This window comes from Streptomyces sp. NPDC043952 (assembly GCF_056435325.1).
In genome coordinates this window covers 1-115,343 of record NZ_JBWKES010000004.1, presented here as the reverse complement: position 1 = coordinate 115,343, position 115,343 = coordinate 1, and the positions used below count along the sequence as shown (strand labels likewise).

96 protein-coding genes, 4 tRNA genes and 4 pseudogenes (1 of these 104 running past the window's edge) are annotated in these 115,343 nt (G+C 72.0%); 56 read left to right on the top strand and 48 right to left on the bottom strand.

The window, feature by feature from the left end; all coding sequences use genetic code 11:
• Both AC069R_RS06010 and AC069R_RS06005 read right to left on the bottom strand, forming a co-directional pair.
• On the bottom strand, positions 1–773 hold the 5' portion of the coding sequence (locus AC069R_RS06010) for a hypothetical protein (protein WP_478764899.1). Its footprint begins 40 nt before the window's first position; only the first 773 of its 813 coding nucleotides appear in the window; the start codon lies at positions 771–773; its stop codon lies off the left edge, out of view.
• Positions 774–813: 40 nt separating this feature from the next.
• Positions 814–1,404, bottom strand: coding sequence for a hypothetical protein (locus tag AC069R_RS06005; protein ID WP_478764898.1), 591 nt, complete (start codon positions 1,402–1,404; stop codon positions 814–816).
• Positions 1,405–1,561: 157 nt separating this feature from the next.
• On the opposite strand from AC069R_RS06005, the gene AC069R_RS06000 reads away from it, so the two are divergent.
• Positions 1,562–2,059 carry a GNAT family N-acetyltransferase gene (locus AC069R_RS06000; protein WP_478764896.1) on the top strand — a complete coding sequence of 166 codons (498 nt, stop codon included), beginning with the start codon at positions 1,562–1,564 and terminating at the stop codon, positions 2,057–2,059.
• Here the strand turns inward: AC069R_RS06000 and AC069R_RS05995 are convergent.
• Positions 2,052–4,112 carry a DHA2 family efflux MFS transporter permease subunit gene (locus tag AC069R_RS05995; protein WP_478764895.1) on the bottom strand — a complete coding sequence of 687 codons (2,061 nt, stop codon included), beginning with the start codon at positions 4,110–4,112 and terminating at the stop codon, positions 2,052–2,054. The two genes, AC069R_RS06000 and AC069R_RS05995, sit on opposite strands and share 8 nt — an antisense overlap.
• A 910-nt stretch (positions 4,113–5,022) precedes the next feature.
• On the opposite strand from AC069R_RS05995, the gene AC069R_RS05990 reads away from it, so the two are divergent.
• Entirely contained in the window at positions 5,023–5,571 is a 549-nt protein-coding gene (locus AC069R_RS05990; protein WP_478764893.1) for a peptidoglycan-binding domain-containing protein, read from the top strand.
• 27 nt (positions 5,572–5,598) lie between these two features.
• On the opposite strand, the gene AC069R_RS05985 is transcribed toward AC069R_RS05990, so the two are convergent.
• Positions 5,599–6,273: an HAD-IA family hydrolase gene (locus AC069R_RS05985; RefSeq protein ID WP_478764891.1), complete on the bottom strand. Its 675-nt coding sequence runs from the start codon at positions 6,271–6,273 to the stop codon at positions 5,599–5,601.
• A 192-nt stretch (positions 6,274–6,465) separates the two neighbouring features.
• Positions 6,466–7,047: a TMEM165/GDT1 family protein gene (locus tag AC069R_RS05980; RefSeq protein WP_478764889.1), complete on the bottom strand. Its 582-nt coding sequence runs from the start codon at positions 7,045–7,047 to the stop codon at positions 6,466–6,468.
• 377 nt (positions 7,048–7,424) lie between these two features.
• On the opposite strand from AC069R_RS05980, the gene AC069R_RS05975 reads away from it, so the two are divergent.
• Positions 7,425–8,069 (top strand): HNH endonuclease family protein, encoded by a 645-nt coding sequence (locus tag AC069R_RS05975; protein WP_478764888.1) that lies wholly within the window; start codon positions 7,425–7,427, stop codon positions 8,067–8,069.
• A 182-nt stretch (positions 8,070–8,251) separates the two neighbouring features.
• On the opposite strand, the gene AC069R_RS05970 is transcribed toward AC069R_RS05975, so the two are convergent.
• From AC069R_RS05970 to AC069R_RS05960, 3 genes are all read right to left on the bottom strand, one after another.
• Positions 8,252–8,875 (bottom strand): DedA family protein, encoded by a 624-nt coding sequence (locus AC069R_RS05970; RefSeq protein ID WP_397986150.1) that lies wholly within the window; start codon positions 8,873–8,875, stop codon positions 8,252–8,254.
• A gap of 167 nt (positions 8,876–9,042) precedes the next feature.
• Entirely contained in the window at positions 9,043–9,501 is a 459-nt protein-coding gene (locus tag AC069R_RS05965) for a DoxX family protein (protein WP_478764886.1), read from the bottom strand.
• Between the two features lie 239 nt (positions 9,502–9,740).
• Positions 9,741–9,989 (bottom strand): DUF2277 domain-containing protein, encoded by a 249-nt coding sequence (locus tag AC069R_RS05960; protein ID WP_478764884.1) that lies wholly within the window; start codon positions 9,987–9,989, stop codon positions 9,741–9,743.
• A 294-nt stretch (positions 9,990–10,283) separates the two neighbouring features.
• Here AC069R_RS05960 and helR point away from each other — a divergent pair, with 294 nt between their 5' ends.
• Both helR and AC069R_RS05950 read left to right on the top strand, forming a co-directional pair.
• The gene (gene helR, locus AC069R_RS05955) at positions 10,284–12,476 is read left to right on the top strand and encodes an RNA polymerase recycling motor ATPase HelR (protein WP_478764882.1); all 2,193 of its coding nucleotides are present in this window, start codon (positions 10,284–10,286) and stop codon (positions 12,474–12,476) included.
• Positions 12,477–12,527: 51 nt separating this feature from the next.
• Positions 12,528–12,881, top strand: a complete 354-nt coding sequence (locus tag AC069R_RS05950; protein WP_478764881.1) for a hypothetical protein — start codon at positions 12,528–12,530, stop codon at positions 12,879–12,881.
• A 3-nt stretch (positions 12,882–12,884) separates the two neighbouring features.
• Here the strand turns inward: AC069R_RS05950 and AC069R_RS05945 are convergent, their stop codons facing one another.
• On the bottom strand, positions 12,885–13,313 hold the full coding sequence (locus tag AC069R_RS05945; RefSeq protein ID WP_478764879.1) for a MerR family transcriptional regulator: 429 nt from the start codon (positions 13,311–13,313) through the stop codon (positions 12,885–12,887).
• An 8-nt stretch (positions 13,314–13,321) separates the two neighbouring features.
• Here AC069R_RS05945 and AC069R_RS05940 point away from each other — a divergent pair.
• Positions 13,322–13,729, top strand: a pseudogene (locus tag AC069R_RS05940) (SDR family NAD(P)-dependent oxidoreductase); the annotation flags it as partial.
• Between the two features lie 101 nt (positions 13,730–13,830).
• Here AC069R_RS05940 and AC069R_RS05935 read toward each other — a convergent pair.
• Positions 13,831–13,902: transfer RNA gene (locus AC069R_RS05935), tRNA-Val, on the bottom strand.
• 177 nt (positions 13,903–14,079) lie between these two features.
• On the opposite strand from AC069R_RS05935, the gene AC069R_RS05930 reads away from it, so the two are divergent.
• A complete protein-coding gene (locus AC069R_RS05930) occupies positions 14,080–15,483 on the top strand; it encodes a hypothetical protein (protein WP_478764878.1) in 1,404 nt (467 codons plus the stop codon).
• Positions 15,484–15,593: 110 nt separating this feature from the next.
• A complete protein-coding gene (locus AC069R_RS05925; protein ID WP_478764877.1) occupies positions 15,594–16,190 on the top strand; it encodes a DUF4383 domain-containing protein in 597 nt (198 codons plus the stop codon).
• Here the strand turns inward: AC069R_RS05925 and AC069R_RS05920 are convergent.
• The 3 genes from AC069R_RS05920 to AC069R_RS05910 form a co-directional block, all read right to left on the bottom strand.
• Complete coding sequence (locus AC069R_RS05920) at positions 16,178–17,293, bottom strand: amidase domain-containing protein (RefSeq protein ID WP_478765286.1); 1,116 nt, start codon at positions 17,291–17,293, stop codon at positions 16,178–16,180. The genes AC069R_RS05925 and AC069R_RS05920 overlap by 13 nt on opposite strands.
• 186 nt (positions 17,294–17,479) lie before the next feature.
• Positions 17,480–18,781 carry a polysaccharide deacetylase family protein gene (locus AC069R_RS05915; protein WP_478764876.1) on the bottom strand — a complete coding sequence of 434 codons (1,302 nt, stop codon included), beginning with the start codon at positions 18,779–18,781 and terminating at the stop codon, positions 17,480–17,482.
• A 48-nt stretch (positions 18,782–18,829) separates the two neighbouring features.
• Positions 18,830–21,076, bottom strand: a complete 2,247-nt coding sequence (locus tag AC069R_RS05910; RefSeq protein WP_478764874.1) for a transglycosylase domain-containing protein — start codon at positions 21,074–21,076, stop codon at positions 18,830–18,832.
• 173 nt (positions 21,077–21,249) lie between these two features.
• Between AC069R_RS05910 and AC069R_RS05905 the strand changes: the two genes are divergently transcribed.
• A complete protein-coding gene (locus tag AC069R_RS05905; protein ID WP_397986140.1) occupies positions 21,250–21,459 on the top strand; it encodes a zinc ribbon domain-containing protein in 210 nt (69 codons plus the stop codon).
• Between the two features lie 11 nt (positions 21,460–21,470).
• Here the strand turns inward: AC069R_RS05905 and AC069R_RS05900 are convergent, their stop codons facing one another.
• Genes AC069R_RS05900 through AC069R_RS05890 form a run of 3 tightly spaced genes read right to left on the bottom strand, consistent with a single transcriptional unit; the run spans position 21,471 to position 25,967 of the window.
• Entirely contained in the window at positions 21,471–22,277 is an 807-nt protein-coding gene (locus tag AC069R_RS05900) for an HAD family hydrolase (RefSeq protein ID WP_478764872.1), read from the bottom strand.
• Positions 22,277–24,766, bottom strand: a complete 2,490-nt coding sequence (locus AC069R_RS05895) for a phosphoribosyltransferase (protein WP_478764870.1) — start codon at positions 24,764–24,766, stop codon at positions 22,277–22,279. The genes AC069R_RS05900 and AC069R_RS05895 overlap by 1 nt, the downstream gene beginning before the upstream one ends.
• Positions 24,767–24,800: 34 nt before the next feature.
• Positions 24,801–25,967, bottom strand: coding sequence for an HpcH/HpaI aldolase/citrate lyase family protein (locus AC069R_RS05890; protein ID WP_478764869.1), 1,167 nt, complete (start codon positions 25,965–25,967; stop codon positions 24,801–24,803).
• 181 nt (positions 25,968–26,148) lie between these two features.
• Here AC069R_RS05890 and AC069R_RS05885 point away from each other — a divergent pair, with 181 nt between their 5' ends.
• Positions 26,149–26,910, top strand: a complete 762-nt coding sequence (locus tag AC069R_RS05885; protein WP_478764867.1) for a TerD family protein — start codon at positions 26,149–26,151, stop codon at positions 26,908–26,910.
• A gap of 100 nt (positions 26,911–27,010) precedes the next feature.
• On the opposite strand, the gene AC069R_RS05880 is transcribed toward AC069R_RS05885, so the two are convergent.
• From AC069R_RS05880 to AC069R_RS05855, 6 genes are all read right to left on the bottom strand, one after another.
• Positions 27,011–27,736, bottom strand: a complete 726-nt coding sequence (locus AC069R_RS05880) for a Tellurium resistance (RefSeq protein ID WP_397986135.1) — start codon at positions 27,734–27,736, stop codon at positions 27,011–27,013.
• 90 nt (positions 27,737–27,826) lie between these two features.
• A complete protein-coding gene (locus AC069R_RS05875) occupies positions 27,827–28,966 on the bottom strand; it encodes a DUF475 domain-containing protein (protein WP_478764865.1) in 1,140 nt (379 codons plus the stop codon).
• Positions 28,967–29,029: 63 nt separating this feature from the next.
• Positions 29,030–29,608 (bottom strand): TerD family protein, encoded by a 579-nt coding sequence (locus AC069R_RS05870; protein ID WP_397986133.1) that lies wholly within the window; start codon positions 29,606–29,608, stop codon positions 29,030–29,032.
• Positions 29,609–29,704: 96 nt separating this feature from the next.
• Positions 29,705–30,280, bottom strand: coding sequence for a calcium homeostasis/redox stress adaptation protein (locus AC069R_RS05865; RefSeq protein WP_397986132.1), 576 nt, complete (start codon positions 30,278–30,280; stop codon positions 29,705–29,707).
• A 138-nt stretch (positions 30,281–30,418) separates the two neighbouring features.
• Positions 30,419–30,877 (bottom strand): peroxiredoxin, encoded by a 459-nt coding sequence (locus AC069R_RS05860; protein ID WP_478764862.1) that lies wholly within the window; start codon positions 30,875–30,877, stop codon positions 30,419–30,421.
• A 121-nt stretch (positions 30,878–30,998) separates the two neighbouring features.
• Complete coding sequence (locus tag AC069R_RS05855) at positions 30,999–31,436, bottom strand: DUF3052 domain-containing protein (RefSeq protein WP_397986130.1); 438 nt, start codon at positions 31,434–31,436, stop codon at positions 30,999–31,001.
• A 461-nt stretch (positions 31,437–31,897) separates the two neighbouring features.
• Between AC069R_RS05855 and aceE the strand changes: the two genes are divergently transcribed.
• Positions 31,898–34,645, top strand: a complete 2,748-nt coding sequence (gene aceE / locus AC069R_RS05850; RefSeq protein ID WP_478764860.1) for a pyruvate dehydrogenase (acetyl-transferring), homodimeric type — start codon at positions 31,898–31,900, stop codon at positions 34,643–34,645.
• Positions 34,646–34,947: 302 nt separating this feature from the next.
• On the opposite strand, the gene AC069R_RS05845 is transcribed toward aceE, so the two are convergent.
• The gene (locus AC069R_RS05845; protein WP_478765285.1) at positions 34,948–36,483 is read right to left on the bottom strand and encodes an MFS transporter; all 1,536 of its coding nucleotides are present in this window, start codon (positions 36,481–36,483) and stop codon (positions 34,948–34,950) included.
• A gap of 219 nt (positions 36,484–36,702) precedes the next feature.
• Between AC069R_RS05845 and AC069R_RS05840 the strand changes: the two genes are divergently transcribed.
• From AC069R_RS05840 to AC069R_RS05830, 3 genes are all read left to right on the top strand, one after another.
• On the top strand, positions 36,703–37,329 hold the full coding sequence (locus AC069R_RS05840; RefSeq protein WP_478764859.1) for a TetR family transcriptional regulator: 627 nt from the start codon (positions 36,703–36,705) through the stop codon (positions 37,327–37,329).
• A gap of 184 nt (positions 37,330–37,513) precedes the next feature.
• Positions 37,514–38,734: an alpha/beta hydrolase gene (locus AC069R_RS05835; RefSeq protein ID WP_478764857.1), complete on the top strand. Its 1,221-nt coding sequence runs from the start codon at positions 37,514–37,516 to the stop codon at positions 38,732–38,734.
• A gap of 66 nt (positions 38,735–38,800) precedes the next feature.
• Positions 38,801–39,640 (top strand): DUF4429 domain-containing protein, encoded by an 840-nt coding sequence (locus AC069R_RS05830; protein WP_478764855.1) that lies wholly within the window; start codon positions 38,801–38,803, stop codon positions 39,638–39,640.
• Positions 39,641–39,732: 92 nt separating this feature from the next.
• Here AC069R_RS05830 and AC069R_RS05825 read toward each other — a convergent pair whose 3' ends face one another.
• Positions 39,733–40,752, bottom strand: coding sequence for an aldo/keto reductase (locus AC069R_RS05825; RefSeq protein ID WP_478764853.1), 1,020 nt, complete (start codon positions 40,750–40,752; stop codon positions 39,733–39,735).
• Positions 40,749–41,213 carry a MerR family transcriptional regulator gene (locus tag AC069R_RS05820; protein ID WP_478764851.1) on the bottom strand — a complete coding sequence of 155 codons (465 nt, stop codon included), beginning with the start codon at positions 41,211–41,213 and terminating at the stop codon, positions 40,749–40,751. The genes AC069R_RS05825 and AC069R_RS05820 overlap by 4 nt, the downstream gene beginning before the upstream one ends.
• Before the next feature lie 96 nt (positions 41,214–41,309).
• On the opposite strand from AC069R_RS05820, the gene AC069R_RS05815 reads away from it, so the two are divergent.
• The 3 genes from AC069R_RS05815 (at position 41,310) to AC069R_RS05805 (ending at position 44,480) form a co-directional block, all read left to right on the top strand.
• Entirely contained in the window at positions 41,310–41,795 is a 486-nt protein-coding gene (locus tag AC069R_RS05815; protein ID WP_478764850.1) for a GNAT family N-acetyltransferase, read from the top strand.
• Between the two features lie 19 nt (positions 41,796–41,814).
• Positions 41,815–42,642 (top strand): serine hydrolase domain-containing protein, encoded by an 828-nt coding sequence (locus AC069R_RS05810; protein WP_478764848.1) that lies wholly within the window; start codon positions 41,815–41,817, stop codon positions 42,640–42,642.
• 77 nt (positions 42,643–42,719) lie between these two features.
• Entirely contained in the window at positions 42,720–44,480 is a 1,761-nt protein-coding gene (locus AC069R_RS05805) for a serine/threonine-protein kinase (protein WP_478764846.1), read from the top strand.
• Between the two features lie 4 nt (positions 44,481–44,484).
• On the opposite strand, the gene AC069R_RS05800 is transcribed toward AC069R_RS05805, so the two are convergent.
• Positions 44,485–45,141 carry a pirin family protein gene (locus tag AC069R_RS05800; RefSeq protein ID WP_478764844.1) on the bottom strand — a complete coding sequence of 219 codons (657 nt, stop codon included), beginning with the start codon at positions 45,139–45,141 and terminating at the stop codon, positions 44,485–44,487.
• A gap of 93 nt (positions 45,142–45,234) precedes the next feature.
• Here AC069R_RS05800 and fasR point away from each other — a divergent pair, with 93 nt between their 5' ends.
• From fasR to fabF, 5 genes are all read left to right on the top strand, one after another.
• Positions 45,235–46,440, top strand: coding sequence for a fatty acid biosynthesis transcriptional regulator FasR (gene fasR, locus AC069R_RS05795; protein WP_397986119.1), 1,206 nt, complete (start codon positions 45,235–45,237; stop codon positions 46,438–46,440).
• Between the two features lie 89 nt (positions 46,441–46,529).
• A complete protein-coding gene (locus AC069R_RS05790; RefSeq protein ID WP_478764842.1) occupies positions 46,530–47,456 on the top strand; it encodes an ACP S-malonyltransferase in 927 nt (308 codons plus the stop codon).
• A 24-nt stretch (positions 47,457–47,480) separates the two neighbouring features.
• Positions 47,481–48,512 (top strand): beta-ketoacyl-ACP synthase 3, encoded by a 1,032-nt coding sequence (locus AC069R_RS05785; protein WP_478764841.1) that lies wholly within the window; start codon positions 47,481–47,483, stop codon positions 48,510–48,512.
• 82 nt (positions 48,513–48,594) lie between these two features.
• The gene (locus AC069R_RS05780; protein ID WP_397986116.1) at positions 48,595–48,843 is read left to right on the top strand and encodes an acyl carrier protein; all 249 of its coding nucleotides are present in this window, start codon (positions 48,595–48,597) and stop codon (positions 48,841–48,843) included.
• Between the two features lie 113 nt (positions 48,844–48,956).
• Positions 48,957–50,219 (top strand): beta-ketoacyl-ACP synthase II, encoded by a 1,263-nt coding sequence (gene fabF / locus AC069R_RS05775; RefSeq protein ID WP_478764840.1) that lies wholly within the window; start codon positions 48,957–48,959, stop codon positions 50,217–50,219.
• 114 nt (positions 50,220–50,333) lie between these two features.
• Here the strand turns inward: fabF and AC069R_RS05770 are convergent, their stop codons facing one another.
• Positions 50,334–50,828, bottom strand: coding sequence for a DUF3145 domain-containing protein (locus AC069R_RS05770; protein WP_397986114.1), 495 nt, complete (start codon positions 50,826–50,828; stop codon positions 50,334–50,336).
• A gap of 255 nt (positions 50,829–51,083) precedes the next feature.
• Here AC069R_RS05770 and AC069R_RS05765 point away from each other — a divergent pair, with 255 nt between their 5' ends.
• Positions 51,084–51,968: an SGNH/GDSL hydrolase family protein gene (locus tag AC069R_RS05765; RefSeq protein ID WP_478764839.1), complete on the top strand. Its 885-nt coding sequence runs from the start codon at positions 51,084–51,086 to the stop codon at positions 51,966–51,968.
• Here the strand turns inward: AC069R_RS05765 and AC069R_RS05760 are convergent.
• Positions 51,943–52,425: an SRPBCC family protein gene (locus AC069R_RS05760; RefSeq protein WP_478764838.1), complete on the bottom strand. Its 483-nt coding sequence runs from the start codon at positions 52,423–52,425 to the stop codon at positions 51,943–51,945. The two genes, AC069R_RS05765 and AC069R_RS05760, sit on opposite strands and share 26 nt — an antisense overlap.
• Before the next feature lie 45 nt (positions 52,426–52,470).
• Between AC069R_RS05760 and AC069R_RS05755 the strand changes: the two genes are divergently transcribed.
• Entirely contained in the window at positions 52,471–53,448 is a 978-nt protein-coding gene (locus AC069R_RS05755) for an aldose epimerase family protein (RefSeq protein ID WP_478764837.1), read from the top strand.
• 14 nt (positions 53,449–53,462) lie between these two features.
• On the opposite strand, the gene AC069R_RS05750 is transcribed toward AC069R_RS05755, so the two are convergent.
• Positions 53,463–54,053, bottom strand: a complete 591-nt coding sequence (locus tag AC069R_RS05750; RefSeq protein ID WP_478764836.1) for a cysteine hydrolase family protein — start codon at positions 54,051–54,053, stop codon at positions 53,463–53,465.
• A gap of 162 nt (positions 54,054–54,215) precedes the next feature.
• Here AC069R_RS05750 and AC069R_RS05745 point away from each other — a divergent pair, with 162 nt between their 5' ends.
• Positions 54,216–55,208 carry a GlxA family transcriptional regulator gene (locus AC069R_RS05745; RefSeq protein WP_478764835.1) on the top strand — a complete coding sequence of 331 codons (993 nt, stop codon included), beginning with the start codon at positions 54,216–54,218 and terminating at the stop codon, positions 55,206–55,208.
• A gap of 13 nt (positions 55,209–55,221) precedes the next feature.
• Here AC069R_RS05745 and AC069R_RS05740 read toward each other — a convergent pair whose 3' ends face one another.
• Entirely contained in the window at positions 55,222–56,019 is a 798-nt protein-coding gene (locus AC069R_RS05740) for an EI24 domain-containing protein (protein WP_478764834.1), read from the bottom strand.
• Positions 56,020–56,029: 10 nt separating this feature from the next.
• Entirely contained in the window at positions 56,030–56,464 is a 435-nt protein-coding gene (locus AC069R_RS05735; RefSeq protein WP_478764833.1) for a MarR family winged helix-turn-helix transcriptional regulator, read from the bottom strand.
• A gap of 72 nt (positions 56,465–56,536) precedes the next feature.
• Between AC069R_RS05735 and AC069R_RS05730 the strand changes: the two genes are divergently transcribed.
• Positions 56,537–57,562: an NADP-dependent oxidoreductase gene (locus AC069R_RS05730; RefSeq protein ID WP_478764832.1), complete on the top strand. Its 1,026-nt coding sequence runs from the start codon at positions 56,537–56,539 to the stop codon at positions 57,560–57,562.
• Between the two features lie 55 nt (positions 57,563–57,617).
• On the opposite strand, the gene AC069R_RS05725 is transcribed toward AC069R_RS05730, so the two are convergent.
• The 3 genes from AC069R_RS05725 to AC069R_RS05715 form a co-directional block, all read right to left on the bottom strand.
• Positions 57,618–58,778 (bottom strand): serine hydrolase domain-containing protein, encoded by a 1,161-nt coding sequence (locus tag AC069R_RS05725; RefSeq protein ID WP_478764831.1) that lies wholly within the window; start codon positions 58,776–58,778, stop codon positions 57,618–57,620.
• A 133-nt stretch (positions 58,779–58,911) separates the two neighbouring features.
• On the bottom strand, positions 58,912–59,583 hold the full coding sequence (locus AC069R_RS05720) for an SCO2400 family protein (RefSeq protein WP_478764829.1): 672 nt from the start codon (positions 59,581–59,583) through the stop codon (positions 58,912–58,914).
• A 37-nt stretch (positions 59,584–59,620) separates the two neighbouring features.
• Positions 59,621–60,103 (bottom strand): ATP-binding protein, encoded by a 483-nt coding sequence (locus AC069R_RS05715; RefSeq protein WP_478764828.1) that lies wholly within the window; start codon positions 60,101–60,103, stop codon positions 59,621–59,623.
• A gap of 116 nt (positions 60,104–60,219) precedes the next feature.
• On the opposite strand from AC069R_RS05715, the gene AC069R_RS05710 reads away from it, so the two are divergent.
• From AC069R_RS05710 to AC069R_RS05700, 3 genes are read left to right on the top strand one after another with little or no spacing between them, the layout of a single operon-like run.
• Positions 60,220–61,047, top strand: coding sequence for a helix-turn-helix domain-containing protein (locus AC069R_RS05710; RefSeq protein ID WP_478764826.1), 828 nt, complete (start codon positions 60,220–60,222; stop codon positions 61,045–61,047).
• A complete protein-coding gene (locus tag AC069R_RS05705; RefSeq protein WP_478764825.1) occupies positions 61,044–61,286 on the top strand; it encodes a DUF397 domain-containing protein in 243 nt (80 codons plus the stop codon). The genes AC069R_RS05710 and AC069R_RS05705 overlap by 4 nt, the downstream gene beginning before the upstream one ends.
• Before the next feature lie 27 nt (positions 61,287–61,313).
• A complete protein-coding gene (locus tag AC069R_RS05700) occupies positions 61,314–61,607 on the top strand; it encodes a DUF397 domain-containing protein (protein ID WP_478764823.1) in 294 nt (97 codons plus the stop codon).
• 106 nt (positions 61,608–61,713) lie between these two features.
• Here AC069R_RS05700 and AC069R_RS05695 read toward each other — a convergent pair whose 3' ends face one another.
• On the bottom strand, positions 61,714–62,067 hold the full coding sequence (locus AC069R_RS05695; protein WP_478764821.1) for a hypothetical protein: 354 nt from the start codon (positions 62,065–62,067) through the stop codon (positions 61,714–61,716).
• A gap of 160 nt (positions 62,068–62,227) precedes the next feature.
• Between AC069R_RS05695 and AC069R_RS05690 the strand changes: the two genes are divergently transcribed.
• Entirely contained in the window at positions 62,228–62,521 is a 294-nt protein-coding gene (locus tag AC069R_RS05690) for a DUF6087 family protein (protein WP_478764820.1), read from the top strand.
• Positions 62,522–62,573: 52 nt separating this feature from the next.
• Here AC069R_RS05690 and AC069R_RS05685 read toward each other — a convergent pair whose 3' ends face one another.
• Positions 62,574–64,094 carry a DHA2 family efflux MFS transporter permease subunit gene (locus tag AC069R_RS05685; protein WP_478764819.1) on the bottom strand — a complete coding sequence of 507 codons (1,521 nt, stop codon included), beginning with the start codon at positions 64,092–64,094 and terminating at the stop codon, positions 62,574–62,576.
• 125 nt (positions 64,095–64,219) lie between these two features.
• On the opposite strand from AC069R_RS05685, the gene AC069R_RS05680 reads away from it, so the two are divergent.
• Complete coding sequence (locus AC069R_RS05680; protein ID WP_478764817.1) at positions 64,220–65,254, top strand: Lrp/AsnC family transcriptional regulator; 1,035 nt, start codon at positions 64,220–64,222, stop codon at positions 65,252–65,254.
• Between the two features lie 43 nt (positions 65,255–65,297).
• On the opposite strand, the gene AC069R_RS05675 is transcribed toward AC069R_RS05680, so the two are convergent.
• Positions 65,298–65,756, bottom strand: a complete 459-nt coding sequence (locus AC069R_RS05675) for an RrF2 family transcriptional regulator (protein WP_478764816.1) — start codon at positions 65,754–65,756, stop codon at positions 65,298–65,300.
• Positions 65,757–65,830: 74 nt separating this feature from the next.
• Here AC069R_RS05675 and AC069R_RS05670 point away from each other — a divergent pair, with 74 nt between their 5' ends.
• The 4 genes from AC069R_RS05670 to AC069R_RS05655 all read left to right on the top strand — a co-directional run bounded on the left by AC069R_RS05670 (position 65,831) and on the right by AC069R_RS05655 (position 71,356).
• A complete protein-coding gene (locus AC069R_RS05670; RefSeq protein ID WP_478764815.1) occupies positions 65,831–68,776 on the top strand; it encodes a glycoside hydrolase family 35 protein in 2,946 nt (981 codons plus the stop codon).
• Between the two features lie 126 nt (positions 68,777–68,902).
• Positions 68,903–69,508, top strand: a complete 606-nt coding sequence (locus AC069R_RS05665; RefSeq protein WP_478764814.1) for a toxin-antitoxin system, toxin component family protein — start codon at positions 68,903–68,905, stop codon at positions 69,506–69,508.
• On the top strand, positions 69,505–70,725 hold the full coding sequence (locus AC069R_RS05660; RefSeq protein ID WP_478764813.1) for an MAB_1171c family putative transporter: 1,221 nt from the start codon (positions 69,505–69,507) through the stop codon (positions 70,723–70,725). The genes AC069R_RS05665 and AC069R_RS05660 overlap by 4 nt, the downstream gene beginning before the upstream one ends.
• A 49-nt stretch (positions 70,726–70,774) precedes the next feature.
• Entirely contained in the window at positions 70,775–71,356 is a 582-nt protein-coding gene (locus tag AC069R_RS05655) for a hypothetical protein (protein WP_478764811.1), read from the top strand.
• Here AC069R_RS05655 and AC069R_RS05650 read toward each other — a convergent pair.
• Positions 71,301–72,218, bottom strand: coding sequence for an ATP-grasp domain-containing protein (locus AC069R_RS05650; protein WP_478764810.1), 918 nt, complete (start codon positions 72,216–72,218; stop codon positions 71,301–71,303). The two genes, AC069R_RS05655 and AC069R_RS05650, sit on opposite strands and share 56 nt — an antisense overlap.
• 134 nt (positions 72,219–72,352) lie before the next feature.
• Between AC069R_RS05650 and AC069R_RS05645 the strand changes: the two genes are divergently transcribed.
• The 3 genes from AC069R_RS05645 to AC069R_RS05635 all read left to right on the top strand — a co-directional run bounded on the left by AC069R_RS05645 (position 72,353) and on the right by AC069R_RS05635 (position 76,413).
• Complete coding sequence (locus AC069R_RS05645; RefSeq protein WP_478764808.1) at positions 72,353–73,384, top strand: MerR family transcriptional regulator; 1,032 nt, start codon at positions 72,353–72,355, stop codon at positions 73,382–73,384.
• Positions 73,385–73,532: 148 nt separating this feature from the next.
• Positions 73,533–74,996 carry an acyl-CoA synthetase gene (locus tag AC069R_RS05640; protein WP_478764807.1) on the top strand — a complete coding sequence of 488 codons (1,464 nt, stop codon included), beginning with the start codon at positions 73,533–73,535 and terminating at the stop codon, positions 74,994–74,996.
• Entirely contained in the window at positions 74,989–76,413 is a 1,425-nt protein-coding gene (locus AC069R_RS05635) for a carboxyl transferase domain-containing protein (RefSeq protein ID WP_478764805.1), read from the top strand. The genes AC069R_RS05640 and AC069R_RS05635 overlap by 8 nt, the downstream gene beginning before the upstream one ends.
• Here the strand turns inward: AC069R_RS05635 and AC069R_RS05630 are convergent.
• Positions 76,382–80,059, bottom strand: coding sequence for a S8 family serine peptidase (locus AC069R_RS05630; protein ID WP_478765283.1), 3,678 nt, complete (start codon positions 80,057–80,059; stop codon positions 76,382–76,384). The genes AC069R_RS05635 and AC069R_RS05630 overlap by 32 nt on opposite strands.
• Before the next feature lie 382 nt (positions 80,060–80,441).
• On the opposite strand from AC069R_RS05630, the gene AC069R_RS05625 reads away from it, so the two are divergent.
• From AC069R_RS05625 to mreB, 5 genes and pseudogenes are all read left to right on the top strand, one after another.
• Positions 80,442–80,834, top strand: a complete 393-nt coding sequence (locus AC069R_RS05625; protein WP_478764803.1) for a CU044_2847 family protein — start codon at positions 80,442–80,444, stop codon at positions 80,832–80,834.
• Positions 80,831–82,706: pseudogene (locus AC069R_RS05620) on the top strand (VMAP-C domain-containing protein). The gene AC069R_RS05625 and the pseudogene AC069R_RS05620 overlap by 4 nt, the downstream one beginning before the upstream one ends.
• A gap of 35 nt (positions 82,707–82,741) precedes the next feature.
• Positions 82,742–83,789 (top strand): annotated as a pseudogene (locus AC069R_RS05615) (AAA family ATPase).
• Positions 83,779–87,624 (top strand): SAV_2336 N-terminal domain-related protein, encoded by a 3,846-nt coding sequence (locus tag AC069R_RS05610; RefSeq protein WP_478764801.1) that lies wholly within the window; start codon positions 83,779–83,781, stop codon positions 87,622–87,624. The pseudogene AC069R_RS05615 and the gene AC069R_RS05610 overlap by 11 nt, the downstream one beginning before the upstream one ends.
• Positions 87,625–87,763: 139 nt before the next feature.
• Complete coding sequence (gene mreB, locus AC069R_RS05605; RefSeq protein WP_478764800.1) at positions 87,764–88,801, top strand: rod shape-determining protein MreB; 1,038 nt, start codon at positions 87,764–87,766, stop codon at positions 88,799–88,801.
• Between the two features lie 23 nt (positions 88,802–88,824).
• Here the strand turns inward: mreB and AC069R_RS05600 are convergent, their stop codons facing one another.
• On the bottom strand, positions 88,825–89,664 hold the full coding sequence (locus tag AC069R_RS05600) for a MurR/RpiR family transcriptional regulator (protein ID WP_478764798.1): 840 nt from the start codon (positions 89,662–89,664) through the stop codon (positions 88,825–88,827).
• 113 nt (positions 89,665–89,777) lie between these two features.
• Here AC069R_RS05600 and AC069R_RS05595 point away from each other — a divergent pair, with 113 nt between their 5' ends.
• Positions 89,778–90,614, top strand: coding sequence for an EamA family transporter (locus AC069R_RS05595; RefSeq protein ID WP_478765282.1), 837 nt, complete (start codon positions 89,778–89,780; stop codon positions 90,612–90,614).
• 126 nt (positions 90,615–90,740) lie between these two features.
• On the opposite strand, the gene AC069R_RS05590 is transcribed toward AC069R_RS05595, so the two are convergent.
• The gene (locus AC069R_RS05590; protein WP_478764797.1) at positions 90,741–91,673 is read right to left on the bottom strand and encodes an anti-sigma factor RsbA family regulatory protein; all 933 of its coding nucleotides are present in this window, start codon (positions 91,671–91,673) and stop codon (positions 90,741–90,743) included.
• A gap of 177 nt (positions 91,674–91,850) precedes the next feature.
• On the opposite strand from AC069R_RS05590, the gene AC069R_RS05585 reads away from it, so the two are divergent.
• A complete protein-coding gene (locus tag AC069R_RS05585; protein ID WP_478764796.1) occupies positions 91,851–92,534 on the top strand; it encodes an ANTAR domain-containing response regulator in 684 nt (227 codons plus the stop codon).
• A 225-nt stretch (positions 92,535–92,759) separates the two neighbouring features.
• Here AC069R_RS05585 and AC069R_RS05580 read toward each other — a convergent pair whose 3' ends face one another.
• Genes AC069R_RS05580 through AC069R_RS05565 form a run of 4 tightly spaced genes read right to left on the bottom strand, consistent with a single transcriptional unit; the run spans position 92,760 to position 99,032 of the window.
• Positions 92,760–93,044 (bottom strand): hypothetical protein, encoded by a 285-nt coding sequence (locus AC069R_RS05580; RefSeq protein ID WP_478764795.1) that lies wholly within the window; start codon positions 93,042–93,044, stop codon positions 92,760–92,762.
• Entirely contained in the window at positions 93,044–97,744 is a 4,701-nt protein-coding gene (locus tag AC069R_RS05575; RefSeq protein ID WP_478764794.1) for a putative T7SS-secreted protein, read from the bottom strand. The genes AC069R_RS05580 and AC069R_RS05575 overlap by 1 nt, the downstream gene beginning before the upstream one ends.
• Positions 97,744–98,400: a hypothetical protein gene (locus AC069R_RS05570; RefSeq protein ID WP_478764792.1), complete on the bottom strand. Its 657-nt coding sequence runs from the start codon at positions 98,398–98,400 to the stop codon at positions 97,744–97,746. The genes AC069R_RS05575 and AC069R_RS05570 overlap by 1 nt, the downstream gene beginning before the upstream one ends.
• Positions 98,400–99,032, bottom strand: a complete 633-nt coding sequence (locus tag AC069R_RS05565) for a hypothetical protein (protein ID WP_478764790.1) — start codon at positions 99,030–99,032, stop codon at positions 98,400–98,402. Before AC069R_RS05565 ends, AC069R_RS05570 begins: the two co-directional genes overlap by 1 nt.
• An 874-nt stretch (positions 99,033–99,906) precedes the next feature.
• Here AC069R_RS05565 and AC069R_RS05560 point away from each other — a divergent pair.
• The 7 genes and pseudogenes from AC069R_RS05560 to AC069R_RS05530 all read left to right on the top strand — a co-directional run bounded on the left by AC069R_RS05560 (position 99,907) and on the right by AC069R_RS05530 (position 108,942).
• Positions 99,907–100,398 carry a hypothetical protein gene (locus AC069R_RS05560; RefSeq protein WP_478764789.1) on the top strand — a complete coding sequence of 164 codons (492 nt, stop codon included), beginning with the start codon at positions 99,907–99,909 and terminating at the stop codon, positions 100,396–100,398.
• 1 nt (position 100,399) lies between these two features.
• The gene (locus AC069R_RS05555) at positions 100,400–101,347 is read left to right on the top strand and encodes a hypothetical protein (protein ID WP_478764788.1); all 948 of its coding nucleotides are present in this window, start codon (positions 100,400–100,402) and stop codon (positions 101,345–101,347) included.
• 83 nt (positions 101,348–101,430) lie between these two features.
• Complete coding sequence (locus AC069R_RS05550; RefSeq protein ID WP_478764786.1) at positions 101,431–101,814, top strand: hypothetical protein; 384 nt, start codon at positions 101,431–101,433, stop codon at positions 101,812–101,814.
• A 335-nt stretch (positions 101,815–102,149) separates the two neighbouring features.
• Positions 102,150–105,899, top strand: a complete 3,750-nt coding sequence (locus AC069R_RS05545) for an SGNH/GDSL hydrolase family protein (RefSeq protein WP_478764785.1) — start codon at positions 102,150–102,152, stop codon at positions 105,897–105,899.
• Between the two features lie 115 nt (positions 105,900–106,014).
• On the top strand, positions 106,015–106,428 hold the full coding sequence (locus AC069R_RS05540; protein WP_478764784.1) for a hypothetical protein: 414 nt from the start codon (positions 106,015–106,017) through the stop codon (positions 106,426–106,428).
• A gap of 137 nt (positions 106,429–106,565) precedes the next feature.
• Positions 106,566–107,153: a hypothetical protein gene (locus AC069R_RS05535; protein ID WP_478764783.1), complete on the top strand. Its 588-nt coding sequence runs from the start codon at positions 106,566–106,568 to the stop codon at positions 107,151–107,153.
• Positions 107,154–107,723: 570 nt separating this feature from the next.
• Positions 107,724–108,942, top strand: a pseudogene (locus AC069R_RS05530) (IS110 family RNA-guided transposase).
• A gap of 117 nt (positions 108,943–109,059) precedes the next feature.
• Here AC069R_RS05530 and AC069R_RS05525 read toward each other — a convergent pair.
• From AC069R_RS05525 to AC069R_RS05515, 3 genes are all read right to left on the bottom strand, one after another.
• A tRNA-Ile gene (locus AC069R_RS05525) sits at positions 109,060–109,136 on the bottom strand.
• A 176-nt stretch (positions 109,137–109,312) separates the two neighbouring features.
• Positions 109,313–109,385, bottom strand: a tRNA-Asn gene (locus AC069R_RS05520).
• Positions 109,386–109,391: 6 nt separating this feature from the next.
• Positions 109,392–109,464 (bottom strand) — tRNA-Asn (locus AC069R_RS05515).
• A 158-nt stretch (positions 109,465–109,622) separates the two neighbouring features.
• Here AC069R_RS05515 and AC069R_RS05510 point away from each other — a divergent pair.
• From AC069R_RS05510 to AC069R_RS05495, 4 genes are all read left to right on the top strand, one after another.
• Entirely contained in the window at positions 109,623–109,928 is a 306-nt protein-coding gene (locus AC069R_RS05510) for a YtxH domain-containing protein (protein WP_478764781.1), read from the top strand.
• Positions 109,929–109,957: 29 nt separating this feature from the next.
• The gene (locus tag AC069R_RS05505) at positions 109,958–111,421 is read left to right on the top strand and encodes a xylulokinase (protein WP_478764780.1); all 1,464 of its coding nucleotides are present in this window, start codon (positions 109,958–109,960) and stop codon (positions 111,419–111,421) included.
• Positions 111,422–111,585: 164 nt separating this feature from the next.
• Positions 111,586–113,319, top strand: a complete 1,734-nt coding sequence (locus AC069R_RS05500; RefSeq protein WP_478764779.1) for an ABC transporter ATP-binding protein — start codon at positions 111,586–111,588, stop codon at positions 113,317–113,319.
• The gene (locus AC069R_RS05495; protein ID WP_478764777.1) at positions 113,319–115,247 is read left to right on the top strand and encodes an ABC transporter ATP-binding protein; all 1,929 of its coding nucleotides are present in this window, start codon (positions 113,319–113,321) and stop codon (positions 115,245–115,247) included. The genes AC069R_RS05500 and AC069R_RS05495 overlap by 1 nt, the downstream gene beginning before the upstream one ends.
• The last annotated feature ends 96 nt before the right edge of the window (positions 115,248–115,343 follow it).

Sequence of the window (115,343 nt, the reverse complement as noted above, 5' to 3'; positions counted from 1 at the left end):
CGCAGGGCCAGCCGCAGTTGTTCGGTGTCGGTCTCGTTCGCCGCGCCCCGGTCCTCGCTGTCCTCCCAGGACATGCGCAGGCTGCGGCGGCGCCGGGTCACGGCCTCGCCGAACCGCGCGGCGATCTCCTCCAGCGCCCGGTCGGCCTCCTCCACGGCCGCCCTGGGCCGGTCCACGAACCCGGCCGCGACCTGCCGCATCCGCTCCTCCCAGCGCCCGGTCTCCTCGCGCGGCAGCAGCGGGGCGGCGGCTCCCGGCCCCGCGTCCCCGCCCGCGGACCGCGCATCCATACCGGCTCCCGTCCCGGTGCCCGTCGACGTCGCCGTCGGCCAGGCGTCCGGCGCACTGCCCTCGGTGGTGGCCGCCTCGCGCGCGCTGACGTCTCCGGGCGAGGGCGCGCCGAGCCCGTCGTCCGGCATCCGCGCCATGTCCGGGGCGGGCGCGGACGTCCCCAGGTCGCCCTCCCCGCGCGCCGTCATGGACCGGTCACGCCCGGCCGCCCCCGGTTCCTGCCCGGCCGGCGTCCCCATCTCAGGCCCGGTCGGCATCCCCGGCCCGCGCCCGGCCGGCATCCCCGGCCCACGCCCCGGCTCGCGGCCGAGTGTGCCCGGATCGCGGCCCGGCGTGCCCATTCCCTCGGTACCGGGCCGCAGCCCCTCCGTGCCGTGTTCCTCCCGCTGCTCGGCCTCCGGCACCCACTCCTCGTCCGGCGGGCGGGCGTAGCGGCTGGTGGGGTACCGCTCGTCGCCAGGGCCGTTTCTCCTGTCCGGCATGGTGTTCGTCCCTTCTTCGCTCGCGGATGGGCGGCCCCGGTCAGGCCGCGCGGTGCCGGCCGGACGCCGATGCGCCGCTGCCGGCGCCGGTCAGGTCGTCGAACAGCTCGTGCGCCCCGACCAGGGCCGAGCGCATCTCCTCGGTTCCGGCGCCCGGCGCGGCACCGGTCCCGGCCCGTGCCATCCGGTGGACCCGGCGGTAGCCGTCGATGTGCTCGGCGTGGTGCACGGACAGCGCGGCCAGCTGCTCCTCGTACCGTCCGCCGTCGGGGTAGCCGCGTACGTGGGCGACCTCCCCGAGCAGCCGGTCGGCCTCGGCCACCGCCTGCCGCGGGGACTCCACGAAGTGTTCCTGGACGCTCGTCCAGCGGGCCGCGTACCGCTCCCGCTCCTCCGGGGCGAGGGGCCGCTCGCGCAGATCGCCGTGGCGTTCGACGCGCTCGTTCAGCTCGCGTTCCGCGGCCCGCGTGTCCCCGTCGTGGGCGGCCACGGCCCGGTCGTACTCGGGGCCGAACCGCCGCTTCAGACCGGGTCCGGCGCCGCTGCGATGACCGATCAGTATCGTGACCAGCGCGGCGACGACCACGAGCGCCACGATCACGACCAACAAGATGATCAAGCCTGTGGACATGGTTGCCTTCCGCTCGGATCGCGGACCGGCCCGGCCGACCGGTCCCCCTGCCGGGTCTCCCGGAAGCCCACCCACAAACGGCACCCGACGCACACCGGGGGTCCGGGCCCGGAAAACCGTTCGGACCGGTCCGCTCCCGCGCCGCACAATGACCCGCATGACGACATGGACGATCACCGCCGAGGCGCCCGGCTCCCCCGTCGCCACCGCGCTGTGGCGGGCGTACTACACGGAGGTCAGCGACCGCTGGTACCTGCTGTACGAGGGCCACCGCACCGACCCGGCGGAGCTGGAGCGGGAGATCGCGGCCGCCACGGGCGCCGAACTCGCGCCGCCGGACGGGCGGTTGCTGGTGGGGTGGTACGACGGGACACCGGCCGGCAGCGCGGGCGCCCGGCTCCTCGATCCCCAAACCGCCGAGCTGACCCGCGTGTTCGTGGCGGAGGGCCTGCGCGGCAAGGGCGGGGCGGCACTCCTGGTGGCCGCCGCCGAGGACGCGGCCCGCGCGCTCGGCGCCCGCCGGATCGTCCTCGACACCCGCGGCGACCTCGTCGAGGCCCGCGCCCTGTACGCCCGCCTCGGCTACACCGAGACCGAACCGCACAACTCCAGCCCGTACGCCGAGCACTGGTTCCGCAAGGAACTCGTCAACTGATCCTCGGCGCAGGCGCGTTGTGCGGGTGGGCGGAGGCGGTGTGCGGGCGTTCGCGTTCGGCGCCGCACAGTTCCGAGGACAGTTCCCGCACCAGTTTCACCAGGTCGGACGAGCGGCCCGGCTGCCACCAGTCGCCGAGCAGTTCGGCGAGCGATTCCTCGCGGGCCACGGCGAGCCGTTCCGCGGCCTCCCGTCCGGTGGCGGTCAAGTACAGGTCCAGGCCCCGGCGTTCGGCCAGCCGCCGCTCCTCCACCTGGCGGGCCGCGTCGAGGACGGCCTCCAGCGGGACGGGGCTGCGCTCGGCCAGCACGCCCGGTTCCACGGAGCCGTTGCGGCGGATGCGCAGCAGCAGCCAACTGGCCGCGGGCAGCAGGTCGTACCCGGCCCGCTCGGTGATGTCCCGGTAGATCTCGCGGCGCCCCTCGCGGGTGCCGAGCACCGACAGGGCGCGGCACACCTCCTCGTAGGAGGAGCGCTGGACCGGGTTGGGCGGAAGGGTCTCGGAGACGTCCGGCGCGGTGACCGAGCCGCGCAGCGGGTCCTCCTTCAGCAGCCAGGCCAGCAGGAAGCCGAGGAGGGCGACGGGGGCGGCGTAGAGGAAGACGTCGGTGATGGACGAGGCGTAGGCGCCCAGCGCGGCGGGGCGCAGGGCGGGCGGCAGGCCCGCGATGCCGCGCGGGTCGGCCTTGAGGGTGTCCGCGCTGACGCCGGGCGGCAGCTGGACGCCCGCGAAGGCGGCGGCGAGCTTGTCGGCGAGGCGGCTGGCGAAGACCGTGCCGAAGATCGCGACGCCGAAGGAGGCCCCGATGGAGCGGAAGAAGGTGGCCCCGGAGGTGGCGACGCCCAGGTCCTCGTACGAGACGGCGTTCTGCACGATCAGCACCAGGACCTGCATGACCAGGCCGAGGCCGAGGCCGAAGACGAAGAAGTAGGTGCTCATCTCGGCGGTGGAGCTGGTCTGGTCCAGGCGGTGCAGCAGGAGCAGGCCGATGGCGGTGACGGCGGTGCCGGCGACCGGGAAGACCTTCCAGCGGCCGGTGCGGCTGACGATCTGCCCGGAGACGGTGGAGGACAGCAGCAGCCCGAAGACCATCGGCAGCATGTACACCCCGGACATGGTCGGGGAGACGCCGTGCACGACCTGGAGGAAGGTCGGCAGGTAGGTCATCGCGCCGAACATGGCGAAGCCGACGATGAAGCTGATGACGGCGGCGAGGGTGAAGGTGCGGATGCCGAACAGCCCGAGCGGGAGCACCGGTTCGGCGGCCCGGCGCTCCACGGCCACGAACGCGACCGCGAGCAGCACCCCGGCCACCGCGAGCGCGACGATCTGCGGGGAGCCCCAGGCCCAGGTGGTGCCGCCGAGGGAGGCCACCAGGACCAGGCAGGTGGCGACGGAGGCGATCAGGAGGGTGCCGAGGTAGTCGATGACGTGGCGGGCGCTGCGGACCGGGATGTGCAGGGCGGCGGCGATCACGGCGAGCGCCACGACGCCGATGGGCAGGTTGACGTAGAACACCCAGCGCCAGCTCAGATGCTCGGTGAACAGGCCGCCCAGCAGCGGTCCGAGCACACTGGTCGCGCCGAACACGGCGCCGAACAGGCCCTGGTAGCGGCCCCGGTCGCGGGGCGGCACGATGTCGCCGACGATCGCCATCGACAGCACCATCAGCCCGCCGCCGCCCAGGCCCTGGAGCGCCCGGAAGCCGATCAGCTGGGGCATGTTCCGCGCCATGCCGCACAGCGCCGAGCCGACCAGGAAGATCACGATGGCGGTCTGGAACAGCTTCTTGCGCCCGTACTGGTCGCCGAGCTTGCCCCACAGCGGGGTCGCGGCGGTCGAGGCCAGCAGATAGGCGGTGACCACCCAGGAGAGGTGTTCGAGGCCGCCGAGGTCGCTGACGATGGTCGGCAGCGCGGTCGACACGATGGTCTGGTCGAGCGCGGCGAGCAGCAGCCCGAGGAGCAGCGCCCCGATCGAGACGAACACGCCGCGCGCCACGTGTTCCTCCCCGTTCACGTCCTTCGCCGCACCGTGCGTGTCCAGGGCCATGGAGACCTCCCGGTGGCTCGGGGCTGGGATGCGCCTCTTCCATCCTGGGCGGAGTCACCGTTTATGGCCTGTCGAGTCCTGCGGATGTGGAGGTGATGGGCATACCCTGTGTGGCTTCGGGGGGGGTCCAGGGGAGGGGACGAACGTGACCGGGGAGAGGGGCACGGTCTGCCCGGAGTGCGGCACACCGAGGGACGCGGCGGGTGGCCCGTCCTGCGACTGCGCCGCGCGCACGGCCGAGGCACTGCGCCGGACCCGTACGGCACAGGCGGCAGCGGCGGAGGACTTCGACCCGCTGCGGATACGGCCGTATGTGGACGTGCGGCCGATGGAGGGGGCGGGACCGACGGGGCCGGTGGAGCCGACGGGCCCGATGGGACCGACAGGGCTGATGGGACCGACAGATCCGGCGGGACCGGCAGATGCGGTGAGACCGACAGGGCCGGTGGGGCCGACAGGGCCGGTGAAGGGGGTGGGACCGGCGGCGCCGGCGGGACCGACAGGCCCGGCGGGACCGACAGATCCGGCGGGACCGACAGGCCCGGCGAGACCGACAGGCCCGACGGGGCCAACAGGCCCGGTGGGACCGACAGGCCCGACGGGGCCAACAGGCCCGGCGAGACCGACAGGCCCGGCGGGACCGACAGATCCGGTGGGCCCGACGGGACCGGTGGAGCCGGTGGATACCGGGGGTGGCGCGGAGCCCCCGCCCCTTGAGCCCCCGCCCGTCGGGACCACGGTGCCGCCGCGTCCGGTGGCCGGGACCGGCGTACGGCCCCTCGGAGAAGCGCCCGGCACACCCGAGGCGCCCGGCACACCCGAGGCACCCCGCGCACCGGAGGGCCCTGGCGCACTCGCCGTCGGCACTGACGAGGAGCCGGGCCCGCGGCGACGGTTCCGCCGTACCGCGGTGGCCGCCGCCGCGGGCGCGGGCGTCGCCGTCCTCGCGGCGGCCGGGCTCGCGCTGTTCTCGTACCACACGCCGTCCCGCGACGACGCGGCCCCGGAGGTCAGGCAGAGCGTCCCGGACGTGCCGCCGCCGGCCACCACCACCCCCTCGGCGCACGACACCTCCGCGCCGTCCCGCTCGGCGGCGCGCTCACTCCCCCCGCCCCCGCCGAGCCCCCCGGCCGGCCCGCCCCGGTCGTCCGCGCCGCCGCCGGCACCGACCCCGAGCCGGACGCCGTCCCGGACGCCCTCCCCCACCGCCTCCGCACCGGGCACCCCGGCGGGCGCGGCCGTCCTGGAACGCGGGGACTCCGGCCCACAGGTCGCCGAACTGGAGGACCGGCTTGGGCAGTTGAACCTGTACGACGGTGACCTGGACGGCCGCTACACACGCCCCGTGGAGAACGCCGTCAGCACCTATCAGCTGGCCCGCGGCATCCAGGGCGACCCCCTGGGGGTGTACGGGCCGCGCACGCGGGCGAGCCTGGAGGCGGAGACCTCCGAGCCGTAGGACCGGCAGGCGCGACCCACCCGGCCGTCAGCCGATGTGCAGCCGGATCCCGCCGCCCGGCAGGGCCGCCACCCGCACCCGCGTCAGATCGGGCACGACGACATCGGGGCCGTGGGCGGCCGCGCGGGGCCCGACCCCCACCACGGTCATTCCCGCGGCCCGGCCCGCCGCGATGCCCGCGCCGGAGTCCTCGAAGACCACGCACTCGGCCGGGGCGACGCCCAGCCCGGCCGCGCCCTTGAGGAAGCCCTCGGGGTCCGGCTTGCTCGCGCCGACCGACTCGGCGGTGACGCGGACCGCGGGCAGCGGCAGCCCGGCGGCGTTCATCCGCGCGGTGGACAGGCCGACGTCCGCCGAGGTCACCAGGGCGTGCGGCAGGTCACGCAGCGCGGCGAGGAAGGCGGAGGCACCGGCGATCTCGACCACGCCGTCCATGTCGGCGGTCTCCTCGGCGAGCATCCGCGCGTTCTCGGCGAGATTCTGCTCCATGGGTCGCTGGGGCAGCAGCGCGGCCATCGTGGCGTGGCCCTGGCGGCCGTGGACGACCTTCATCACCGCGTCGCCGTCCAGCCCGTGCCGCCCCGCCCAGCGCCGCCAGACGCGCTCGACCACGGCATCCGAGTCGACGAGGGTGCCGTCCATGTCGAGCAGCAGGGCGCCGGCATCGAGGACGGTGGGGGCGGGGGCGGGGGTGGCCGTCATCGGCAGTGGCTCCAGGAACGAGAGGCTCCGCACGAAGCGGCGGGGAGGGACAAGGCGGCCCCGCCCGCCGGTCAGGGAAAACGGGCGGGAGCCACTTTGTTTTTCTACGGTACAAAACCCGGTGGCGTTCCCGCCACCACCCCCCCCCGCGATGATTCACCCGGCGTTCAGCCCGGAGCGTGGGCACCGGGCTCAGCCCGCGACCGCCTCGTACAGGCTCCAGACGCCGAGGCCCAGCATCAGCAGCGCCGCGATCCGCGTGATCAGCCGCAGCGGAACCTTCTTCATCAGGGCCTTCCCGCCCACGATGCCGAGACCGGCGACGGCCCACAGACCGAGCACCGCGCCGAGGCCGACGGAGACCGGGTCGTCGTAGCGGGCGGCGAGGTTGGCGGTCATGATCTGGGTGAGATCGCCGAACTCGGCGACCAGGATGAGCATGAAGCCCGTCCCCGCGACCCGCCAGAAGGACTGGTCGGCGGGCTTCTTGATCTCCTCTTCCTCCTCGCCCTTGCCGAACAGCAGCATGGCGGCGCCGCCGAGGAAGAGGAGACCGGTGATGGCGTGCACGGGCCGCTGGGGCAGCAGGGTGAGCACGCTGCCCGCGGCCACCGCGAGCACGACATGCACCAGGAAGGCCGCTGCGACCCCCGCGAAGACATAGCCGGCGCGGTACCGGGTGCCGAGGACGAGGCCGGCGAGCGCGGTCTTGTCCGGCAGTTCGGCGAGGAAGACGACGCCGAAGACGAGCGCCGTCACGGTGATGCTGATCAAGGGTCCTCAATCGGTCGGGGCCACCCCGCCGAGAGTGCGCTCCGCCCTTGCGACGACACCTCGGCACGGCAGCACACTCGGCGCCCGCGCCTGGTCGCGCGGGCGTGCACTGCTTGCCGAAGGTCTCGCTGGGCGGACCGAGGGTCCGCCTCCGGGCGCCGGCTCAGGCTCGCTGAGCAGTATGTCGACGGTCCGGCGAGGAGCTACTCCCCTTCTGCGCCCCCCATGATACGGGACGGCAAAGTCCACCCTTGAACCTTGTTTTGGCATGCGCACGTCACTAACTTCTTACCGGGCGCTCACCCACCGGCCACACCCCACCGCGAGCATTCCCTGACCCGTGGCCCAACACCCCACCCCCACAAGGGAGTTCAGCAATGCCCAAGTTCTACGCGCGTCGACGCCTGAGCATACTCGCCGGCCTCACCGGCATGGTCGCCACCGCCGCGCTGTTCAACTCCCCCACCGCCTCCGCGGCCCTGCCGACGCCCGTCGCCGCGTCCACCGCCCGCAGCTACCTCTCCCAGCTCACCGTCGCCGCCGAGGACCGCACCGGCTACAGCCGCGACAAGTTCCCGACGTGGATCACCATCGAGGGCACCTGCAACACCCGTGAGTGGATCCTCAAGCGGGACGGCACGAACGTCGTCACCAACTCCGCCTGCACCGCCACCAGCGGCAGCTGGTACTCGCCGTACGACGGCGCGACCTGGACCTCCGCCTCCGACGTGGACATCGACCACCTCGTGCCGCTGGCCGAGGCATGGGACTCCGGCGCGAGCAAGTGGACCACGGCCCAGCGGCAGGCGTTCGCCAACGACGTCACCCGCCCCCAGCTCCTCGCCGTCACCGATAACGTCAACCAGTCCAAGGGCGACCAGGACCCGGCCACCTGGATTCCGTCGCGCACCGCGTACGACTGCACGTACGTCCGCGCCTGGGTGCAGGTGAAGTACTACTACAACCTGTCCGTCGACCCGGCGGAGAAGACCGCGCTCCAGAACGACCTCGCGGGCTGCTGACCCGGCGCACCGCACAGGGGGCCCGGCCGGTCGACTCCGGCCGGGCCTTCGCCGCACGGCCGCACGGCCGCTACGGCATCGTGGTACGGCCGTACGGCCACTACGGCATCGCGCCCCGGCCGTACGGCCACTACGGTCATCCCCGCGGCCCGGCCTCGGGACACCGGCCGCCGCGCCCCGCCTCAGGACACCGGCTGCCTGCGCATCAGGAACCCCGCCGCCGCGCCCGCCCCGAACAGCGCGGCCAGGGAGACGCCGGTCGCCAGCCAGGTGGCGCCGAGCCAGCGGGCGCCGAAGTAGCCGAGGGCCACGCTGTAGGCGGCCCAGGACAGACCGGCGAGGGCGGACCAGGGGAGGAAGTCGCGGGCCCTGCGGTGGGCGGCGCCGGCGCAGAAGGAGACGACCGAGCGCCCGGCGGGCGCGAAGCGTGCGAGGACGACGAGCGCGCCGCCACCGCGCGCGAGGGCGCCGCCGAGACGTTCCTGCGCGGTGGTCAGCCGCCGGGAACGGGCTATCGCGCGGTCGAGGCGCGCCCCGCCGCGCCAGGCCAGCCGGTAGGCCACCAGATCACCGAGGAGCGAGGCCGCCGCCGCCAGGAGGACCAGGGCCAGCAGATCCGGCACCCCGTGCGGGACCCGGCCGGTCGCCGCCGTCGCCGCGCCCGAGCCGGCGGCCGCCGCCGTGCCCGCCGTGATGACGAGCACACCGCTCGGCAGCACCGGCAGGAACACGTCGAGCAGCACGGACAGGGACACCACGGCATAGATCCAGGGTCCGGCCGCCAGCGACCCCACACTCTCGAACACGTTTTCTCCTGTTACTTCCCCCGATGTCAGCCGTACAGCGTACGCCGGGGGTGTGACAGGAGGTGCGCGGGGGGCTACAGGACCGGTCGAACGGGACGGCACCCCTCCCCGGACCGGCCGGGGAGGGGCGCCGCGGGGGCGCCGCCGCAGGGGCGCGGGGTTGCCCGTCAGGCGGCTATCGGGGCCTGCTCCGGGACGCGCTCGCCCTGCGCCGCCGCGCGCCGGGCGAAGATCCGGTCGAGGCCGAAGGCGCCGGAGCCGGTGAAGACCAGCAGGAGGAAGGCCCAGCAGAACATGACCGCGGGCTCACCGCCGTTCTGGATGGGCAGCAGGGCGTGCTGCTGGTGGATGTCGAAGTACGCGAAGGCCATCGAGCCGGAGGCGATCAGCGCGGCGCCGCGGGTGCCGAGGCCGATGAGCACCAGGGCGCCGGCGACCAGCTGGATCACGGCCGCGTACCAGCCGGGCCAGGTGCCGGTGGCGAGGGTGCCGCCGTGGGTGCCCATGGCGCCGCCGAAGACGCCGAACAGCGAGGCGGCGCCGTGCGCGGTGAACAGCAGGCCGACGACGATGCGGAACAGCCCGAGGACATAGGGCTGCGCGGAGTTGAAGCGAGCGGAAGGCATGGGGAGTTGACCCTCTCGGTGTCGGGCGGCACGCCGGGGACGGGCGGGCCGGTGGGGGCGGCGGTACCGAATGAGGGGTACAGGTTAGGTGTCCCTAACCATTGCTTGCAAGTTCAAGTTCTGGCCAACGTTCCGCTTCTGATGGGAGCCCTGCCCCTGACCCGACAGCATGTAGGGTCGTATGCGTCTCCGCGCGGGCGCCCGAAAATATGACCGAAACTAGCCCTGGAGACGCGTGGTCACGGGCGTTCCTCCGCTTCCGTGGCAGCGCGCGGCCCGTGCCCGCGCACCTCCAGGCCACCGAGCAGTTCGGCCGTGGCACGGGCCACGGCGGCCACGGCGGCGTCGAAGACCTCGCGGTTGTGGGCGGCGGGGGCGCGAAAGCCCGAGACCTTGCGCACGTACTGAAGCGCGGCGGCGTGGATGTCGTCCTCCGTGGCCGCACCGGGCAGCACGGGCGGACGCAGCGTCTTGATACTCCGGCACATGCCTTCAGTCTCGCGCCGGAACGGGGGCGGCGAGAGGGGGGCGAGAGGAGCGCGGGAGGCCGGGAATGCCGCAGGAGGCAAAAGGAAAGGCAAGGACGTCACCGGACTCCTCGCCACTCTCAACGTATAGCGCATGGGGGGCCTTGCGGCAAGGCCCCCCTGATGCCGCAGAATCACGCGTCCGACCCCAAAGCCACCGAAACGGGGAGCCGACCGCCACCGCCACCTGCAAGACAACGCCCTCCCTCGCCTCCCCTCCGCCCCTCCCTCTCCCCCTCGAACCGGAGCCTCCCCGTGCCCACCGCCACCAGCGCCTTCGATCTCCCCGACCGCCTCTCCGCCAAGGCCGCTCCCGAGCTGATCGCCACCGACGACGACCACTTCGCGGCGATCGCGCGGTGCCTGGAGCGGACGATCGCCGACGTCTCCGGCCGACTGGACGAGGAGCGCCGGGCCCCCGGCGGCCTGGGCCGGCAGGCGCTGGACCGGGACGCCGAGGTGCACCGGCTGACCGCCCGCCTGCGCGCCCTGCGCCGCTTCGGCCTCGACCTGTGCCTCGGCCGGATGGTGAGCGCCGACAACCCCGGCGAGCCGGTCTACGTCGGGCGGCTCGGCCTGACCGACCACACCGGCCGCCGGCTGCTGCTGGACTGGCGTTCCCCGGCCGCCGAGCCCTTCTTCGGCGCCACCCACGGCAATCCGATGGGCCTGGCGAGCCGCCGCAGGTACCGCTGGGCGGACGGCCGTATCCGCGACTACTGGGACGAGGTGTTCGCCCCGGACGCGCTGGAGGGACATGCCGCGCTGGACGACCAGTCGGCGTTCATCGCGAGCTTGGGCGGCACCCGTTCACCGCGGATGCGCGATGTGCTCGGCACCATCCAGGCCGACCAGGACGCCATCATCCGGGCCGGCTCGCGCGGCGCCCTCGTCGTGGACGGCGGCCCCGGCACCGGCAAGACGGTCGTCGCCCTGCACCGCTCCGCCTTCCTCCTCTACTCCGACCCGCGCCTCGGCCACCGGCGCGGCGGGGTGCTGTTCGTCGGCCCGCACCGGCCGTACCTGGCGTACGTCTCCGACGTGCTGCCGAGCCTCGGCGAGGAGGGCGTGCAGACCTGCGTGCTGCGGGACCTCGTCGCCGAGGGCGCGACCGCGCGCGCCGAGCTAGACCCGGAGGTGGCCCGGCTGAAGTCGTCCGCGCGGCTGGTGGGGGCGATCGAGCGGGCCGTACGGTTCTACGAGGAGCCGCCCACCGAGCCGCTGACGGTCACCACCCCCTGGGGCGACCTCGAACTGACCGCCGCGGACTGGGAGTCGGCGTTCGACTCGGCCGAGCCCGGCACCCCGCACAACGAGGCCCGCGCACAGGTCTGGGACGAACTCCTCACCATCCTGGCCGACCAGCACGAGGGCGGCGCCCCCGCCGAACTCCTGCGCAGGTCGCTGGCGGGCGACCGGGAGCTGCGCACCGCCTTCGACCGCTCCTGGCCCCTGCTGGAGGCGGCCGACCTGGTCGGCGACCTGTGGTCGGTACCGGCGTATCTGCGGCTGTGCGCCCCGTGGCTCACCCCCGAGGAGGTACGACTGCTGCGGCGCGCGGACGCGCAGGCGTGGACGGTGTCCGACCTGCCGTTCCTGGACGCGGCCCGGCAGCGGCTCGGTGACCCGGAGGCGGCGGTGCGCGAGCGCCGGCGCAAGGCGGCGGTGGCCGCCGAACACGCGCGCATGGCCGGCGTCATCGACAACATGCTCGCGGCCGACCACGACGGCGAGGGCGCGGTGACGATGCTGCACGGGCAGGACCTGCGGGACGCCCTGATCGACGAGACGGTGCTGCCCACCGCCGAACCGGACGCGCTCGCCGGTCCGTTCGCGCACATCGTGGTGGACGAGGCGCAGGAACTCACCGACGCGGAATGGCAGATGCTGCTCTCGCGGTGCCCGTCGCGCAGCTTCACCATCGTCGGCGACCGCGCCCAGGCACGGCACGGGTTCACCGAGTCCTGGCAGGAGCGGCTCGCCCGAGTCGGCTTCGGGCGGGTCGAGTTGGCCGCGCTGACCGTCAACTACCGTACGCCGAAGGAGATCATGGCGGAGGCGGAGCCGGTCGTACGGGCCGCGCTGCCGGACGCCAATGTGCCGGTCTCGATCCGCGGCAACGGACTGCCGGTGCGCCGGGGCGCGGCGGCAGGTCTGACCGCGGTCCTCGACGACTGGCTCGCCGCTCATCCGGAGGGCACCGCCTGCGTCATCGGCGCCCCGGCCTTCCGCCCGGCCGGCCCGCGCGTCCGCTCCCTGTCCCCCGCCCTGTCGAAGGGCCTGGAGTTCGACCTGGTCGTGCTGGTCGACCCGGAGCGCTTCGGGGAGGGCGTGGCGGGTGCGGTGGACCGCTATGTGGCGATGACCAGGGCGACCCAGCAGCTGATCATCCTCACGACCCCGGACTCCGGGGCCGCCTCTCCCGCCCATGAACACCCGTTCGGATGAACCCGACGATCGATCTCGCACCCGTAAATCGAACAGGCGTAGCATTGCCGTGTGGCTACGACCTATGAATTCCCCAGTGACCTCCTCGCCGGCCAGGAGGAGCTGCACCAGGTCAGGGCCGAGCTGTCGGCCCTGCTCAGGCGGCTGCCCTGGTCGGTCGAGCCGGCCGACGGCTTCAGCGACGACAACGGCTGGCGCAAGGTGGAACGCCCCGCGTCGCCGGGCTGGACGGCCGACGAACAGGCCGAGGTGGAGAAGCTCCGCCGCCGCGAACACGAACTCGCGGTGTTCGTCAGCACCCACCGCTTCTGGGCTGAGGTCGCGGCCGAACAGCGCGTGCAGGCACGCAGCCGGCTGAAGCACGTCCACGAGGAACAGGCATCCGGGGACCCCACAGATTCCTAGCCGTCACGGGCCGTCACGGGCCGGACGCCGGCGGCGGCACCGGCGGGCGGACGGGACACGACCATGGCCGTCCTTGTCCCAGACCGCCGGGTCCCAGAGCCCGCCGGCCTCGCCGCGGGCAAGGTGTTCCGCGTAGACGCCGGCCTTCCAGGCGATGGCCGAGCGGCACTCCTCCAGCACCTGGATCTGCGCCTCGACGCGCCGCCGATCCGCGCCGAGGAGCCACAGCCGCTCCACCTCGTTGCCCGGACCGTGCCGTACCAGCTCGGCGAACCGTCTGAGGTCGGCCAGCGGCATGCCGGACGCGCGCAGCCGGACGCAGATCAGCAGCCAGTCGACCTCGGCGGTGGTGTATCGCCGCCGGCCGCCCGCGGTGCGCTGGACCGGTCCGACCAGCAGCCCCTCCCGCTCGTAGCAGCGCAGCGCGTGCACGCCGGCCGAAGACCGCCAACGCCCTGTTGGCCGTGGGGTTCGACGCCCTCGGGCGCGACGACGGCGTCCGGGCGTTCGCCCTCCATCCGGGCAGGATCATCACCAGCCTCCAGCGGGAAATGACGCTCCGGGAACAGATCGAACGCGGCTGGGTGGACGAGCACGGCAACGTGATCGGCGCCGGCTTCAAGACGCCCTCCCAAGGCGCCGCCACCGGCCTGTGGGCCGCCACCTCCCCGCTCCTGACGGACCGCGGCGGGCTCTGCCTGGAGGGCTGCGGCATCGCGCCCGTCTCCGCCCCCGACACGGCCATGGACGACGGCGGCGTCCGCGCCTACGCCATCGACCCCGGCGCGGCGGCACGGCTGTGGGACCTGTCCCTCGCGGCGACCGGCACCACCCCGGTCACCCGCTGAACCCGTCCCACGCCCCGCCGACCGTGCCCTCCCCCGCACCGCACACCGGCGCACCAACCCAAGGAGCCCCCGGCCATATGCGGCCGGGGGCTCCTCCTCGGTGGGCGCGGACGGTTTCGAACCGCCGACATCCTGCTTGTAAGGCAGGCGCTCTACCACTGAGCTACGCACCCGAGTCCCGGACGGGTGCCCAGGTCGAGTCGACAGCCTACCTTGCCCGAGCCGGTGCACGGCAAACCCGAGCGAGGGGGAAGGCCACCGTGCACACGGTGAACTGACGGGCCCGTGTGTTCGTCTGTACGGGGTGGGAGAATGGCACCCCAGGGCGGATCACAGCACGGGAGAGGGATGTGACGGCGAGACCGGGCACGCCAGTGACACAGTCGTACCCGCCGTCGTCCGGCCCGCGGACCCGGCACAAGGCGGGCGCGGGTCTGTGTGACGCCCTCGCCCTGATGAGCCTGCCGGTGCTCGTCGCGCTGGCGCTGCCCGCCGCGTTCGCGGGCGGTGGCACCCGGCGCTGGTTCGGCGGGCGGGCGGAGAGTCAGCGGGCACAGGCGCAGGAGGCGAAGGACGCCGCGGCGGCCGCGTTCTACGAACTGGACACCGCCCAGCGGGACCTGCGCATCTCGATCGAGACCATCACGGCCGTGGACGACTCCCCCGCCGCCCGCCGCGCCGCCGCCGACTTCGAGGGGCTGGGCCGGCGGATCGACGAGGTCAGCCGGCGGTACATCCAGGCGGTCGACGCCCATGACCTGGACCGCGCCGACCTGGACGCCGGCGCGGCGGCGCGGGCGCGCACCGAGCTGACGGCGGCGCACGACGAACTGGTGCGGGTCAAGCAGGAGCTGGACCGGTTCGGCAGCTCGCTCGGTCCGCTGCTGGGCTCGGCCGAGACCCTGCTCGCCCGCGTCGCGCCCGCCGTGGAGCGGGCCCGCCAGGCGCTGCTGGCCGCGAGCAACGCGCTGGACGGAGTCCGCGAGCAGGGGCTGCGCGCCGATGACCTCGCCGGGCGGCTGGCCGCGCTGGCGCCCGAGCTGACCAGGCTGAACGAGGGCGCGGGCCGGCACGGCGTGCAGCAGACGCTGGACCGCGCCGAGCGGGTGCAGCGGGAGGCCGGGGCGATCCGGGCGCAGGCCGAGGCGCTGCCCGGCAAGGCGGCCGAGATCGATCACCGGCTGGTCTCGCTGCGCACCCGCGCGCAGGCGCTGACCACGCGCGCCGGGCAGGTGGACCCGGTCCTCAGCGAGCTGCGGCGGCGGTTCGCCGCGGCGTGCTGGCAGGACCTCCAGCAGGTGCCGGCGCAGGCGGTGGAGAACGTACGGCAGGCCGAGCGGAAGCTGGACGAGGCGCGGGCCGCGCGGGACGCGCAGCGCTGGGCGGACGCCACCTCGCTGCTGTCGACGGTGCGGGCGCTGCTGAACGCGACCGATGACGCGGTCTCGGCGGCCGGCGACCGGCTGGCCAGGCTGAACGCCGTGCAGAAGGATCCGCAGGCGGAGACCGAGCGGACCCGGTTCGCGATCCGGGACGCGCAGCGGCTGGCGATGGCGGGGCGGGCGGCGCCGGATCCGCGCCATGCCCGGCCGCTGGACGAGGCGGTGGCCCGGCTGGAGCGGGCGGTCGCGGGTCTCCAGGGCGGCCCGCATCCGGACTACTGGCACTTCCTGACGGAGACGGAGGCGGTGCGGCAGTCGGTGGCGCAGGTGGTGGCGCGGATCCGGGAGGATCGCGGGGGCGCCGCGCACTGAGGGCGGTCGCCGGTGGGCCCTTATGTTGCCGGGTGACCCGGTTCGGGCGGATATTTATTTAAACCACGTTCTGGATGGACGGCCGCCGCCAGCGCCCGAGGGAGGCCGAGATGGCCGCACACGCAGCGCACACGCAGGAAAAGCAGCGGATCCGGTTCGATCAGCATCTGCCGACCGATCACCGGCTGAACCTGGTGTACCGGATCGGCGCGGGGCTGATCGGCGCGTTCCTCGTCGTCTTCGGGATCCTGGGCCTGATCAACCACATCGGGTTCTTCGACATCGGCGGCGCGACCGTCGCCGGGCTGAACACGAACGGCACCCTGAGCGTGCTGTCGATCTGCATCGGCGCGCTGCTGCTGGTCGGCATGGTGATCGGGGGGAACGTCGCGTCCACCCTGAACATGGTGCTGGGCATCCTGTTCCTGCTGAACGGGTTCCTGTTCCTGGCCCTGCTGGACACCCCGAACAACTTCCTGGCGTTCCGGATCCAGAACGTGCTGTTCAGCTTCGTGGTGGGGCTGCTGCTGATGACCTTCGGGATGTACGGGCGGGTCGGTCACGCCCTGCCGCACGACAATCCGTACTGGCGGGCCCGCCACCCCGATGCCTCCCCGCAGGGGACGCGCGGGGCGCGGGACGCGCACGGTACGCGTGAGATGCGGGAAGGACCGGGGCGGCAGGACCGGCGGGGTCAGGTCCTGTAGGCGTAGTAGTACGCCGTCGGGTAGGACGCGACGAGGCTGGCCACCGACCTGTTGTAGGTGTTGGTGGAGTGGTACGTCACGTAGGGGACGCCGGAGCTGTCCCGGTAGGTGACGACCATGGAGTGGTCCTTGGACCCGTCCCGGTTGAAGTCCATCTGGATCACGTCACCGATGTCCGCCTGGTACACGTTGGCGAGCGGGGTGACGCGCTTGGAGGACAGCGCGAACCAGGAGAACTCGTTGACGCCGACGAAGGAGTCGGACTGGATGTCGGCGGTGCCGAACCACTTGGTGTAGTCGTCGGTGTAGCCGGGGACGTGCTTCCAGCCGCCCGCCTTCAGCACCTGGCTGACGAAGTTGGTGCAGTCGCCGCCGGCGCCCTCGTTGTTGTAGTTCGGGTACGCGGTGTTGTAGTGGTTCCAGTACTTCTGCGCGTAGGCGACCATCGCCTTGTAGTCGTACGCACCCCCGGTGAGCTTCTTGGGGTTCGCCGGCGCCGGGTAGCTGGTGGCCGCGCGGGGCGCGGTGGGCGGGCCGTCGTCGGACGAGGCGGCGGGCTTGTCGTCCTTGGGCGCGGCGGGCGTGGCGACCTGGTTGACGGCGAGGTAGCCGTCGTCGGTGTCCTTGATGCCCGTGAGCTGCCAGTCGCCGTCCCGGCCGGCCTGGAAGGTCAGCTCGTGGTGGGCCTGGAAGCCGGTGGTCTTGGGGCCCTTGGCCGGGGTGGTGCCGGGCTTGTAGGTCAGCGACGTGGTCTCGGTGACGGCGACCTTGGCGCTGTGGCCGTGCACCTCGGTGGCGTCGAGCGTCACCGAGGTCTTGCCGGCGCTGTACTTCTCGCCCAGCTTGGCGAGGCGGTCCTTGCGGGCGCGCAGCTGGCCGAGGGCAGAGGACTGCTCGCGGCTCTGGCCGCCGGAGAGGCGGACGGAGCCGTGGAAGCCCTTGGTGTGCTGGGTGCGGCCGCTGGTGGAGCCGTCCACCAGGGCCTGGGTGCGGTCGGTGAAGACCGCGTCGGCGAGCTTCTGGAAGGTCGCCTTGGTGGCGGCGTCCACGGTCGGGTCGTTGGTGACCGCCGCGCCCGCGCTCCAGTTGGGTATGAGCGCCACACCGGCGACGACGGCGGCGGCGGAGGCCCCGACGATGGTGGTGCGACGCCCCTTACGGCTGAGTCTTCTCGACTTCAATGATGTTCCCCTCTATGCCGGTACACCTACCGGGATGGGGCATCTTCGCATGGCTTCCGGGGCGTGTGTGAAGGGGGTTGCACAAGTGGAACCTGGCCTGCGTTTACGTCATTTGACGACGGTGGACCAGTCCGGGGACTGGGCGGGGTCGAGGCTGCGCAGGGCGGCCAGCGTCGAGGGCTTCTGGACGTCCATCCAGTCGGCGAGCTCCTTGAAGGACACGCACTTGACGCCCTTTTTGGTGCAGATCTTCGGGATGATCTGGTCGATGGCCTTCATGTAGATGCTGCCGTTCCAGTGCTCGAAGTGGTTGCCGATGAACAGCGGTGCGCGGCTGCCGTAGTAGACGCGGTTGAAGCCGGCCATGTAGGAGTCGACCGTCTCCTGCTGCCACTGCGGGTACTTGGCCGGGTCGCCGTCGGTCTCGCCGTTGGACTGGTTGTAGAGGAAGTTGAAGTCCATCGACAGGCCCTGGAACTTGCCGTTCTCGTACGGGAGCATCTGGAGCGGGAAGTCCCAGACGCCGTTCTTCTTGGCGGGCCATATCTGGAAGTCGCCCGGTGAGCTGGCGTCGTAGCGCCAGCCGTAACTCTTGATGGCCTTCAGCAGGTTGGGCTGGCCCTCCAGGCAGGGCGCGCGGCCGCCGGTGACCTCCTGCTTGAAGTCGAAGGGCAGCGGCGGGATGTCGGTGTAGCCGGTGTTGGTCTTCCAGTTCTCCACGAAGGAGTAGAACTGGTCGATCTCGCTCTTCCACTGCTGGACGCTCCAGTCGCCGCCGCCCTTGGCACCGCAGAAGTGGCCGTTGAAGTGGGTGCCGATGTCGTTGCCCTGCTCGTAGGCGAGGCGGAGCTGTTCCAGGGTGGTGCGGATGTGTTCGTCGGTCGGGTAGTCGATGGCGGCGTCGCCGGGCTGGTGCATCGGGCCGTGGTAGAGGTCCTTCTTGCTCTTGGGCAGCAGGTAGATGCCGGTGAGGAAGAAGGTCATGTGGGCGTTGTACTCCTTGGCCATCTCCCGGTAGTGCGAGAAGAGATGGTCGTCGCCCTCCAGGGCGCCGTCCCAGGAGAAGACGACGAACTGGGGCGGCTTCTCACCGGGCTTGAGCGGTACGGGCTTCAGCGTGCCCTTCTGCGGACCGGTGTAGGAGGTGGAGCCGTCGCCGAGGACGTGGGTCTTGCCGTCCCACTTGGCGGACGCGGAGGGCTTGGGGGCGGCGCTCCGGCCGCCCTTGCCGGAGGCGGCGGTGGGCGTGGTGTCGTCGGGGCGGCTCAGCGCGAGGTAGCCGGCCACCAGCGAGGCCACGACGAGGAAGGCGGCGAGGGTGAAGATCTGCGGGCGGGTGGCGGCGGGGACGCGGCGGCGGCCGGGGGCGCGACGCCGGCCCCGGCCCGTCTGTGGCTTCTTGCGAGACATGCGCGGCTCAATCTCCGTGTGGGCGAGGGATTTTCGGGGCCGGGGCGCTCAGTCCAGGCCCATGGCGGCCGACCAGAGGGCGTAGGGCACGGTGTCCGGCGTGGCGCCCGCGAGGCCCTTCAGGGGCAGCGGTTCCAGGGACTTGGCCAGGTCCATGCGGTAGACGACGACCGCCGTGGACACGGAGCCGGCCGTCCCGGCGTACCAGGCTGCGGTGTTCTGGCCCGCGGCGCCTTCGTCGGTGGTGCCCTGGTCGGCGGTGCCGGCCTTGCCCGCCACGTCCGGGGTGGTGACGTCCGGGTGGGCGGCGCGGAAGGAGTCGGTGAGCGCCTGCTCGACGTCCTCGGCGACCCGGGCGCCGACCGCGCGGGTGGGGCGCGGGGTGGCCAGGGCGACGGGGGCGCCGTTGCGGGTGATACGGCGCACCGAGTACGGCTCCGTGTGGGTGCCGTCGGCGGCGAAGGTGGCGTATCCGCTGGCCATCCGGATGGCGCTGGGCGTGGAGCTGCCGAGCGAGAGGGCGGGCACCTGGGGGCCGATGCTGGCGGACAGCAGCCCGGAGGCCTGGGCGGTCTGGCGGACCTCGCCGAGGCCGGTGTCCATGCCGAGCTGCATGAACGGGGTGTTCACCGATTTGGCGAGGGCCTCGCGCAGGGTGATCCGGCCGTACGACATGTTGCCGTCGTTGTGCGCGGCGACCTTCTTGCCGCTGCGGTCCCAGTAGGGGCCCTCGGGGGTGGTGACGGGGACGGCGTCGTCGCCGTCGTAGACGGTGCCGGGGGTGACCGGGGTGGCGGGTCCGCCGCGGGTCTTGTGGACGCCGTGTTCGAGCCCGGCGGCGTAGACGAAGGGCAGGAAGGCGGTGCCGGCCGGGACGGTGGTCGCGTTGGACTCGTTGTAGCCCTGGGTGCGGTGGTCGGGGCCGCCGTAGACGGCGAGGATCCGGCCGTCGGTGGAGACGGAGGCGGCCCCGTAGTGGCCGTCCTTCGCGGTGTCGGGGTCGTCCCGCCTGGCCTGCTTGCGGGCCTTGGTGACGGCGTCGGTGAGCGCCTTCTCCCGCTTGCGGTCGAAGGTGGTGTAGATCTGGTAGCCGCCGAGGTCGAACTGCTGGTCGGTCAGGTGCGCGGCCTTCTTGGCGTACTGGGAGGCCAGCTCCACCAGGTAGTCGCTCTGCTCGCCGGTGTTGTAGAGCGGGTTGGACTTCAGCGGCTCGGGAAACGTCTTGTACTGGGCGCGCTGGGCCGGCGTCAGCTTGTGGATCTTGACCATGCGGTCGAGGATCCAGGACCAGCGCGCCACGGCCCGCTGGTGGTTGGCCTTGCTCAGGGTGGGGTCGTACAGGCCCGCGCCCTTGAGGAGTCCGGCGAGCATGGCCGCCTCGGACACGTTGAGCTTGCTGACGTCCTTGCCGTAGTAGGCCTGGGAGGCGCGCTGGATGCCGTAGGTGCCGCGGCCGAACCAGCTGGTGTTGAGATAGCCCTCAAGGATCTTGTCCTTGCTCATCTTGTTATCGAGCTTGAGCGAGATCATCGCCTCGGTGAACTTACGGCTGACCGTCTGGTTCTGGTTCAGATAGACGTTCTTCACGTACTGCTGGGTAATAGTGGAGCCGCCCTGGGTGTCGCCCTCGCCCACGGTGCGGAACAGGGCCCGGCTGATGCCCTTCACGGAAATTCCGGGGTCGGAGTAGAAGGTCTCGTTCTCCGCCGCGAGCACCGCCCAGCGGACGTCCGGGGGAATGTCCTTCAGGGGCATCGCCTGCCGCTGCACCCATCCGGTACGGGCCATCGGGGTGCCGTCGGACCAGAAGTAGACGTTGTCCTGCTGGGTGGCGTACGAGTTCAGGTCGCTCGGTATGTCGGTGAGCGCGTACGCGGTCACCAGGAAGACGCTGAGCAGGCCGAAGGAGGCGAGGGTGCCGCCGAGCCACTGCCGCCAGGAGGGCATCCAGCGCCGCCAGCCGGTGCGGCCGGGGCGGGGGTAGGCGGGCTTGAGGCGGCGCGCGTAGGGCGCGAGCGGGCGCAGGTACGGGGCGAGCCGGCTCGTCAGTGGCGCGAGCGGGCCCAGTATTCGGGCCGTCACGCTGCCGGCGCGCTCCCGCGCGGAGGGGCGCGCGCTGCGCCTGCGCTCGGCCCGCCCGCCGCCGGGTGACGGCTCGGGCGGCGCGGGCACGCGCAGCTGCATCGTCTCGTCGGCTCTGAGAGCGTCCACTCTCAGATGGAGGGTCTGGTCGGCGTCGAGCGGCTGCTCTCCCCGGCCGGATCGGCCCTCCCCTTGCGACGCATCGGTCACCATGCGTCTCCCCTCCGCACTCGCTCTTGCTCGCGCGGTGAGCTGAGCGTCCTCGCAACGGCCGTTCACAAGTTATCAGCGAAGTTTTCGATTCCTCCGCACGAGTACCTGCTGTATCCAAACACTCATAAAACATTGAGGCCGCGCTTCTGCGCCTCCGCCGTTACGCTGTGCTCATGCCTCGCTATGAGTACCGCTGCCGGAGCTGCGGCGACACATTCGAACTGAGTCGGCCGATGTCGGAGTCCTCGGCGCCGGCGACGTGCCCGGCCGGGCACACGGACACGGTGAAGCTGCTGTCCGCGGTGGCGGTGGGCGGCAGCGGCGGCTCACCGGCTCCGGCGTCCGGTGGCGGAGGGTGCTGCGGCGGGGGTTGCTGCGGGTAGCCGCCGGGGCGCTACCGCCTGACCCCCCGCAAGAACTCCCGCAGGATCCGCTCCCCCGCCAGGACCCCGCGCTCGGGCAGCGCGCTGATCCCCGGGGCCAGCCAGCCCGTCTCGGCCAGTTCGCCGTGACCGGGGCGCCAGCCCCGGTCCGCGGCCAGCAGCAGATCGGCGTCGAGCAGGGAGTCGCCGGCGGCCAGGGTCAGCTCCGCGCCCGTGCGGCGGGCCACCTCCCGGACGGCGGCGCTCTTGGTGAGCGGCTTGGGGACGGCGTAGAGCTTGCGGCCCTGGAGCGAGACCGTCCAGCCGCGGCCCTCCGCCCAGGCCGCCAGTTCCTTCACCCACTCCCTGGGCAGCAGCTCGCGCTCGACCACGAGGTAGGCGAACAGGTCCTCGGCGACCCGCTGCTTGCGCAGCCACACCGGGTCGGCGGTGCGCGTCAGCTGCTCCTGGACCTCGGCCAGCGGCGCGCACTCGTCGGCGAGCCGGGCCAGCACCAGGGCGTGCCAGTCGTGGTCGGTGACGCCGTCGACCAGCAGCTGGCCGCCGTTGGCGCAGATCGCGAACGCGGGCGGCGGTCCCGGCAGGTTGATGCGCTGGTACTGCTTGCGGGTCCGGGTCGTGGTCGGTACGAACACGGCCGCGTCCCCGAGGTCGGTCAGCAACCGCGCCGCCGTCTCGGTCATGTACGACAGCGGTCTGCTCTCGTGCACCTCCACGCACAGCAGCCGGGGCGCGCGGGCGTCCGGCATGGTCAGCGCGAGGGCCGCCGAGGAGTAGATCAGCGTGCGGTCGAGGTCGCTCGCCACCAGCACCGGCATCAGACGTTCACCGCCTTTCCGTCGGCGCCGGTCGCCCCGCGCGTGTACCGGGGGTGGATCAGCCCGACGCAGCTGTACGGCAGTTCGTCCACCTCCTCGACCGGCACCCCGCGCTGCTGTGCGAGCAGCCGGACGTGGTCCAGGTCGGCGCCCGCGTCCTTGTGGGCGAGGATCTTCCAGGGCACCCGGCGCAGCAGCACCCGCGTGGTCTCGCCGACGCCCGGCTTGACGAGGTTCACGTCGTGGATGCCGTACTCCTCGCTGATCCGCTCGACGGCCCGCCAGCCCGCCCAGGTCGGGGTGCGGTCCTCGGCCAGCAGTTCCTTGACCTCCTCCGCCACGCTGTCGGCGACCTCGGCGAAGCGTGCCTCGACGGCGTCGAGGAAGGCCACCGAGAGGTCGTCGGCGGCGAGTTCGCGGTAGAACTTCGCGCCGTGGAAGTCGTCGGGACCGACCAGGTCGGCGCGCAGCACCGTGCGGGAGATCAGGCCGGAGACGGTTGAGTTGAGGCAGGCGGAGGGGATGAGGAAGTCCTCGCGGGTGCCGTAGGTGCGCACGCAGGAGCCGGGGTCGGCGAGGACGGCGATCTGAGGGTCGAACCCGCCGATGCCTTCCTTCCGCTCGAACTCCTCGACGGCCTGGGCGAGTTCGCGGGTGATGGCGCCCTTGCCGGTCCAGCCGTCCACGAACACCACGTCGCGCGGGTCGTGGTGGGTGGCGAGCCAGCGCAGCGCGTTGGCGTCGATGCCCCGGCCGCGCACGATCGACACGGCGTAGTGCGGCAGTTCGAGGCCGTGCCGGAACCGCGCCCAGCGGCGCATCAGCACGCCGACCGGGGTGCCGGCGCGGGCCAGCGACACCAGCACGGGGCGCGGCGACCGCTCGGTGAGGACCGTGTCGGTGACCACGCCGACGGCGCGGGCGATCCGGGCGGCCGAGGTGGCGAGGGCCGCGTGGAACAGCTCCTGGTACCGCGCGCTGGGCTGGTACTCCACGGGCAGCGACTCGGCGTAGTGCGCCCCGCCGCTCTGGACGGCCTCCTCGCGCTCCTCGGTCGGCGCCTCCAGGGTGACGTCGGAGAGGTCCTGGAGCAGCCAGCCGACCTCGTCGGGCGGGTACGAGGAGAATGCGGGGCCGCGGAGGGGCTCGGGCAGCATGGCCGGCCTTTCGGGAGCGCCCAGGGGCTCGGGGACGAAGGAGGGGACGACGGCGAGCAGTACGTGCGGCACCTGCTCGGCGAGCCGCGCGAGCAGGCCGTCCGGGGCGTGCAGCGCGGGGGTGTCGCCGGCCGAGTCGACCACGGCGACGACGGCGTCGAAACCGCCGCCGGCCACGTTGTAGGCGTAGCGCTCTCCGGGCCCGTCGGCCGGCTCGTCGTGCGCGGGGAAGACGATACGGCTGCGGATCGCGTACCCCGGATCGTCCACCGCGAGCACCGGCGACCGTGTGGTGGTGGAGAACCGCACCTCGCCGTCCAGCACCCGCTCCAGCTCACCGGCGAGCCGGAGGGGGGCGTACATCAGCTCCTCGAAGCCGAGGACCAGGATCTTCCCGGCGCCGGCGGGGAGGGCGCCGGATATTCGGCCGGCCATCGCGGGGAGGGCGGCTTCGAGGCGGGCCCGGTGGGCGGGGGTGAACCCGTGCCGGCCCCCGTCGGGGAGGCCGGCCGGCCAGTCCAGGTCCACCCTTGCGGGGGCGCTGGTCGGTACCTTCCGCGGCTTGGCCGCGCGGGCGGGCACGTCCGGGCCGCCCCCGCTCTCGTACCGCGCGACCAGCGCCTGCCCCTTCTCCAGCACGTCCGCGGGCAGCGTCACCACCCCGGACGCGGCGGACACGAGATCCACCCGCGCCCCGAGCTCCTTCGCGAACCCTTCCAGCCGCCGGACGTCCCGCGCCGAGCGCATGTCCACCAGCGCGACCACCACGTACCGCCGCCGCGGATACCGGGCGTGCAGATCGCGGATCGTGTTCAGCACCGTGTTCCCGGTGGAGAACTCGTCGTCCACCAGCACCAGCGGCCCGTCCCCGGCCAGCAGTCCCGGATCCGACGGCAGCAGCAGATGCGAGGTGGCATGGGAGTGCGACTCCTCGAACCCGCCCGCGGGGGCCACCCCGGCGACCGGCCGCCGGGTGGAGTGCAGGTACGGCGCCGTGCCGAGCCCGTCGGCCACCGCGTGCCCGAGTCCCGTCGCGGTCTCCGCGTACCCGAGGACGACCGCGCGGGCCGCCTCGGCCGGGCCCAGCAGCGCGTGCACCCGGCGGCCGAGCCGCACCCCGTGGCCGTACACCACCGAAGGCGTCTGCGGGACGTGCTTGCCGAGCACGTGGGAGACCAGCAGATGGGCCCGCTTGGGGTTGCGGCGCAGGGCGAGGCCCAGCATGGCCCGCAGGTCCGCGCCGCTTCGGCCGTCGGCGCCCTCCAGTTTGACTCCGAGCCGGTCGGCGACCCAGCTGCCGGACCAGATGCCGTCGTTCACTGCGTTGTTCATGCGTTCCTTGCTGTGTTTCCCCGGACAGAGGTGGTCAGTCGGGTATTCCGGCGGCGAGCAGTTCCACGAAGTTGACGTCTTCGCGCGCGACGCCGAACACCTCGGCGCGCAGCAGGATGCGCTCGGCCCAGGCGCGGTGGGGTTTCACCTCGTTCATCTTGTTCGTGTAGGCGGACCTGAGGACGCCCCCGCCGCCGCGTTCCGGCCGCAGGATGTCCTGGGCGTCGCTGTATTCCTCGTGGCTGACCACGGACAGCGCGTGCACGGGCAGGACGTGGGAGGGGTGGATGCAGGTCTTGCCGAGCAGGCCGTTGGCCTGGTCCAGGGAGATCTCCCGCAGCAGCCCGTCCATGGCGTGCTCCAGCAGCTTCGCGCGCAGCCCGGCGGCCTGCACCTCCAGGAAGGGGCTCTGCCGCAGCTGGGGCTTGAACATGCGCTCGGAGAGGCGGAAGTACTCCCACACGGGCCCGGTGACGGTGAACCCGGTGCCGTCGGCGCGGCCCAGCATGTTCACCACGTCGGCGATGACGGACGCGACGACCTGGACGTCGTACGCGGTCATGTCGGGGGCGCGGCGCAGGCCGTAGGAGGAGCAGAAGTCGGTGACGCCGAGGCGCAGCGCGAGGACGCGGTCGCGGTACTTGTCGACGGCGCGGAAGATGCCCTCCAGGGTCTCCACGCGCGACTCGCGGTAGAGCAGCTCCGGGGATTCCAGGACCGGCATGGCGAACAGCCGGTGCCCGGCGTCGGCCTCGGCGGCGGTCAGGGCCTCCAGGAAGGGCAGTCCGCGCTCCCCGGTGAATTTGGGCAGCACGAATCCGGACAGCAGCCGCACGGACGGGCCGAGGCGGCGGACCAGGTCGGGGATCTGCTCGGGGGTGCGCACCCGGATGAACAGCAGCGGGGGCTGTGCGCCCGGCCGGGAGTCGAGGTCGGCGAACTGGCGGACCAGGTTCTCCTCGCCGGCCGCGACGTCCGCGTCGCCTATGGAGTCCTCCAGGCACAGCACCATGGAGACCACGCCGTTGCCCGCCTGTTTGAGGACGTCGTCGGCGAGCCGCGGCCGGGTGGCCGGGCTGTACAGCGTGGCGCCGAGGGCGGCGGCGAGCAGTCCGGCCGGGGAGCCGGCGGTGAACGCGCAGGGCTCCCGGTGGAAGAGGCGCTGCCGGGCCTCGGGGGCGATGTGCCCGAAATGACGCATAGGACTCCCCCAGGAGATGCGGCCCAGTGATTGAGGATTCGGTAAAGGGTGGCCGGTAATAGTACGTAGGGCGACCTGTCCGGGGTTCCCTCCTGGCGTGAATTTCCGGTAACTCCACTGTGTCGGCCGCCGGCACCCCCCGCATTGTCGTGGCCAGGGCCGAGAGGGCAGGATGACGGGCATGACGCACGCGATGCTGAAAGGGTCGAACGTCCCGCTGGAGGCCACCACGGTGCGCGCCGTGCTGCGCTGGACACCGGGCACGTCGGTCCCGGACGTGGACGCCTCGGCGCTGCTGCTGGGCCCGGACGGCCGTGTGCGCTCGGACGAGGACTTCGTGTTCTACAACCAGCCCCGGCATCCGTCGGGGAAGGTGTGGCGGCTGGGCAAGAAGCGGGTCGCCGAGGGGCTGACCGACACGATCCAGTCGGAGCTGGCGGGGGTCGAGCCGGAGATCGGACGGATCCTGCTGGTGGCGTCCGCGGACGGGGTCACCTTCGACCAGGTGCCGAATCTGAGCATCACGCTGTACGACGCGGCCGTCGCCGACGGCGAGCCGTGGGCGGTGTTCGAGATCAAGCCGGAGACCGGTGCGGAGACGGCGATGATCTGCGGCGAGCTGTACCGCCGCGGGGAGGGCTGGAAGTTCCGGGCGCTGGGCGAGGGCTACTCCAACGGCCTCAAGGGCCTCGCGACGGATTTCGGCATCTCGGTGGACGAGTCGGAGGAGCCGGAGCAGCCGGCGCCGGACGAGGGCGTGACGGCCTCCCAGCCGCTGCCCCCGGAGCAGCCGACGTCGGCGGTGCCGCCTCAGCCGGGATACGCCTTCCCCCCGCCGGCCTCGGCCCCGGCGTACGGCTATCCACGGCCCGCGCCCGCGCCGTTCGCCCCGGACCCGAACTTCCGGCTGCCGCCGCAGGGCCCGCAGTTCATCGGGCGGTGAGATCGCCTCATGGCTCGGGACCCACGGTCGTACGGCGGCTGCGGCCACATCGTGGTTGCTCGCGCAGTTCCCCGCGCCCCTGACGGGGCACGCCCCGGCCCTAGACCTTCGTCTTGTAACCCCGGCCCCACTGGAGCCCCCACCCGTACAGCCGGTCCAGTTCGGCCTGGAAGCCGTAGACGAATTTGACCTCGCGGCGGACCATCAGCTCGCCCTTGACGTTCTCGATCAGCAGGACGGCGCAGGAGCGGGCCTGGGGGTGGCGTTCGTCCAGGCTGATCTCCAGGCGGGGGCCGCTGCTGGGGTAGAGGGTGACGATGGCGTGCGTGCGGTCGAACGCCGGGGTCTGGTCGTAGATGTAGACGAAGACCAGGATCCGTTTGATGGACTCGCGGTGGTCGAGGTTGATGTACATCGTCTCGCCGGAGCCCGAGCCGAACCGGTCGTCACCGCTGATCTTGATGTACGGCGCCGCGTTGATGTCGCCCAGGTAGTCGCCCAGCGGCTGTACGACGCCCTTGGTGCCGTCGGTCAGTTCGTACAGGCAGCCCAGGTCGAGGTCGACGTCGACCATGCTCTGGCCGTGGCCCTGGATCTCCGGCGGCTTCAGGGCCTTGAGGGGGTGCCGCAGCAGGCTGGGGCGCTGGGCGTCGAAGTCGGAGGTGCGCATCCGCCAGGTGAGGTTGACGCGCAGATGGCCGGTGGCCGCGCCCTGTTTGGTGAGGGACGCCGACTGCCGCCGCTTGGTGAGCTCGATGGCGTTGGTCGCGTTGCCGGAGTCGAAGTCGACCGCGCGAGCGCCCAGCAGTCCGTCGAAGAAGCCCATGTCCCGCCCCCAGGTCGTCGTCCCTCATGCGTCCGGGGCGGCCGGCCGTGCCCGCCGCCCCGAACAGAGCGTTCCTCATGGATCAGGGTGTCACACCCCGGAGGGGACCTCGGCCTTCTCCCCGCTGCCGCCCTCGGCCGCCGCGAGGGCCCGGTTGCGCCGTACGGAGGACCAGAAGGACAGGGCGATCAGGACGACGCCGACGAGGCCGGTGATCACCTCGTTGATCTCGTGCTGGATGGTGACCATGAGGATGATGGCCAGGGCGCCGATCGCGTAGTGGGCGCCGTGCTCCAGGTAGACGTAGTCGTCGAGGGTGCCCTGGCGGACCAGGTAGACGGTGAGCGAACGGACGTACATCGCGCCGATGCCGAGGCCGAGGGCCATCATCACGATGTCGTTGGTGATGGCGAAGGCGCCGATCACGCCGTCGAAGGAGAAGGACGCGTCCAGGACCTCCAGGTAGAGGAACATGAAGAACGCGGCCTGGCCGGCCAGCAGCACGGCCGACTTCTGCTTGCCCGAGCGGGCGGCCTCTTCCTCCGCCTCGTGCTCGCGCTCCTCCTCTTCTTCGAGGCGGTCCTCGAAGAACCCGGAGAGACCGCCGACGATCATGTACGTGATCAGGCCGGCGATGCCGGAGATCAGGACCGTCTGCGCCTTGTCGACGTGCGCGCCGCCGTGCTGGTGGGCGTGGGTGGCGAAGGTGAAGGAGGTGATCAGCAGGACGATCAGGGCGATGCAGACCGACAGCATGTCGACCTTGCCGAGCTTGGCGAGCGGCCGCTCGATCCACTGGAGCCACTTGATGTCCCGGTCCTCGAAGATGAAGTCCAGGAAGATCATCAGCAGGAACATGCCGCCGAAGGCCGCGATCGCCGGGTGGGCGTCGGTGACCAGCTGCTGGTAACGGTCCTTGTCGGCGAAGGCGAGGTGCACCGCGTCGACCGGGTTGAGCTTGGCGGTGATGGCCACGATGACGACGGGGAAGACCAGCCGCATGCCGAAGACGGCGATGAGGACGCCGACCGTGAGGAAGATCTTCTGCCAGAAGGCGTTCATCTTCTTCAGGATTCCGGCGTTGACCACCGCGTTGTCGAAGGACAGCGAGATCTCCAGGACGGCGAGGATCGCCACGACCCCGAAGGCCTGCCACCCCCCGTAGAAGACGGCGGCCACCAAGCCGATCGCGGTGACCGCGAACGACCAGCCGAAGGTTTTCAGTAGCACTGGTTACCCCATCGTGTTGTGGGGGCGCCTCCCCTGAGGGTCTCCCCCGCGCCGAGCACGGCTTTACGAAACGTTGACCCCAAAGTCTAGAGCGATGCCGCGCAGCCCCGACGCGTACCCCTGACCGACCGCCCGGAACTTCCATTCGCCCTGGTAGCGGTACAGCTCGCCGAAGATCATGGCGGTTTCGGTGGAGGCGTCCTCGCTGAGGTCGTAGCGCGCGAGCTCCTGGCCGTCGGACTGGTTGACCACGCGGATGAACGCGTTGGAGACCTGTCCGAAGGTCTGGCCGCGCTCGTCGGCCATATGGATGGAGACCGGGAAGATGATCTTCTCGCACTGCGGCGGCACCTTGGCGAGGTCCACCAGGATCGACTCGTCGTCGCCCTCGCCCTCACCCGTGAGGTTGTCCCCGGTGTGCTCGACCGAGCCGTCCGGGCTCTTGAGCTGGTTGTAGAAGACGAACCACTCGTCGCCCATCACCCGGTTGTTGGCGCCGCACAGCAGCGCGCTCGCGTCCAGGTCGAAGGGGGCGCCGGTGGTGGAGCGCGCGTCCCAGCCGAGCCCGATCATGACGTTGGTGAGGTTCGGTGCGGCCTTGGAGAGGGAGACATTGCCCCCCTTGGCGAGCGTCACGCCCATGTTTGCTGGTCCTCCCCTGACGGTGCTTCCTGTTTCCTGCGCGTCCGGCGCCGGCCGTAAACGGCGCGGCGCCGGACGGTGTGCCAGCCGTGGACGTCAGACGTTGACGCCGAAGTCCTGGGCGATGCCGCGCAGCCCGGACGCGTAGCCCTGGCCGATGGCGCGGAACTTCCACTCCGCGCCGTTGCGGTACAGCTCACCGAAGACCATGGCGGTCTCGGTGGAGGCGTCCTCGCTGAGGTCGTAGCGGGCGATCTCGGTCTCGCCGGCCTGGTTGACGACGCGGATGAACGCGTTGCGCACCTGGCCGAAGGACTGCTGGCGGTTCTCCGCGTCGTAGATCGACACCGGGAACACGATCTTGTCGACGTCGGCGGGGACGGCGGCGAGGTTGATCTTGATCTGCTCGTCGTCGCCCTCGCCCTCACCGGTGATGTTGTCGCCGGTGTGCTCCACGGAGCCGTCGGGGCTCTTGAGGTTGTTGAAGAAGACGAAGTGCTGGTCGCTGATGACCTTGCCGGAGGTGTTCAGCAGCAGCGCGCTCGCGTCGAGGTCGAAGTCCGTACCGGTCGTGGTGCGCACGTCCCAGCCGAGTCCGACGATGACGGCGGTCAGGCCCGGGGCCTCCTTGGTCAGCGAGACGTTGCCGCCCTTGCTGAGGCTGACTCCCACGAGTCCTCCATGTGGTGTCGAGGGGCGGGGAGCCCCGTCGTGCTTCGGATATGGGATCAACGAGCCGATCCTAGTGACGAGTTCCCGCCCCCCGCAGACCCTGGACCCGAAGGTTCCCAGGTTCGGCCGACCGGCCGACTAGAGGGTGTCGAGCGCCTTCACGTACTCGTTCAGGTCACGCGCGTCCGGCAGCCCGTTCACCACGGTCCAGCGCACGACGCCTTCCTTGTCGATGATGAAGGTGCCCCGCACCGCGCAGCCCTTGTCCTCGTCGAAGACGCCGTACTCGCGCGAGACGTTGCCATGCGGCCAGAAGTCGCTGAGCAGCGGGTATTCCAGGCCCTCCTGCTCGGCGAAGACCCGCAGGGTGTGGATGGAGTCGTTCGAGACGGCGAGCAGCTGCGTGTCGCGGTCGGCGAACTTCGGCAGGTTGTCGCGCAGCTCGCACAGCTCGCCGGTGCACACGCCGGTGAAGGCGAAGGGGTAGAAGAGCAGGACCACGTTCTTCTCGCCGCGGAAATCGGCGAGCCGCACGGTGCGGCCGTGGTTGTCCTTGAGCTCGAAGTCGGGTGCCTTGTCGCCGACCTGGATCGCCATGTGGTGCTTCCCTTCGGTGGGCTGTTCGGGTGAGAGCACAGCAAACGCTCGGGTCCACCCTACGCAGCGATCACCTGGGTTCCGGACGGGCCGGGGCGAGATCCGGCCCGTCCGGTCGCGGTCACCGCTTCGACTTGGCCGCCTTCGGCGTGGCCAGCCGGCTGCCGCTCCAGTCCTTGCCGACGCTGACGCTCTTGGCGGCGGTCAGGCCGGCCGTCGTCGCGGCTTCCGAGATGTCGCTCGGCTCGACGTATCCCGAACGGCCGGTCTTCGGCGTGAGGAGCAGGATCGCGCCGCCCTCTTCGATGTACGTGGTGGCATCCACCAGCGCATCTGTCAGGTCGCCGTCGTCGTCACGGAACCAGAGCACGACGGCGTCGGCCACGTCGTCGTATTCCTCGTCCATCAGGTCGCCCTCGATGGCGTCCTCGATGGCCTGGCGGAGTTCCTGGTCGACGTCCTCGTCGTAGCCGATCTCCTGGACCACCTGTCCGGGCTGGAACCCCAGCCTGGCGGCAGGGTTCGTCCGCTCCTCCGCGTGGTCCGCGGTCGCGCTCACGGGTTGCCTCCTGATCATGTCTGGTGAATATCTCAGCCACGCGCGTGCGCGAAGCATTGGCCGTAGTCCACACGGGCGGGGCGGATAGCGCAAGTACCCGGCCGTCCTGACCGCCGAAACGGTGACGATACCGGCCGTGTCGTGGCAACTCCTGGCACCGTATCTCGATTCCGCGCCACCCACATCACCCGCATGTGCCCGGTTTGCCCTCAGCGGAATCCCCCGCCGCCGGAACCGTCGAACAACTTTGCCAAGCGCGTCACACCTCGGGCGTATCGTTGCGTTTTGACCGGCGGTGTGCTCCGGCGGTACGCGGGGTGGCGACGGTGGAGATGACGGACGTCCCCCCGCGGTACACGATGGGGAACGGCGCGGGCACTGGCAGTAGGCATGAGCGGCAGTGCCGACGAGCAGTAGGGCACGAGCAGCGACAACCGCCCCTCCGACAGGTAAGGAACAGCGTGGCTTCCGGATCCGATCGCACCCCGATCATCATTGGCGGCCTTCCGAGTCAGGTTCCTGACTTCGATCCCGAAGAGACCCAGGAGTGGCTCGACTCCCTCGACGCCGTCGTGGACGAGCGCGGCCGGGAGCGGGCCCGCTATCTCATGCTGCGGCTGATCGAGCGGGCCCGTGAGAAGCGCGTGGCCGTGCCCGAGATGCGCAGCACGGACTACGTCAACACGATCCCGACCAAGAGCGAGCCGTTCTTCCCGGGCAACGAGGAGATCGAGCGCAGGATCCTGAACGCGACCCGCTGGAACGCGGCCGTGATGGTCTCGCGCGCCCAGCGGCCCGGCATCGGCGTGGGCGGCCACATCGCCACCTTCGCCTCCTCGGCGTCCCTCTACGACGTCGGCTTCAACCACTTCTTCCGCGGCAAGGACGAGGGCGACGGCGGCGACCAGGTCTTCTTCCAGGGCCACGCCTCCCCCGGCATCTACGCCCGCGCCTACCTGCTGGACCGGCTCACCGAGAACCAGCTGGACGGCTTCCGCCAGGAGAAGTCGGCGTACCCGAACGGACTGTCCAGCTACCCGCATCCGCGCTCCATGCCGGACTTCTGGGAGTTCCCGACGGTCTCCATGGGCCTCGGCCCGCTGGGCGCGATCTACCAGGCGCGGATGAACCGCTACATGGAGGCGCGCGGCATCGCGGACACCTCCGCGTCGCATGTGTGGGCGTTCCTGGGCGACGGCGAGATGGACGAGCCGGAGTCGCTCGGCCAGCTCACCCTCGCGGCCCGCGAGGGCCTGGACAACCTGACCTTCGTGGTCAACTGCAACCTCCAGCGCCTGGACGGCCCGGTGCGCGGCAACGGCAAGGTCATCCAGGAGCTGGAGTCGGTCTTCCGGGGCGCCGGGTGGAATGTGATCAAGCTGATCTGGGACCGCTCCTGGGACCCGCTGCTGGCGCAGGACCGGGACGGCGTCCTGGTCAACAAGATGAACATGACACCGGACGGGCAGTTCCAGACGTACGCCACCGAGTCCGGCGCGTACATCCGGCAGCACTTCTTCGGCGACGACCACCGGCTGCGGGCGATGGTCGAGAACCTGACCGACGACCAGATCCTGCACCTGGGGCGCGGCGGCCACGACCACCGCAAGATCTTCGCGGCGTTCAAGGCGGCCAAGGAGCACAAGGGCCAGCCGACGGTCATCCTGGCCAAGACGATCAAGGGCTGGACGCTGGGCCCGAACTTCGAGGGCCGCAACGCCACGCACCAGATGAAGAAGCTGACGGTCGACGACCTGAAGCGCTTCCGGGACCGGCTGCACCTGCCGATCTCCGACCGGGAGCTGGAGTCCGGCCTGCCGCCGTACTACCATCCGGGGCGGAACTCGGAGGAGATCCAGTACATGCACGACCGCCGCAAGGGCCTCGGCGGGTACGTCCCCACGCGCGTCGTGCGCTCCAAGCCGCTCGCACTGCCGGACGACAAGGCGTACGCGACCGTGAAGAAGGGCACCGGTCAGCAGTCCATCGCGACCACGATGGCCTTTGTGCGGCTGCTCAAGGACCTCATGCGGGACAAGGAGATCGGGCGGCGCTTCGTACTGATCGCGCCGGACGAGTACCGCACCTTCGGCATGGACTCCTTCTTCCCGAGCGCGAAGATCTACAACCCGCTGGGGCAGCAGTACGAGTCGGTGGACCGTGAACTGCTCCTCGCCTACAAGGAGTCGCCGACGGGCCAGATGCTGCACGACGGCATCTCCGAGGCGGGGTGCACGGCCTCGCTGATCGCGGCGGGGTCCGCGTACGCGACGCACGGCGAACCGCTGATCCCGGTGTACGTCTTCTACTCGATGTTCGGGTTCCAGCGCACCGGCGACCAGTTCTGGCAGATGGCCGACCAGCTGGCGCGCGGGTTCGTCCTGGGCGCGACGGCGGGTCGTACGACGCTCACCGGCGAGGGTCTGCAACACGCCGACGGGCACTCGCAGTTGCTGGCCTCCACGAACCCGGCGTGCGTCGCGTACGACCCGGCGTACGCCTACGAGATCGCGCACATCGTCCAGGACGGGCTGCGGCGGATGTACGGCAGCTCGGCGGAGCACCCGCACGGCGAGGACGTCTTCTACTACCTCACCGTCTACAACGAGCCCATCCAGCACCCCGCGGAGCCGGCCGGAGTGGACGTCGAGGGCATCGTCAAGGGCATCCACAAGCTGTCCGACAGTCCCGGCGGGGCGGTTCCGGCGCAGATCATGGCGTCCGGTGTCGCGGTGCCGTGGGCGCTCGAGGCGCAGCGGATCCTCGCGGAGGACTGGAACGTACGGGCCTCGGTGTGGTCCGCGACGTCCTGGAACGAGCTGCGGCGGGAGGCGGTGGCCTGCGAGCAGCACAACCTGCTGCACCCGGAGGAGGAGCAGCTGGTGCCGTACGTGACGCGCAAGCTGAGCGGCTCGGAGGGGCCGTTCGTGGCCGTGTCGGACTGGATGCGGTCGGTGCCGGACCAGATCGCGCGCTGGGTGCCCGGTCCCTACCAGTCGCTCGGCGCCGACGGGTTCGGCTTCGCGGACACGCGGGGGGCGGCGCGGCGCTTCTTCCACATCGACGCGCAGTCGATCGTGGTGGCGGTGCTCACGGAGCTGGCGCGGGCGGGGCGGGTGGATCGCTCGGTGCTGAAGCAGGCGATCGACCGGTATCGGGTGCTGGACGTGTCCGCAGCGCATCCGGGTGTTGCCGGGGGCGACGCGTGACGGTGCCGTAGGGGGCGCGGGTCGGCTGCGGCGGGCCGGGCGTCGGGTCGCGTACCGGCGCCGGCCGGGTGCCGCCTGCGCCCTGAAGGGGCGCGGGGAACTGCGCGACCAGCCACGGCGCATCCGCAGCCGGCACACAACCTGCACCCTCACCGGCGGCCCCCTCGGCGGTTCACAGACGCGCACCGCCCCCCTCCTGCCGTGCGCGTCTGCAAACCCGGCTGCCGGTGGAAACTCTGTCCCGCCCCGGCCGCGCCACGCCAGCGAACGCCCCGCACATCACCCGGCCGGGCGACCGCGGGTCAGATATGACCCACGCCCGCCCCCGCCTCCGCGTTGTCCCCGCGCTTGGTGAGCAGGGCGACCAGGACCGCGACCACGGCGACGCCCGCGGCCACCAGGCACGCGAGGCTCATCCCGGAGATGAACGTGTCGTGCGCCACGGAAATGATCTTGGCGGCGACCGGCGCCGGTATTCCCTTCTGCACCGGCGCCACACCGGCCTGCACCGCCTCCGACGCCTGGTCCAGCTGGGCCGGCGTCAGCGGCGGCAGCCCCGCGTGGGACCAGTTGCCCGGCAGCGCGCTGTCGACCTTGGACGCCATCACCGCGCCGAGCACCGCCGTACCGAGGCTGCCGCCGATCTGCATGGCGGCCTGCTGGAGACCACCGGCGACACCGGACAGCTCCATGGGCGCGTTGCCCACGATGACCTCGGTCGCGCCGACCATGACCGGCGCGAGTCCGAGGCCGAGGAGGGCGAACCAGATCGACATCACGCCGCTGCCGGTACCGGCCTTGAGCGTGGACATGCCGTACATGGCGATCGCGGTCGCGGCCATGCCGCCGGCCAGCGGGATGCGCGGGCCGAGCTTGGTGATCGCGGCGCCGGCGAGCGGCGAGGCGACGATCATCATGCCGGTGAGCGGCAGCAGGTGCAGGCCCGCGTTGACCGGGGACATCCCGTGCACGTTCTGGAGGTAGAAGGTCACGAAGAACAGGCCGCCCATGAAGGCGATGGCCATCAGGACCATCAGGACCACACCGGCCGACAGCGGCACGGAGCGGAACAGGCCGAGCGGGACGAGCGGTTCGGCGACCTTGGTCTCCCAGAACGCGAAGAACGCGAAGAGGAGGACCGAGGCGGCGATGAAGCCCCAGGTCCTGCCGTCGCCCCAGCCCCAGCCCGGCGCCTTGATGAGGGCCCAGACCAGGCAGAACATCGCGCCGGACAGCAGGGCGATGCCGAGCACGTCGAAGGAGCGCGGGGCGTTGTGCGCGCGGTGGTCGAGCAGGATCAGCAGGCCGAGGACCAGGGCGATCGCGCCGACCGGCACATTGATGAAGAACACCGACTGCCAGTTGACGTGCTGCACGAGCACGCCGCCGAGGATCGGGCCGCCCGCGGTGGACGCGCCGATCACCATGCCCCAGATGCCGATGGCCATGTTGAGCTTCTCGGCCGGGAACGTGGCCCGCAGCAGGCCGAGCGCGGCCGGCATCAGCAGCGCGCCGAACAGGCCCTGGAAGACGCGGAAGGTGATGACCGCGGCGATGCTGTGGGACAGCCCGATCGCGCCGGAGGCGGCGGCGAAGCCGGTCACGCCGATGAGGAAGGTCTGCCGGTGCCCGAAGCGGTCACCGAGCTTGCCCGCGGTGATCAGGGTGACCGCGAGGGCGAGGAAGTAGGCGTTGGTGATCCACTGCACATCGGCGAAGGTCGCGTGCAGATGGTCGCGGATGGCCGGGTTGGCGATGGCCACGATGGTGCCGTCCAGGGCCACCATCATGACCCCTACGGCCACGGTGATCAGGGTGAGCCACGGGTGGCCGCGCATCCCGGTGGGCGCGGCCCGCTCCGCCGGGGCCGACGGGGCTCCGTCGCCCGGCCCCGTCGCGTCGATGGTGGTCTGACCAGTCATGCGTTCGAGACTAGTGACAGCCACTGACAGTTGACAAACAATTTCATAAGTCGGTGACTGACAGGGCAGACTGTCGGTCCACGGCCGATCCGCTCCGATCAGGCCGGACGTCCGGAAAGGGGCCGTGGAGAGGCCATGGAGACGCTGCGCGAACGCAAGAAGCGGCGTACTCGGGAGTCGCTGCTGCGGGCCGCTCTCGAACTGTTCACCACCCAGGGGTACGAGCGCACGACGGTGGACGAGATCGCCGCGGCCTGCGAGGTCTCGCAGCGCACCTTCTTCCGCTATTTCGCGGGCAAGGAGGACGCGGCCTTCGCGGTGCAGGAGATGACGGAGGCCCTCTTCCTGTCCGCGCTGCGCGCCCGGCCGCCGCACGAGGCGCCGATGGAGGCGCTGCGGCAGGCCGTCCTCCAGGACGGGGAGCCGATCCGGGAGACCGTCGAGTCCACCGTGCCGATGGAGCTGTATCTGCGCATGTACCGGACGATCGAGTCGACGCCCGCGCTGCTCGCCGCCCATCTGCGCCGCTCGACCGCCGTCGAGGAGTCGCTCGCCCGGCTGCTGGCCGAGCGGGAGGGTGTGGACGTGGACACGGACCCCCGGCCGCGGCTCGCGGTGGCGGTGTTCAGCGGGGTGATTCGGGTCACGGAACGACAGTGGTGCCTGGGCCGGGACTTCAGCCTGGAGGCCGTCAGATCACTTACCGCCGCCTACCTCGATCAGGTGAGTTCGGCCCTCCAGGGGAACTGGCGCACCAGCTGAGGCCGTTGGCACCACGTCGGGAAGATCGACCGAAGTGCGTCCGGGGGACCGCGGATGGGGTGTTCGGCGGATCGACCGGGACAGGCCGAAAAGATCGTTCTCCGCGTGTTCGATCTCCGCCGAAACGTGATCCCGGTCACTGGGTTACCGCGAGACCGTCTCGTTCTCCTAGTGTGTCCTCCCAGTGACTTCCTTCGACCCCTCCTCCCCGCAACTCAACGTCTGGCGCGCGATGCTGGCGCTGGCCGTCGTGTTCGTGATGCTCGCCACCACCGGCTGGACCGCTCTGCACACCCACCGCGAGTCGGGCGCGCTCCAGGCGTCGCTCGACAAGTGGACGCACGGCACCCTGCACGGACAGCGGCTGCCGGATCCCGAGGCCGGCCCCGCGCGGCTCACCCGCTTCTTCGTCTCGCTCTCCGCACAGGACCGCGCCCGCCTCGCCCACCGCTATCCACTCGCGGTGGGCAACATGAACGGCGCGCCGGTCGCCCTGCGCTACCAGGCGAACCACATCGCCCTGGAGCAGCAGCGCGACGTCGAGCGCGAACGGATGCACGACAACCGGCTCAACACGGCCGGCCAGCAGGACGCGGGCCGCCGTATGCACCGCTACGAGTCGCTGCTGACCCCCGGCCGCCAGATCCTGTCCTTCGACCCGGCGGGCACCGGCCGCATCGCCGAGGTGTTCGGGAACCTGACCACGGCGCAGCGGATCTCGGTCGTCGTCCCCGGCGTGGACACCGATCTGCTCACCTTCCAGAAGACCAACCGCCCCTACACCGCCCCGGTCGGCATGGCCAAGGCGCTGTACGCGGCGGAGCGCACCGCGGCCCCGAAGACGCGTACGGCCGTGATCGCCTGGGCCGACTACACCGCCCCCGACGGCCTCGGCGTGGACGCGGCCACCGGGGCGCGCGCGGCGGAGGGCTCCCTGCGGCTGAACGCGCTGCTGCGGGCCCTGCCCGGCCGCTCCCCGGTGTCGCTGTTCTGCCACAGCTACGGCTCCGTGCTGTGCGGGGTCGCCGCGCACGACATGCCCGCACGGGTCGCCGACATAGCGGTGGCCGCCAGCCCCGGCATGCGCACCTCCAAGGCCGCCGACCTGGGCACCACCGCGCGGGTGTGGGCCATGCGGGACGCCACCGACTGGATCCAGGACGTGCCGTACCTGGAGCTGGGCGGGCTCGGGCACGGCGCCGATCCGGTCGCCGCCGGCTTCGGCGCACGGGTGCTGTCCGCGCGGGACGCGCAGGGCCACGCCGGGTACTTCACACCGGGTACGGACAGCCTGCGCAACCTCGCCGACATCGGCACCGGCGCGTACTCCGCGGTGACGTGCGCCGACGGAAGTGACGGGTGCCGCTCCGGTCTGCCCGCCGCCACGACGGCCCAACGCGCGTAGAGACAGCAGGAAGTGCGGTCCGCGAAGGTGGCGACGGAGGGGGACGGGCCGCATACGATGAGCCGCATGGGTGACGTACTGGCGGGTTTTCATGCCGTCTGGGAGTTCGAGTCCGACTCCGTGCTCATCCGCTACGAACGGGGGATTCGAGCACCGAAATTGTTCCAGGCGCTCGGAGAGCGGCGGATTCCGCTGTCCGCGCTGGAAGAGGTCACGCTCGCGCCGGGCAAGCGCGGCACCCTCGTCCTGCGGCTGGTGCCCCGAGCGGGCGCGGATCCACTCATGGACGCGGCGGACGGGCAGCTGAAGGAGGGTTCCGACCCGTACCGGCTGGTCGTGCCGGCCGAGCGGGAGGCCCGGGCGGCGTCCTGCGCCGGGGAACTGGCGGCGCGGCTGACGGAGTCGGGGCCGGCCGACCGGTATCTGGTGGCCGCGCCCGCGGCGCCGCTCCAGTTCAAGGCGTACGACGGGAAGGCGGCGTTCGACGGGACGTCCGTGCAGTTCCGCTGGTCCTGGACGGGCGCGTCCACGGCCAAGTGGAAGGCCGGCGACCAGAGTTACGCGGTCGCCGACCTCAGCGGGGTGGAGTGGCGCTCGCCGGAGGCCCTGGAGGGGTTCCTGCGGCTGCGCGCCGCGGGCACGGAGCCGGTGCCGGAACCCGACCAGGACCCCGCGGCGGTGGTGTTCGGGCTGGGCTACGGCCCGGTGCACGAGTCGCTGCCGTTCGCCGCGGCGGTGCTCGCGGCCGTCCGCGCGCGCCGGCCGGTGCCCGCGGTGTCGCAGTGCCGCCGCGACCCCGCGGACATCGCCGAGCGGATCAGGCATCTCGGGGAGCTGCACCAGGCCGGGCTGGTGACCGACGAGGAATTCGCCGGCAAGAAGGCCGAGTTGCTGGCCGAACTCTGAGGCGTCCGCCGGGTCCGGCGGGGTTCCGGCGAGGTCGGGGCGCGGTTGCGATGTGGTCATCGCGCTATTCCCCGCGCCCCTCCGGGGCCGCCCTACGCCTCCCGGCCCGCCGACGTGAACGTCATGTCCGCGTACCGGTCGCCCGCCACCTTGCCCGCGATCGGCTCCAGCCGGTCGAATTCGTCCTCGGTCAGGGTGATGCGGGTCGCGGCCACGTTCTCCTCCACCCGGCTCGCCTTGCGGGTGCCCGGAATGGGGATCACCGGGAGGGAGTCGACCGCGGCGCGCTGCTGCACCCAGGCCAGGGCGATCTGCGCCGGGGTGGCGTCATGGGCGGCGGCGATGGCGCGCAGCGGCTCCAGGAGGGCCGCGTTGGCGGCGGCGTTGTCACCGGTGAAGCGGGGCTGCTGGCGGCGGAAGTCGTCGGCCGACAGGTCCTTGGCCGCGTCGGCGAACGCGCCCGTGAGGAAGCCCCGGCCGAGCGGCGAGTACGGCACCAGGGCGACGCCCAGCTCCCGCGCGGCGGGCACGACATGCGCCTCGATGTCCCGGCTGAACAGGGACCACTCCGACTGCACGGCCGCGATCGGGTGCACGGCGTGCGCGGCGCGCAGCTCCTCGGCGGTGACCTCGCTGAGGCCCAGGTGCTTGACCTTGCCCTCGCGCACCAGCTCCGCCATCGTGCCGACGCTCTCCTCGATGGGCACGTTCACATCGCGGCGGTGCATGTAGTAGAGGTCGATCACGTCCACGCCGAGCCGCTGGAGGCTGGCCTCGACGGCCGCGCGGATGTACGGGGGGTCGTTGCGGATGATCCGCTTGGTCGGGTCGTCCTCCGGGATGGACAGGGCGAACTTGGTGGCGATCACCACCTGGTCGCGGTGGGCCCGGAAGAACGGGGCGAGGAACCGCTCGTTCTCGCCGGCGCCGTACGCGTCGGCGGTGTCGTAGAGGGTCACCCCCAGCTCCAGGGCGCGGTCCAGGGCGGCGCGCGCCTGGCCGGCGTCGGTGGGACCGTAGGCGAAGCTCATGCCCATGCAGCCGAGTCCCTGCACACCGACCTCGGGTCCCTGTGCTCCCAGGCGGGCCGTCGGAATCCTGGTGTCGGTCATCGCTTGTTCCCCTCGTCGGCGTAAAAGTTGATCTTGCGGTCGAGCACGGCGAGCGTGTCCCGCAGCTCCGCGATCCGGCCGAGCACGTCCCGGCGGGTCTGCTCCAGCAGTTCCTGCCGCTCCCGGTAGGTCCCGGCCCCCTCGCGCACCAGCTCCGCGTACCTCACCATGTCCGCCACCGGCATGCCGGTCAGCCGCAGCTTGGTCACCAGGTCCAGCCAGTCCAGGTCGCGGTTGGTGTAGCGGCGCTGACCGGTGTGCGAGCGGTCGACGTGCGGCATCAGGCCGATCCGTTCGTACCAGCGCAGCGTGTGCGCGGTCAGGCCGGTGCAGGCGACGACCTCGCTGATCGTGTAGCGGTCCTGGCCGTCCGGGCGCGGGTGGCGCGGGGGCCGGGCGGAGCAGATGTCGGCGGGGTGGGAGTCCTCAAGCGTCGCAGGCGTGGTCTGCATCACCGTCATGCCTCAACGCTATGACGTTGGAGTGCGCTCCAAGCAAGCCGAGCCGGTAAGAAATCCGCGGGACCGGGCGCCGGGCCGGTGGATAGCCTGCGCGGCATGAGTCTCGCACGCCGGGCCGCGCCCGAGGATGCCGCCGAAGTACTGCGCCTGCGTCAGGTCCTGATCGACTCGCTGGACCGGCCGGGCTTCACCGGACAGACGGGCTGGCAGGCCGAGTCCCTGCCGCTGCTGCGCGAGCGGCTGGCAGGCGGCGACGGCGACGGCGGTGACTTCGCGGCGTTCGTCGTCGAGTCCCCGGACCGGCCGGGCGCGCTGGCCGCGCTGGCGGCGGGCACCGTGGACTACCGCGTCGGCACCCCCCTCGATCCGCGGGGCCGGGTCGGCTGCGTGTTCAGCGTGGCCACCGACCCGGACGCCCGGCGCCGGGGCTACGCGCGGGCGTGCATGGACGAGCTGCTGGCCTGGTTCCGGGAGCGGGGCGCCGGTCATGTCCTGCTCACCGCCTCGCCGGACGCCCGGCCGCTGTACGAGTCGCTGGGCTTCACCCGCGATCCCGACCCGTCGATGCGGCTCGTGCTGTGAGCCGCATAGGCTCGGCGGCATGTCGTTGAACAGCCTGGCGTCGATCGAGAACTGGCCCGTGCCCACCGCGGCCGCGGGTGTCGTACGAGCCGACGGGACCGTGCTCGGGACGCATGGTCCCCTCGCCCACCGCTTCCCCCTCGCCTCGGTCACCAAGCCGCTGGCCGCCTACGCGGCGCTGGTGGCGTACGAGGAGGGGGCGATCGAGCTGGACGAGCCGGCCGGGCCGCCCGGCGCGACGGTGCGGCAGCTGCTGGCGCACACCTCGGGGCTCGCCTTCGACGAGCACCGGGTGATGGCGCCGCCCGGAGAGCGGCGGCTGTACTCCAACGCCGGGTTCGAGCAGCTCGGCGACCACATCGCCAAGGCGACGGACATCCCGTTCGCGGACTACGCGCGGCAGGCGGTGCTGGAGCCGCTGGGGATGACGTCCACCTCGCTCGCCGGCTCCCCGGCGAAGGACGGCGTCTCGACGGTGGCGGACCTGCTGCGGTTCGCGGCCGAGGTGCAGGCGCCCCGGCTGCTGGACCCGCGTACGGTCGCGGAGGCGATGACCGTCCAATTCCCCGGCACCAAGGGCGTGTTGCCGGGCTACGGCCACCAGAACCCGAACGACTGGGGCCTCGGCTTCGAGATCCGCGACGGCAAGTCGCCGCACTGGACCGGCAGTTCCTCCTCGCCGCGCACCTTCGGCCACTTCGGGCAGGCCGGCACCTTCCTGTGGATCGACCCGGACGCGGGCCTCGCCTGCACCGCCCTGGCCGACCGCGCCTTCGGCCCCTGGGCCGTCGAGGCGTGGCCGGTCCTCACCGACGCGGTGCTGGCCGAGACGCGCGGCACGCGCTGACCGGCGGTCCGATAACCTCCCCCGTGCGCCAGGAGTTTCACCGGCGGCGGACGTGCAGTGGGCATCGGGGGAAAGTGATGAGCGGGCTTGGGACCGGCGGCGGGCTTCGGCCGTTGGACAGCGGTGATCCTCGGACGGTGGCGGGCTACCGGCTCGCCGCCCGGCTCGGTTCGGGCGGCATGGGCACGGTGTACCTGTCGTACACGCCGGGCGGGCATCCGATCGCGCTGAAGACGGTCCGGCCGGAGCTGAGCGAGGACGCGGAGTTCCGGCGCCGGTTCCGGCAGGAGGTGCGGGCGGCGCAGCGGGTGCAGGGCCTGTACACCGCGCCGGTCATCGACTACGACACCGAGGGCGCCCGGCCCTGGCTGGCCACCGCCTATGTCGCCGGGCCCGCGCTGGCCTCGGCGGTCGCCGAGCACGGCCCGCTGCCGCTGCCGTCAATCCTGCTGCTGCTCGCGGGGACGGCCGAGGCGCTGTCGGTGATCCATGGCGCGGGCATCGTGCACCGGGATCTGAAGCCGTCCAATGTGCTGCTGGCCGCGGACGGCCCCCGCGTGATCGACTTCGGCATCGCCCGCGCCGCCGACGCCACCGCGCTGACCGGTACCGGCGTCGCGGTCGGCACCCCGGCCTTCATGTCGCCGGAGCAGGCGGCCGGGCGGCCCGTCACGCCCGCCTCGGACGTGTTCGCGCTCGGCCAGGTCGCGGTGTTCGCGGCGCGCGGCCAGGGCGCGTACGGCGACGGTCCCTCGCACGCGGTGCTGTACCGGATCGTGCACGAGGAGCCGGACCTCGCCGGGCTGCCCGCCGAACTGGCCTTCGTGGCACGGTGTCTGGCGAAGGACCCGGCCGCACGGCCGACCCCCGCCGAAGTGGTCGCGCTCTGCCAGGAGGCGTCGCCGGCGCCGCTGCGGCAGTCCGGTTCCTGGCTGCCGAAGGCGCTCACCGCGCAGATCACCCAGCGGGCCTCCGCCTCGGCCGCGCTCGCGGCGGCCCCGACGGCCGCACCGGCCACCGTGCCGCCCACCGCGCCCGTGACCCGGCTCGACGCCCCCACACCGGCACCGCTGCCGCCGGGCCCCGCCCAGGGGACGCCGGTCCACGCCGCCCCCACCGCGACTACGGGCCCGGCCGTCCCGCCCCCGGCGCAGCCGCCCCACGGCCCGCGGTACCAGCACCCGGCGCCGCCGCGGCCGTACCCCCCGTACGTCCAGCCCTACGCCTGGCAGCCGCCCAAGCCGAAGCGGAGCGTCGGGCGGAAGATCGCCATCGGCGCCGCCATCACGGCCGCCCTGCTGTGGGGCGCGGGCTGCGTCTCGGTGCTCAGCCACCTCGGCGACACCTCGGACGACGGCTCCTCGCGCACCTCCTCCAGCGCGTCCGGCAAGCACCGCCCCGACCCGAAACCGGTCAGCTTCAAGGGCATCAACATCCCCAAGGGCTACTGGATACGGTTCGCCGACTCGCCGCCGAAGCCGGTCACCGGGGACGGCAATTCCCCCTGGTACGAGGACACCGCGGACTTCTACTACGCCGAGTACGACGAGAGCGACGACGACTCCCCCGCCGTCGGCAGCTACAGCGACAAGGTCGTCCTGCTCAACAACGCCGAGCACGGTTCGCTGGCCACCTGCCGCAAGGTCACCCGGTACGCCGAGCGCGTCCACCTCTCGCAGCTCAGCAAGGGCTCGCAGGTCTGCGTGTACACGCGTTCCGGCCACATCGGCCTGATCACCTACCGCGGCAGGGCCGGCCGCGACAGCCCGAGCGACTACATCACGGTCGACCTGACCGTCTGGCGCAACGCGGAGCCCGCGAGCGACGACGAGGGCTGAGCCGTCAGCCGGACATCTCCCACACCAGCAGCTCGGCCGGGGCCACCGCCACCGCCGCCAGGTCCCGCGCGCCGGTGATCCGGGCCGCGTCCCCCGCGCCCAGCTCCACGCCGTCCAGCCGCACCCCGCCGCGCACGACATGGACGTACAGGTACGGCGCGTCGGGCACGGCCGTCCGCTCCCCCGCGCCCAGCCGGCGCACATGCAGCATCGCGCCCGCCGCCGGGACCGCGTAGGGGGTGGCGTCGGCGATGCCCGGCACGATGTCGTACGACGGTTCGCCGCCCGGCTCCCGCGGCGCCAGCCACATCTGGAGGAAGATCAACGGGCCCTGGGCGTCGTTGCGTTCGACGTGCCGGACGCCCGCCGCCGCGCTGAGGTGCTGGACGTCGCCGGGGCGCACGGTGCGCTCGTGGCCAGCGGAGTCGCGGTGGGTCAGCTCGCCCTCGATCACCCAGGTGACGATCTCGGTGTGGCTGTGCGGGTGTTCGCCGAATCCGGCGCCGGGCGCGAGCCGTTCCTCGTTGCAGGCGATCAGCGGGCCGAAGCGCACATTTCCGGGGTCGTAGTGCGGGCCGAAGGAGAAGGCGTGGCGGGTCTCGATCCCGGCCGCCGGGTCCCCGCCCGGATAGCGCTCGGCGGCGCGCCGTACGTCGATCACGAGCCCACCGTAGCCCCGCGCCCGGTGCGCGCGGGCGCCGGGTCGCCGACCCGCCGACGCATGGTCCCGTCCGGATAAGGCACCCTTGTCCCCGTGCCCGAACCCGAATCCCACCCTGGTGACCCCGCGGCATCCGCCGCCCATACCCACGCCGCGACCCTGAAACGGCTGGAGAAGTCCTCCGGGAGTCTCGCCGCCCAGGCCATCGCGCGGATGGACGAGACCCTGCCGTGGTACCGGGCCATGCCCCCGGAGAACCGGTCCTGGATCGGGCTGGTCGCCCAGGCGGGCATCGCGGCGTTCACCGAGTGGTTCCGGCACCCGGACACCCCGCAGGCGATCTCCACGGACGTCTTCGGGACCGCGCCGCGCGAGCTGACGCGGGCGATCACGCTGCGGCAGACCGTGGAGATGGTGCGCACCACCATCGAGGTCATGGAGAGCGCCATCGACGAGGTGGCCGCGCCGGGTGACGAGCGGGTGCTGCGCGAGGCGCTGCTGGTGTACGCGCGGGAGATCGCCTTCGCCACCGCCCAGGTGTACGCCCAGGCCGCCGAGGCACGCGGTGCCTGGGACGCGCGCCTGGAGTCGCTGGTGGTCAACGCCGTGCTCAGCGGCGAGGCCGACGAGGGCGCGGTCAGCCGGGCCGCGGCGCTGGGCTGGAACTCGCCGGAGCATGTGTGCGTCGTCCTCGGCACCGCGCCGGACGGGGACAGCGAGCTGACCGTGGAGGCGATCCGGCGGGCCGCGCGGCACGCCAAGCTCCAGGTGCTCACCGGCGTCCTCGGGGACCGGCTGGTGGTGATCGCGGGCGGCAGCAACAATCCGCTCGCGGTGGCGAAGTCGCTGATCGGGCCGTACGCGGCAGGGCCCGTGGTCGCCGGTCCCGTCGTACCGGATCTGCTGGCCGCCACCCGGTCCGCGCAGGCCGCCGCGGCGGGGCTGAAGGCGTGCACGGCGTGGCAGGACGCGCCCCGGCCCGTGCTGGCGGACGATCTGCTGCCGGAGCGCGCGATCGCGGGCGATCCGAGCGCCCGTGAGCAGTTGGTGGAGGAGATCTACAGACCGCTGGGGGAGGCCGGATCGGCGCTCCTGGAGACCCTGAGTGTCTACCTGGAGCAGGCGAGCAGCCTGGAGGGCGCGGCCCGGATGCTGTTCGTTCACCCGAACACCGTGCGCTACCGGCTCCGACGTGTGACAGACGTCACCGGCTGGTCGCCTTCGGATGTACGATCCGCGTTCACGCTGCGGATCGCGCTGATCCTGGGGCGCCTGGCCGACGGTGACCCCCAGGCATAGGGTTTTGTCGGAGGTCAACAAAAGCCCTTCATGTTCTTCGTCCCTGTCCCCACGGGCGGCCGTGCCCGTACCCAAGAGAGAGTGTGAGAGTGCTCGTACTCGTCGCTCCCGGCCAGGGCGCCCAGACGCCCGGCTTCCTGACCCCCTGGCTCGAACTCCCCGGTGCCGCCGACCGTGTCGCCGCCTGGTCGGACGCCATCGGCCTCGACCTGGTGCACTACGGGACCCAGGCCGACGCCGACGCGATCCGGGACACCGCCGTGGCCCAGCCGCTGCTGGTCGCCGCCGGGATCCTGTCCGCCTCGGCACTCGGTGCCATGTCGGAGATCGCGCCGGGCGCGGTGGCCGGGCACAGCGTCGGCGAGATCACCGCGGCCGCCTTCGCGGGCGTGCTGCCGGACGCCGCGGCCCTGAAGCTGGTCCGCACCCGCGGCCTCGCCATGGCGGAGGCCGCCGCGATCACCGAGACCGGCATGTCGGCGCTGCTCGGCGGCGACCCGGAGACCTCGGTCGCGCACCTGGAGAAGCTGGGCCTGACGCCGGCGAACGTCAACGGCGCGGGGCAGATCGTCGCGGCGGGCACGCTGGAGCAGCTGGCCGCGCTGAACGAGGACAAGCCCGAGGGCGTGCGCAAGGTCGTCCCGCTGAAGGTGGCCGGCGCCTTCCACACCCGGCACATGGCTCCCGCGGTCGAGGCGCTGGCACAGGCCGCCGCCGAACTCGCGCCCGCCGACCCCGAGATCGCTTACGTCTCCAACAAGGACGGCCGGACCGTCGCCTCCGGCGCCGAGGTGCTGGAGCGCCTGGTCGGCCAGGTGGCCAACCCGGTGCGCTGGGACCTGTGCATGGAGACGTTCAAGGAGCTGGGCGTCACCGCGCTCATCGAGGTGTGCCCCGGCGGCACGCTCACCGGACTGGCCAAGCGGGCGCTGCCCGGCGTCAAGACGCTGGCCCTGAAGACCCCCGACGACCTCGACGCGGCCCGTGCGCTCATCACCGAGCACGTCGACGCCTGACGCCTGACGCCTAAGGAGCCGTAGATGGCGAAGATCAAGCCCAGCAAGGGCGCCCCGTACGCGCGCATCCTCGGTGTCGGCGGCTACCGCCCGACCCGTGTGGTGCCCAACGAGGTGATCCTGGAGAAGATCGACTCCTCCGACGAGTGGATCCGCTCCCGCTCCGGCATCGAGACCCGGCACTGGGCGGGCCCCGAGGAGACGGTGGCCGCGATGTCGGTCGAGGCGGCCGGCAAGGCGATCGCCGACGCCGGTATCGACGCCTCGCAGGTCGGCGCGGTCGTCGTCTCGACGGTGTCGCACTTCGCCCAGACCCCGGCCATCGCCACCTCGATCGCCGACCAGCTCGGCACCGACAAGGCGGCCGCCTTCGACATCTCGGCCGGCTGTGCGGGCTTCGGCTACGGCCTGACCCTGGCCAAGGGCATGGTCGTGGAGGGTTCCGCCGAGTACGTCGTGGTGATCGGCGTGGAGCGGCTCAGCGACCTGACCGACCTGGAGGACCGGGCCACGGCCTTCCTGTTCGGCGACGGCGCCGGCGCGGTCGTGGTGGGCCCCTCCGAGGAGCCGGCCATCGGCCCGACCGTGTGGGGCTCCGAGGGCGACAAGTCCGAGATCATCAAGCAGACCATCCCGTGGAACCGCTTCCACGCCGGCGATGTCAACGAGCTTCCGCTGGACAGCGCGGGAAACATCAAGTTCCCCGCGATCACGCAGGAGGGCCAGGCGGTGTTCCGCTGGGCCGTGTTCGAGATGGCGAAGGTCGCCCAGCAGGCGCTGGACGCGGCCGGGATCACCTCGGACGACCTGGACGTCTTCATCCCGCACCAGGCCAATGTGCGGATCATCGACTCGATGGTGAAGACCCTCAAGCTGCCGGAGCATGTCACGGTCGCCCGTGACATCCGCACCACCGGCAACACCTCGGCCGCCTCGATCCCGCTCGCCATGGAGCGGCTTCTGGCGACCGGGGAGGCCAAGAGCGGCGACACCGCGCTCGTCATCGGATTCGGGGCGGGTCTCGTCTACGCCGCCACGGTCGTTACCCTCCCCTAGGCACTCCGTGCCGGATCATGCGATCCGGTGGGGGGACAAATGCCACCAACCCGTCTGGATTATCGAAGAAGGAGCGCCTGACATGGCCGCCACCAAGGAAGAGATCGTCGAGGGTCTCGCCGAAATCGTGAACGAGATCGCCGGTATCCCGGTCGAGGACGTCGAGCTGGACAAGTCCTTCACCGACGACCTGGACGTCGACTCGCTGTCCATGGTCGAGGTCGTCGTCGCCGCCGAGGAGCGCTTCGACGTGAAGATCCCGGACGAGGACGTCAAGAACCTCAAGACCGTCGGCGACGCGACCGACTACATCCTCAAGCACCAGGCCTGAGCCCTTCGCTTGAGGCCCTCTGGTCCGGCAGGCCGCGAGGCCGCCGGGCTGCAAGGCCCCGCCACCCGGCGGTGGCGCCGTAGATTCCCGCATCCGTTGGAGAAAGAATTCCCGTGAGCCCGACCAATCGCACCGTGGTCGTCACCGGTATCGGCGCAACCACACCGCTGGGTGGCGACGCAGCCTCGTTCTGGGAGGCCCTGGTCGCCGGCACGCCCGGTGCCCGCCTCCTGGAGGAAGACTGGGCGGCGGACCTGCCGGTCCGCATCGCCGCCCGGATCGCCGTCGAGCCGGGTGAGATCCTTCCCCGGCCGCAGGCCCGCAAGCTCGACCGCTCGGCGCAGTTCGCGCTGATCGCCGCGCGCGAGGCGTGGAAGGACGCCGGCTTCACCGCCAGGGCCGGCGAGGACGCCTCCGTCAACCCCGACCGTCTCGGCGCGGTCATCGCCTCCGGCATCGGCGGCGTGACCACGCTCCTCGACCAGTACGACGTGCTGCGGGAGAAGGGCGTGCGCCGCGTCTCCCCGCACACCGTGCCGATGCTCATGCCCAACTCCCCGGCGGCCAACGTCGGTATCGACCTGGGCGCGCGCGCCGGCGTGCACACCCCCGTGTCGGCCTGCGCGTCGGGCGCGGAGGCCATCGGGTACGCGGTCGAGATGATCCGCACCGGGCGTGCGGACGTGGTGATCGCCGGTGGCACCGAGGCCGCGATCCACCCGCTGCCCATTGCCGCGTTCGGCAACATGATGGCGATGTCCAAGAACAACGACGACCCGGCGGGCGCGTCCCGGCCCTTCGACGCGGGCCGCGACGGCTTCGTGCTCGGCGAGGGCGCCGGTGTGATCATCCTGGAGTCCGAGGAGCACGCGAAGGCCCGCGGCGCCCGGATCTACGTGGAGGCGGTCGGCCAGGGCATCTCCGCCGACAGCCACCACATCACGCAGCCGGAGCCCTCGGGCAACGGCATCGCGCAGGCGCTGCAGAACCTGCTGGACAACACGGATCTGAAGCCGGCCGAGGTCGTGCACGTCAACGCGCACGCCACGTCCACCCCGCAGGGCGACGTCGCCGAGATCAAGGCGCTGTGGAAGGTGTTCGGCGACGATGTCGAGCACATGGCCATCTCCGCCACGAAGTCGATGACCGGTCACCTGCTCGGCGGCGCCGGCGGCATCGAGACCGTCGCGTCGATCCTGGCGCTGGTGAACCGCACGGCACCGCCGACGATCAACGTGAAGGACCTCGACGCCGAGGTCAACGCGGACATCGTGATCGGCGAGGCGCGGCAGCTGCCGGAGGGCCGGATCGCCGCGCTGAACGACTCGTTCGGGTTCGGCGGGCACAACGTGGTGCTGGCGTTCCGCACGATGTGAGTCTTGCGACAGTCCGATGGCCCGGTCTCCTGTGGAGACCGGGCCATCGTCGTTGCCGGCTGCGGCGCCGTCGTGGCTGGTCGCGCAGTTCCCCGCGCCCCTTCGGGGCGCGTTTCAGACCACCTGATGCAGCCACCGCACCGGCGCGCCCTCGCCCGCGTAGCGGAACGGCTCCAGTTCGTCGTCCCACGGCTTGCCGAGCAGCTTGGCGATCTCGGCCTCCAGGTCGGTCTCCTCGCGCTGGGAGCGGGTGAGGGCGGCGCGCAGCCGGTCCTCGGGGATGAGGATGTCGCCGTGGATGCCGGTGACGGCGTGGAAGATGCCCAGGTCGGGGGTGCAGCTGTAGCGCTCGCCCTCGGCGGTGGCGCAGGGCTCCGAGGTGACCTCGAAGCGCAGCAGGTGCCAGCCGCGCAGCGCGGAGGCGAGCTTGGAGGCGGTGCCGGGCCGGCCCTGCCAGGAGAACTCCGAGCGCCAGGTGCCGGGGGCCGCGGGCTGGCGGATCCAGTCCAGGTTGACGCGCGTGCCGAGCACCCCCGCGATGGCCCACTCGACGTGCGGGCACAGCGCGCGCGGCGCGGAGTGCACGTACAGAACTCCACGTGTCGTCACCGGAACCTCCGGGCAGAGCGGGACATCTTGCTGGCTTGCTGGCGGCAGTGGCACGACGGCCGCGCTGATGGCGAGGCTACCTTGCGGCGGGGCAAGGAGAGTGACGTACCGTCGGTCCCGGTGCCAGGAATCCTTCACCATTCACCCAGTGGGACGCTTGTACGGGCCCCGTTCGTTCCAGCGGCCCGGCCACCGGGAACCCTCGCACGTTGTTATGGGGGAAAGCACCCACTTCGAGCGAGGAGAACACCAGGGATGCGGAAGCGAAGCCACCGGGCGCGGCTCGCCCTGGCCGTGGCGGCGGCCACCGTGCTGGGCGTCGCCGGGTGCGACACCGGGGGCTCGGCCGCGGCTCGGGGCACCGGGGCCAGGGCCGCCAAGGCGCCGCTGTGGAACCGCAGTCCGGCCTCGATCGCGGCGGTCGGCGACTCCATCACCCGCGGCTTCGACGCGTGCACCGTGCTGTCGGACTGCCCCGAGGTGTCCTGGGCGACGGGCAGCGACGCCCAGGTGGACAGTCTGGCGGTACGGCTGCTCGGTGCGCGGGGCGCTGCCGCGCACAGCTGGAACTACGCGATGACGGGCGCCCGGATGGCGGATCTTTCGCAGCAGATGGCGGACGCGGCGAGTCGCGACCCGGAACTGGTCACGGTGATGGTGGGCGCGAACGACGCCTGCCGCTCCTCCACGAGGGCGATGACCTCGGTCGCCGGTTTCCGCGCGGACTTCGAGGAGGCCCTGCGCACCCTGCGCGCGACCGCGCCCAGGACCCAGGTGTACGTCGCGAGCGTGCCGAACCTGAAGCGGCTGTGGGAGCAGGGCCGGGGCAATCCGCTGGGCAAGGAGGTGTGGAAGCTCGGCATCTGCCCCTCGATGCTGGGCGACGCCGACGACCTGGGCGCGGCGGCCGAGCACCGGCGCGACCAGGTGGAGGAGCGGGTGGTCGCCTACAACAAGGTGCTGAAGGAGGTCTGCGCCGCCGACCGCCGCTGCCGCTTCGACGGCGACGCGGTGTACGACTACCGCTTCGGCACCGGCCAGCTCAGCCACTGGGACTGGTTCCACCCCAGCAAGGACGGCCAGGCCCGGCTGGCGGCGATCGCGTACCGGACGGTCACGGCCGCCCGTCCGGTGGCGTAGCGCCCTCTTCCCGGTACCGGGCCAGTTCGGCGGCCAGGCGGCGCATGGCCGTCCGGTTGGCGCGGCGCATCGTGGCGCGGACGACGGGGGCCAGCAGGCGTTCGGGCAGCGGGGCGCACAGCCAGGTGTAGGTGAAGGAGACGCGGCTGCCGCCGTCCGGGAGCGGGGCGATGGTGTATATGCCGTGGGCCTGGCGGCGGCCGGCGGCGCTGACGTTGTGCTCGACGATGCGGTGCGGCGGCCGGGAGTTGATGACCTCGATGCCGACGTCGGTCCTGGTGCCGCCCAGGGCGGCGGTGACGGTGGCGCGGGCGCCGAAGCCGCGGCTCGGGCCGCTGTAGCGCCAGTCGGTCAGGTAGTGGTCGGTGAACCGCTCGTGGTGGGCCAGCACATCGAGGAAGTCGTGGACCTGTGCGGGCGGGCAGGGAACCTGGGTCGACACGGTGACGGGTCGCATGACCGCACGCTACAGAGGTCCGGGCCGGTCACCTAGGGTTTTGGCATGAGCGAACTCTTCGGCACACTTCCCGACGGCACCGAGGTCCACCGCTGGACGCTGGAGCGGGGCGGCACGCGGGCGGAGGTCCTGACGTACGGCGGGATCGTGCGGTCCGTCGAGGTGCCGGACCGGGCGGGCCGGACGGCGGACGTGGTGCTCGGGTTCCCCGGCCTCGACGGCTACCTCGCGCACCCGGAGCCGTACCTGGGCGCGCTGGTCGGGCGGTACGCCAACCGGCTCGCGGGGGCGCGGTTCCGGCTGGACGACGCGGTGTACGCCCTGGAGCCGAACGAGGGGCCGCATCTGCTGCACGGGGGTGCGCGCGGGTTCGACAAGCGGGTGTGGGAGGCGACGGAGGTCGAGTACGGGGTGCGGCTGGCGCGGGTGAGCCCGCACGGCGAGGAGGGCTTCCCCGGCCGGCTCGACGTGGCGGTGACGTACACCCTGGACGCGTCCGGCGCGCTGCGGATCGCGTACGAGGCGAGGACGGACGCGCCGACGGTGGTCGCACTCACCAGCCACGGCTACTTCAACCTCGCGGGTGCCGGGTCCGGTTCGGCCGCCGGGCACGAACTGCGGCTGGCCGCCTCCCGGTTGACGCCGGTCACCGGGGACCTGATCCCGACGGGCGAGCTGCGGGACGTGACCGGCTCGCGCTTCGACTTCCGCGAGGCCCGCAAGGTGGGCACGGGGTACGACCACAACTTCGTGCTGGACAAGGGTGTCACGCCCGCCCCCGAGGAGGTCGCCGAGTTGCACGACCCCTCCTCCGGCCGCACCCTCACGGTCGCCACCACCGAGCCCGGCCTCCAGCTCTACACCGGCGACCACCTCCCCGCGCCCTTCGCCCCCGGCGACGGGATCGCCCTGGAGACCCAGCACTTCCCTGACTCCCCGAACCACCCGTCCTTCCCGTCCACGGTGCTGCGCCCCGGCGAGGTGTACCGCTCCGAGACGGTGTACGCCTTCTCCGCGCGCTGAGTCCGCCGGAGCGGTCAGGCCAGGGACTCCGGTGCGGGTACGACGACGCCGTACAGGTCGGCGATGGTGGCCAGGGCGCCGAGGTGGACCGCGGGGGCGTCCAGTTCCCCGCCGTTGACCGGCAGGGCGCGGGTGGCGCAGGCGTCGGCGACCACGGTGGGGCGGTTGCCGCGCAGGAAGGCGCCCTGCGCGGTGAAGGCGACGCACATGTGGGTCATGAAGCCGGCGATGACCAGGTCACCGCGGCCGGCCTCGTCCACCAGCCGGCCCAGTCCGGTGCCGTGGAAGGCGTCGGGCGCCTGCTTGACGACGACGGACTCGCCGTCGGCCGGGGCGACGCTCGGGTGGATGCGCCCGATCTCGGCGCGGATGTCGTAGGGGGTGCCCTCGCCGCCGTCGTTGACGACGTGGATGACCGGGGTGCCTTCCCGGCGGGCGCGCTCCAGCAGCCGGGCCGCCGCGTCGAGGGCGGGGCGCCAGCCGTCCAGCTCCATCACGCCGGTGGTGTAGGTGTTCTGGTAGTCGATCAGGACCAGCGTGGCGTCGGCGAGTTTGGGCGGCGTCTCGTCGAAGCCGTTGAGCTGTCGCAGCGTCGTTCTGGGCATGGCAAACCGCCTCATGGGGTGGGGAGTTGAGGGGGCGCGCCGGTGCGGCGGCCCGTGCCCTCGACGCTATGGCTCTCCCCCGCACGTCGGCAATGACGTCTAGCATGCAGAAACCGACACGGCGGAAGCAGACATCGCCGCGTTCCGTCGCCAGGGGGGTCCGTGCACACCGTCGACCGGCTGATCGTGATCGTCCTCTTCGACCAGGTCGACCTGCTCGATGTCACGGGGCCGCCGGAGGTCTTCCACCTCGCCCGGCGGGAGACGGAGGAGGCCGCGGCGTACGAGGTCGTCCTCGCGGCCGAGACCCCGGACCCCGTCGTCACGGCCGCCGGGGTGCGGGTGCTGCCCGATGTCACCTTCGACGCGCTGGCGGCCCGGAGCATCGACACCGTGATCGTGCCGGGCGCGGTCGAGGCCGACGGCGGCGGCCGGCTGCGGCCGACGGTGGACCCGGTGGTCGTACGGCGGGTGCGGGCGCTCGCCCCGCGGGCCCGGCGCATCGCCTCGGTCTGTGTCGGGGCGCACATCCTCGCGGCCGCCGGGCTCCTCGACGGCAAGCGGGCCACCACGCACTGGTCGACCGCGCCGCAGCTCGCCGCCGACCACCCGGCCGTCCGGGTCGACGCCGACCCGATCTTCATCCGGCAGGGCGAGGTGTGGACCGGTGCCGGCATCAGCGCCTGCCTCGATCTGTCCCTCGCGCTGATCGCGGACGACCTCGGCGAGGCGGTCGCGCTGCGGGTCGCCCGGCACCTGGTGATGTACCTGAAACGGCCCGGCGGGCAGAGCCAGTTCAGCGTCCCGCTGGAGCAGCCGTCCCCGACCCGGCGGATCGAGGACCTGCGCCACTACATCCTGCGCCACCTCGCCGAGCCCCTCACGGTCGGCCGGCTCGCCGGGTACGCCCACATCAGCGACCGGCAGCTCACCCGGATCTTCAAAAACGAGCTGGGCACGACCCCGCACGCCTACATCGAGTCGGTGCGCGTCGAACGCGCCCGCAACGAGCTGGAGTCCACCGACGCCACCCTCGAACGCGTCGCCGCCGACTGCGGGTTCGGCACCCCCGACACCCTCGTCCGGGCCTTCCGCCGCAGGCTGGACACCACCCCGACGGAATACCGCCGCCGCTTCCGTACGACGCCCGGCTGAAACCCCGGCGCGGTCAGCCGTCCGTGGTCCGCGCGTCGGAGGCGGGCACGGATTCCGCCGTGCCCGACTCCTCGTCCAGCAGGTCCCGCGCCAGCAGCGTCGCGCCGGCCACCGCGCCCGGCATCAGGAAGACGGCGACGAAGGGGACGAGGAAGGCGAGGCCGAGCGGGGTGCCGTAGCCCCAGACCAGCAGGCGGCGGGAGCGCAGGAGGGTGAGGCGGGCGCGCAGGTCGAGGCCCCGGCGCTGCAAGGGGATGGAGGTCAGCTCCTCCGCGAGGAAGAAGCCGGTCACGAAGAAGCCCAGCACCGGTATCACCGTCTGGCCGACGACCGGCAGCAGGCCCAGCGCGAACAGCAGGACGCCCCACACCGCCGCCCGGAGCAGGACGCGGAGGCTGTCGCGGGCCGACAGCCACAGCTCGCGCCAGAAGGGGAGCGTGGACCGGGGGGCCGTACCGTCGGGCGACTCGGAGGCGTCGACCCGCTCCGAGAGGGTGTCGTAGAACGGCTGCCCGATGATCAGCGTCACCGCGGTGAAGGTGAGCACCGCCAGCAGCAGTCCCAGCGCGAACAGCACCGCGGTGAGGAAGCCCCGGAACAGCGTGCCCCAGGGGCTCGGCCAGTGGTCCGCGAAGGGCGTGGCCCAGGTCACCGCGTCGCCGCCCCATATCGCCAGCGCGATCAGCGCGGCGAGGTAGAGGACCAGCGCCATCAGGCCCGGCAGCAGGGCGAGGCCGTACTGCCGGCCGTGCCGCGCCATCCACCGCTGGCCCTCGACCAGGTACTTGAATCCCGCCCCCAGATCACGCATGGCGGAAACCTTACGCGTCGAGCATGCGCCGCAGCAGATCCCGCAGCGTCGCCCGCTCGTCCGCCGACAGTCCCGCCAGCGGCTCGCGCGCGAAGTGCAGCCCCTCGCGCAGCTCGCGGGCCACCCGCAGCCCGTCCTCCGTGGCCGCCGCCATCTTGACGCGGCGGTCGGCGGGGTCCGGGCGGCGCTCGGCGAGGCCCCGCGCCTCCAGGCGGTCCACGATCCCCGTCACGTTGGACGGCTCGCACTTGAGCTTCTGCGCGAGCTTGCGCATGGGCAGCGGCCCGAGGGACAGCAGACTGAGGAGCTTGGCCTGCGCGCCGGTCAGGGCGTGCTCGGCCGCCGCCTCGTCGTAGTCCGCGTGGTAGCGCGCCACGACCTCGGCGATCAGTTCGACGACGTCCAGGGTCAGCTGGTCCGGACGGCGGGGATGCGGTGGTGCCATGCCCCATAGCCTACCCGGTTACTTGACAATCTGAAATATTCAGCCTAACCATTGTTTCAGGTAGTGAAATAAATGAAAGGCACCACCGCGATGACGACGAACACCAACCGCGAATGGCACCTGCTCAGCCGCCCCGTCGGCTGGCCGAAGCCGGAGGACTTCGCGCTCGTGGAGACGCCCGTCCCGACGCCGGGCGAGGGCCAGATCCTGGTACGGAACACGTACCTCTCCGTGGACCCGTACATGCGGGGCCGGATGAGTGCCGCCAAGTCGTACGTCGAGCCGTTCGAGCTGGGCAAGGTCATGCAGGGCGGCGCGGTCGGCGAGGTGATCGAGTCCCGCGCCGAGGGGATCGCCCCCGGCGACCATGTGCTGCACTTCCTCGGCTGGCGCGAGTACGCCGTGCTGGACGCGGGGCACGCCGTGAAGGTCGACCCGGACGCGGCGCCCCTGTCGGCGTACCTCGGGGTGCTCGGCATGACCGGCCTGACCGCGTACGCGGGCCTGCTGCGCACCGCCTCCTTCAAGGAGGGCGACATCGTGTTCGTGTCCGGCGCCGCGGGGGCCGTGGGCAGCCAGGTGGGGCAGATCGCGAAGCTCAAGGGCGCCTCGCGGGTCATCGGCTCGGCCGGCTCGGACGAGAAGGTGCGGCTGCTGGTGGAGGAGTACGGCTTCGACGCGGCGTTCAATTACAAGAACGGCCCGGTGTCGGAGCAGCTGCGCGAGGCCGCGCCCGACGGGATCGACGTGTACTTCGACAACGTCGGCGGGGACCACCTGGAGGCGGCGATCGGCTCGCTGCGACAGGGCGGGCGGATCGCCGTCTGCGGCATGATCTCGGTCTACAACGACACCGAGCCCGCGCCCGGCCCGCGCAACCTGGCGCGGCTGATCCAGACGCGGGGCCGGATCGAGGGCTTCCTCGTCAACGACCACCGCGATCTCCAGCCGCAGTTCGTGCGGGAGGTCGGGCCGTGGGTGGCCTCGGGGCGGCTGAAGTACCGGGAGACCGTGGTGGAGGGCATCGAGAACACCCTGGAGGCGTTCCTGGGGCTGCTGCGGGGCGACAACACCGGGAAGATGGTCGTCAAGCCGTAGCCCCCGGCGTTTGCGGCCACTGGGTGGGGATGCGCGTCCCCACCCGGAAGGGCCGTCACCCGGAGGCCGTCGCCGCCCGGTGCACCGCCCGTACCAGCCGGTCGTTCTCCGGCGCCGCCCCGTAGGGGAAGGTGAAGCGGCGCCGGGTGTACCCGTACGCCAGGCCGGCGTGCGGGTCGGCGAACGCCTGGGTGCCGTTGGCGCCGCTGTGGCCCACGGAGCCGGCGCCCAGGACGGGGTGCCAGAGGTCGGCGGTGGCCTGGAAGCCGAGGCCGAAGGACCGGTGGTCGCGGGTCACCAGGTCGTAGCCGGCGGAATGGATCCGGCCGAACTCCGCGACCGTGTCCGCCTTCAGCAGCGGCGCCTTGCCGTCAACCTCCCCGATCATCGCCGCGTACATCCGCGCGAGTCCCCGCGCCGAGGCGATCCCGCCCGCCGAGGCGGGGCCCTTGGCACGGATCAGCGGATCCTCGTACAGCCGCTCCAGGACGGTCGGTTCGGCGCCGTGCCGGTTGAAGGCGATCGCCTCCAGGGTGTGCGGGCCGCGCGGCGAGGCGTCGATGAGCGCCCGCTGTTCCGGGGTGGGAAGCAGCGACTGCGGACCGCGGAAGCGGGGGTCGGCGGTGGCCGGCAGGCCCAGGTGGAAGTCCAGCCCGTAGGGGACGCGGACCCGGTCCTCGTACAGGTCCTGGATCGTCCGGCCGGTGGCCCGGCGCACCACCTCACCCGTCAGCGCGCCGATGACCAGCGCGTGGTAGCCGAACGCGGCTCCCGGTCGCCAGAACGGCCGCTGGTCGGCGAGGTGTTCGGCGATCGCACGGTCGTCCGCCAGCTCGGCGCGGGTGAACCCGGCGTCCGTGCCGACCAGTCCGGCCCGGTGCGCGAGCAGGTCCCTGAGGGTCAGCTCGCCCTTGCCCTCGGCCGCGAACTCCGGCCAGTAGTACGTGACTTTGCGGTTCAGCTCCAGCGTGCCGTCCTGCACCAGCAGCGCCGCGACCAGGTGGGCCGCGCCCTTGGTGGCCGAGAACACGCCGTACAGCGCCTCGCCCGTCCCGCTCGGGCCCGCCCACAGGTCCACCACGCACCGCCCGCGCACATAGGCGCACAACTGGCCCTCGTAGTCGTCCCGTTCGGCCGCGACTAACGCGGCGAATTCCTCCCTGACCGCCTCGAACCCCTCGGCGACCGTGCCGTGCACGGCGTTGTTCTGCGTCATCCGCACTCCTTCTGAACCTGTCCCTGTAACGACTCAACCGCCGTGACGTCCCTTCGGTGTCATCGATGCCCCGAACGGCCGATGGCATGGGAGAGGCGCAATTCCGGCGGGCCTGACGCCGATCGGGGCTTGATCAGGTGCACCACCACAGGAAGCGGTCACAGGTGCGGGTCGGGGACGGCGCCGGGGGCGGCGGGGAGGTCGCGGGGGCGGTGGTGGGGGGTGGGGCGGCCGGCGGTGTCGTGGCCGGGGTGGTGGGGGCGGTGACGGGCGAGCCGGGGGCGGTGGTGGCGGGGGGTGGCGCCTTCGCCGTTCTGCTGGTGGCGGAGGGGGAGGCGGAGTCACTGGCCCCCGCCGACGGGGATCCGCTCGCGGAGGCCGTCGGGCCGGAGGTCGCCGAGACGTCGCTGACCCGGTGCGGAGCGGTCGTACGAGCCGAAGGACCGGAGCTGTCGCCGGCCGAGGTGTCCTTGACGGTGGCCGTACCGCCGCCGGTGAAGGGCAGCGGCGCGTCGGTGCCGAGTTCGGCGAAGCCGAGGCCGCCGGCCGCGAGCGCGAAACCGGCGGCGAGGAGGGCGGTACGGCGACGCTTGCGGCGGTGGGCGGCGGCCTTACGACTCCGCCGCTCCGCCCGGCCCCCTACGGACTCCGGGGGCTCTCCCCCCGACCCCTGTCCGGGCTCCCCGTTCTCCGGCTCCACCCGCGCCGGACCGGGTATCCGGTCGGCCGGTTCGGCCGGTGTTCCGCACCCCGGACAGACCAGGGCGCCGTTGAGGTGCCGTCGGCACGGGAGGCAGTAGTCCATGACGCCCGGAAGACTAGGGTCGACGCGCGTCACGTTCCTAGGCACCGCTGTGAATGTTTGGTGCGGGATCGAAAACGTTCTCGAAAGACGCCGGTACGGCGACGATGGCCCGCACGGTCTTGCCCGGCGGCGGCTCCCGGTCCACCACCTCCCAGCGCCGCGCCACCGCGTCCACGAGCAGCAGCCCGCGCCCGGACTCGACGAGCGGGGAGGGCGGGGGCACGCTGCCGGGGCCGGGCGGCTGACACTCCGACCGGGTGTCGCTCACCTCGATCCGGATACCGTCCGCGTTCCGGGCGAGCCGCAGCTCGAAGTCCCGCCCCGGCACGCGGCCGTGGGTGACGGCGTTCGCGGCGAGTTCGGCGACGACGAGGGCGACGGCCTCGGTGGTCTCACTGTCGTAGGCGAACCCCCAGGCGTCCAACTGCGCCACGGCGAGCCGCCGCGCGAGGCGTGCGCCGCGGGGGGTCGAGCTGAGGCGTTGGACGAGCGTGGGGGTGATGACCGGGAGTGCTGTCATGCGCCCAATGTGGGGCGCGGGGAGGGGGGTTCACCAGAGGTGACGCGCGTACGCTGCGGGGGCGTACGCGGTCACGGGCTGGACAGTACTCATGACGGGGCGTGACGATCTGTCGCATGGCTACGGGAAGCGACGGTGAGCCGGAGTCGTCGGTAAGTCTGCGCACGTTCGGGGCGGTGCTTCAAGCGCTCCGCGAGTATCACGGGCTCACTCGGGAGGAACTTGGGGAACTCGTGGGGTACTCCAAGCACACGATTGCCTCGATCGAGTTGGGCAGGCGTATGCCCGACCCCGACTTCATCGAGGCGGCGGAGGCGGCCCTCGGCAACACGGGCGCCTTCCGACGAGCCGCCGAGCATCTTGAGCGCGAGCCTGGACTGGCTTCCTGGTTCCGCCGCTGGGCGATGCTGGAGCAAGTGGCCATCACGCTCTACACGTACGAGTCCAGGATGGTGCCGGGGCTCTTGCAGACGGAGCGGTATGCGCGGGTGTTGTTCACCGAGCAGCTTCCGCCGCTGAGTGACAGCCAGATCGAAGAGCAGTGGCTCGCCCGCGCCAAGCGCCAGCAGTTGCTGTGGGAGCGGCCGAACACGGCGTTCAACTTCATCCTGGAGGAGCACGTCTTCCGGCGGCGCACAGGCGGAGTGGACATCACTCGGGAACTCATCGACCACGTGCTGGAGGTCGGTGAACTTCGCAATGTCGAGATCCAGATCATGCCGACCGTGCGGGAATCTCACGCCGGTCTCGATGGCCCCATTCAGCTGCTGGAGACCCCGAAGCACAAGTGGTTCGCCTACTGCGAAGGTCAGCGCGGTGGGCTGCTCGTCTCCGAACCGAAGGAGATCAGCATCCTCCATCAGCGGTATGCCAGGATGCGCTCACAGGCTCTCAATCCGAAGACCTCCCGGAGCCTGTTGCAGCGGATGCGAGGGAACCCATGAACTGGTTCAAGAGCAGTTACAGCAGCGGCGGCGACGGCGACTGCGTCGAAGTCGCCCTGAAATGGCACAAGTCGAGCTACAGCAGCGGCTCAGGGGATGACTGCGTCGAAGTCGCCACCACCCCCGCCACCATCCACATCCGCGACTCCAAGAACAAGCAGGGCCCCCAGCTCGCGCTCACCCCCACCACTTGGTCGGCCTTCGTCTCTTACGCCGCGGAGACCGAACCCCAGAGCTAGCCCGTTACAGCTGATGCGAGGGAACCCATGAACTGGTTCAAGAGCACGTACAGCAGCAGCGGCGACGGCGACTGCATCGAAGTTGCCCTCGTCTGGCACAAGTCGAGCTACAGCAGCGGTTCAGGGGACGACTGCGTCGAGGTCGCCACCACCTGGCGCAAGTCCAGCTACAGCAGCGCGTCCGGCGACAACTGCATCGAAGTCGCCACCACCCCCGCCACCATCCACATCCGCGACTCCAAAACCAAACAGGGCCCCCAGCTCGCCCTCTCCCCCACCACCTGGTCCGCGTTCGTCGCCTACGCCGGCGCGCACGGTTAGCGCGCAGGCGAGAGGCCGCCGCCGGGAACAGGCAACGCGACGCTATGACCTGCAACAAGGCGTCCCCGCCCGGATCGGCCGGACGGGGACGTCGTCGCTCCCGAGATCAGACGGTCCCCTCGATGCGTTCGAAGATGTCCGCGTCCGTCTCCCGCTGCCAGGCGGGCAGGTCGGACCAGTCGGCGACGTATCCGGGCTTCGGGTCCTCGAAGTGCCTGAACATCTGGGCGGTCCAGCAGATCGCGACGAATCGGCCCTTCTGCTCGCGGGTGAGCCGGGCCGCATGTCCGCCGCTGACCAAGATGAAGTCACGCACCTGCCCGTACACGGCGGTTGCGGCTTCGCGCTCCCACGCGGGCGTCTCGTCCCACGGCGTGACGTAGCCGGGCTTCGGCTCGCCGGGGTAGTGCTTGTGCACACCGTCGATCCACGCCTCGCGGAAGATCCGGCCGTCGTTCATGCGCGTGTCCCTCTCGTCATGCGGTGCGCGAAAGCGCCGCGATCCGGTGATCAAGAGTCGAGACTCGGTCATCGGACATGAGCGGGGCAAGACGTCGATGTCCCGCGGTCCCCTCCCTGTGCTGGGAGCACCGGATCGTCTGACCCACTACGCTCCGGGCATGGACGACGAACCGCTCGCCCAGTGGGCCGAGCGTCGGGACGCGAGGATCGGGCAGCTCCGTGCCGTACCCCTCGTGACCGGCGACGGTCCGAGGGCATCGCATCTGAACCCCGATGCGCCGCGTGCGATCCAGCGGTGGAACGGCCATCTGTGGGAGGCGCACGGCTTCGCGGCGAACCTCGCGGAAGCAAGGCTCATGCTGTTTCCCCGCGCCGAGGCTGCCGCCGCTCCGGAGGCGTCGCCGAAGCTCGGCCCCGGAACCGGCAGGCATCGGAAGCCTCCGACGCCCTGATCGCCTCCGCGCGGAACACTCCGGTCCCGGCGGCCGCCTGGAGGAAGGTCGGTCAGGCGTGGGCGGGGACCGGTTGCTGTTCCTCCACCGCCGGGGCGACCCGCTGGGGGCGCATCAGGATCAGGGCCAGGACTCCGGCGAGAAGGCCCACTGCTCCGGCGACGGTGAAGCCGGCCCGCAGGGCGTGCGCCGCGGCGCCGTGCAACGCGTCGGCCAGTTGCGCGCGGCCCGCGGCCGGGGTCGCGGCCAGGACGTGGCCCGCGCCGCCCCCGGAGAGGGCCCGGCCGAGGGCGGCGGCGCCCCGGACCTGGTGGTCGGTGAGCCACGCGGCCGACGAGGACGCGAAGACACTGCCGAGGACGGCGATGCCGATGGCGTGGCCCAGCTGGCGTGCGCTGTTGGTCGCGCCCGCGGCCATCCCGGCGCGCTGCCAGCCCACCGCCGCGGTCGCCGAGGAGCCCAGCGTGGGCAGCGTGGCGCCGACCCCGACGCCGATCACCGCGTAGCCGACGATCAGTGCCGTCCAGTCGGAGCCCGCGCCGATCAGCAGGGTCTCGGCCAGGGCCCCGGCACCGATCAGCACCATGCCCACGCCTATCAGCAGCTGCGGACGGACGCCGTGCAGGAAGCGGCCGACGACCAGCGAGGTGCAGAACGAGGCGACGGACAGCGGCAGTCCGGTCAGCCCCGCCTCCAGCGGGGTCAGGCCGAGCAGGGACTGGAGCCAGATCGACGTGTAGGCGAGCATCGCGAACGCCGCGACGTTCACCGTCAGCGACGCGATCATGATCCCGGTGAACGAGCGGCTGCGGAACAGGGACAGGTCGAGCATCGCGTGCCGCGAGCGGGCCTGGACGACGAGGAACACGAGGAAGGCGACGACGGCGAGGGCGAACAGGCCCAGGACCGCCCCGGAGGTCCAGCCGTGCTCCTGCGCGCGGATCACCGCCAGGACGAGCGCCGAGGCGGCCACCGTGAACAGGACGGTTCCCGTCCAGTCGGGCCGGCGCCCCGGCGTGGGCCGGTCCGCGGTAAGCGCCTTGGCCGCGAGCCAGACCGCGGCCACGCTGATCGGGATGTTGACGTAGAAGATCCACCGCCAGCCGGCGGCCTCGGTGAGCAGACCGCCGAGGACGGGGCCGACCGCGGCGGCGGCGCCGGAGACCGCGCCCCACACGCCGTAGGCGGTGCCCCGGTCGCGCCCCTGGTAGGAGGCGTTCAGGAGCGGGAAGGCGGTCGCGAACATCGCGGCGCCGCCCAGGCCCTGCACGGCACGGGCCGTGATCAGCGTGCCCGGATTCGGCGCCGCGCCGCACACCGCGGAGGCGAGCGCGAAGGCCACGAGGCCGCCCAGGTAGACGCGCCGGTGTCCGGTCAGGTCCGCGAGCGCTCCCACGCCGAGCAGCACCACGGCGAGGGCCAGGGCGTAGGCGTCGATCACCCATTGCAGCGAGGCGAACGTGCTGTGCAGGGCGAGGGACATGTCGGGGAGGGCGACATTCACGATGGTGACGTCGATCAACAGCATGAACGAGCCGAGACAGACCGCCAGGAGGGGCAGCCATTTACGCATGGGAACACGCGTCCTTTCCTTCGGTACGCCCACCACCCTCGGCGACCGCCGGACCGTGCTCCAAACCAGCCCCCTGGCCCGGTCCAAAACCTCCACACTGCCGCCGTTCATGGGACGATCGGCTCATGCCCGACGCGCTGGACCGACAGATCATCCGAGCCCTGCAGTGCTCGGCGCGCGCCCCTTTCGCCCGGATCGCGGAGGCCGTGGGGGCGTCGGAGCAGACCGTCGCCCGTCGCTACCAGGCGCTGGTGCGCAGCGGTGTGGTCCGCGTCCACGGACGGGTCGCGCCCGCCTCGTACGGGCAGGTCGAGTGGGTCGCCCGGATCGCCTGCCGGCCCGACCGGGTGGGGGCGCTGGCCGAGGCGCTGGTGCGCCGGCCCGAGGTGTCGTTCGTCCGGCTCGCCTCGGGCGGCTCGGAGATCATCTGCCTGCTGCGCTCCTCGGCGGGCGACTCCGGGGACACCGTCCTGCTGAAGGAGCTGCCCCGCACCTCGGCCGTGCTGAACCTGCACATCGACATGATCCTGCACGACTTCGGCACCGGGCTGTCCGCCGAGTGGAACGGCTACGGCGGCCGGCTGACAGCCGAGCAGCAGGCCCTGCTGACCGGCGGTACCGCGCCGCCGTCCGGGCCGTACCACGAAGTCACGGACGACGACGGGCCGCTGCTCGCCGCGCTCGCCGAGGACGGCCGTGCCACCCATGCCCGGCTGGCCGCCGAGACGGGCTGGAGCAAGGGCCGCCTGCTGCGCCGGCTGGCGGCGCTGGAGGAGTCCGGCACCCTCTCCTACGAGGTGGACCTGCTCTCCGAACTGCTCGGGCACCCGCTGCACGCCACGCTCTGGCTCCGCGTCCCGCCGCACCGTCTGGAGGCGGTCGGCGAGGAGATCGCCCGGCACGACCAGATCGCCTTCGCCGGTGCCATCAGCGGGCCGGACAACATCATGGCCATCGTCATCTGCCGGGACACCGACGACCTCTACCGCTTCCTGACCCGGCAGATCGCGTCGATCCCGGACATCGGCGGCTACGAGGTGAGCATCCGCGTCCGCGGCTTGAAACAGGCCGGTTCCCTCATCACCGGGGGACGCCTCACCCCGGCCCCGCGGCCGTATGTCCGCCCCAGGGGCACGGGCCGGGGCGCGAAGGGATCATGACCGCCCCCTCGGGGCACAAGCTCGGGGCACAAGGCCCTCTCCCCTACGGGTTCTCCCACGCCGCCGGTTCCGCCGCCAGGGCGCCGACCGGGTCCGGCAGGCCCCCCGCGGCCAGGTCCCCGATCGTCACACCCTCCAGGATGCGGCGGACGCCCGCGCGCAGCGCGATCCACAGGGGGAGCAGGGGTTCGGCCGTGCCGGTGTAGGTGAGGCCCGTCGGGCGTTCGCCGCGGACCGAGACGATCGGGCCGTCCACGCCCCGGATGACGTCGGCCACGGTGATCGCCGACGCCTCGCGGGCGAGCCGGTAGCCGCCGCCCCCGCCGCGCCGGCTGTCCACGATCCCGGCGCGCCGCAGATCGCCGAGGATGCCCTCCAGGAACTTGTGCGGAATCCCCTGGGCGGCCGCGATTTCCTCTGCTTTCACCGGCCCGTTACCCTGCCGTACGGCCAGCTCCAGTACCGCCCGTACCGCGTAATCCGCCCGTGCCGAGATCCTCATGGGTCCATTGTGGGTCGTCCGCGCGTGGAGAATGGCCGCACCCGCGCCCCGTAAGATCGCCGGGAGGATCCACCTTGGCGCTCAGCAGACGTACCTTCAGTGCCCTGACCGGCTCGGCCGCGCTCGGTCTCGCCCTCGGCGGCAGCGGCGGGACCGGGGCGCCCTCGGCGTACGCGGCCCGCAGCGTGCCGACCGGTCCGGTGCCCGCCCCGCCGCGCGCGGACGGCGAGCACCACACCATCGGGTACGACCGCTACTCCCTGCTGGTGGACGGCAGACGGCTGGTCGTGTGGTCGGGCGAACTGCACCCCTTCCGGCTGCCGAGCCCGTCGCTGTGGCGGGACGTGCTCCAGAAGATGCGCGCGCACGGCTACAACGCCGTGAGCGTCTACGTCGCCTGGAACTACCACTCCCCCGCTCCGGGCAGGTACGACTTCTCCGGCGTCCGCGACCTGGGCCTGTTCCTGCGCACGGCCGCCGAGACCGGGCTCTACGTCATCCTGCGCCCTGGCCCGTACATCAACGCCGAGGTGGACGGCGGCGGTTTCCCCGGCTGGCTCACCGCCGCCAAGGGGCGGGCGCGCTCGGCCGATCCGGCGTACCTCGCGCACGTGGACGAGTGGCTGACGCAGGTGAACCGGATCGCCCGCGAGCACCTGTTCACGCAGGGCAAGGGCACCGTGCTGCTCTACCAGATCGAGAACGAGTTCGACGCTCGGGTGGGCTCGGCGGACAGCCGCGCCTACATGTCCCACCTGTACAAGAAGGTGCGCGCCGACGGCATCGACGTACCGCTGTTCCACAACGACAAGGGACGCAACGGGTATTGGACTCCCGGCTCCTTCGACACCGGTGGCGAGCGCGGCGGTTGGCTGTACGGCTTCGACGGGTACCCCTCGCCGTCCCAGACCCCGCCGGACTGGGGGACGTTCGGGCCCGGCGGGGCCAAGGGCGGCGCCAGCGCCTCGCCCACCACGCCCGGATTCGTGCCCGAGTTCGGCGGCGGCTGGTTCGACCCGTGGGGCGGTTCCTTCTACGACGGCAAGGGGTACGCCGAGGCCCGCCGCACCCGCGACGCCGCCTACGAGCGCCGCTTCTACCTGACCAACCTCGCCAACGGCATCACGCTGCACAACGTCTACATGACCTTCGGCGGCACCTCCTGGGGCTGGCTGCCCGCGCCGGTCGTCTACACGTCGTACGACTACGGCGCCGCGATCGACGAGGCCCGCAACGTCACCGCGAAGATCGCCCCGATGCACCAGCTCGGGCATCTGCTCCAGCGCGTCCCCGACTTCGCCAAGCTGGACCGCGCGGCGGAGGTGCGTGCCGAGGGGCTGAAGGTCTACCACCTGACCAACCCGGACACCGGCGCCCATGTGTACGTCGCCCGGAACGACGGCAGCGAGGCGGTGACGGCCGAACTGCCCACCGCCGAGGGTGACTTGCGGATCACCGTGCCCGGCAAGGACGCCAAGCTGCTGGCCACCGGCCTGTCCCTGGGCAAGCGGAAGCTGAAGTACGCGACGGTGCAGCCGACCATGTGCCTGACCGCCGGGCGGCAGGACGTCGCCGTGTTCACCGGGCGCAAGGGCGAGATGGCCGAGCTGGTGCTGCACTGCGACACCGACCCGGACGTGATGCGGCTGGACCCGGAGGCCGCCTGGGGCGTGGACGACTCGGGGCTGCACGTGAACGCCCCGCTCGGGCAGAGCGGGCTGATCCGCGTCCTGGTGGAGAAGGGCGACACGGACACCCCGCTGCTCCTCCTCTTCGCCGACGACGCCACCTCCGTACGGCTGTTCCCGTACGACACCCCGTCCGGCTCCCTGCTGGTGTACGGCCCCCAGCTGCTGCGCCACGTCGAACTGCGCGGCTCCGAGGTCCACTTGACCGGTGACATCACCGATCCGACGAGCGTGGAGGTGTGGGGGCCGCGCGGCATCTCCACCCTGGTGTGGAACGGGCGCCGGCTCGCCACCCGCGTGACGATGTCCGGCAGCCTGATGACCACCCGGATGCTGCCCGCGGTGCCGGAGGTCCGGCTGCCCGCGCTCGGCACCTGGCGGATGCGCCGGGAGAACCCCGAAGTGGGCCCGAGCTACGACGACTCGACGTGGAAGGCGGCGGACAAGAAGACGTCGTACAGCACCACGGCCGTCCCCAAGGGCCAGCCGGTGCTGTTCGCGGACGACTACGGGTTCCACTACGGGGACGTCTGGTACCGGGGCGTCTTCGACGACTCCACGGACATCTCCGGGATCGCGCTCGGCTACAGCACCGGCACCCAGGGGCTGTTGATGGCGTGGCTGGACGGGGAGCCGCTGGGCACGCACCGGATGCCGGTGCCGGACGCCACCACGATCCGCAAGGGCACCTGGTCGGACACGGCCTCCTTCCCGGTGCGCGACGCGCTGCGCTCGCCCGGCCGGCATGTGCTGTCCGTCCTGGTCCGGCGGATGCAGCACGACCAGGACGGCAGGTCGGACGACACCCACAAGGCGGCGCGGGGCCTCACCGCGGCGGTCTTCAAGGGCGCCTCGCCGAAGGTGCGCTGGCGCGTCCAGGGCGAGGGCCGCCCCGACCCGGTGCGGGGGCCGCTGAACAACGGCGGGCTGCACGGGGAGCGTTCGGGCTGGCATCTGCCGGGGTTCGCGGACGGGGACTGGGACACCGTGGACCTCCCGCGCGCCGAGCGGTATCAGGGGGTGACCTGGTACCGGACGACCTTCCGGCTGGCCGTGCCCGGCGACGTGGACGCGTCGATCGGGCTGACGCTCCAGGACGATCCGTACCGGGCGTACCGGGCCCAGATCTTCCTCAACGGCTGGAACATGGGGCAGTACATCAACGACGTGGGCCCGCAGCACACGTTCGTGCTGCCGAACGGGGTGCTGCGCACGCGGGGCGAGAACACGCTGGCGCTCGCGGTGCTGTCCGAGTTCACGACCCTGTCGGGGCCCGGAGAGGTCCGGCTGACCCTGCTCGGGAAGGCGGCCGGCGGGTTGGTTGTGTCTTGAACCACGCCTCCGGGATCGCGTGACGCGGGCGGGTCCCGGCACGTACGCTCGACGGAACCGCGGCGGCCGGCGGCCGTGAGCGGCGGGAAGTGCGGGCGGTGGCGGCGGACGCGGGAAAGGGGACGGATGGGTATCGCGGGCGCGCGAGGGCGGGCGGCACGGCTGACCGCACGACTGCGACGCTCCGGCGGCTCCGGCACGGCCATGCGCTCCCTCGCCGGCGAGCTTGCCTCGGCGGTCCGCGCCCGGCCCGAAGCACCCTCCGATGTACGGGGGTTGTGCCGGGCGCTGTGCGAGGAGATGAGCGCGCTGCGCGGCGGACGGCCGCTTGAGCTGCGGTTCGAACGCTTCCCGGACGAGATCGAAGTGACCGGGCTGTGGGTGGAGTTCGCCGACTTCGACCTGATCATCGTGGAGGACCGGGCCGAGGATGTGCAGCAACTGGTGATTCTCGGCCACGAGTTGTGGCATCTGCACGCCGGGCACCGGCACCACCACCTGGCCGGCGACGCGGCGGCACGGGCCTTCGCGGACGCCCCCGGCTGGCCGGACAGGGCGCTCACGGTGGCCGCGCGCAACGGGTCCCGCGAGGCGGACGAGGCCGAGGCGGACGACTTCGGGCACCGGCTCGCCACGCTGTTCCGGGCCCGGCCCGGCGGGTCCGGGGACGCGCCGCCCGACCCCTTGCAGCGGGCGCTCGGCTATCGCGGGCGGGGCGGAGCGGCGCGGTGAGCACGCTGGCGCTGGACCCTTCAGCGCTGCTCGGCCGGCTGTACATCTCCCTCTGGATCCCGGCGGCGCTGCTGACCGCCGCGCTGCTGCTGAAGCTGCCCACGATCATCCGGCTGTGGCGCGACCCCCTGCTGCGCGCGGTCGGCGGGGTGCTGCTGTTCGCCAGCACAGTGTTCGTGTGCTGCATGCCGTCGGTGATCCACCGGATGAACGTGCTCACCGGGGTGCCCAACTTCGCGGCACCGCTGTGCTATTCGCTGATCGCCGCGAACTCCGGGGCGGGGCTGCTGTTCATCGTCACCTGGCGCAACGGTCTGCCCGAGCGGTCCGCCGTCACCCGGCGGGCGACACGGTGGATCGTCTCCGGGTACGCGGTGGTGATCGTCGCGCTGTGGGTGCTGTTCGCGCTCGCCGACGTGCCGGTGGAGCGGGTGCGGGACCTCGACACGTACTACGCCCGTACGCCCTTCATGCGCGAGGAGATCCTGCTCTATCTGCTGGCCCACACCGTCGCCTGCGCGCTCGGTGCCCGGCTGATCTGGAACTGGGTACGGGACCGGGGGCTGGACGCGTGGCTGCGGTGGGGGCTGCGGCTGCTGGGCGGCGGGTACGCGCTGAGCCTGCTGTACGACGCGGCGAAGGTGACGGCGGTGGCCGCGCGCTGGCTCGGCCGGGCCCCGGACTGGCTCAGCACGAACCTGGCGCCGCCGGTGGCCTCGCTCTCCGCGATCCTGCTGGCGGCGGGCTTCATCCTCCCGCACGCCGGGCAGGCGCTGCACGAGCGGTACCGGGTCCGGCTGGCGCATCACCGGCTGGGGCCGCTGTACCGGGTGCTGCGCCCGGTGGCCGGAGCGGGCCCGCGGTTCTCGCTGCGCGCCCCGGCGGAACTCCGGCTGACCCGCCGCGAGACGTACATCCACGATGCCCTGCTGCCGCTCGCCCGGCATGTGGACCCGGAGCTGACGGACCGGGCGTACGCGGCGGCGCGCGCGCTGGGGCATCCGGCGGCGCGGGCGCGGGCCTTGTCGGCGGCGGTGGGGGTGCTGGACGCGATCGAGAACGGGAGCGGCGGGGGGACGGCCGGCGGCTCCGAGCCCGCGTCGCTGCTGCGGGACATCGCGTCCATCTCTTCGGCACTGCGGCGGCCGAAGGCGGTGGCGACGGTGCGGGCGCTCGCGACGGCGACACCGGTTCGGGGGGTCAGGGTTCCGGAGTGAGGGGACCGTAGCCGCGGGCAGTCGTGCCGCTTGGGGACCCCAGGGCACCATGGATGCCGTGGCTCTTGATTTCCAGTTGGTGTTGCTGCGGCGTATGGCCGATCACAATCCGGGACTCGTGGACGAGGCCCGCAGGACGCTGGGCGTGTCCGCCGCGCAGCTGCGGGAGGCCAACAAGCGGTGGCAGGCGATGGTCCGGTCGCCCGGGGCGCGGGGGGCCGCCGCGCGGTACCGGTCGGTCCTCGGGGAACCCGAGAGCGCCGAGCCCCGCAGGCTCGGGGACGTCGACTGCGAGGCCCGCCGGTGGGCGCTGCCCCTGTGGCCCGACCTCCGGTTCGAGGTGCTCGTGGGCCCCGACGGCGCCGTATGGAACGAATGGCTCGTACGGGCACCCGGCGCCGCACCCCCCGGCCTGCGCACCCTGGAAGACCTCGCGCCCTGGTCCTGCACCGTGGACGAACTCGCCCGCGCCTTCCCCCCGGCCCGCCCCCTGGAGGGCACCGCCCCCACCCGCTGGGGGCTCGCCTTCACCGCGCCCGACCGGGAGGGCGTGCCCCACGAGATGGTCGCCGAGTTCACCTGGGGCCTGCTCCAGCGCACCGCGCGGGTCGGTCCCCGGAGCCCGCGCTGAGGATCGCCGCCACCGTGCGGGGCAGGGACTCGGGATGCAGGAAGAGGAAGAGGTTCGGCTCGACCAGTTCGAGTTCCATCAGGCGGGGAGCGCCGTCCGGGCCGTCGGCGAGGTCCACACGGGCGTAGAGGAGGGGCGCGGAGGCGGCGGGTACGGCCGCCAACGCCTTCTTTGCCACGGCGAGTTCGGCGTCCGTCGGCTGCCAGGGGGTGAGGTCGGGGTGGGCGACCTTGTCGGCGTCGTACGGGGTGCCGGGTGAGAGGACGGCGCCCTTGCGGCTCGCGTGCAGCAGGCGGCCGCCGAAGAACTGGAGGGCGCGTTCGCCGGTGGCGTCGATGCCCTTCAGGTAGGGCTGCACCATCGCGGTGAACCCCTCGGCGTGCATCCGCGCGAGGTGCCGTACGGCCGTCTCGTGCTCGGCGGGCGTGTAGCGGGCGGCGAAGCGGGCGCCCGCGCCGGAGGTCGGCTTGATGACGTACTCGTGGTCCGTGGGCAGGGCGGGGGGAGCGTCCTGACCTGGGGCGATGTAGCGCGTGGAGACGGTGGGGACGCCGGCGGCGGCCAGCTCGCCCAGGTAGCGCTTGTCGAGGTTCCAGCGGATGACCTCGGCGGGGTTGGCGATCCGGGTCGTCCGGGAAACCCGGTCCAGCCAGGCCGTGAACTCCGCCGCGCGCCAGCTGTAGTCCCAGGTGGAGCGGATGACGACGAGATCGTACGCGGACCAGTCGATGTCGGGGTCGTCCCAGTAGGGGGCGTCGGCCCGCGCGCCGGCCTCGTTCAGCGCCCGCACCAGCACCGGCAGGTCCGCGTCCCTGCTCGGGGCGGCGCCGGGGTCGTAGGTGGCGAGGGCGATGCGGGGCACGGCGGGACTCCCTGTCGTACGGCATGCGAACACCCGCGAGGCTAACAAGCGGCCCGGAACCGGGACAGGGGGTTTGACCTTCACCTTTGGTGAAGCCCCAGTATCGGTGGCGGAGGACGAGAGACGGGGGCGCGATGGAACCGCTGACGATCGGGGCGTTCGCCCGGCTGAGCCGGCTGTCACCGAAGGCGCTCCGGCTGTACGACGAGCTGGCGCTGCTGCGGCCCCACCGGGTCGACCCCGAGACGGGCTACCGGTACTACACCGCCGGGCAGTTGGGGCGGGCCCGGCTCGTGGCCTGGCTGCGGCGGCTCGGGATGCCGCTCGCCGGGATACGCGCCGTGTGCGACCTGGAACCGGACGAGGCCGCGCGGGAGATCGGCGCGTACTGGGCGCGGGTCGAGGCGGAGACGGCGGTACGGCGGGATCTCGCGGCGTTTCTCGTCGACCAGCTGACCGGCACGACCGACGCACCGGAAAGGGAACCCACCATGACGCTGGAACTGCGGCACGCCGCGCTCACCGACCGGGGGCTGGTCCGCCCCGCCAACCAGGACACCCTCTACGCGGGCCGCAGGCTGCTCGCGGTCGCCGACGGGTTCGGGCCCGCGGGGCTGGCGGCGAGCGGGGCGGCGGTGGGGGCGCTGCGGTACCTGGACGAGGCGCCGTCGGTGCCCGTGGACGGCGAGCTGGGGGAACTGGGCGTACTCGGGGCGCTGGAGGACGCGGTGCGGTCGGCGGGGGCGGCGGTGGCGGAGCTGGCGGGCGGGACGAACGAGGTCGGCACCACGCTCACGGCGCTGCTGTGGACCGGGTCCCGGCTGGCGCTCGCGCACATCGGGGACTCGCGGGCGTATCTGCTGCGCGGTGGCGAGCTGTACCGGATCACGCAGGACCACCGGGTCTCACCGCGGGATCTGCTGCTGTCCAAGGCGCTGACCGGGGGCGCGGAGGTCGTCCCGGATCTGCGCCTCCACGAGCCGCTGCCGGGGGACCGGTACCTGCTGTGCTCCGACGGGCTGACGGAGGCGGTGCCCGACGCCCGGATCAGGGAGCTGCTGGCGTCGGCCTCGGGGCCGGAGGAGCTGGTCGCGGCGGCGCGGGGGGCGGGGGCGCCCGACAACGTGACGTGCGTCGTCGCGGACGTGTCCGTCCTGGCGGCCTGACTCGCCCACGGCCGGCTGGGAGGCGGCCCCAGGGACAGCCCCACCCCCGGCGCCCGCACCCCCCTCACCTCACCCACGCACAGTCGTCCCCCGGTCGATCCTGGTGTAGGAAGGGGCTGAACGGTCGCGAGAGTGAAGGGGTGCGTGGGTGTCGTCGCTTTTTCCTGGTCTGGTCGGTGGGCCGCGGGAGCGGTCCGCGGTGCGGTTCGGTGAGCGTTCGCTGACGTACGGCGGTCTCGCGGACGCCGCCGGCGCGGTGGCCCGGCGCGTCCCTCGGGGCGGTCGCGTGGCCGTGTGGGCGACGCCCGAGCTGGAGACCGTGGTCGCCGTCGTCGGCGTGCTGCTCGCCGGTGCCGCCGCCGTGCCGCTCAACCCCAAGTCCGGGGAGAAGGAGCTGGCCCATATCGTCTCCGACAGCGCCCCCTCCCTCGTCCTCGCCGCTCCGGGCGCCCAACTCCCGCAAGTGCTGGGCGACTTGGAGCGCGTCGATGTCGACGCCGGCGCCCGCGCGGACGCCCCGCACCCCGAACTTCCCGACGACGCCCCCGCCCTCGTCGTCTACACCTCCGGCACCACCGGCCCGCCCAAGGGCGCCGTACTCCCCCGCCGGGCCCTCACCGCCACCCTCGACGCGCTCGCCGACGCCTGGCGGTGGACGGAGGCCGACGTGCTGGTGCACGGGCTGCCGCTGTTCCATGTGCACGGGCTCGTGCTCGGCGTCCTCGGCCCGCTGCGCCGCGGCGGCTCGGTGCGGCACCTGGGAAGGTTCTCCACCGAGGGCGTGGCCCGCGCGCTGGCCGACGGCGCGACCATGCTGTTCGGCGTGCCGACGATGTACCACCGCATCGCCGAGGCCCTCCCCGGCGACCCCGAGCTGGCCAAGGCGCTCGGCGGGGCCCGGCTGCTGGTCTCCGGCTCGGCCGCGCTGCCGGTGCACGACCACGAGCGGATCGCCGCGGCCACCGGTCGCCGGGTCATCGAGCGGTACGGCATGACGGAGACGCTGATGAACACCAGCGTCCGCGCGGACGGGGAGCCGCGGCCGGGGACGGTCGGGGTGCCGCTGCCCGGCGTCGGGCTGCGGCTCGTGGAGGAGGACGGGAGGGAGATCGGCGACCGGGACGGGGAGACCGTCGGGGAGATCCAGGTCCGCGGGCCCAATCTGTTCACCGAGTACCTGAACCGGCCCGACGCCACCGCCGCCGCGTTCACCGCCGACGGCTGGTTCCGTACCGGTGACATGGCCGTGCGCGAGCCGGACGGGTATGTGCGGATCGTCGGCCGCAAGGCCACCGACCTCATCAAGAGCGGCGGCTACAAGATCGGGGCGGGCGAGATCGAGAACGCGCTCCTGGAACACCCGGCCGTCCGGGAGGCGGCGGTCACCGGGGAGCCGGACCCGGACCTGGGCGAACGGATCGTCGCCTGGATCGTCCCGGCCGACCCGGAAAGCCCGCCCGGCGCCGAGGAGTTGGCGGACCATGTCGCCCGCCGGCTCGCCCCGCACAAGCGGCCCCGCGTCGTCCGCTACCTGGACGTCCTGCCCCGCAACGACATGGGGAAGGTCATGAAGCGGGCCCTGACCGACGCCGGCCCCGCCGCCGATGCCTGAGCAGCGGCGCACCGCGCGCGAGGTGCTGGCCCTCGTCACGGACGACGGCACCTTCACCGAACTCCCCTCCCCCGCACGGGAGTCCAGGCCGGACGGCCCGCTCGCCTGGCAGGGGTACGACGCCTCGCGCGCCCGCGCCGCCGAACGCACCGGCGAGGAGGAGTCCGTCGTCTGCGGCACCGCGACCGTCGGGGGCACCCGCGCCGTGCTGATCGCCTTCGAGTTCGGCTTCCTCGGCGGCTCCCTGGGCGAGCGCACCGGGGACCGGCTGGAGGAGGCGTACGCGCATGCCCGCGCACACCGGCTGCCCGTCGTGCCGTTGATCGCGACCGGGGGCAGCCGGATGCAGGAGGGCATGGTCGCGCTGACCCAACTCCAGCGGGTGGCCCGGCAGTCGGCGCTCACCCGTGCGGCGGGGCTGCCCCAGATCGCCGTCCTGCGTGACCCCACCACGGGCGGCGGCTGGGCCACCCTGGGCGCCGGCGCGGATGTGATCCTGGCCCTCCCCGGCGCCCAGGTGGGCTTCGCCGGCTCCCGTGTCCGCCCGGCCGGCGCCGACCCCACCGCCTACACGGCCGAGGCCCAGGTGGCGGCGGGCGCGGCGGACGCGGTCGTACGGCCGGAGGAGCTCAAGGAGGTCCTGGGGGTGTGGCTGCGCCTGCTGTCGGGGACGAGCCGGGCCCTGCCCGCATCCGCCCATGGCGATCAGCCTCCACCCGCGCCCGCCCCCGCCGATCACCCTCTGCCCGCGCCCGTCCCGGCGGCTCTCGCGCGGACAGACCTCCCCGCCACCGGCTGGGCCGCCGTCCAGCGCGCCCGCTCGCCCGAACGCCCCCGCGCGGGCGCCTACTTGGACGCCTACTTCACCAGCCGCGTGCACCTGGGCGGCGACCGGTGCGGCGGTACCGACCCCGACGGCATCCTCTGCGGGTTCGGCGAGCACCAGGGTCGTACCGTCGCGTTCGCCGCGCAGACCGGGGTGGGGACGCGGCCCGCCGGGTACCGGACGGCGGCCCGGCTGATCCGGCTGGCGGACCGGCTCGGGGTGCCGGTGCTGACGCTGGTGGACACCCCCGGCGCCGCGAACGACGCTCAGGCCGAGCGGCAGGGCGCCGGTGCGGCCATCGCCGAGGTGTTCGGGGCGGTGGCCGGGGCGCGGGTGCCCCTGACCACGCTGGTGATCGGCGAGGGCGGCTCCGGCGGCGCCCTCGCCCTGGCCGCGCCGGGCAACACCTGGGCCACGCCGGACAGTTACTTCTCCGTGATCGCCCCGGAACTGGCCGCGGCCATCCTCAAACGCCCGGAGGAGGAGATCGAGCACACCGCCGACCAGCTCCGCATCCGCCCACAGGATCTGGTGGAGCTGGGGGTCGTCCGGGGCATCGTCAGGAACACCGGCGCGGACAGCGCCCCCTAAGGGGCACCCCCCTCACCCCCACCGCCTCGATGATCTCCTCCGACACGGACCCACCCCGGTCGTCCCGCGCCGACGCCCGCAGTGAGACGGACGCCGCACCCGACGGCACCGTCAGCGCCCCGTGCCACGACGCCCCGGCCCCCGTCAGCCGCACCTGCCGCCAGCTCGCGCCCTCGTCGTACGACACCTCCAGCCGGCCCCCGCCGAGCGTGCCCGTCCCGGTGGCGCCCGCCATGTAGCTCGCGCCCAGGGTCACCGGCAGCCGCCGCCCGGCGGGCACCGTGCCGGCGAGATCGGTGGGCAGGCCGTAGGAGAGGTTGATCAGCGGCAGTGTCGTCGCGTGGTCGTCCGGTGTCCGGGCCGAGCGGAAGGTCCACTCGGTGTGTCCCCGCGTCGCGGGTTTCCAGTGCTCCGCGTCGAGGGCGGTGTCGGTCACGACCCGGTACGTGTGCTCGTCGGCCGGTGCGTCCCAGACGAAGGCGGTCGAGCCGGACTCACGGTCCGCGAGGGTGCCGTCCTGGTAGACGGACGTGGTCTGGGTCATGCCGCTGTCGCCCCACACATCGCCGAACCCGGTGTGGTCGGGGCCCGAGTCGCCCCAGCCGGGCGTGTTCAGCTGGATCTGGTTCCCGGTGCGCTGCTCGCCCCAGCCGAGCCCGGTGCCGAGCCAGGGGTGCCACACCGGCTGGAACCAGTGGAGCCGGGGCCGGGTGCCGCCCTGGTAGTGGACCAGTCCGCCGCGTTCCTCCAGGGTGCCCGTGCCGATCGTGACGGACTCGGTCCACAGCTGGCCGGGGCCGGTGGAGACGTAGTCCGTGCGTACGGCGGGCAGGTCGATGTTCTCCTGGAAGCCGATGCCGACGGGGAAGGTACCGGTGACGGAGTAGCGGAACTCGCCGCCGCTCGTCGGCCGCGCCGCGTGGAACGTGACGTGCACGGCGGCGAGTTGGCGCGGCGAGGGGCGGTAGGTGAGGTCGCGGTCGGGGATCGAGCCGGTGTGGCCCGCGGAGAGGTCGTACACGTAGGGCGAGTCGGGGGTGCCGGTCATGTCGGCGGTCGGGTGCGCCCGCAGCCGGGCCGCGTCCGCCTGGTTCACCGTGGCGATCAGCAGCGGGCGGTCGGTGTCGTCGTCGTTGCCCCACCAGTCCAGCAGCCGGCCCGGCGCGTCGTCCGTGACGAACAGCGCCTTGGCGCCCGCGTCCTGGGCGGCCCGCGCGAGGGCCAGCGGGTCCGCGCCGGGGGCGAGGTGTGCCAGCACCGCCTTGCCGGAGGCCGAGGCGGGCACGGGCCCGTCGCCGGCGTCCACCAATGGCAGTCTCCGCCGTCCGGCGGTCAGGGTGCCGCCCGGCTGGACGGTCGCCTCCCCGATGCCCCTGACCTCCAGCTGCGGCTTCGCGAGCCGCCACACCGTGCGGTACTCGAAGGTGCCCCGGGTGACCTCGGGGGTGGGCGCGGCGAAGACGCTGTCGTAGGCGAGGGGCACCTGGACCGCGCCGGACAGGTCGGCGCCGTTCGCGGAGCGGTCGTACTCCATGAGGAGCTGGTGGGTCTCGGTGCGCCGGGGGACGGCCGCCTTGATCTCGCGCAGCCGGGTGCCGTCGAGGGTGATGTCGCTGTCGTGGTCGAGGGTGACCTCGGGTGCGGAGAGGAAACCGAGGCCGAGCGAGTCGGCGCCGTGGCTGCCGTGCACGTCGAGGAAGGAGGTGAGGGCGTACGTCCCCGGTTTGAGGCGGAGCTTGAGGGTTCCGGAAGTCTCGACGTGGTCCGACTCGGGGTCCTCGTTCCGGGCGAGTCGCTGCACGGTGAGGTCGGCGGCCGTGGGGTTGCCCGAGCGGTCCGTGACGTGGACCGTGAGGGTGTACCGCTCGTCCTCCTTGACCAGCCCGAACACGGTGTGCGCGCGCACCGTGCCGGTGTCGTCGGTGGCCGTGATCTGCCCGCTGGTGCTGCCGACCGGCGCCCTGGAGCCGTCGCCGGTGACGGTGGTGGTCGCGGTGCCGTGCGCGGGGACGGTGAGGGAGGTGTCGGCGAGGGTGGCGACGCCGGCCGGGGCGCCCTGCGCCGAGAGGGTCAAGTGGACGGCGCTGTCGGAGGAGTTGGTGTAGGTGAGGGTGCGGGTGACCGGCTTGTCCGCGGGGTAGGGCCAGCGGTAGAAGCCGAGGTCGGCGCTGCCGGTGGCGGTCACCGTGGCCCGTACGGCGTCCGGCACGCTCACCCGTCCGGCGCCCACCGTGTAGGCGGAGACGCCGAGTTGCTTCGAGGTGGACATCAGCGCGTCCTTCAACTGGGCGCCGGTCCAGTCGGGATGCTCCTGCGCGAGCAGTGCGGCCACCCCGGCGACGTGCGGCGTCGCCATCGACGTACCGCTCATGGTGGTGTAGTAGCCGCTGCCGTCGGTGAGTTGGGAGCGGGCGGCGAGAATGTCCACGCCGGGGGCGGACAGGTCGGGTTTGAGGGCGTCGTCGCCCGTGCGGGGGCCCTCGCTGGTGAAGGAGGCGGGCTGGTCGGCGGAGTCCACCGCGCCGACGGTCAGGGCCGCGTCGGCGGCGCCGGGCGAGCTGATGGAGGAGGGGGCGCCGGAGTTCCCGGCGGCGACCACGAACAGCGCGCCGGTCTCCTGGGAGAGGCTGTCGAGGGCCTGGGACATCGGGTCGGTGCCGTCGCCCGGTTCGCTGGAGCCGAGGCTCATCGAGACGATCCGGGCGTGCACGTCCCGCGCGGCCCACTCCATCCCGGTGATGATCTGCGACTCGCTGCCGGAGCCCGTGTCGTCGAGCACCTTGCCGACGGCGAGGGTCGCGTCCGGCGCCACGCCCTTCTCCTTGCCGCCGGAGGCGGCGCCGCTGCCGCCGACGGTGGAGGTGACATGGGTGCCGTGGCCGTCGCGGTCGGCGACCTCCTCGCCGTCGACGAAGCTCTTGGACTGGCTGATCCTGCCCGCCAGATCGGGGTGGGTCAGATCGGCGCCGGAGTCGAGGACGGCGACGGTGACGCCCTTGCCGGTCAGCCCGGCGTCCCACGCGCTCCGGGTGCCGATCTGGGCGTTGCTCTCGGCCATGTCGGCCTCGACCCGCCCGTCCAGCCACACCTTGTCGATGCCGTCGCCGCGGGTGAACGACCGCCAGAACGCGGTCCCTTTGCCCGCCTCGACGGCCGCGCCGCGCAGGCTGGGCAGGCTCCGGGTGCGGGAGGTGCCGGCCGGGGCGGTGGCGGGGACGCGGGTGTCCTTGCCGTAACCGACGATCAGCGGAAGGGCTTTGGTGCGGTTGTCGGTGAGGCCCTGGCGGATCAGCGCGCTCACGTCGAACAGCCGCTCGTCCAGCCTCCCGGAGCGCAGGTACGGCAGCGCCTCGTCCGGTACGACGGTCAGCTCGCCGTTGCTCGTCCGTGTGCGCACGGCCCCGGTGGCGCCGCGCGGCCGCCGCACGGTGACGGTCTTCCTGCCGTGCCCGAGGTCGGTGACGGTCACCTGGTCGCCGGTGACCAGGGTGACGGTCGCCGGGGCGGGGCCGGAGCGCCGCACCGCCACGTCCGCCGGTGCCGGGCCCGTCCCCGCCGCGGCGACCGCGCCGGGTACCGGCAGCGCGGCCAGCACGAGCCCCGCCGACAGCAGCGCCGCCCGGCGCCCGGCCGGCCCTCCGGTCAGGCGTCCGGCCGTCCCTCCGGCCGTCCCTCCGGCCGTCCCTCCGGCCGGTCCTCCGACCAGGCGTCCGACTGGTCCTCTCGTCAGGCGTCCGGCTGGTCCTCTGGTCATCCGTGCCCTCTTCCGCGTGCTCTTTCCCGTGCGGACCGCGCGCCCGGAGCGCGGCCCGTTCGGGACTGTCGTGTACATGCCTTGCGGGTAGGCACGAGTGTGGTGCGCGCGCCGGGAGCGCACAGGGGGCCGGGCATGGCGGGTTGTCGCGGTGGCGGGTTCTCGCCACGCCGTGCCGGTTGACCCGCTCGGGCGTAATGAGTGGGACCGCCGAAGGCCCGTCCGTACCATGGTGGTTGCTCACAGGACTGCGACGAGGGGGACGAGCGGCGGCATGGACCAGCTGGTGGAGTTCAGGACCGAGGACGGCGCGCTGGTCGTGGTGGAGGGTGCCGGTGCCACCCCCCGGCCCGGCACCCGGCTGGTCTCGCGCGGCGACGAGATGGTGCGCGCGGCACAGACCTTCGAGGGCGCGCTGGACGGCGTGCGGGCGGCGGCGGAGGCCGCGCTGCGGGTCTTCCGGGACGGCAGCCTGCGGCCCGACTCGGTGGAGATCGAGTTCGGCGTGAAGATGTCCGCGGAGGCCGGCGCGATCATCGCCAAGGGGTCCGCGGAGGGCCAGTTGGTCGTCAAGCTCCACTGGTCACCGGGGAGTTCGCCGGGCGGCGCGCTGCCCGCCGTGCCGGGTCAGGCCACCGCCGCACCGGAGTCCGCCGAGCGCCCATGAACAGCGCCGCCTGGCATGCCCGGATCCACTGCGGCCATGAGGTGGGCGCGGGTTTCCTGGTCACCGCCCGCCGGGTGCTCACCTGCGCCCATGTCGTCCGCTCCAGCGGCCGGGACCCGGTGACGGTGGTCTTCCCGCACGCCAGGGAGCTGGGCGAGGTCGCCGCCTCGGTCGTCGCGCACGGCGGCTGGGCGGGCGGCGCCACCGACCCCGGTGACGTGGCCGTGCTCGAACTCGACCGCGAGGTCCCCCTCGCCCCGGCCGGTTTCGCACCGCCCGGCGCCGCGTACACCGAGCCGCACCCCCGGCTGCTCGCCTACGGCTTCCCGGTGGGCTACGACGAGGGCACGCTCGCCGAAATTTGGGCCCGTCTCCGGCCAGTTGATCGCGGGCGAGTGGCTGGAGCTGGTGGCCTGGCAGGGGCACGGGCAGCCGATCGAGGCCGGGTTCAGCGGGGCGGCGGCGACCCTGCCGGACGGCCGCGTGGTCGGCATGGTCACCTCGGCCGCGGAGGCGCCGCAGGTGCGCAAGGGCCGGATGCTGCCGCTGGACGTACTGGCCCGGTACTGGCCCGAGCTGGGCGAGCTGGTGCCCACGCCGGGCCACCGGGCGGATGTGCTGCGGGAGTTGTACGGACTGCTGCGGCGCCTGCCGGACGCCCGCGCGTGCGATCCCAACCGGCTGTACGTGGACGCGGTGGGCGCCTTCGGGCCGCCGCTGCCCGAGGGCGGGTTCCCGACGCTCGGGGCGGCCGCCGCCTATGTGCAGTGGGAGGTGCCCGACCCGGCGGCGGTGGACCGGTTCGCGGGCCGGCTGCGGGACGTGGTGGGCGCGGGGGACGTGGGGGGCGCGGGACCGGCGACGGCACCCGCCTCGCCGGTCACCAGGGCCGCGCCGCTCATCGAGTCCGCGCCACTCACCGAAGCCGCGCCGGCGTCCCCGCGCTGGGCGCCGGTCGTCGTGGAGATCGACCACAGCGGCGCCGGGCCCGACCAGGTGACCGTGGAGGTGTCGGCGTTCCGCGACGGGCAGCGCCGCCCGGTGGGCACGCGCCGGCTGCCGCGCTCCGGCGTACGGTCGTACGTCCAGCGCCGCATCGACGAGGCCGTCGCCCATCTCGACCCGGACGCCGAGGAATTGGTGACCTTCGTGCTGCCGCGCGAGTGGCTCAACGAGGCGGTCGCGCACTGGGAGTGCGGCGCGGACGACAGCACGCCGCTCGGCTGCGCCTACCCCCTCGTGGTGACCGACCGGGCGCGGCACCGCAGCAACCGGCTGCGGCACCAGCTCCGCAGGAAGTGGCAGACGCTGGACGCCGGGCGCCCGGTGCGGGTGCACCGGGTGGAGTGCGGCAGCCAGGAGCGGCCGCCCAGCCTGCGCAAGCGGCTGTGGGACGGCGACGCGGGCCTCGCCGGGTTCGCGGTCCCGCCCGCGGCGGCCCGCGAGCACTTCGAGATCGGCCTCACCGTCCCGGTCCCCATCCTGCTGTGGTCCCGTACGGGCTGCCCGGCCGGGGCACACGGCGAGCCGCCGTACGCGCGGGCGGCGGGCGGCGGTCCGGGCGGGTACGAGGACCCGCGCCCGGCCCGCGGCGGCCCCCGCGACACGGCCGCCGCCGGCACCGCGACCGCCGCGCCGCCCCGCCCCGAAGCCCCCGCCCGCTGCCCCGGCACCGCCTTCCTGGACCAGCTCACCGCCGCCGTCGCCGGGGTCCCGCCCGCCGAACTCCCGCGCCACGTCCTGTCGTTACGGGTGACCGCGGCCGCCGCCGACGAACCCGACCGGCACTGGGCCCGCGATCTCCAGCTGCTCTGGGACGACCCCCGCTGCTTCCCCGAGCCCGCCGCCGGCCTGCGCTCCCCCGTCGACTGACCGCCCCCGCCCCCCACCACGGAGAAGAAGAAGCCATGCCCCTGTGGCCCGTCTACACCGGTACGAGCGCGCCGCACGACGGCATCACGCGACTGCCCCCGCCGCCGCCCTGGCGTGACTTCGACGGCGGGCCGGTGCTGGATCCGCCGGACGCGGCCGCCGGACGCGGCCGCCGACCGCGCGGCCGTCTCCCCCGACCGGGTGCACCGCGCCGAGACGTACCGGGCCACCGAGGAGACGGTGCAACTGGTCAACGCGGCCCTGTACCTGCGCCGCCCGCTGCTGGTCACCGGCCCGCCCGGCACCGGCAAGTCCTCCCTGGCGTACGCCGTCGCGCGCGAGCTGCGGCTCGGCCCGGTGCTGCGCTGGAACATCACCAGCCGCAGCACGCTGCACGACGGCCTCTACAGCTACGACCCCCTGTCCCGCCTGTACGCGGCCCGGCAGCGGGCCGCGCACCAGGAGAACGGGCCCGAGACGCCGGACGAGTCGGGGATCGAGCACCATCTGCGCCTCGGCCCGCTCGGCACCGCCCTGCTGCCCTACACCCGCCCCCGCGCGCTGCTCATCGACGAGATCGACAAGAGCGACCTCGACCTGCCCAACGACCTGCTGAACGTGCTGGAGGAGGGCCAGTACCAGATCCCCGAGCTGGTGCGCGCCGCCCGGCTCGCCCCGGACGGCACCGCGTGGGTCCCGGCCGACGGCACCGGCGAACCGGTGCCGGTGGTGCGCGGCCAGGTCCGCTGCCGTGCCTTCCCGTTCGTCGTGCTCACCAGCAACGGCGAGCGCGAGTTCCCGCCCGCCTTCCTGCGCCGCTGCGTCACGCTCCACCTGCGCCGGCCGGACGACCGGCACCTCGCCGACATCGTCCGCGCCCACCTGGGCGAACCGGACTCCTACGCCCAGGAGTTGATCGGCCGCTTCCTGGACCGCACCAGCGCCGGGGACCTGGCCACCGACCAGCTCCTCAACGCGATCTACCTGGCCCGCACCAGCAACCTGGACACCGGCTCCCTGGACCAGCTGGCCGAGCGGCTGATGCCCCACCTGGGACAGGGCACGCAGACCGATGTCTTCTGACCCGCGGGGCGCCCCGGACACCCCCGGCCGCCCGGACGCCCCCGACGCCCTGGCCCGCCTCGCCGCCGTACTCGCCGAGGCGGCCCAGGGCGCGCCCCCGACACCGCGCGAACTGGCCGAACTGCTCTGGCTGGCCGGTCACATGGCGCCGAAAGGCACGACGGACACCGGACCCACCGGGAATACCGGAACCACCGGCAGCGAGGACGCCGGGGACCCCGAAGGCGCGGGCGGCGACAACGCCACGGCCACGGAGCCGGAGCCCGAGCCGGAACCGGGACCGGCGCCCGACCCCGCCCGTGCGCCCCGGCCGCCCGCGGGGCAGCCCCGCCCGCCGCGCCCCGCCCCCGACACCCCCGCCCGCGTCCCGCTGCACCTGCCCTCCCCCGCCCCCTCCGCAAAGCGCGCTCCCCACACCGCCCTGATGGCCCCCGCGCCCCCGATGCTGCGCCACCCGCTCGCCCTCCAGCGCGCGCTGCGCCCCCTGCGGCGCCGGGTGGACGCGCCGATGGGCCGGGAGCTGGACGAGCTGGCGACCGCCGACCGCATCGCCCGGCTGGGCGCCGGTCCCGACCACTGGCTTCCGGTGCTGCGACCCGCCCGCGAGCGCTGGCTGAGCCTGAACCTGGTGTACGACGCGGGTCCCACGATGCCCCTCTGGCGGCCCCTGGTCCAGGAACTGCACACCGCGCTGGCCCAGTCGGGCGCCTTCCGCACGGTCACCCTGTACCGCGCCGGTGCCGACGGCACGGTACGCGGCCCGGACGGGCAGCCGTCCGCCGACGGCCGTACCGTCACCCTGCTGATCAGCGACTGCATGGGCCCGCAGTGGCGGCAGGGCCCCGCCGGCACCCTGTGGTACGCCACCCTGCACCGCTGGGCGCGCCGGATGCCACTGGCCGTCGTACAGCCGCTGCCCGAACACCACTGGCGGGACACGGCGTTGCCCGCCGCGCCCGGCCGGCTCACGGCCCCGCACCCGGCGGCGCCCTCGGCCGCGCTCACCTTCACGCCGTACGACGCGCCGGAGCCGGACGGCGGGACGGAATCGGACGGCGGGGCGTTGCCGGGCGGCGGGGCGGGCCCGGTGGTCCTGCCGGTGCTGGAGCCGGAGCCGCGCTGGCTGGCGAACTGGGCCGGGCTGATCGGCGCGCCCGGCGGCACCCGGTTCCCGGCGGCGGCGGCCCGGTTGACGCGTCCGCTGCCGGCCGACGCGGAGGACCGTACGGACGTCGGCCGGCTTTCCGCCGAGGAGCTGGTGCTGCGGTTCCGGGCGACGGCGTCCCCGGAGGCGTTCCGGCTGGCCGGGCATCTCGCGGTGGGGCGGCCCGATCTGCCGGTGATGCGGCTGGTGCAGGCGGCGGTGGAGCCCGAGCCGCGACCCCGGCATCTGGCCGAGGTGGTGCTCAGCGGCATGCTCGTCGCGCTGCCGGGGGCGCCGGCGGGGTCGTACTCGTTCCGGGAGGGGGTGCGGGAGCTGCTGCTGCTCGGGCTGCCCCGGACCGAGCGCAACCGGACGGTCGAACTCCTGCGGCGGATGGGGGAGTTCGTCGACGAGCTGGCGGGGCGGGCGCCGGGCGGGTTCCGGGCGGTGGTGCCGTCTCCGGGGGGCGCGCCGACGCCGGTGGAGCGGCAGCCGGTCGCCACGCTCAGCGAGGAGAGCGTACGGAGGCTGGCGCCGGCGGGCGGTGAGCGGCTGCTGGCCGGCCGGTACCGGCTGGTGCGGAAGTCGACGGCCGGGAGCGGGAGTTGGGTCGCCGAGGACACCTGGAACGGGGGCGCGCCGGTCGTCGTGTGCCGGTATGTGCGGGGCGAGTACCAGGAGCCCTTCGAGCAGCTCTGCCGGGACCTCGCGGCGGTGCGGCATCCGGGGATCGCGCGAGTCCTCGACCACGGCTTCGCCGAGGGAAAGCCGTACCTGGTAAGGGAGTTCGTTGCGGGCCCGACGCTGCACGAGCATCTGGCCGACGCCTCGTACCGGCCGCACACCGACGAGGTGCGCGCCCTGCGGCGCGCGCTCCGCGAGGCGGCCCACGCCCTGCACGCCCAGGAAGGTCCGCGCGGCGAGCTGGACGCCCGGTCCGTGGTCCTCTCCCCGGACGGACCGGTGCTGACCTGCCTGGACGCCGCACCCCTCGTGCGGGGGAGCCGGGAGCGGACCATGGCGGCGCTCTCGGACCTCCTCGTCTCCCTCTGGGGCAGCACCCAGGTCCTCTTCACCACCGGCGACCTCACCGGGCGCCCGGAGGCCCGGATCACCCTCGAAGCCGCCGTGCACGAGGTCTTCTCCCGCTCGCTGTCCCCCGAGCGGTTCCGGGTGGAGGCCCGCGCGGACGGCTACTGGGTGCGCACCGATCCGTACGCCTATCTGCTGCCGGTCCTCGTCGCCGTCCTGCGCGAACTCCCCCTCGCGCTGGCCGGTCTGTCCGAGCCGACCTGGCTGCGGGTGGTGTTCGGGGCGCCGTCCGTCCGGCCGCCGCGGACGGCCACCGGCGTCGACGTGCTGGTACCGCCCGCGCTGTACGACGAGTTCGCCGCCAGCTCCGCCGCAGCGGACGCCCCGCCCTTCGAACCGCTCTACCGCGACGACGCCCCGGACGCGCCCCCCGCGGCCTGGTACTGCCCGCTCACCGCCGAACGCCCCGAACGCGAGCTGGTGCAGGGGCCGTTCATCACCCGCGACCTGCGTGCGCTGGGTGTGCCCACGCCGGGCCGGGCGGCCGTCGTGCACACGAGACCGGACGGCACGCTCGCCCTGTTCGACCCGATCCACCCGTACGCCCCCCGCCCGGAGACCTACTACACGGTCGACCTCACCGTGCAGCACGCCCGGCACCCGCTGGCGCTGCCCAGCTCCGGGAAGGCCGTGTTCGGCGCGGTGGCGGAGCTGACCTGGCAGGTGACCGACCCCGTCGCCTTCGTCCGGGCCGGTATCCCCGGCGTCGCCGCCCGGCTGCTCGACCATCTGCGGGACGCGGCGGCCCGGATCACCGGGCGGCACCCGGCGCGCCGGGCGAACGCGGCCGAACGCGCGGTCAACGGCGGGGTGCGGGACTGGCCGGTGCCGGGGCTCACCGTGTCGTACACCGTGCGGCTGGACGCGGACCGGGCGCCCGGACCCGCGCCCGCCGCCGCGCCCCCCGAGGCGCTGCTCACCGGCGCCGACTGCGTGCTGTTCGGCTTCGACGGGCCGCTCACCCGGCTGTTCACGGCGGCGTCCGCGCGCGCGGCCGTACTCGACCTGCTGAACGTCGTGGCCGAACACCGCGAGCCCGAAGACGCGTTGGCGGGGCGGCCGCTGCCGGCGGCCGCGGGGGCGGCGGGCCTGGAGGCGTTCCCGCATCCGCTGGATCTGCTGCGCGCCTTCGCCCACGACCGGCTCGGGCCGGTGCTGCGGGACCGGCTGGAGGAACTGGAACTGGCCGCCGTACCGGACGCGCCGATGACGCACCGCTCGCTCGCGCTGGTGCGGGCGCTGCACGCGTCCGGGCGCCGGGTGAGCGTGGTGTCGGACGTGAGTTCCCGTGCGGTGCAGCGGGGCGTGGAGGCGTACAAGCTGCCGCTCGCGGGGGTGCACGGGCGGCGCGAGGACCTGGGGCTGCTGACGCCGGACCCCGGCACCCTGCTGCGGGCCCTGGCCCATCTCGGCCGGCCGGCCGGGCGGGCCGTGCTGCTCGGTTCCTCGGTGGCCGAGCTGACGGCGGCCCAGCGGCTCGGCCTGCCCTTCATCGGGTTCGCGGCCTCCGCCTCCGGGCGGCGGCTGCTGCGGGAGGCCGGCGGGGCGGCGGTCGTCTCCTCGCTCGAACCCCTCCTGGAGGCGGTGCGCGCCGGCTGACCCGGCGACACTCCGGGGGGCCGGTGATTAACGCCCGTTCGGCGGCGCCCCGCCCGGCCCCCCACAAAAGGCGGGCCGCCATGGGCGCCGCGCAGGATACGGAGAGTAAGGAATTCGCCCCGCGCTCGGAGGAGCTGCCGTGTCCGTCAGCCTGGAGCAGTTGCGCCGCTGTCACTTCGCCGTCGATCTGGGCGCGGCCCGTACGCGGGTGTATGTGAAGGGCGCGGGCCTCGTCGTGGACCAGCCCTCGGTCGCGGCCGTGAACGTGCGGTCCGGTTCGCTGATCGCGGTGGGCGACTTCGCGGAGCAGATGACCGGCCGCACCCCCGACTACATCCGGGTCGTACGGCCCATCTCCGGCGGCACGGTGGTGGACATCGACATGGCGCAGCGGATGCTGCGGCATCTGATGGGCGACAAGTTGCGCCGGGCGCTGCGCCGCAAGCCCCGGTTGCGGGCGGCCGCGTGCACTCCGCACGACGCCGATCCGCTGGCCCAGCGGGCGACGGTCGAGACGCTGCTCGGACTCGGCGCGCGCCGGGTGGAGCTGGTGGACACGCTGATCGCGGCGGCGGTGGGCTGCGGACTGCCGGTGGAGCGGCCCGAGGCCACCATGATCATGGTGTGCGGGGCGGCGGCCACCCAGGTCGCGGTGCTGTCGCTGGGCTCGATCGTGACGGCCGAGCGGATCCCGGTGGGCGGCGAGGCCGTGGACCACGCGGTCGTGCAGTATCTGCGGCACGCGCACGAGCTGCTGCTGCCCAGCCAGTCGGTACGGCCGCTGCAACTGGCCCTGTCGGGCAACGGGCTGACCCCGCAGGGCCCGCCGCAGACCGAGATCAACGGCCGGGACGTGGCCACCGGGCTGCCGCGCACCGTGCGGGTGGAGACCTCGGCGGTGCGGGAGGCGATCCAGACCCCGCTGACGGCCGTCCTGGACGGCATCGGCAAGGTGCTGCGCGAGTGCCCGCCGGACCTGGTGGCCGATCTCGCCGACCGCGGGATCATCATGGTCGGCGGTTCGGCGCTGCTGCCCGGCCTCGACCAGATGGTGCGCGAGGCCACCGGGATGCCGGTGTTCATCGCCGAGCGCCCGGACGTGTGCGCGGCCCGCGGGCTCGGCGAGATGCTGGAGGGGCGGATCGAACCGCTGGTCCTGGACCCGCTGGCCGCGTGAACTCCCCCGCCCGGAGCGGGCGTTCAGTAGGCGTGGTCGGCCGTGATGTCCGCCGACAGGTCGAGCCGGCTGCGCGCGGTCTCGGGGCGCAGGCCCATCAGGAGGTGGGTCAGGGCGTCCACGGCGGCGAGGTGGGCGATCCGGCTGGCGGAGGTCTCCAGGCCGAAGACGAGGTCCTGGCCGCCGGCCACGAGCACCGGGCCGCTGGTCTCGCTCAGCGGTGAGCGGGCGTAGCTGGTGAGCGTGACCACGGTGGCCCCGGCCCGCCGGGCGCGGCGCGCGGCGTCGACGGTGGTGCGGGTGGCCCCGGTGTGGCTGATGGCGAAACAGACGCCGTCCGGCGGGAGTTGGGCGGCGGCGAGCTGGGCGGTGAGGGGGTCGGGCGGCGCGTCGACCTGGCAGCCGAGGGCGCGCAGCCGGTAGGCGGCGTCGAGGGCGACCGCGCCGGAGAGCCCCGCGCCGGCCACGACGACGCGCGATGCGGCGTGCAGGGCCTCGGCCGCGGCGGTGAGCGCGCCGGGGTCGAGGGTCGCGGCGAGGCCGTCCAGGGCGTCGCGGGAGGCGCCCAGCGTGGCGGCGAGCGCGTGCGCGGCGGGCTCGTCCACCGGTGGCGGGGGCGGTTCGGGCGCCTGCCGCGCGGCCTCCAGCTTCAGCTCCTGGAACCCCCGGAAACCGAGCCGCTGGCAGGTGCGTACGACGGTGGAGGACGCGGCGCCGGCCAGCGCAGCCACGTCGCTGACGCTGAGGTGGACCAGCGCGGCGCCCTGATCGAGCACCACCCGCGCCACACGGACCTCGGTCTCGCGCAGCTCGGGCAACCGGGCCCGGATCCGGGCGGAGAGACTGGCGGAATTTCGTTCCATACGCTTAGCGTACCGTGGAATCCCATTCCACAACCGCCCCCGACCCCCGTCTCCGCCCGCTCGCCCTCCCCGCTCGCCCTCCCGCCAGGAGTCGCCGCACCATGCCAGGAACCATGTCCGCGCCCGTGCTCGCCGCCGTCCTCACGGCCGCGGTGCTGCACGCCGTCTGGAACTCGATCGCCCACCGGATACCGGACAAGCTCATCGGATTCACGCTGATCAGCGTGGCCTGCACCGGGTGCGCGGCCGTTCTGGTCTGTCTCACCCCGCTGCCCCCGGCGGGCGCCTGGCCGTTCCTCGCGGCCTCGGCCGTGCTCCAGGTCACCTCGCAGCTGTTCCTGCTGCGCGCCTACCAGCTGGGCGACTTCGGGCAGATGTACCCGCTGGCCCGCGGCGTCGCCCCGCTGCTCGTGGCCATCGCCTCGGTGACCCTGCTCGGCGGGGCGCTCACCGCGCTCCAGGGAGCGGGCGTACTGCTGGTCTCCGGGGGCCTCGCCGCCCTGGCCCTCGCCTCCGGCCGCATCCGCCGCGCCCAGCTCCCGGCCCTCGGCGCCGCGCTCGGCTCGGGCACGATCATCGCCTCGTACACCCTGGTCGACAGCGTGGGCGTACGGCGCTCACCCGACGCCCTCGCCTACACCGCCTGGCTCTTTCTGCTCCAGGGCCCGATCATGCCCGCCATCGCGCTGGCCCGGCGCCGCGGCGGGCTGCTCGCCCAGGTGCGCCCGGTCCTCGGCACCGGGCTGCTGGGCGGGGTGCTGTCCATGACGGCGTACGGCCTGGTCGTCTGGGCCCAGGCACACGGCGAGGTCGCCGCGGTGGCCGCCCTGCGCGAGACCGGCATCCTGGTCGCCGCGGTCATCGCGACCCTGCTGTTCCAAGAGCCGTTCGGACGGCTGCGGCTGGTGGCGGGGGCGGTGGTACTGACGGGAATCGGGCTCATCCGCTAGGCCGCCGGACCGCCGGGCCACCGGACCGCCGGGCCACCGGGCCGCTGGGCCGCTGGGCCGCTGGGCCGCTGGGCCGCTGGGCCGCTGGGCCGCTGGGGCAGGGTGATCCGAGAGCCGCCCCGGCCGTCATCCGTCGAGGTGGCAGCGGATCGTCGTACCGGCCGGGCCCGTGTGCGTGCGCACCAGGCCGGCCACCAGGTTGACCAGGAGCAGGCCCCGGCCGCCGCGCCGGCCGGGGGCGGCGGGGCGGCGGCCGGCCAGCGGATCGGTCAGCCGGCCCGTGTCGCGCACCTCGCACAGCACCTGGCCGCCCTGCGCCCACACGGTCAGCGTGCCCGAACCCCCGCCGTGCAGCACGCTGTTGGTGGTCAGCTCGGCGGTGATCAGCGTCAGGTTCTCCAGCGCCTCCCCGCGCAGCCCGAGCGCCGCGCCCTGCGCCGAGGCCCGGTGCCGGACGTCCGGCAGCCGCTCCGCGTCGAACCACACGTGCAGCACACCGGGACCGGCGGCCGGGGCGGGCGGCAGCGGGACGTTGTGGCGGGCGACGGCACCCTCCGGGTCGTAGTCCGCACTGGGCCGCTCCTCCGCGCCCTTGATGACGACGGGATGGGTGGTCCGGGCGTCGGCCAGCGCCCGCGGGTCCAGCGCGGCGGTGTCGTACGGGCACAGGATGGTGATCTCCCGCCCCCGGAACGCCGCGTTGATCAGCGCCTCGTGCTGTACGCAGGCGGGGTACTCGGCCGGGCCGCGCCCCGCCCAGACCGGCTCGCCGATGATCCGGGTGCGCCGTCCGGGCGGCTGGGCGTCGGCGAAGGCGCGCAGCACACCGGGGATGATCCGGCCGGGGTTGCGCCCCGCCTCCCGCATGTCGAGGAAGCGCACCCCTTCCCGCTCCGCGCCCAGCGCGTCCCGGATCAGCGCCAGCTTCTCCCCCGGTACGGCCACGGCGACCGGCTCGCCGGCGGCCAGCGCGGCGCGGACGAAGGGGACGGTGCCGTCGAGGTAGGCGCGCCGGTCGCCGTAGAAGAGCGCGGGGTGCGCGAAGGGCTCGCCGCTCATGAGACACCTCGCTTCCCGGCAGCGTGGACCACGCCCGCGCCTTCCCTCGGCGGCACGAACCATGCGGCCCGTTTCCCGCGCGCGGTTCCGGCCGTTCTCCCGACCACAGGGGGTGTAGCCGCCCGCACGCAGGGCAGGCGATCGCGTGGCGCCCTTGGACCGAGCGGGAGGGGAGACATGACCTCAGCGGGACTCGCAGCCCACACCGTGGGACTGAACGCGCTGGTGATCGACGCCTGCCAGGAGGGCCGGCGCGCCCTGCTGACAGCCCGCGGCGAACTGGTCCACGGCGGCACCGACACCCTCGGCGACGCCCTGGCCGCCCTGCCCCCGGACATCACCGCGGTCGAAGTGGACCTGGCCGGGGTGTCCTTCCTGGACACGACGGGGCTCGCCTGTCTCGACCTGCTGAGCGAGTACGGCCGGCGGCACGGCGTACGGGTCACCACCCGCGGTTGGCGGGGCCAGCCGCGGCGCGTCCTGGAACTGGTCGGCCTGGACACACGGCACCCGCTGCGCACCGGAGCGTCCGCCGCGCCCGACCCCGCGGTCCGCACCGCCTCCGCGGTCGCCCGCGAACGCGCCGAGCAACTGGACGTGCTGCGCCTGGAGATAGCGCAGCTGCGGCACGCCCTGGATTCCCGCCCGGTGATCGACCAGGCCCGCGGCGTCCTGATGGCGGCCCACGGCTGCACCCCGGACCAGGCCTGGGAGATCCTGCGCGAGGCCTCCCAGCACTCCAACACCAAGCTCCACCGCATCGCCGCCGCCATCACCGCGAGCGCGACCCCCGACGGCCCGCCCCCACCGGAACCTCTGCGCCGCGCCCTGCGCACGGCCGCGGCCCACCACGCCCCCTGAGGCGCGGGCGACTTCAGTACGGCAGCACGCGCCCCGACGGCGTCCTGCGATCGATCTCCTGCTCCCGCGGCGCGACGGGCCGCCGGCTGACACGTACCCGGATCCGACGGTCCATGACGCCTCCCTCTGCCGACATCGGTAGGGGGTCCGTGCCCACGGGAGGGGGACTTCAAGCCCCGCGACGGCCACGTATCCACGCCGTGACCTCCGCGCGCCGTACGGGACTTACCCGCGCTGGTCGAACGGATCGATCGCGATCGACTCATGGATGCCGAGCAGATGGCACTCACCGGTCACGCCGTGCACGGCGACTTCGCAGGGTCCGTAGCAGAAGTACTTGTCATCCCTGGTGGCGACATACTTCGCAGACTGGAAGGCGAAGTAGAAGAACTCACCTTTCTGCGCCTTGTACTTCTCCTCCGGAAACATGGCCACCTCGACGTCCCAGTTGGCCGACAGCTGCCGGACATAGTCCGTCGCGATCTGCTCCGCCTGCTCCATCGTGTACATCAGTTCGTCCTCATCAGCTTGAATACCTTGAAGTACGTAGGGTTGACAAAGCCTGTCTGGGCATCGATGAAAAGTACGCGCCCCTGTTGATTCAAGATATTGAATACGTGACCGCGCAAACCCGGACCAGGTCTCGCCGCGACTATACCGCGGGCACCGTCCCCGGAATTCCTTATATGGTCGACCATTCCCCAAAAATCGGTGTCCTTGAAGTTCGCCCCGTATACGTTTTCCAGGCGATCCAACTCCTGCAATCCTCCCATGTCCCCCGGTACGGGATGGACTCCCTCCCCCCGCATGTACCGCTCGAACGCATCGGCCACGAAGGTGCAGTTCGTGTTCCCGCCCTCGGGATTGAACTGTTTCGCCAGATCGGGGAAATTGGGAGTTTCATAGGGCTTCGGCGGGACGGCCGACTTCTGCGGGGCAAGCCCCAGGGGATCGCACGCGACCGAAGGCCGGTCCACATATCCGGCGGGGTTGGCCGCCGGGGCGAGCCCGAGGGGGTCGAGGCTGACATAGCGGCCCACGTCGGGGTCGTAATACCTCAGGTAATTGTAGTGCAGGCCGGTCTCGTGGTCGAAATACTGTCCCGGAAAACGGAGTGGGGTGTAGGCGCGGCTTTCCGCCGGCCAGGACAGTTTTCCCCAGTTCGTGGCACGGGAGCGCCAGGCTATGTCGCCGGACTCGTCGACCAGTTCGCAGGGGGACCCCGACAGGTCCGACACCATGGCGAAGAACCGGGCGTCTATCTCCCCCTGCGGAGCGTCGGCCATGGTCCTGCGCTCGCTCTGCGCGACCGCTTCGGCGCCGTGGAGATGCCACGTCAGCGTCACCGCGTCGCTCTGCTCGCCCCACCTGGTCGTCTGCTCGCAGAGGGTGACGCCGTCCCAGCTGAAGTCCACCTGTTCCAGGACGCCGACGCCGTCCTCGGCCATCCGCTGCTTGCCGATGCGCCGGCCCAGGGCGTCGTACCGGTAGCGCCATACCGTGCCGTCCGGAGTGACGACACGGGTGAGCCGGTCCTCCGCGTCCCAGCTGTACCGCCAGGTGTCCGGTTTACGGGAGAGCCGGGTCTTCTGACGGAGGATCATCCGGCCCGCGTCGTCGTACTCGTAGCGGATCCGGCCGGCCCGTACGAGGTCGGCGCCCCGGTAGGCCCGATCGCCGCACCCCTCGTCGCCGAACCGCCGCGCCGGCCAGTCGGCCGCCATCTGGTTGCCCAGCGCGTCGTACGCGTAGGACTCCGCCCACCCGTCGCCGCTCACCCGCGTCGTCCTGCCCGCCGGGTCGAGTGCGTAGCTGCGGGCGCCGTTCAGCTGGTCGTCGACCTTCGTCAGGCTGCCGTCCGGACGGTACTCGTAGCTCCTCGACTGGATCCGGCCACGCGTGTGGTCCACCGTCTGGGAGATCAGCCGGTTCATCGCGTCGAACGACCGGGAGATGGTCAGGGATTCGCCGAAGCGGCGGCTGATCTCGCGGCCTACCTGGTCGTATTCCAGCGCGATGACGCGGCCGTCGGCCGTGAGCCGGGCGGGCTTCCCCGTGGCGTCGTATTCCCAGACGCTCTGGGCGCCCGACGGCGTCGTACGCCGGATCAGGTTGCCGAACTCGTCGTACTGATAGGCGACTTCCCGGTCGTCGATCCGCTCGGAGAGCAGCCGCCCGTGCCGGTCGCGCAGCAGGGTCAGGACCGCGTCGGGACTCTCCGCGCGGGCGATCTGGCCGGTGAAGTCGTAGGTGTACGACATCGGTTCCCCGTCGACGCTCTTGCGTACGACCTGTCCCAGCTCGTCGTGCTCGAAGGTGACGACCTGGCCGAGCGCGTTCGTGCGGGAGACGAGGTCACCGGCCGCGCTGTAGGAGTACCGGACGACCCGGCCGCCGAAGTCGGTCTCGGCGACCGGCCGTCCGACCGCGTCGTATGCGTAGGTCCAGGTCAGTCCCTGGGGGTTGGTGACCCGTGTGAGGCGGAGTTCGGTGTCGTACGCGAACTCGTGACGGGAGCCGTCGGGTTCGACGCGCGCGGTCAGCAGATCGAAGGGGGCGTACTCGAAGCGGGTGACCTGGCCGAGGGTGTCGGTGTGCGTGAGGCAGTTGCCCTCGCCGTCGTAGGTCCACGTCTCCTCGGACCCGTCCGGGTTCCGGCGGCGGGTGATCTTGCCTTCGACGGACCATTCCATCGTCCCGGTCGCGCCCGAGGGGTCCGTGATGGAGACGACACGGCCGAGCGCGTCCCGCTCGTACCGCATGACGCTGCCCGTGTGGTCGCGTATCTCGACGGGCAGACCGGCCGCGTCGCACCGTATCTCCGTCACGCGGCCGTACCGGTCGCGCACCGCGGTCAGCCGCCCGGATTCGTCGTACGCGAACGAGGACCTGCCGCCGCTGGAGTCGGCGACCGATGTCCGGTTGCCGCGGTCGTCGAACTCCTGCCGGACCGTCGTCCCGTCGGGGTGCCGCACATGGGTGAGCCGGCCGCGGGCGTCGTAGGAGAAGACGGTGCGCCGGCCGTCCGGGCGGATGATCTCCGTCGGGTTCCCGAGGTCGTCGTGCCGGTAGGACGTGGTGCGGCCGACCGCGTCGGTCTCGGACAGCAGGCGGTTGAACCGGTCGTGGGTGAAGCGCCTGGTGTGTCCGGCAGGGTCCACGATGGCGACGATCTGGTACAGGTCGTTGACGAAGTACCGGCGTACGGCGCCTTCCCCGTTGACCGCCGTCGTGGTCCGCAGCCCGGACTCCGGGTCTCTTTCGCCGTACGACAGCCTGAGGCCCATGTGCCCTTCGGCGCCGCCCTGCGCGACGCACCGGTCCCTGGCGTCGTACTCGTACGCGTAGGTGTGCCCGTTGGTGTCCGTCCACGAGGTGACGCGGCCCGCCTCGTCGTAGTCGAACCTGAGGGGCAGTCCGGAGGAGTTCCTGACCTCGGTGAGGTTCCCAAGCGTGTAGCCGTAGCGGACCAGCGGGAGATCGGTGCCGTCCCCGGCGCCGCCGACCAGGTGCACGCCGGTGACCAGCCGGTCGGTGCTGTCGATCCGCAGGCGGTATCCGCTGCTGTGCGCGATGGCCGAGGGGACGCCCGTCTCGTCGTACTCGAAGTCGACCCGGTTGCCGTTGCGGTCGTCGATCCGCACCAGCACGGCCAGGTTCTCGTCCTGGTCCTCGAAGTGCCAGACCCGCCCGGCCCGCGGGTCGGTGACGGTGTAGCCGTACGCCTCGCGGCTCAGCGGCCAGCGCGGACCGTGGGTCGGCAGGACCGGCAGGCCGGGTGCCGGATGCGGGTAGAAAAGCCGCGTCCCGTCCTCGTGGAGGAAGGTGACCCCGGCGGAGGCGATGTCCAGCCGCTGGTCGAGGGTGCCGGCCCAGGAGGGGCCGAACCAGCGCCCGTGCGCGGTGCCCGACTCCACCCGGCGCTTGACCGCGAAGGGCAGCGCGCCGGGCAGGGACACGTCCGTCTGGTCCAGGAACATCCGGCCCGTGGCCAGGTTGACCGGGTCGGTGCCCGCGGACTCCACATCGACCGGGGTCTGGCTCTCGGCCGCGCCCGGCAGCTCCGTGGCGCCGGTCTCCGCGGCCTCCGCACCGTCGGCGGCCAGCATTCCCTCGTCCGCGATCGCTCCCGCCCCGTCCGTCCCCGCGGCCAGGACGACCTGGGGAATCAGTTCCCCCATGAAGTTGGCCGGATCCGAGGAGAACGACTTCCAGGCCGAGTCGAGGGCGCGGTCGGGATGCGTGGCCATGCTGACCACGCCGCCGAGCAGCTGCACCTTGTTCTGGAGGAAAGCCGCCGGATGCGTCAGGTTGTAGGCGTCCAGGGGATCGACGCTGCGGAAGAAGTTCACGATGCCCGCGGTGCCCTTGACGATGCCGCCGAAGACATGGGCTCCGTCGATGACGTTGGCCGCCAGCAAGTCCGTCCCGTCCAGCTTCAGCTGCCGGCCGACCGACGGTTCCTTCGGCGCGTGCTGCATCGCGGCCTTCAGCTTGGCCCCGATCTCGCCGGCGATCTTGTTCCGCAGCGACCGGGCCGCGTCGAGGACCTGCTGCGCCTCCTGGAGCGCGTCCTCGCCGGGATCCTTCTCCGAGGGGCGCGGACCGGGGTCCTCGCTGCCGGCCTCCACCTTGTGGTTGTACGACTCGACCTGCTTGCGGTACGCGTCGGAGGCGGACTTGCCCCGCTTGTACAGGCTGATCGCCTCGCGCGCCTGCCCCTGAGCCCACTCGACGGTGTCGGCAAGGCCGTCCAGCGCCGTGGCCGCGTCCTGGAAGGCCACCGCGGCCTGGAGCCACTTGGTGGGGTGCAGGGCGAACTTCTCGCGGAAGGTGTCCGCGGCCTGGCCCTGCCAGCCGCCCGAGTCGACGGCCTTCATGCCCACGCCAACCTCTTCGAAGGCCGTGGCGAACACCACCAGGTGCTTGGCCTTCTCACGGATCGTCGACGGTTTGCCGTGGATCAGATCGGACGGTTCGACATCCGGCCCCAGCTCCCGCTCGGCGACATGCGCACCGAGATAGGAGGCGGCCCGGTCTCCGGCGTGCCGCACCTTCTGGGCCACGCCGTGCGCGCCGACCTTGTCGAGAGCGTCGCCGGTGAGGTCCGCGCCGTCGTCGATCAGCCGCCCGGTGTCGCGTTTGGCGTGGTCGTAGAGGTTCTTGCCCCCGCTCAGGATCTCGCCCCCGAGCTTGCCCCACCCCGCCATCAGCCCTGCCCCTCGGGTTTCAGTCCGAACTCCTTGTCCACCGCGGCGTTGTACCGGCCCCGGTCCATCCCGGTGAGCGTCGGCACGGCTTCCACGCCGGGGACCGTCTCGGCGGTCGCCAGGTCACGTCCCATTCCCTTGAGGGTCTGTTCCGAGACGTCGAGACCGTCCTTGAAGGACTTCTCGCTGTAGTCGGGATGCAGCCAGCCGGGCGTGGCCAGCTGGCTCCAGCTCTGCTGGTCGATCTGCTGCTCGGAGGCGTACGGGTTGCCCGTGAGGGAGTTGAGGCCGACCTTGAGCGAGTTCTTCACGGTCTGGTCGGTCTGGTACAGCGTTCCCGCCGAGAGGCCGACCCCCGCCGCGAACCCGTTCCCCTCGTCGATCAGGGCTCGCACGCCCCACTGCCAGCGCTCGCAGAACGAGTGGAAGACGGCGCCGACGGTCTCGTCGCCGATGGTCATGCCGTCCATTTCGAGGTCGTCGAAGCCACGCCCCGTGCCGGACACGCCCGCGTCGTTGACGAGGCCCAGCTTGCCCAGTTCGGCGAGGGCCTTGTCGATCCCGTCGGCGATCAGTGCCAGCCCGACGACTTTCAGATCGGGGACGCCACCCGCGCCCGTCCCGCCGTCGCCGCCCCCGCCGGACATCGCCTCCATTACCGTTCTTCCTCCCCATCCTCACGGTGGTCCGTCCCGTCCACCGCGGCCGCGTCCGGCACCACTGTGGCCACCGGCGGCAGCACCAGACCGTGTTCGCCGTCGGCGGCGTCGACCAGTACTCCGCACGGCACCCCCGTCCCGGCCACCGCCGGTACGGCCGCGTCGAGCAGAGCGGCACCCCACACGCTCCGGTACCGCCAGGCCCGCGCGTCCTCCCCGCGGGCCGCCGCGTACCGCGCGAGCGCCGCCTCGCCGGTGAAGGCCAGGAGCCAGCGCACTTCGCCCATGTCCACCGTCAAAGGGGCTTCCCCGGCATCCGGTCCAGGCAGGGTGCCCACCGGCACCAGCACCCGCGAACGCCGGAACTCGCCCAGCTGGTCGAGGAATCGGCGCCGGCGCACCCGCACGCCCTCCCGCCCGGCGGCCGGTTCGACGTGGGAGGGGGCGGTACCGGCGTCATCGGCGTCGTACGACGAGCCGGTGACGGCGCTGGACGGGGCGGGGGCGGCGGGGTCCTCCGCTTCCTCGCCACCGGTACGGATCACCGTCTGCTCGGCGATGTCCGTCAAGCTCGATCGCGGCGCGCCGGTACCGCCGTGCGCGCCCGGCGTCTGCCCTGCCTCGTCCACCGTCAAGTCCCTGTCATGGGGCAGTCTGCCGACCCGCCTTCAATGATCAAACTTCAACATGCTCACAAGGCGTGATCAACGGGTACAACCACCCGCAACCCAAGGGCGCTCAAAGGAATCCCCAAGATCAAAGAAGGCCGGGGACGGCGTCGGGACCGGCCGGGCCGCGGAACACCACGGGCCCCGCCGGAACATCACCCCTGAAGACCCAGGTGGCGATCGATTCTGCTCTGGTGGGGCGGGTGGGACTCGAACCCACGGCCGACGGATTATGAGTCCGTTTCGGATCTCCCGATCAGTCCACACTTTTGCCTTGGTTTACCCATAAGCGCAGGTCAGAGGCCATTAGCGGTTTCTGTCTCTGCGTCGGCCCTCCCGATCCCATCGAACCCTTCCGCCCACTGCGCGTTCACTTCGAATCCACTGGCGCTCGTGTTCACACCTGGCACTAACGGTGCGGTGAGCCATCCGCACAGGGTCGCCGAGAGGGATGAGTCGAACTCCGGCACGGCGGACCACCTTGCCAACGAAGCGGGCCGCAGCTTCTTCGCCCGAGCGGTGAATGCACGACCGACAGGATGCACGTTTCCGTCACGCCGACGCGTTGCCGTGAGCGACCTCGGTGTTCCGGTTTCACAGGAAACACATAGACATCATGTTCGCGCGCGGATTCCATACGGAGCATGGTTTCGGCCTGCTCTCGGCAGACTTCTACTACTGACGGTGGCCAGGCGGCTACAGTACTGACCTGTCATCCAGAAGGTCCAGACCAGACCGTATGGATGTACATGACCATGCACGGGGGAGAGCAAGACCATACACAGCACCAACGGGCACCTCCCCGTGCGGCTCCATCTTCACGAGGGGGATTCCTTTGGGCCGCATACGAGCCTCCGCCACGACCCTGATCACCGCCGCTGCCTGCGCCGCAGTTCTGGCGGGAGCGTCGTCCGCCTACGCCGGAACCTCGTACGAAAGCGACATCTGCTCGTCGTCCGGCAACAAGTACTGCTTCCGTCTTCACTACAACTCGCGTTCGTCACAGACGTGGGTGTCGCACGGATCGTGCTTCCTGTCCAACGTGTCGGTCCCGAACTCGTGGGGCTACTCGCCGAACCAGGCCAGCGTGGTCCGCTACGTCTTCGACTACCACTCGAACGCCTGCTACGACGACGACAAGGGCTACAAGCAGGGCGTTTACCACAACGCGGCATCAGGGTCTAACGACGACCCGTCGCACTCGTACAACGTGTTCTCCAGCACCAACTACTCGGGGTACACGACGTACTTCCCCCGCAAGGACGGCATCGCTCACAACCTTGAATCCAACGTCAAGAACAAGAACGAGTCCCAGCGGAGGAACTGACGTGCTTGCCAAATCCATGCGGGTGACGGCTGCTGCCGCCGCGTGTGCCGCCATCGCCACCGCCTCCTACGCCACCACGCACAACGGCCAGGGAAATGACCGCACCACGGCCCAGACGGCGGCAAGCCGCCCGCGGGCCGAGGCCGCTCAACGTCTCGCACAGCCTCAGCGAATTCCCCAGGTCGGACTCGTGAAAGGCATGAGACTCCCGGTCCAGGACTACATGCTCTCCAACGCGGACACCGCTCAGATCGAGGACGCCCGTTCAGCGGTCGAATCCGCATGCATGCAGCATCACGGGTTCACCTTCAACCCGCCCTCCGCCCGCGACACCGTCCCGGCCGGCTACGACGAGGCCAACATGGAGCGCCGGTACGGCCTCACCGACGACACGGCCGCCCGCACACACGGCTACCAGTTCCCCGGCGCGGCAGACCCTTCCCAGGAGCAGGCCGAATCGGACGCGGAAGAGAAGATGGAAGGTCGCAGCGACGCGTGGGACAAGGCCCTCGACGAAGTGTGCATCCCCGAGGCAAACAAGAAGATCGGCATCATCAACCCCACCGACCCGGCCGGTGAGTTGTCCGCCCAGTCGTTCGAAGCGACGAAGACGCAGGCACCGGTGACGAAGGCGCTCGCAGCGTGGTCGTCCTGTATGAACCGGGCGGCGCACAACTTCCGCTCTCCCCTTGACGCCTCCGCCGCTTTCTCGCCCGCAGCCGCCGACCGGACCGTCTCCAAGCCTTCACAAGCAGAGGTGCAAACCGCCACAGCGGACGTCACCTGCAAGAAGAGCAGCCGTCTCGTGGTGGTCTGGTACAAAACGGAAGTCGCCTACCAGAAAAAGCAGATCGCCACCCAGAGGAAACAGCTCCAGGCGCAGAAGGCCCGCAACAGCAAGCTGGTCGACAACGCACGTGCCGTTCTCGCCACGTCAGGCAACCAGTAACGGCGCAGCCCCTGTAGAGGGCCGGCGCGACACCGCGTACCCGCCCCCAGGGTCCGGGTCGCGCCGGCTAGTGAGGACCCTTGATGCCCAGCAGAAGAACCATCATCAGCTGGCTGGTGGTGTTCGTGGTCGTCTTCGGCGCGGCAGCCTGGTACATCGAAACCCAGGTCAACGCCTCCCCAAAGCCTGGCCCTGAGAGGACGCAGGTCGAGGTGACACAGTACGGCGTCGACCAGAGCCACGGACGCCGGATGGCAGTCGCCGAGTACGTCATCCACAACGAAACAGCTCCCGGACCGGTCACCTACACCGTGACGTTTGGCTTCGGCGACGATCCCACGGCGTTCACCAAGACCGTCATCAAGCGCGTCGACGGCCACGTCAGCTACGCCGGCAGCGTCAGTATCCCCTGGGATCAACTGGAGGCCCTCGACGGGGTTCGGGTCCTCGGTGTCCAGCGGGACTGACCGGTCTCTTCTATTTCTTCATCGAGCTCCCGCCCCTGGCCTCCTCTGGGTACGGGGCGGGTCAAGCCGTGCCCACGACCGGGGTGCGGTACATCCCCTTACTCAGGAGCGGGGGAAGTCCTGTCTTGAGATCCAGAAAACGACACATATCCTTGGCAGCCGTGGTGGCGTGTGCTGCGCTGACAGGCGGCCTGCTGCACGCGAACCCGGCCGCGGCAGCACCGGCCCCACCACCCAAGCCGGGCCGAAGTGAACAACCCTCGGCTCCGCCCGAGCGCGTGCCGGATCCGGCGAAGAAGCTGGGAAATGGCTGGAAGACTGCCAGAGATCGGGCTATGACCACGGCAGCGGACGCCTCCGGTTTCAAAATCATCGTCGCGGACAGCAGGACCGCCTACCAGTGGCGGACCGTCGCCTCCCTCGCAGAGCCCGGCATGGCGGCGGATGCCTGGATCGGCAACGCCTGCCTCATGGACCATGATCATGCCGCCGCCGTCTACGCGCCGCGCACGTTCGTCAACAAGCCCGATCTGATGCAGGGCGGCGGGTTCACCGCGGTCGTCAACCTCACTACGGGCACGGTGAAGAAGCTGCCCTTCACCGCCTCACTCGCCTACTTCGATCCGTCCTGCAACTCGACCACGCACACTGCGGTGTTCTCGGCGTTCCGTGACGACAAGACCCATCTGGTCACCGTCACCACTGCAGGCAAGGTGACCGCCGATGCCACGGCTACAGGCCAGGTGACCTCCGCGGTGCCGGTCGAGGACGGTCTGGTCGCCGCACTCGGGAACCAACTCGTGCACGTCAACTCCGCCGGCAGGAACGTCAAGGGCCTTGCCACAGGAGACAGCACACCGTTCGACATCCGGCCCACCGCGGGTGGCCAGGTCGCGTTTCTCGACCACAAGGGCGACACCGCCCGCGCCCGGCTGTGGCACGGGAAGGGGAAGCCCACCGAGTTGGCATCGGGCAAGCTCGGTGACCTCGCCCTCGCACAAGGCGATTCCGGCCGGGTGTTCCTCACCGGCCACCCCTCCGGAACCAGTCGCCTCACCGGCAGCGGAATCACCCGCTTCAACGCGCCGGCCAACGCGGACATCTCCTCCCTCGGCCGTCTCGCCGTAAACCCGGTCCTCATGCCGGGCATGCGCGCCGGCTTGGCCCACATCAGCAACGCTGGCAAGGGCTTCGCGAAGCCCGAACCCCAGCGGCGCACCGTGCAGCCCCCCATCGACGACGGGACGGGCACCCCGGTGACAGTCGCCAGCACCGCGACCGCGACCGGTAAGAAGATCACTCAAGCGCTGACGGACACGACCACCTCCACGGGGAAGGAATCGTTCTCACCCGCCCTGGCCACACCCGCTCGCCCGGCCATCCGTACGCCCCGGACAGACGACCCCAGGGCACACGACCCGGTCGACACCGACCGCTGGTGCTCCGTCCCCCGCAACGATGTCAAATCCTTGGCGTTGCAGCCGACCTCGAATCAAGTGGAGTGGGCCGTCGACATGGCGGTCCGTGGCGAACTGCGCGCCAAGTGGATCAAGCAGGGCGGGTGGCGTGACCAGTCGGGCCTGGGGACCGTCGACCCGCAGGGCTTGTTCCCGGCCCCGACGCTGAACGGCAAGACCGGTGCACGGATCCCCGCCCAGGTGATGCTCGGGGTGCTGGCGCAGGAATCGAACCTGTGGCAGGCCGAATCCGGCGCGATCCCGGGCGAGATGGGCAACCCCCTTGCCGCGACCGCCGGGTTCTACGGCCACAAGGGGGACACTTCGGAGGCATACTGGAAGATCCACTGGGAGAACTCCGACTGCGGCTACGGCGTCGGCCAGGTCACCGATGGCATGCGCTTGAAGGGGCACGAGAAGAAGGGCGAAACCGCCCTGTCTCCGGAGAAGCAACGCGCTGTGGCCCTGGACTATACGGTCAACATCGCCGCCTCGATGTACATCCTCGCCGACAAGTGGAACGAACTCCACGAGCCAGGGCAGACCATCACCGTCAACAACGACGATCCGTCCAAGCCGGAGAACTGGTTCACCGCCCTGTGGAACTACAACCTCGGCTTCAACCCGAAATCGAACGCGTCGGAGAATCACGGGCAATGGGGGCTCGGCTGGTACAACAACCCTGCCAACCCGCTGTATCCGCCGGATCGTGATCCGTTCATGAGCGTGCCGACGGACGCGGCGCATCCGGAGCGTTGGCCATATGAGGAGAAGGTGATGGGCTGGGCCGCCTGGTCCATCGACACCGGCTACTCCTACGCAACCTCCGGTCGGCAGGACTGGCCCGGCGAGGACGGGTACGCCACGGCCGGCTTCCGCCCTGCCTGGTGGACATCCCCGGCCGAACGCGACGATGTCAAGCCGCCGCTGGACAAGTTCTGCACCAGCGCCAACGACTGCGTCATCAGCAACCCGCCGCGCTGCGAGGTCGACCACATCCCTGACTGCGACTGGCACCACTGGTGGCACGAACAGAACGCGACATGGAAGAAACTCTGCGACAGTGACTGCGGCCACGAGAACATCAAATACGAGACGCTGATTGCCGAACCAGGGCGGGGTTACCGGTTGCAGTACGGCACCCCCGACTGCAACGCAGCCCCCGCAGGTGCACTGATCGTCGAATCCACGCCCGACAACACCCAGTCCTACAGTGACTGCAAACCCTCGGCCGACAATGGCCACTTCCAGTTCACGTTCAACCCCGACCCGGCCACGGCAGGGCCCGGCCTCGGGCAGTACGAGGCCAAGGGTGACCTGTACCAGATCGGAGGCGGCCACGGCGGCCAGTTCTGGTACTCCCACACTCGCGACATCCACCATCTTGGCGGCGACAGCGGGCTGATGACCATCAAAGGCACCTGGACTCTCGACAAGAGCGTGTCCTGGGCCAGGGTGATGGTGCACCTTCCTGACACAGGGGCCCAGACCCGGCAGGCCCTCTATGTGATCGGTGGGTCGGACAGCAGCAGCCCGGGCCGAATCGTGGAACAGCGTGCCAGCCGGTGGGTCAGCCTCGGTGCCTTCCACTTCACCGGCACTCCGACCGTCACCCTCACCAACGCCACGGATGACGGCACCGCCGACGAAGACGTAGCGTGGGACGCGGTCGCCTTCCAACCCCTTCCCGGTAAGCCGAACCACATGGTTGTCGGCATGGGCGACTCCTACTCCTCCGGTGAAGGCGCCTCCGATCCAGGCGGCGACGACTATTACCCGGAGTCGGACTACGTCAGCAAGTCGGGCGGGGACAGGGAGCGGGACGACTGCCACCGCTCCAAGTACGCCTGGACCCGCAGAGCCGTCCTGCCCGGCGAACAGTTGCCGACCGGAGAGCTGGACGACGACTGGAGCGCGCGCATGGACTACCACCTCGTCGCTTGCTCCGGCGCCCGCCACTACAACATTCTCAACATCCCCCAGGCCGGTGAACTCCCACAGATCAGACAGGGCTACCTCGACCAGAACACCACCCTTGTCGCTCTCTCCATCGGCGGCAACGACATGGCCTTCGCCGACATCATCAAGAAGTGCATCACCTCCGTCACGGACGTGTGCCAGAACGGATCGATCAGCAACCGCGACCCGGACACCGGGGAAAAGACCGAAGGCGACACACCCGCGTTGAAGGACTGGCTACCGTCGTGGGCGCACGACACGATCCGGCCCCGACTGGTCAAGACTCTCAACGCACTCCACGAGAAGGCCCCGCACGCGAAGATCGTCCTCATGGGCTACCCGAGACTCCTGGAACGCAACGGCCAGTGCGTCGTGGGGATCGGCACCGACGAAGGCCCCTGGCTGAATGACATGGGCGACCTCGTTGCCACCGAGATGAAGGGAGCGGTCGACGACGCCAACGCCCAGTACCAGACCAACGCGGTCTTCGCTGACCCCCGGTCGGCGTTCGCCGGGCAGGCGATCTGCGGTGACCCGGAGACCATCAACGGCATCGTTCTGACCGGACATGCCAAAGCAGACACCAAGCCCGTCTCGATGAAGTCGTTCCATCCGAAGATTTCCGGAACGGCCAACTACGCCAAGGCGTTCGAGGGCGCCCTCCGCTGAGCAGCCCATACGTCTCAGCCCGGTGGGGGAGAACCGGCATGGTTCTCCCCCACCCCCCGCTTTGAGTAGGCGTACGGATACCAGACCACTACGCAAGCAGAGGACGATCGCCGCCATGGCCTACCTGATACGCGCCCCGAAGACCACCATTGTGGTCGCGGTCGTCACGTTCGGATCCTGGAAGCTCCTCGATGCTCTGGACACACTGCTCGATCATCTGACCGCAGCAGACAGCGACCGCAACCCGCTCGCCGGCGTCCCCTACTACTGGGCCGTCGACGCAGCTGTCATCGTCCTCTACCCACTCGCCTTATGGGCGGGCCTCAGGCTGGCCAGGGTCCGCGGAAACCACCTCGCGGTCGTCGTCGGCTTCTTCACCTGGCTCGTACTCATGCTCAAGCATCTGGACATCAGCACAACCGGGAACGCTCTCCGATTCATGGTCCAGGTCCTGCTGACAGCCGCCGCTTCCCTCCTGCAAGCGATACTGATGCCCGCCAGCACACAGCCGAAAGCCCCACTGCGTTGACGCGCCGGCCGACGAGGACCGTCCTCCTGCGTGGTGTCGGCACACCAATCCTGCTCGCCTACATCCTTTTCGAGAAAGTGCTGTCTCTCGTCTTCTCGACCAGCGGAAGGAGAGCGCATCGCCTCGCCTCCCGCGCAGTGGCGCGGCATGCCCGCCATGCGTCCGAGGCCCGGCTCCGCACCATCGCCGGCAGGTACGAGGAGGAGACACCTCTCACGCTGCGTCTCCTGGCCATCGACGACCACTGCGTGCCGGGAATACTCGACTGGGCCCTGTTCAGTCCACGATGGCCCGCCTACAAGGTGCGCTGCTGGATGCGGCTGACGGCCTACTACACGAGTTCGCTGCCCGTCTCGGACACCATCGACGCGATTCTCACCGCGGGCGACCAGCCCCTGTCCTCGATCCCCTTCAGCCATGAGCACGATGGCACCGGCACCGAGTTGATCCCCGGCCCGCCCGGAGACAGGGTCCGGGCAGGGCACGTCCTCGACTGGGACAAGCCCAGCCGCACCCTGCCGGGTCCAGAGGAGAATCCCTGCCCGTACCGGCAGGTGTACGAGCCGTCTCACGCCACGGTCGCCGCCATCCGACACCAGCACGGCATCGTTTACCGCCTGACCCTGCCCGCAGACGACTACTACCGGATACCACGTCGAACGAACGGTTTCCTCGCTCGTGTTGGCCACGCTCGTCCTGCCGCCTGGGGCCGCACACGCTGCTGACACCGGACCCACTCGGGAGAACAACCCCCTGAGCCTGGGGATACTCCAAGGCCCAGCGTCCGGATCGCACATGCCGCGCCTGCCGCACAGCCGAAGCCGTCACCAAGGGGTCCTCCGGCTGATCAGCACCACGCAGGGCGGCGACCCGTGGGCCGAGCCCGACGGCGGCAATCGGCAGTGCCCTCCGCCGGACCAGCCAGAGGGACCGGCGCACGAGACCTCTACGTCACTTCGCCGTACGACTCCTCAAGGAGTGCCCGGCCTCGTTCCCCGTGCCCACTGCACGTCCACGCTCGACCGAGCCGCCCGTTATGTTTTTCGCGGTCCTGCAAGAGGGCCGCTGGCCTCCGGGCCCGGTATGACTGTGTCCCCTCTGTCGAAGTCGATGACCTGGGGGGTGGTGTCACCGGGCCCGGGAGGTGCCGTCGGAGACGCTGATGAGAGGTCCGGCCGCCACCCGGTCCGGCGCAATGCCGGACAGCCCGCGGATGGCAGGTCTGCATAACGTGGATGCGCGAGTACGACACCGAAGCCGAGGCCGGCACCGTCAACACCCCTGGGAAAGGCACGATGTTCGACACCGAAGACGTGGGCGTGTTCCTCGGCCTGGACGTCGGCAAGAGCAGCCACCACGGCCACGGGCTGACCCCGGCCGGGAAGAAAGTCTTCGACAAGCAGCTGCCGAACAACGAGCCAAAACTGCGGGCCGTATTCGACAAACTGGCCGCGAAGTTCGGCACCGTGCTGGTGATCGTGGACCAGCCCGCATCCATCGGCGCCCTCCCGCTGGCCATCGCCCGCGACGCGGGCTGCCAGGTCGCCTACCTGCCCGGACTCGCGATGCGGCGGATCGCCGACCTCTACCCGGGCGAGGCCAAGACCGACGCGAAGGACGCCGCGGTCATCGCCGACGCCGCCCGCACCATGCCCCACACCCTGCGCACCCTCGAACTCACCGACGAGATCACCGCCTGGCTGACCGTGCTCGTCGGCTTCGACCAGGACCTCGCCGCCGAGGCCACCCGCACGTCCAACCGGATACGCGGCCTGCTCACCCAGTTCCACCCCAGCCTCGAACGCGTCCTCGGCCCTCGCCTCGACCACCAGGCCGTCACCTGGCTCCTGGAGCGCTACGGCTCCCCGGCAGCCCTGCGCAAGGCCGGCCGCCGCAGACTCGTCGAACTCATCCGGCCCAAGGCCCCGCGCATGGCCCAGCGGCTGATCGACGACGTCTTCGACGCGCTCGACGAACAGACCGTCGTCGTGCCCGGCACCGGCACCCTCGACATCGTGATCCCCTCCCTGGCCGCCTCGCTCGCCGCCGTCCACACCCAGCGCCGGGCCCTGGAAGCCCAGATCAACACCCTGCTGGACGCCCACCCTCTTTCCCCGGTCCTGACGTCGATGCCCGGCGTCGGCGTCAGGACCGCCGCCGTCCTGCTGGTCACCGTCGGCGACGGCACCAGCTTCCCCACCGCCGCCCACCTCGCCTCCTACGCCGGCCTCGCCCCCGCCACCAAATCGTCGGGCACCTCGATCCACGGCGAACACGCCCCCACGGAGCGGAAACCGGCAGCTCAAACGAGCCATGTTCCTGTCGGCCTTCGCCTGCATGAACGCCGATCCCGCCTCCCGCACCTACTACGACAAGCAACGAGCCCGCGGCAAAACCCACACCCAGGCCCTCCTCCGCCTCGCCCGCCAACGCATCAGCGTCCTGTTCGCCATGCTCCGCGACGGCACCTTCTACGAACCCCGCATTCCCGAGGACGTCGAACTCGCCGCCTGACCCCCACCAGCCAAACCATCCCAAACCGAACCTGGGCGCCTTGACGAAAGACATAGAGGCACCCCCCGGCCTGGAACAGCACGAGGAGAGAGGTTTCCGCAGGCCCTAGGCGTGCGCTGGTGGGGCGGGTGGGACTCGAACCCACGGCCGACGGATTATGAGTCCGCTGCTCTAACCGGCTGAGCTACCGCCCCATAGCGGCGTGTCGCGTACAAGTGTGCGCGCCGTCTGCCGCAGCATAGCCGCTCATACGATCTCCTGCTTCGGATGGTCGGCTTCCGCGCTGCTCACGACCTTGAGGACATCCGTGCAGGCGCGGCGGTTCCCGCGGACATGAAAAAGGACCCCTGAGGGGCCCTCGTTCAGCGTGCTCCCCCGACTGGACTCGAACCAGTAACCTGCCGGTTAACAGCCGGCTGCTCTGCCAATTGAGCTACGGAGGACCGAAGCTCCCCCGACTGGACTCGAACCAGTAACCTGCCGGTTAACAGCCGGCTGCTCTGCCAATTGAGCTACGGAGGATCGCCTCGATTGCATCGAACGCCCCTCCCTGGGTATTCGCCGGGGGGCGGTCGCTCGCTGCGACACATACATTAGCGCAAGCAGGGGGGTGCTCCGCCAATCGGTACCCTCGGGCACCGCGTCGCACCACAGACCTACGCACGGGAAGGGTGGCAGCCATGCGCTACCGGCTCACGTTCCTCGCCGGACTGGCCCTCGGTTACGTACTCGGCACTCGGGCCGGACGCGAGCGCTACGAGCAGATCAAGAAGTCCGCTCGTCAGTTCGCCCAGAACCCGGCCGTCCGCAACACCGCCGAAACCGCCGCCCAACAGGGCCGCACGTACGCCGGCAAGGCCGTCCACACCGTCTCCGACAAGGTCGGCGACCATGTGCCGTCGTCCGTGGCCCAGCGGGTGCGCTCGCTGCGGGACCGCACGTCGGGCGGCTCGGCGGGCGACGACTGGGGCACCAGCAACACCTAGCGCCTCGCGCATACGGCAATATTCTCCGCATGGGGATAGTCGCCGGTCTGGACAGCTCACCTGATTTCACCCGCATCGTCGTCTGCGACACGGACACCGGTGCCGTGCTCAGGCAGGGGTACGCCCCTCATCCGGTCGATGCGCCGGAGGGGACCCGCCCGAGCGACGTGGACCCCCAGGCCTGGCTGCTCTCCCTCGGGGAGGCCGCCGGCGGGGGTCTGCTGGAGGGCGTCCAGGCCATCGGCGTCTCCGCCCAGCAGCACGCGCTGATCCCCCTGGACGCCCAGGGCAACACCGTGCGCCCGGCCCTCGTCGGTGGTGACCGGCGCGCGCAGGTCGCCGCCGCCGACCTCGTGGACGCCCTCGGCTCCCGCGAGGCCTGGGCGCAGGCCGTCGGCTGTGTGCCGGGCGCCGCGCAGCCGGTCACCAAGCTGCGCTGGCTCGCCCGCAGCGAACCCGAGAACGCCCAGCGCACCGCCGCCCTGCTCCAGGCCCACGACTGGCTGGTCTGGCAGCTGCTCGGCCGCCCGGCCCGGCGCACCACCGACCGCGGCGGGGCCTCCGGCACCGGGTACTGGTCGGCGGCCACCGGCACCTACCGCCCCGACCTGGTCGAGCTGGCGCTCGGCCACCAGGCGATGCTGCCGGAGGTGATCGGCCCCGCCGAGGCGGCCGGTACGACCCCGGAGGGGCTGCTGATCTCGGCCGGGACCGGGGAGACCATGGCGGCCGCCTTCGGGCTCGGGATCGGGCTCGGGGACGCGGTGGTCTCGCTCGGCTCCTCCGGCTCGGTGATGGCCGTGCACCCGCAGGCGCTGGCCGACCAGTCCGGGATGATCACCTCGCTCGCCGACGCCACCGGCATGCACCTGCCGGTCGTCACCACCCTGAACGCCGTGCGCACCCTGCGCGGCACCGCCGAACTCCTCGGCCTGCCCGACCTGGGCAGCCTCTCCGAGCTGGCGATGAAGTCCACACCGGGCGCCCACGGCCTCGTCCTCCTCCCCTACCTGGAGGGCGAGCGCACCCCGAACCTGCCGCACGCGGCGGGCACCCTGACCGGGCTGCGGCGCGAGTCGATGAAGCCGGAGCACCTGGCGCGGGCCGCGTTCGAGGGCATGCTGTGCGGGCTCGCCGACGCGCTGGACGTGCTGCGCGGGCGGGGCGTGGAGGTGCGGCGGATCTTCCTGCTCGGCCCGGCCGCCGAGCTGCCCGCCGTGCAGGCCGCGGCGCCCTCGCTGTTCGGCGCGCAGGTCGTCGTACCGCAGCCCGCGGACTACACGGCGATCGGCGCGGCCCGGCAGGCGGCCTGGGCGCTCGGCGTCTCGCAGGGCACGCTGGACCCGCGTACCCCGCCGGCCTGGCAGGGCGCGGCGGCGCAGGTCCTGGAGCCGGGCGAGGAGCTGGCCGCCGGGCAGGCGGTGCGGCAACAGTTCACGGCGGTGCGGGAGCAGACGCACCCGGCCGCGTTCCACCAGGCGGCACGGAACTGAGCGGTGCGAAACACCTCAAACCATCCCGCAACACCTAGCACCCACAAGGCGGTACGAGAATCCGCTGTCGGGTTAATCAGTTGAGGTAACGCGGGTGGAGTGTCGGACGATAGGGGCCAAGGGCAGACCGACCTGCCCCTGCCGCCCACTCCGAGAGACGTAGCGTGCTCATACGACTTCTACGGACCTATCTCAGGCCCTACAAGAAACCCATAACCCTTCAGGTCCTGCTCCAGTTCCTGCAGACCTGCGCCACCCTGTACCTGCCCACCCTGAACGCCCACATCATCGACAACGGCGTCGTGAAGGGGGACACCGGTTACATCCTGTCCTTCGGCGCCCTGATGATCGGCATCTCGCTGGTGCAGGTCGTGTGCAACATCGGCGCCGTCTACCTGGGCGCCCGTACCGCCTCGGCGCTCGGCCGGGACGTGCGCGGTGCCGTGTTCGACCGGGTGCAGTCCTTCTCCGCCCGTGAGGTGGGTCACTTCGGCGCGCCCTCGCTCATCACACGGACGACGAACGACGTCCAGCAGATCCAGATGCTGGTCCTGATGACGTTCACGCTGATGGTGTCGGCGCCCATCATGTGCGTCGGCGGCATCGTGCTGGCGCTCGGCCTGGACGTGCCGCTGTCCGGGGTGCTGATCGCGGTCGTGCCGGTGCTGGCCATCTGCGTGACCCTGATCGTGCGCAGGCTGCGGCCGCTGTTCCGCACCATGCAGACCCGCCTGGACAAGGTGAACCGGGTGCTGCGCGAGCAGATCACCGGCAACCGGGTGATCCGCGCCTTCGTCCGCGACGAGTACGAGCAGGCCCGCTTCGGCCGGGTCAACGGCGAGCTGACCGAGATGCAGCTGGCCACCGGGCGGCTGCTGTCGCTGATGTTCCCGATGGTGATGACCGTGGTGAACGTGTCCTCCATCGCGGTGGTGTGGTTCGGCGCGCACCGCATCGACAGCGGCGGGATGCAGATCGGCGACCTGACGGCGTTCCTCGCCTATCTGATGCAGATCGTGATGTCCGTGATGATGGCCACCTTCATGTTCATGATGGTGCCGCGCGCCGAGGTGTGCGCCGAGCGCGTCCAGGAGGTCCTGGAGACGGACTCCAGCGTGCTGCCGCCGCTCGCGCCGGTCACCGAGCTGCGCCGGCACGGGCATCTGGAGCTCCGCGCGGCCGGCTTCCGCTATCCGGGTGCCGAGGAGCCGGTGCTGCGCGCGGTCCAGCTGGAGGCCAGGCCCGGCGAGACCACGGCGGTGATCGGGTCCACCGGCAGCGGCAAGTCGACCCTGCTCGGGCTGGTCCCGCGGCTGTTCGACGCCACCGAGGGCGAGGTCCTGGTGAACGGCGTGGACGTCCGCGAGGTCGACCCGGCGCTGCTGGCACGGACGGTCGGACTCGTGCCGCAGAAGCCGTACCTCTTCGCGGGCACCGTCGCCACGAACCTGCGCTACGGCAATCCGGACGCCACCGACGAGGAGCTGTGGCACGCGCTGGAGGTGGCGCAGGCCAAGGAGTTCGTGAGCAGGCTGGAGGGCGGCCTGGACGCGCCGATCGCCCAGGGCGGCACCAATGTGTCGGGCGGTCAGCGCCAGCGGCTCGCGATCGCGCGCACGCTTGTGCAGCGGCCGGAGATCTACCTGTTCGACGACTCCTTCTCCGCGCTCGACTACGCCACCGACGCGGCCCTGCGCGCCGCGCTGGCCGAGGAGACCGCCGAGGCGACCGTCGTCATCGTCGCCCAGCGGGTGGCGACCATCCGGGACGCCGACCGGATCATCGTCCTCGACGAGGGCCGGGTGGTCGGCTCCGGCCGGCACCAGGAGCTGATGGCGGGCAACGACACCTACCGGGAGATCGTGCTCTCCCAGCTGACGGAAGCGGAGGCCGCCTGATGTCCGGGCCCATGGGACGCATGATGGCCGGGGGCGGCCCCGACCAGCGGTCGATGGACTTCAAGGGGTCGGGCAAACGCCTGATCTCCCAGTTCAAGCCCGAACGGCTCACCGTGTACGGCCTGCTGGTCTGCGTGGTGGTCAGCGTGGCCCTCAGCGTGATCGGCCCGAAGATCCTGGGCCGCGCCACCGACCTGGTCTTCTCCGGCATCATCGGCCGGCAGATGCCCGCGGGGGCCACCAAGGCGCAGGTGCTGGCGCAGATGCGGGCGCACGGCAAGGGCGCCATCGCGGACATGCTCCAGAGCACCGACTTCACGCCGGGCAAGGGCATCGACTTCGGCGCGGTCGGCGACGTACTGCTGCTCGCGCTCGTCACCTTCACGGTCGCCGGGCTGCTGATGGCCGTGGCGACGCGGCTGGTCAACCGGTCGGTGAACCGCACGATGTACCGGCTGCGCGAGTCCGTGCAGGCGAAGCTGTCGCGGCTGCCGCTGTCGTACTTCGACAAGCGCCAGCGCGGTGAGGTGCTCTCGCGGGCGACCAACGACATCGACAACATCGGGCAGACGCTCCAGCAGTCGATGGGCCAGCTGATCAACTCGGTGCTGACCATCGTCGGTGTGCTGGCGATGATGTTCTGGGTCTCCTGGATCCTCGCGCTGGTCGCGCTGGTCACGGTGCCGCTGTCGTTCCTCGTGGCCACGCGGGTCGGCAAGCGTTCGCAGCCGCACTTCGTGCAGCAGTGGCGCTCCACGGGCAAGCTCAACGCCCATGTGGAGGAGATGTACACCGGGCACACGCTGGTGAAGGTGTTCGGGCGGCAGGAGGAGTCGGCGCAGCAGTTCGCCGAGCAGAACGAGGCGCTGTACGAGGCCGCGTTCAAGGCGCAGTTCAACAGCGGTGTGATGCAGCCGCTGATGATGTTCGTGTCGAACCTGAACTATGTGCTGGTCGCGGTGGTCGGCGGGCTGCGGGTCGCGTCCGGCGCGCTGTCCATCGGCGATGTGCAGGCGTTCATCCAGTACTCGCGGCAGTTCTCCATGCCGCTGACGCAGGTGGCCTCCATGGCGAACCTGGTGCAGTCCGGTGTGGCCTCGGCCGAGCGGGTCTTCGAACTCCTGGACGCGCAGGAGCAGGAGGCGGACCCGGTGCCGGGCGAGCGCCCCGCGGAGCTGCGCGGGCGGGTGCGGCTGGAGCATGTGTCCTTCCGGTACGACCCGGAGAAGCCGCTGATCGAGGACCTCTCGCTCACGGTGGAGCCCGGCCACACGGTCGCCATCGTCGGCCCCACGGGCGCGGGCAAGACGACGCTGGTCAATCTGCTGATGCGGTTCTACGACGTCTCCGGCGGGCGGATCACCCTGGACGGGGTGGACGTGCGCAGGATGACCCGCGACGAGCTGCGGTCCGGGATCGGCATGGTGCTCCAGGACACCTGGCTGTTCGGCGGCACCATCGCGGAGAACATCGCGTACGGCGCCTCGCGGGAGGTCACGCGGGGTGAGATCGAGGAGGCCGCGCGAGCCGCGCACGCCGACCGCTTCATCCGGACGCTGCCCGAGGGGTACGACACCGTGATCGACGACGAGGGCACGGGGGTGAGCGCCGGTGAGAAGCAGCTCATCACCATCGCGCGGGCGTTCCTGTCCGACCCGGTGATCCTGGTGCTGGACGAGGCGACGAGTTCCGTGGACACGCGGACCGAGGTGCTGATCCAGAAGGGCATGGCCAAACTCGCCGCCGGGCGTACGTCGTTCGTGATCGCGCACCGGTTGTCGACCATCCGGGACGCGGACACGATCCTCGTCATGGAGAACGGCTCCATCGTCGAACAGGGCGCGCACGCCGAGCTGTTGGCGGCGGATGGAGCATACGCCCGCCTGTACAAGGCGCAGTTCGCGCAGGCGGTGGCGGAGGTGGACTAGGTGTTCTGTCCGGGGAGGTTGTGGACGGGTGAGCCAGGTCTCGGCTGAGGGATCTTGAACAGGTGAGGGCCTTCCGGTTCGGTGTGGATTGCGACG

Coding starts and splice junctions, on each gene's coding strand:
- AC069R_RS06005 (WP_478764898.1), bottom strand. CDS start 1,404: ATGTCCACAGGCTTGATCATCTTGTTGGTCGTGATCGTGGCGCTCGTG.
- AC069R_RS06000 (WP_478764896.1), top strand. CDS start 1,562: ATGACGACATGGACGATCACCGCCGAGGCGCCCGGCTCCCCCGTCGCC.
- AC069R_RS05995 (WP_478764895.1), bottom strand. CDS start 4,112: ATGGCCCTGGACACGCACGGTGCGGCGAAGGACGTGAACGGGGAGGAA.
- AC069R_RS05985 (WP_478764891.1), bottom strand. CDS start 6,273: ATGACGGCCACCCCCGCCCCCGCCCCCACCGTCCTCGATGCCGGCGCC.
- AC069R_RS05975 (WP_478764888.1), top strand. CDS start 7,425: ATGCCCAAGTTCTACGCGCGTCGACGCCTGAGCATACTCGCCGGCCTC.
- AC069R_RS05965 (WP_478764886.1), bottom strand. CDS start 9,501: ATGCCTTCCGCTCGCTTCAACTCCGCGCAGCCCTATGTCCTCGGGCTG.
- AC069R_RS05960 (WP_478764884.1), bottom strand. CDS start 9,989: ATGTGCCGGAGTATCAAGACGCTGCGTCCGCCCGTGCTGCCCGGTGCG.
- AC069R_RS05925 (WP_478764877.1), top strand. CDS start 15,594: ATGGCCGCACACGCAGCGCACACGCAGGAAAAGCAGCGGATCCGGTTC.
- AC069R_RS05915 (WP_478764876.1), bottom strand. CDS start 18,781: ATGTCTCGCAAGAAGCCACAGACGGGCCGGGGCCGGCGTCGCGCCCCC.
- AC069R_RS05910 (WP_478764874.1), bottom strand. CDS start 21,076: ATGGTGACCGATGCGTCGCAAGGGGAGGGCCGATCCGGCCGGGGAGAG.
- AC069R_RS05905 (WP_397986140.1), top strand. CDS start 21,250: ATGCCTCGCTATGAGTACCGCTGCCGGAGCTGCGGCGACACATTCGAA.
- AC069R_RS05900 (WP_478764872.1), bottom strand. CDS start 22,277: ATGCCGGTGCTGGTGGCGAGCGACCTCGACCGCACGCTGATCTACTCC.
- AC069R_RS05895 (WP_478764870.1), bottom strand. CDS start 24,766: ATGAACAACGCAGTGAACGACGGCATCTGGTCCGGCAGCTGGGTCGCC.
- AC069R_RS05890 (WP_478764869.1), bottom strand. CDS start 25,967: ATGCGTCATTTCGGGCACATCGCCCCCGAGGCCCGGCAGCGCCTCTTC.
- AC069R_RS05885 (WP_478764867.1), top strand. CDS start 26,149: ATGACGCACGCGATGCTGAAAGGGTCGAACGTCCCGCTGGAGGCCACC.
- AC069R_RS05880 (WP_397986135.1), bottom strand. CDS start 27,736: ATGGGCTTCTTCGACGGACTGCTGGGCGCTCGCGCGGTCGACTTCGAC.
- AC069R_RS05870 (WP_397986133.1), bottom strand. CDS start 29,608: ATGGGCGTGACGCTCGCCAAGGGGGGCAATGTCTCCCTCTCCAAGGCC.
- AC069R_RS05860 (WP_478764862.1), bottom strand. CDS start 30,877: ATGGCGATCCAGGTCGGCGACAAGGCACCCGACTTCGAGCTCAAGGAC.
- AC069R_RS05845 (WP_478765285.1), bottom strand. CDS start 36,483: ATGCGCGGCCACCCGTGGCTCACCCTGATCACCGTGGCCGTAGGGGTC.
- AC069R_RS05840 (WP_478764859.1), top strand. CDS start 36,703: ATGGAGACGCTGCGCGAACGCAAGAAGCGGCGTACTCGGGAGTCGCTG.
- AC069R_RS05830 (WP_478764855.1), top strand. CDS start 38,801: ATGGGTGACGTACTGGCGGGTTTTCATGCCGTCTGGGAGTTCGAGTCC.
- AC069R_RS05825 (WP_478764853.1), bottom strand. CDS start 40,752: ATGACCGACACCAGGATTCCGACGGCCCGCCTGGGAGCACAGGGACCC.
- AC069R_RS05820 (WP_478764851.1), bottom strand. CDS start 41,213: ATGACGGTGATGCAGACCACGCCTGCGACGCTTGAGGACTCCCACCCC.
- AC069R_RS05815 (WP_478764850.1), top strand. CDS start 41,310: ATGAGTCTCGCACGCCGGGCCGCGCCCGAGGATGCCGCCGAAGTACTG.
- AC069R_RS05810 (WP_478764848.1), top strand. CDS start 41,815: ATGTCGTTGAACAGCCTGGCGTCGATCGAGAACTGGCCCGTGCCCACC.
- AC069R_RS05805 (WP_478764846.1), top strand. CDS start 42,720: ATGAGCGGGCTTGGGACCGGCGGCGGGCTTCGGCCGTTGGACAGCGGT.
- AC069R_RS05785 (WP_478764841.1), top strand. CDS start 47,481: ATGGCGAAGATCAAGCCCAGCAAGGGCGCCCCGTACGCGCGCATCCTC.
- AC069R_RS05780 (WP_397986116.1), top strand. CDS start 48,595: ATGGCCGCCACCAAGGAAGAGATCGTCGAGGGTCTCGCCGAAATCGTG.
- AC069R_RS05765 (WP_478764839.1), top strand. CDS start 51,084: ATGCGGAAGCGAAGCCACCGGGCGCGGCTCGCCCTGGCCGTGGCGGCG.
- AC069R_RS05760 (WP_478764838.1), bottom strand. CDS start 52,425: ATGCGACCCGTCACCGTGTCGACCCAGGTTCCCTGCCCGCCCGCACAG.
- AC069R_RS05755 (WP_478764837.1), top strand. CDS start 52,471: ATGAGCGAACTCTTCGGCACACTTCCCGACGGCACCGAGGTCCACCGC.
- AC069R_RS05750 (WP_478764836.1), bottom strand. CDS start 54,053: ATGCCCAGAACGACGCTGCGACAGCTCAACGGCTTCGACGAGACGCCG.
- AC069R_RS05740 (WP_478764834.1), bottom strand. CDS start 56,019: ATGCGTGATCTGGGGGCGGGATTCAAGTACCTGGTCGAGGGCCAGCGG.
- AC069R_RS05735 (WP_478764833.1), bottom strand. CDS start 56,464: ATGGCACCACCGCATCCCCGCCGTCCGGACCAGCTGACCCTGGACGTC.
- AC069R_RS05730 (WP_478764832.1), top strand. CDS start 56,537: ATGAAAGGCACCACCGCGATGACGACGAACACCAACCGCGAATGGCAC.
- AC069R_RS05725 (WP_478764831.1), bottom strand. CDS start 58,778: ATGACGCAGAACAACGCCGTGCACGGCACGGTCGCCGAGGGGTTCGAG.
- AC069R_RS05720 (WP_478764829.1), bottom strand. CDS start 59,583: ATGGACTACTGCCTCCCGTGCCGACGGCACCTCAACGGCGCCCTGGTC.
- AC069R_RS05715 (WP_478764828.1), bottom strand. CDS start 60,103: ATGACAGCACTCCCGGTCATCACCCCCACGCTCGTCCAACGCCTCAGC.
- AC069R_RS05710 (WP_478764826.1), top strand. CDS start 60,220: ATGGCTACGGGAAGCGACGGTGAGCCGGAGTCGTCGGTAAGTCTGCGC.
- AC069R_RS05705 (WP_478764825.1), top strand. CDS start 61,044: ATGAACTGGTTCAAGAGCAGTTACAGCAGCGGCGGCGACGGCGACTGC.
- AC069R_RS05700 (WP_478764823.1), top strand. CDS start 61,314: ATGAACTGGTTCAAGAGCACGTACAGCAGCAGCGGCGACGGCGACTGC.
- AC069R_RS05695 (WP_478764821.1), bottom strand. CDS start 62,067: ATGAACGACGGCCGGATCTTCCGCGAGGCGTGGATCGACGGTGTGCAC.
- AC069R_RS05690 (WP_478764820.1), top strand. CDS start 62,228: ATGGACGACGAACCGCTCGCCCAGTGGGCCGAGCGTCGGGACGCGAGG.
- AC069R_RS05685 (WP_478764819.1), bottom strand. CDS start 64,094: ATGCGTAAATGGCTGCCCCTCCTGGCGGTCTGTCTCGGCTCGTTCATG.
- AC069R_RS05680 (WP_478764817.1), top strand. CDS start 64,220: ATGCCCGACGCGCTGGACCGACAGATCATCCGAGCCCTGCAGTGCTCG.
- AC069R_RS05675 (WP_478764816.1), bottom strand. CDS start 65,756: ATGAGGATCTCGGCACGGGCGGATTACGCGGTACGGGCGGTACTGGAG.
- AC069R_RS05665 (WP_478764814.1), top strand. CDS start 68,903: ATGGGTATCGCGGGCGCGCGAGGGCGGGCGGCACGGCTGACCGCACGA.
- AC069R_RS05655 (WP_478764811.1), top strand. CDS start 70,775: ATGGATGCCGTGGCTCTTGATTTCCAGTTGGTGTTGCTGCGGCGTATG.
- AC069R_RS05645 (WP_478764808.1), top strand. CDS start 72,353: ATGGAACCGCTGACGATCGGGGCGTTCGCCCGGCTGAGCCGGCTGTCA.
- AC069R_RS05635 (WP_478764805.1), top strand. CDS start 74,989: ATGCCTGAGCAGCGGCGCACCGCGCGCGAGGTGCTGGCCCTCGTCACG.
- AC069R_RS05625 (WP_478764803.1), top strand. CDS start 80,442: ATGGACCAGCTGGTGGAGTTCAGGACCGAGGACGGCGCGCTGGTCGTG.
- AC069R_RS05610 (WP_478764801.1), top strand. CDS start 83,779: ATGTCTTCTGACCCGCGGGGCGCCCCGGACACCCCCGGCCGCCCGGAC.
- AC069R_RS05600 (WP_478764798.1), bottom strand. CDS start 89,664: ATGGAACGAAATTCCGCCAGTCTCTCCGCCCGGATCCGGGCCCGGTTG.
- AC069R_RS05595 (WP_478765282.1), top strand. CDS start 89,778: ATGTCCGCGCCCGTGCTCGCCGCCGTCCTCACGGCCGCGGTGCTGCAC.
- AC069R_RS05590 (WP_478764797.1), bottom strand. CDS start 91,673: ATGAGCGGCGAGCCCTTCGCGCACCCCGCGCTCTTCTACGGCGACCGG.
- AC069R_RS05585 (WP_478764796.1), top strand. CDS start 91,851: ATGACCTCAGCGGGACTCGCAGCCCACACCGTGGGACTGAACGCGCTG.
- AC069R_RS05580 (WP_478764795.1), bottom strand. CDS start 93,044: ATGTACACGATGGAGCAGGCGGAGCAGATCGCGACGGACTATGTCCGG.
- AC069R_RS05575 (WP_478764794.1), bottom strand. CDS start 97,744: ATGGCGGGGTGGGGCAAGCTCGGGGGCGAGATCCTGAGCGGGGGCAAG.
- AC069R_RS05570 (WP_478764792.1), bottom strand. CDS start 98,400: ATGGAGGCGATGTCCGGCGGGGGCGGCGACGGCGGGACGGGCGCGGGT.
- AC069R_RS05550 (WP_478764786.1), top strand. CDS start 101,431: ATGCCCAGCAGAAGAACCATCATCAGCTGGCTGGTGGTGTTCGTGGTC.
- AC069R_RS05545 (WP_478764785.1), top strand. CDS start 102,150: ATGACCACGGCAGCGGACGCCTCCGGTTTCAAAATCATCGTCGCGGAC.
- AC069R_RS05540 (WP_478764784.1), top strand. CDS start 106,015: ATGGCCTACCTGATACGCGCCCCGAAGACCACCATTGTGGTCGCGGTC.
- AC069R_RS05510 (WP_478764781.1), top strand. CDS start 109,623: ATGCGCTACCGGCTCACGTTCCTCGCCGGACTGGCCCTCGGTTACGTA.
- AC069R_RS05505 (WP_478764780.1), top strand. CDS start 109,958: ATGGGGATAGTCGCCGGTCTGGACAGCTCACCTGATTTCACCCGCATC.
- AC069R_RS05495 (WP_478764777.1), top strand. CDS start 113,319: ATGTCCGGGCCCATGGGACGCATGATGGCCGGGGGCGGCCCCGACCAG.